Genomic DNA, 112,180 nt, shown 5'->3' with positions numbered 1-112,180 from the left:
CTCGTTGCTTGCTGCGATCAGCGAAGCCTTGCATTGTAGCCTGTTTTTATCAGACTCAAATCAAAGTTTGAAACTTTTTGTCAGGACCCAAAGGATCTTGACAAAAAGAAAAAGCCTTGCGGCTTTTTCTTTGATTTGGCGGAAACGGAGGGATTCGAACCCTCGATGAGGCTCTACACCCCATACTCCCTTAGCAGGGGAGCACCTTCGGCCACTCGGTCACGTTTCCGGAATGACGCTATTGTAAACAGCTTTTTTGATCGTTTTTGGAAAGTTGCGAAAATTATTCGCTTTTGTCCAAACCAAAGGCAGTGTGCAGGGAACGCACAGCCAGCTCCAGGTACTTCTCGTCGATCACGACGGAGGTCTTGATCTCGGAAGTCGAGATCATCTGAATGTTCACGCCTTCCTTGCTCAGGGCGCGGAACATGGTGGAGGCCACGCCCACATGGCTGCGCATGCCGATGCCGACGATGCTGACCTTGGCGATATTGGGATTGCCCACCACTTCGGAAGCGCCCAGCGCAGGAACGACGCTTTCACGCAGCAGCTCGATGGCGCGCTGGTAGTCGCCCTGGCTCACGGTGAAGCTGAAGTCGGTCTTGCCGTCCTTGGAGATGTTCTGGATGATCACATCGACTTCGATGTTGGCATCAGCCACGGGGCCCAGGATGGCAGCAGCCACGCCGGGGGTATCAGGCACGCCCAGCACGGAGATCTTGGCCTCGCCACGGTTGAAAGCGATGCCGGATACGACAGCCTTTTCCATTTTTTCGTCTTCCTCAAAAGTAATCAGCGTGCCGGACTTGGCTTCTTCTTCCAGATCGATATCCCAGGGCGTGAAGCTGGACAGCACGCGCATGGGTACCTTGTACTTGCCTGCAAACTCCACGGAACGGATTTGCAGCACCTTGGAGCCCAGGCTGGCCATTTCCAGCATTTCCTCGAAGCTCACCGTGCCCAGGCGCTTGGCAGCAGGCACCACACGAGGATCGGTGGTGTAGACGCCATCGACATCGGTATAGATCAGGCATTCGGCAGCCTTCAGGGCGGCAGCCACGGCCACAGCAGAAGTGTCGGAGCCGCCACGTCCCAGCGTGGTGATATTGCCTTCGGGATCGATACCCTGGAAGCCGGTCACGATCACGACACGACCTGCCTCGAGGTCGGCGCGCACGCGCTTGTCGTCGATGGACTCGATGCGAGCCTTGGTGTAGCTGCTATCGGTGCGCACGGGCACTTGCCAGCCCGCATAGCTGACGGATTCCATGCCTTCGGCCTGCAGCGCAATGGCCAGCAGCGCCGAGGATGCCTGCTCGCCAGTGGCGGCCAGCATATCAAGCTCACGATAGTACGAACTCTTGGCGTGGCTGGGAGCCAGTTCGCTGGCCAGACCCAGCAAACGGTTGGTTTCGCCACTCATGGCGCTGGGCACAACCACCAACTGGTGACCTGCCCGAGCCCATTTGGCCACACGCTTGGCGACGTTGCGGATGCGCTCTGTCGAGCCCATCGAGGTGCCGCCGTATTTATGAACGATCAGTGCCATTGGATACTAAAGGGTGACGAAACAGCAGCCACGGCGCAGATCACAAAGGTTTTGGCGCGCCGGCGGTTTTCGTACAGGTAAAAAAACCAAAACCTAGGAATTGTACCAACCGAGACTTGCCCCCTGGCGCTCCACAAAACCTCGCCCCACCTTGATATGGATGCGGTGCCCTCGCGTAGTGCAAACGCCGAGCTGCGCCATGAGTTGCGCAAGCTGCGCCGCCGTCGGCGTGGTGTCATGTGCGACACGCAGCCAATAGCGCAGAACATTGCCCAGACGTGCCTCACTCAAACACTGCAGCGCCTTGATGGCTGGCGGCAGCCCCACCATCTGCAGGTCTGCCGCCGCCTGCTCATCCAGCAGCTCGGATGCCTGGGCGCAATGGGCGCTGCTGCGTGCAAACGTGCTGCGAAACTGCGGAAAGACCTGCTCCAGCACCGGCAGCAGCTGAGCCCGGATGCGATTGCGCGTGTAGCCCGGATCGGCATTCGTCGGATCCTCGACCCAGCTCAAATCCCTGAGCCGCAACCAGTCTCGCAGCGCCTGGCCCGGCACCGCCAGCAAGGGTCTGAACCACTCCAGCCCCGCTCTTTGCCAATGCCCTGGCATGGCCGCCAGACCGGCCACACCAGCACCGCGCGAAAGCGCCAGCAACAAGGTCTCGACCTGATCATCGGCATGCTGGGCCAGCGCCATGGAGCACACCGCATCCAGCGCTGCACCCTGCGCATCGAACCAGGGCTGCCGGGCTGCCTGAATCAAGGCCGCATAACGCCCCTGACGCGCCGCATCTTCGGGGCTTTGCCCCTGTACATTGTGCGCATCGATGGCGCAGACCTTGAGTGCGATGCCGAGCCGGGCACACAGTTGCTCGCAGTGCTGCTGAAAACCATCAGCCGCAGACTGCAAACCATGATGCACATGAATCGCCCTCACCTGCCCAGGCCAGCGCACATGACAGGCCAGCAACAAGGCAGATGAATCCGCGCCACCACTGAAAGCCACCGCCAGCGGCAGCGGCGGCTTGAAGCCCGCGATTGCAGCATCAACCAGAGCTGCCGAGACACTCAACAAGTCAGCATCGGACTTGATTTGCATTGCAAACAGCCTTCCAATTCATAATTCAATAGCAGGCAGCGCTTGCTTTATAAGGGTTTGAAGCATATTTCATTCAAAAGCCATCAAGGTCGACCGCAAAAAAAATGGCTCCCGAAGGAGCCATTGTGCGCAAGCCGCAAGCAAGCAGTTGCTTAGCGGTTGTCTGCCTTGGTGTCAGCAAACTTGCCATAGCTCTGAATGCGCTCGTAGCGACGATCCTGCAGCTCCTTGGGCTTGAGATCCGACAACTGACGCAGGGCATCACCCAGTGCACGCTTGAGGAATGCCCCCATTTGCTTGGTGTCGCGGTGAGCGCCACCCACGGGTTCGTTGACGATCTTGTCGACCAGGCCCAGTGCCTTCAGGCGGTGAGCCGTGATACCCATGGCATCAGCCGCTTCTTGCGCCTTTTCACCCGTCTTCCACAGAATGGAAGCACAGCCTTCGGGGCTGATCACCGAGTACACGGAGTACTGCAGCATCAGCACCTGGTCAGCCACGGCAATGGCCAGCGCACCGCCCGAGCCACCTTCACCGATGATGGTGGTGATGATGGGGGTCTGCAGCTGGGACATCTCGTAGATGTTGCGACCGATGGCTTCGGACTGGCCACGCTCCTCGGCATCGATGCCGGGGAAGGCGCCGGGCGTGTCCACAAACGTGAACACGGGCAGCTTGAACTTCTCGGCCGTCTTCATCAGACGCAGAGCCTTGCGATAGCCCTCGGGGCGCGTCATGCCGAAGTTGCGCAGCGTGCGCTCCTTGGTATCGCGGCCCTTTTGATGACCGATCACCATGCAGGGCTGGCCGTTGAAACGCGCCAGGCCGCCGATGATGGACTGGTCATCCGCAAAATGTCGGTCGCCGTGCATTTCGACAAAGTCGGTAAAGCACTCGCGTACATAGTCGAGCGTATAGGGACGCTCGGTATGACGGGCAATCTTGGTGATCTGCCAGGGGGTCAGGTCGCTGTAGATGTCCTTGGTCAGCTGCAGGCTTTTCTTGCTGAGCTGATCGATCTCTTCCGAGATATCTACTGCGCTTTCAGTCTGCACATAGCGCAGTTCTTCGATTTTGGATTCGAGCTCTGCAATGGGCTGCTCAAAATCCAGAAAGTTCTTTTTCGCCAACGTATTTCTCCTTGTGCCAGCCTGTTGCAATCCTTGCAATCGGCCAGTGGACAGATGTCATCAAGCCACAGGCTGCGCCTCGAGCGAGCGCCAAATATACCAAGTTGCAACCGTACACCACGGTTTCCAAGCCTCGGCAACTTCACGGGCATCGCTGCGACTGACAGGATCACCCGAAAAATGATTGAGAGAGATGCCCTGTATCAAGCCGGCATCATCCAGAGGCAGCACATTGGGCCGCCCCAGACAGTAAATCAGAAAATTCTCAGCCGTCCAGCGGCTGAGACCGCGTATGGACATCAGCTCGGCAATGATGACCTCATCGCTCATCTGGTCCCATTCATCCATGTGCAGGCGATGCTCGGTGAAGTGCAGCGCCAGATCGACCAGATAGTCCACCTTGCGGGCCGACAGCCCCAGCGCACGCATATCGTCCACCTTGAGCCTGAGCACCTGCTCGGGCTGCATGGCAGCAGGCAGCCTGGCGAACTTGTTCCACAGCGTCTTGGCGGACTTCGCCGAAATCTGCTGGCCGATGATGGAGCGGGCCAATGTGGCAAAGGCCTGTTCCTGCCCGCAAGGCAGCAGCGCCTGGCTGCCGAGTTGCGGAATCAGGCGCTTGAGCACACGATCGCGGCGCATGAGCTGGCGGCAGGCCTCGGCCCAATAGGCGGGCACGCCATCGGGCAGATCCAGATGGATCTTGGGAGCCGCCGCCTTGGGCGCGACGGCCTGCTTTGCAGTTGTACCGGCAGGCTGAGCAATGGCTGCCGCCCCCAAAGGCGCTACAGGCAAAGGCGCAGCCGGCCCCATGGGCACGGGCAGATCGGCAACCAGCGGCAGCTGCTCGAACTCCATGGTGTCCAGATGCTTGGCCGCGCTCATGCACGTCCCTTCGCACTGCTCACACAGTTGATGGAATATTGCATGCAGCCTCAGCCCTTGGCGGCCGATTCCCAGGTCGTACCCGCGGCAGAGTCCTTGAGGACAATGCCCTGCTCGAGCAGTTCCTTGCGGATGCGGTCGGCCTCGGCCCAGTTCTTGGCAGCCTTGGCCTCTGCGCGCGCGGCAATCTGCGCTTCGATCGCGGCCGCGTCCACACCTTCGGCACCGGCCTGCAGAAACTTCTGAGGTTCGGCCTGCAGCAGACCCAGGCAGGCCCCCAGGGCCTTGAGCAAGCCCGCCACTTCGGGCGACTTGCTGCGGTTGACTTCAGCGGCCAGCTCGAACAGCACAGCCACTGCCTCGGGCGTGCCGAAGTCTTCATCCATCGCCGCCTTGAAGCGGGCGGCGTAGGAGTTGCCCCAGTCGATCTGCACCTCGGCGGGCGCCACCAGATCCAGAGCGGTATAGAGGCGCTTGAGCGCACCGCGCGCATCATCGAGATGCACGTTGGAATAGTTCAGCGGGCTGCGGTAGTGACTGCGCACGACGAAGAAACGGATGGTCTCGGCGTCGTATTCCTTGAGCACGTCGCGGATGGTGAAGAAGTTGCCCAGCGACTTGGACATCTTCTCGTTGTCGACGTTGATGAAGCCGTTGTGCATCCAGGTCTGGGCAAACGGCTTGCCGGTCGCACCTTCGCTCTGGGCAATCTCGTTCTCGTGGTGAGGAAATTGCAGATCTGCACCACCGCCATGGATGTCAAAGCTCTCGCCCAGCAATTCGCAGCCCATGGCCGAGCATTCGATATGCCAGCCAGGTCGACCTTCACCAAACGGACTTTGCCATTTCACATCGGCCGGCTCATCGGCCTTGGCCGACTTCCACAGCACAAAGTCCAGCGGGTCATGCTTGCCGTCCGCCACAGCCACGCGCTCACCGGCGTTGAGCTCGTCCAGCGACTTGCCCGAGAGCTTGCCGTAGCCTGGAAACTTGCGCACGGCGTAGTTCACATCGCCATTGCCGGCCTGATAGGCCAGGCCCTTGCCCTGCAGCTGGGCGATCATGCCCAGCATCTGCGGCACGTATTCGGTGGCGCGCGGCTCCAGCGTGGGGCGCTCGATACCCAGCGCATCCGCATCCTGGTGCAGCGCATCGATCATGCGATCGGTGAGGCTGCGTATGGTCTCGCCGTTTTCCACCGCACGTCGGATGATCTTGTCATCGATGTCGGTGATGTTGCGCACATAGGTCACCTTGTAGCCGCTGGCGCGCAGCCAGCGCTGCACCACGTCGAAAGCCACCATGGAGCGCGCATGGCCCAGGTGGCAGAGGTCATAGACGGTCATGCCACAGACGTACATACGCACATGGCCCGGCTCCAGCGGCGAAAACGATTCCAGTGCACGCGACAGCGTGTTGTAGATACGCAAACTCATGAATCTTGAAATAGGGAGAGAGGGTGGCGAGCAGCAGCACTGGTCATGCCTGCGATGCATAAACCGTGCCTGCCATTCCCTGAGGCTGAAAAATGCGCACTAGCATCCAGACACATCCCGGTCCGGCCAGACGCCTAAGCGCTGCACACCCCTCAGCTACAATTCCCCGCAGTATAAGCTCCCGCCGCAGCGCAGTTTTGCGGCGCCATGAAAGCACCTACATGCCTGTACGCAACTTGTTCAGTACCGCAGCGCGTGCGGCAGCCCTGGCTGCCTTGCTCGCTGCAGGTAGCGCCTACGCCGACGATTACACGGATGTTGCCCAGTTGCTCAAAAGCGGCAAGACGCAGCAGGCGCTGCAAAAAGCGGACACCTATCTGGCCAAGAATTCACGCGACCCGCAAATGCGTTTTCTGCGCGGCATTGCGCTGAGCAATGACGGCAAGACCGAGGACGCGATTGCAGCGTTTCGCCAGCTGACCGAGGACTATCCCGAGCTGCCCGAGCCCTATAACAACCTGGCCGTGATCTATGCCCGCCAGGGCGATCTGGATCGCGCCCGCGCCGCTCTTGAAGCTGCCGTGCGCAACAACCCGAACTATGCCGTGGCGCACGAGAACCTGGGCGATATCTATGCCCGCCTGGCCTATCAGTCCTATGCGCAGTCCCTGGCCAAGGGCGGCCGCCCCGCAGCCCTGAACCCCAAGCTCAAGCAGCTCAAGGACTTGCTGCAGCCTGCGGCCTCTCTCGCAACGCCTGCCCCGGCCCAGCCTGCACAGCGCTGAAACGGTTTTTTGCCATCGCCGCCCTCTTGTGAAGCAGGCCGGCGCCCTCAGCTGCCTCAAGCCGGTTTTTTGCAGCCGCTATCCAGCGGCCCTGCCCAAGGCCCACTTACCCAGGAATATGACCATGCTGAATTTCCGTCGAAACAGCCTTAAAGCCCTGTCTGCCATTGCGCTGACAGTCACTGTTTTTGCAACCCCCGGCCTGGCCCAGGCGCAATCCAAGGTGCAGCTCAAGACCAGCATGGGCGATATCGTGGTCGAGCTCAACGATGCCAAGGCGCCCAAGAGCGCCGCCAATTTTCTGCAATATGTGCGCGACAAGCACTATGACGGCACGGTGTTCCACCGCGTCATCGACGGCTTCATGATCCAGGGCGGCGGCATGGACGCCGATCTGAACGAAAAACCCACACGCGCCCCGATTCCGCTGGAAGCCAGCAACGGCCTCAAGAACGACCGCGGCACGATTGCCATGGCGCGCACCGGCAACCCCAATTCCGCCACCTCGCAGTTCTTCATCAATGTGGTGAACAACGACATGCTCAACGCCCCCAAGCCCGACGGCCATGGCTATACCGTCTTCGGCAAGGTCATCAAGGGCATGGATGTGGTGGACAAAATCCGCGCCGTGGCTACGGGCAACCGTGGCATGCACCAGAATGTGCCTACGACGCCGGTAACAATCCTCTCCGCCACCGAAATCAAGTGAACAACCGGGCGGCGCTGCCCAAGCCGGGCCGCACCCGCCTCTTTACTCCATCCTCTAGAAAGCACAGACATGAGCAATCCCCAAGTCGAACTGCACGTGACCATCAACGTGGCTGACACCGCAACCCAGGGCGTGATCACCCTGGAGCTGGACGCCGTGAACGCGCCCAAGTCCACCGAGAACTTCCTGAACTACGTGAACCAGGGCTTCTACAACGGCACCATCTTCCACCGCGTGATCAAGAACTTCATGATCCAGGGTGGCGGTTTTGCAGCCGACATGAAGCAAAAGGAAACCGCTGCTCCCATCGAGAACGAAGCCAAGAACGGCCTGAAGAACGACAAATACACCATTGCCATGGCTCGCACCAGCGATCCTCACAGCGCAACCGCCCAGTTCTTCATCAACACCGTGGACAACGGCTTCCTGAACCACACCGCTCCCAACGGCCAGGGCTGGGGCTATGCCGTGTTCGGCAAGGTGGTCAAGGGTGAGGAAGTCGTGGACGCCATCAAGAAGGTGCGCACCACCCGCAAGGGCTTCCACGACGACGTGCCTTTCGACGCCGTGGTGATCGACAAGGCGATCGCGATCTAACCCCCTGAGGCGCTGCGCGCCTTCCCCCAAGGGGGACGACGGCCTCGCTGCGAGGCGGCTCTTGCTTGCCGCCTCTCGCTCGGGGCCGTTATTGTTTTCAGGCTGCCCACCATCATCACATGACTGAATCTTCAGATCCCCGCACGACGGCTCCTCAGGTGGCGCAGCTGCAAGGCGCACCCGGCTGGCGAGCCATCGACTTTATTTCCGATCTGCATCTGCAGCCGTCCGAGCCGCAGACGGTCGAAGCCTGGCGAGACTATCTGGCACGCAGCACGGCCGATGCCATCTTCATCCTCGGCGATCTGTTTGAAGTCTGGGTCGGTGACGATGCACTCGATGAAACCGGCAGCTTCGAAGCCGAATGCGCAGCCGTGCTGCGCGAGGCGGCACAGCAGCGCCCGCTGTTCTTCATGGTCGGCAACCGCGACTTTTTGGCCGGTGACGAATTTCTGCGCCGAAGCGGCATGACCGGCCTTTCCGACCCCACGGTGCTGCGCTGGGCAGGCACCAGCATCCTGCTCAGCCATGGCGATGCGCTGTGCCTTGACGATGTGGATTACCAGCAATTCCGCGCTGTTTCGCGCTCCGCCGCCTGGCAGCAGCAACTGCTGGCCCAGCCCCTGGCCGTGCGCCGCGCGATCGGCAAATCGGCACGCAGCGAAAGCGAGCAACGCAAGCAAAGCGGCGCTCCCTACGCAGATGCCGACGCGCAGATGAGCAGCACCTGGATGCAGGCCGCGCAAGCGCCCTGGCTGATTCACGGCCATACTCATCAGCCCGCCGATCACGCACTGGGCGGGCAGCAGTGGCGCATCGTGCTCAGCGACTGGCATATCGATGCCGATACACGGCGCGCCGAGGTGCTGCGCGTGACGCCCGAAGGCTGGCAGCGCATGCCGCCCGATCTGGCCTGACGCGCTGACCAGCTATCGCTATCGCATTGAGAGCTTGTTACGCAGGCCATTCATAGATTTCAGGTTGAAAACTATCCAAGTTCTATGAATAGCAGGCGCTAGCAGCTATCAAATTTGCCGATCCGACAGACACAAAAAAGCCCGCTGCCCACATGGCCAAGGCACCGGGCTTCGGGATTCGCGGCCGGATACCAGCTGCAGCTATCTCATTGAGAGCTTGTTGCACAGACCATTCATAGATTTCAGATTGAAAACTATCCAAGTTCTATGAATAACAGGCGCAAGCAGCTATCAAATTTGCTGAACCGACAGACACGAAAAATCCCGCTGCCCATATAGCCAAGGCACCGGGCTTTGGGGTTGGCGGCTGGATACCAGCTGCAGCTATCTCATTGAGAGCTTATTGCGCAGACCATTCATAGATTTCAGATTGAAAACTATCCAAGTTCTATGAATATCAGGCGCTAGCAGCTATCAAATTTGCCGAACCGACAGACACGAAAAAGCCCGCTGCCCATATAGCCAAGGCACCGGGCTTTGGGGTTGGCGGCCGGCTCTCAGGCCGAGATGGCGCAAGCCGAGCCTGCCTGCTTGCGCAGCTCGAACTTCTGGATCTTGCCCGTGCTGGTCTTGGGCAGCTCCCCGAACACCACGGCGCGCGGCACCTTGTAGCCGGCCAGATGCTTTTTGCAGTGGGCAATGATGTCCTCCGCCGTGGTTTCGGCTCCGGCCTTGAGCTCGATAAAGGCGCAGGGCGTCTCGCCCCATTTGGGGTCGGGCTTGGCCACCACGGCCGCAGCCAGCACGGCAGGGTGGCGATAGAGCACATCCTCCACCTCAATGGAGGAGATGTTCTCGCCGCCCGAGATGATGATGTCCTTGCTGCGGTCCTTGATCTGGATATAGCCGTCGGGATGCTGCACCGCCAGGTCGCCGCTGTGGAACCAGCCGCCGCGGAAGGCCTCCTGCGTCGCCTGCGGGTTCTTGAGATAGCCCTTCATGGCGATATTGCCCTGGAACATGATCTCCCCCATGGTCTGGCCGTCGCGCGGAACGGGCTGCATGGTTTCCGGGTCCAGCACGGCCGCAGAGCGCTGCAGGTGATAGCGCACGCCCTGGCGCGAGTTCAGGCGGGCGCGCTCGCCGATATCGAGTGCATCCCAGCTTTCATGCTTGGCGCAGACCGTGGCCGGCCCATAGGTTTCGGTCAGGCCGTAGACATGGGTGATGTCAAAGCCCATGGCCTCCATGCCCTCGATCATCGATGCGGGCGGCGCGGCCCCTGCCACCATGGCCTTGACGCCCGCGGGCACGCCCTGCTTCATGGCAGCCGGCGCATTCACCAGCAGGCTGTGCACAATGGGCGCGCCGCAGTAATGGGTCACGCCATGGTTGCGGATGGCGTCAAAGATCGCCTGCGCATCCACCCGGCGCAGGCAGACGTTGACCGCCGCGCGCGCCGCCACCGTCCAGGGAAAGCACCAGCCGTTGCAATGAAACATGGGCAGCGTCCACAGATAGACGGCGTGCTTGGGCATGTCCCACTCCAGCACATTGCTGATGGCATTGTTGTGCGCGCCGCGGTGGTGGTAGACCACGCCCTTGGGGTTGCCGGTGGTGCCACTGGTGTAGTTCAGCGCAATCGCATCCCATTCGTCGCCGGGCCACTGCCAGTCGAAACCGGCATCGCCCTGGGCCACAAAGCCCTCGTAGTCGATGGCACCGATCTGCTCGGCCGCCTCGCCATAGACGCTGTCCTCGACCTGGATCACATAGATGGGTTCTGTGCCCTTGCGCAATTGGAGTGCCCTGGCCATCAAGGCCGCAAACTCGGGGTCCACGATCAAGGCCTTGGCTTCGCCGTGATCCAGCATGAATGCCAGGGTCTCGGCATCGAGCCGGGTATTGAGCGTGTTGAGCACGGCACCGGCCATGGGCACGCCAAAGTGCGCCTCCACCATGGGTGGCGTATTGGGCAGCATCACGGCCACGGTGTCGTTCTTGCCAATGCCGATTTTCTGCAGGCTGCTGGCCAGCTGGCGGCAACGCGCATAGGTTTGTGCCCAGCTCTGGCGCAAGTCGCCATGAACAATGGCCAGGCGCTCGGGGTAGACCTCGGCCGTGCGGGCAATAAAGCCCAGCGGCGTCAGCGCGGCGTAGTTGGCGGTATTCGGTGCAAGGTTCAGATCGAAAGAACTTGTCATATTTGTCTCCTGAGCGTTTTGTACCCCAGCATCGGTCACGCCAGGCTTACAACCGAGCGCCATACAGGCCTGTTGTGATCGGGATCAAGCAGCTGCGCCCGAAATGGCCGCACCGCGCCGGCAAACCTGCATGCGACATGCGCAGACAAACCAGAGCAATGCAAAAGGTCATTCAGCGAGACAGTACTTTCAACAGCTTCTGAAAATCAATAAATTCATTTGAAATCAACCACATGAAATCCAATTAAAAAATCTCCTCATTCCCCAGGCAGGGCCAACTCATGCAAGTCATCTATAAGACATCATTTATCTGACAGACCAATCACCAGGACTTCGAATCGCTTTTAGAATGCGCACATGTTTTGAGGACATGACTGCCTGCACTGGCAGTGCAAGACCGGCATCCCTGCCCGCACGGAGCCGGTCGCAAGCCTCAAGACTGTGTGGCGGAGGAGACGTTTTAGAGGAGAGCCTGGCAATGATCCAGGCATCAGGAGACCTGAGCCTGCACCCATGGGTGCAGGCTTTTTTTTTGCCCGCCCGCACATTCCTGCCGCGCCATCGGCGTTTGCCGAAAAAGGCAGAATACGCGGGTGGCCATTCCCCAATCATTCATCCAAGAGTTGCTCTCCCGCGTCGACGTCGTCGACATCGTGGGCCGCTATGTACAGCTCAAAAAGGGCGGCGCCAACTTCATGGGCCTATGCCCTTTCCATAGCGAAAAGTCGCCCTCTTTCACGGTCAGCCCCAGCAAGCAGTTTTTCCACTGCTTTGGCTGCGGCAAGAATGGCAATGCCATCGGCTTTCTGATGGAGCATGCCGGCATGGGCTTTGTCGAAGCCGTGCAGGAGCTGGCCAACCAATGCGGTCTGCAAGTGCCGCAGGACGACATCAGTCCTGCCGAGCGCCAGCGCCAGGCTCAGCAAAAGCAAAAAGCCGAGAGCCTGAGCGACCTTCTGGAAAAAGCCGGCGAGTCCTATTGCAAGCATCTCAGGGCCGCACCCAAGGCCATCGAGTATCTGAAAAAGCGCGGCGTCTCGGGAGAAGTCTCCAAGCGCTTCGGCCTGGGCTACGCCCCTGCAGGCTGGCATGGTCTGGCCAGCGTGTTCGCCGAGTACGACAACCCGCAGCTTGAAGAATGCGGACTGGTCATCGTGGGCGAGGACGACAGCCGCCGCTACGACCGCTTTCGCGACCGGCTGATGTTCCCGATTCGCAATGTCAAAGGCGAATGCATAGGCTTTGGCGGACGGGTGTTTGGCGATGAAAAGCCCAAATACCTGAACTCCCCCGAAACCCCGGTCTTCCACAAGGGCCGCGAACTCTACGGCCTTTACGAGGCCCGGCAGGCCCTGCGCGACATGGGCTACGCCCTGGTCACCGAGGGCTACATGGACGTGGTGGCGCTGGCCCAGCTGGGCTTTGCCAATGCCGTGGCCACGCTGGGAACGGCCTGCACGCCCGAGCATGTGCAAAAGCTGTTTCGCTTTACCGATGCCGTGGTCTTCAGCTTCGACGGCGACGGCGCGGGCCGGCGCGCCGCGCGCAAGGCGCTGGATGCGGCCCTGCCGCTGGCCACCGACACGCGCTCCATCAAATTCCTGTTCCTGCCTTCGGAGCATGACCCCGACAGCTTCATCCGCGAATTCGGCCCCGAGGCCTTCTCGCGCTATGTAGGCGACGCAACGCCGCTGAGCCGCTTTCTCATCGAATCGGCCAGTGAAGGCTGCGACCTGGGCCAGACAGAAGGCCGTGCCCACATGGCCAGCAACGCCCGGCCGCTGTGGTCGCTACTGCCCGACGGCGCACTCAAACGCCAGCTGCTCTCCGAAATCGCAGCCCTGGCCCAGCTGGACTCGCGCGACCTCTCCGATATCTGGGCGCAGGAAGCCGCACGCACCGCCCCCGCGGCCCGTCGCACCCCTCCTGCTGCCAGCCCTCAGGCGCCGGAATGGGATGCGCCGCCCGGCAACTGGGAAAGCGCTCCCGACTGGGCCGATGCTGCAGCACCGGCTCCCTCCTACCCGAGCCAGGGCGGCGGCAGCAACTGGTCGGGCCGCAAGGAATTCGGCCGCCAGCGCAAGCCCTGGGGCAAGAAGGGCGAGGACTGGAACCCACCGCAACTGGGCCCACGCCCCACGCCGGTCAGCCGCGAAGACCAGGCCGCACGCCTGCTGATGTGTCACATGGAGTTCATGGAAGAGATGACCCATGAGGATTTCGATGCCCTGGCACGCTGCAACCAAAGCCATGCGCCCTTGTTTCGCTGGCTGGAAGCCCAGTTCACCGAGTCCGGGCCGCGCTCCTGGGCAGTGCTGCGCGAGCAATTGCAAGGCTCGCCCTGCGAGCCGCTGGCCCAAAAGCTCATGAGCGGCGCCCATGCCAACCCCGAAGGCGAGGTGGACGAGTTGCGCAAGGAATTGCGCGGCACGCTCAATCTGATCCTGGTGGATCACCTCAAGCGCGAGGAGGCCCAGGCGCTCAAGGAGATCGCCACCGACCCCACGGCGGCAAGGCGTTACATAGAGTTTCAACAGCGGCGAAAAAATTTATCTGTAATTATTAGCTCCACCTCTTGACATCTTTAAAAAAGGTATAATTTAGAGGATACAGGCAAGAGCGACAGCAACACCTCCGACCCGGGCCCCGTGAAGAAATCACGTGATGGCAGCAACTGCATGGCCCATTTCTCGCAAGGATTGCATACCAAATGATCGCCCCAACATCTTGCCATGGAGTCTTTGTGCTCCACCGGACAGGCTAGGCCTGTTCTTGCGCCAGCTTTGATGGCGTTTGTTTGCATTTTCCGTTTTCCTTTGTGTGTTTGTGTGTGTTCGTACCGTGAGAGGTGTTCATGCCCGTTTCAAAGTCCGTGAAGTCCAAGCAGGCCCCAGAAGCTTCAGCAAAGCCTAAGACCTCTAAAACTTCCACTTCCGCAGCAGAGCCCGCGAAAAAGGCCAGTGCCAGCAAGCCTGCTGTGAAGAAGAGTGCTGCATCTGCAGCCGAAGCAAAGAAAGACACCACCGTGGTTACCAAGTCACAAGCCGAACTCAAAGCCATGGCCGATGCGCTGCTGGCGCAGGCAACTCCCAAGCGCGGCCGCAAGAAGGCCGAAGAAGACGACGACACAGCTGCCGCTCCTGCCGCCAAGAAGACCGTCGCCAAAAAGGCCCCTGCCGCCAAGAAGGCTGCCGCCGTCAAGGCCCCCGCTGCCAGCGCCGATGCCGACAAGGCCCCCGCCAAGCGCGGCCGCAAGCCCAAGGCCAAGGAAGCCGGCGAGGACATGGATGATGCAGACCTGTCGGATATCGACAGCGATCTGGAAGGCGAAGTCGAAGAGGAGGCATCGACCGAAGCGTCTGCTGCTCCTGCCGAAAAGGCCAAGCCTCTGCGCATGAAGATCAGCAAGGCGAAGGAACGCGCCTTGATGAAGGAATTCGGCCTGGACGAGACCGTTCTGACCGAAGAAGAAATGAACACCCGCCGTCAGCGTCTGAAGATGCTGATCAAGCTGGGCAAGACCCGCGGCTACCTGACCCACGCCGAAATCAACGACCACCTGCCCGACAAGCTGGTCGATGCCGAAACGCTGGAAGTCGTGATCTCCATGTTGAACGACATGGGCGTGGCCGTGTACGAGCAGACTCCCGATGCGGAAACCCTGCTGCTGAACAACACCGGCCAGTCGGCGACCACCGAAGAGGAAGCGGAAGAAGAGGCCGAAGCGGCTCTGTCCACCGTGGACTCCGAATTCGGCCGCACCACCGACCCCGTGCGCATGTACATGCGTGAAATGGGCACCGTCGAACTGCTGACACGCGAAGGCGAAATCGAAATCGCCAAGCGCATCGAAGGCGGTCTGATGGACATGATGGAAGCCATCTCGGCCTCCCCCGCGACCATCGCCGAAATCCTCAACATGGCCGAGGAGATCCGCGAAGGCAAGGTTGTCATCTCCACCGTGGTGGACGGCTTCGTCAATGCCAACGAGAACGACGACTATGTGGCCGAGGAAGACTTCGACGAATACGACGAAGAAGACGACGATGACGGCAAGGGAGGCTCCAAGGCCCTGACCAAGAAGCTCGAAGAGCTGAAGAACGAAGCCCTGGGTCGCTTTGACTCCATGCGCGAGCTCTTCGACAAGATGCACAAGGTGTATGACAAGGAAGGCTACGGCACCGAGGCATACATGAAGGTGCAAAAGGCCATCACCGAAGAGCTGATGACCATTCGCTTCACAGCCAAGACGATCGAGAAGCTCTGCGATCTGGTGCGCGCCCAGGTGGACGACGTGCGCAAGAAGGAACGCGAGCTGCGCAAGATCATCGTGGACAAGTGCGGCATGCCGCAGGAGCAGTTCATCAAGGACTTCCCGCCCAACCTGCTGAACCTGGACTGGGTCATCAAGCAAGTGGCGGCAGGCAAGAACTACAGCGCCGTGCTGGAGCGCAATATTCCGCCCGTGCAGGAGCTGCAGCAGAACCTGATCGACCTGCAGGCCCGCGTGGTTGTGCCTCTGGAAGAGCTCAAGCACATCAACAAGCGCATGAACAGCGGCGAGCGCGCCAGCCGTGACGCCAAGAAGGAAATGATTGAGGCCAACCTGCGTCTCGTGATCTCCATCGCCAAGAAGTACACCAACCGCGGTCTGCAATTCCTGGATCTGATCCAGGAAGGCAATATCGGCCTGATGAAGGCCGTGGACAAGTTCGAATACCGTCGCGGCTACAAGTTCTCGACCTATGCGACCTGGTGGATTCGTCAGGCCATCACGCGCTCCATCGCCGATCAGGCCCGCACGATCCGTATCCCGGTGCACATGATCGAGACCATCAACAAGATGAACCGCATCTCGCGCCAGCACTTGCAAGAGTTTGGTTTCGAGCCCGATGCGTCCATCCTGGCCGCCAAGATGGAGATCCCCGAGGACAAGATCCGCAAGATCATGAAGATCGCCAAGGAGCCGATCTCGATGGAAACCCCCATCGGCGACGACGACGATTCGCACCTGGGCGATTTCATCGAGGACGGTAACAACACCGCGCCTATCGACGCCGCCATGCAGGCCGGCCTGCGCGATGTGGTCAAGGACATCCTCGACGGCCTGACGCCTCGCGAAGCCAAGGTGCTGCGCATGCGCTTCGGTATCGAAATGTCCACCGACCACACGCTGGAAGAAGTCGGCAAGCAGTTTGACGTGACGCGCGAGCGTATCCGTCAGATCGAAGCCAAGGCGCTGCGCAAACTCAAGCACCCTTCGCGCTCCGACAAGCTGCGCAGCTTCATCGACTCGCTGTAAAGTCAGTCCGGCGAACCGGCTTGCCGGCTCCCTGCTACCCAAAGCCCCGATCTGTTTCAGGTCGGGGCTTTTTCGTATGCACTCCAGGTCAGCAAGCCTTTGCTTTCGGCCAAACACACCAAAAGACACATAACAACGGAGACAGACATGAATCCCCCCCACGCGAACAATACCCTGACACGCCGCCACTGGCTAAGCTACTCCGCTGCCTTGCTGTCTACACCTTTTGCAGCCATCGCCAATCCGCCCCAGCGCCTTGGCACGCAGCTGCGTATCGTGATCCCCGCCAACCCCGGCGGCGGCTGGGACCAGACCGGCCGCGCCCTGGGTGCAGCGCTGAGCAGCAGCGGCACCGTGGACAAGGTCATTTATGAAAACATCGGCGGCAAGGGCGGCACCATAGGCCTGGCCGAGTACACCAAACGCTATGGCAGCGACCCCAACAGCCTGCTGATCGGCGGCATGGTCATGGTCGGCGCTCTGGCGCTGAACAAGAAGTCGGCAGAGCTGCTTCAGGTGCAGCCCCTGGCGCGCCTGACCAGCGACTATCTGGTGGTGGCCGTGCCCACCGACTCGCCGATTGCCAGCCCCAGGGCACTGGCCAAGGCCATGCGCGAGAACCTACCGGCACTGACCATTGCCGGAGGCTCTGCAGGCGGTGTGGACCACATGTACGCGGGCATGCTGGCCCGCCTGGCAAAGGCCAATGCGGAGCAACTGCAATACAAACCCTTTGCCGGCGGTAACGATGTGCTCCAGGCCCTGCTGCAAAAGCAGGTGCAGGTGGGAATCTCGGGTTACAGCGAGTTCAGAGAAGCCTTGCAGGCGGGCAAGCTGCGCGCCCTCGGTGTTTCCTCGCGGCGCACCATGTTCGGTATCGCCTCCATGCGCGAGCAGGGTCTGGATGCTGAAATGTCCAACTGGCGCGCCGTCTTTACAGGCAGAAATCTGCCTGCAGAGCGCAGCCAGCAACTACTGGCTGCTATCGACTATGCAAGCAATCAGGACAACTGGAAACAAGCCCTGGTCGGCAATAATTGGAGCTCCTCTTGGCAAACCGGCAAGGCCCTGCAGGAATTTCTGGAGGTCGAGGCCTCGACTGCCCAGCTGATGACCTATCTGCTCAAGCTCAAGAGCTGAGCCTCGTTGCGAGATAGCCGCATGAACCTGGTCGACCACACCGCTTCCCCCTCCCGCCTCTGCGTTGCCGTCATGGGCGCTGGCTCGGTGGGCTGCTACTTTGGCGCTTTGCTGGCACGCGCCGGCCACCCGGTCACGCTGATCGGTAGAGCATCGCATATGCAGGCCATCAGCCAGCACGGTCTGCGACTGCAGACCGCAACAGAAGATCTGCACCTTCCCGTCGCCACCAGCACCGAGCCCAGTGCCGTGGCGGGCGCCGATGTGGTGCTGCTCTGCGTGAAATCCACCGACACCGAAGCAGCCGCCGCACAGATCAAACCCCACCTGGCTGCACATACCCAGGTACTGAGCTTGCAGAACGGCGTGGACAACGACCAGCGCCTGCGCCAGGTGTTGGGTCAGCAGCCGGTGGCAGCTGCCGTGGTCTATGTGGCCACCGCCATGGCAGGCCCGGGCCATGTACGCCACTTTGGCCGGGGCGAGCTGGTCATCGCGCCTTGTCTGCAAGGCGAGGCGATCGCGGGCCAGTTCAGCGCCGCCGGCATTCCCACGCTGGTCTCGGATGGTGTGCTGGCCGCACTATGGCAAAAACTCGTCATCAACTGCGTGTACAACGCACTCTCCGCCCTCACCCAGCAGCCCTATGGCTGGCTGGTCGCGCAGCAGGGCATACCCGCCGTGATGCAAGACATTGCAGCGGAATGCAAGGCCGTGGCTCTGGCCGACGGCGTGCAGCTGCCGGCCTCCGTGGACGAGGCTGTAGCAGCCATAGCGCGCACCATGCCCCGGCAGCTGTCTTCCACGGCCCAGGATCTGGCGCGCGGCAAGCCCACGGAAATTGACCATCTCAACGGCTATGTGGTGCGACGCGGTCAGGCGCTGGGCATTGCCACGCCGACCAACCGTCTGCTGCAGGTGCTGGTGCAACTCAAGCAAATACCGGCACAAAAGCAGGAACTATGATTTCCATAGCGGCTTGCTCTGACAAATCAATGGCTAGAGTCAATTTTTACACCCAGAAACACCTAAGCCAGTACTAACACTTCCGGCATAGCTCGCCAACCTGACCCGAAGGCTGCTTCAGCCCTGCCCTTATTGCTACAAACCCTGAAGCAAGCGAGTCTTCTCCCTGATTCGTGGCTGACCCGCAACACTTGCGTGCTGTTTGTGGCCTTTATCACTTCAAGGCGTTGCAGTCGAAGATTTGAAGCTACTAAACTTGTAGCAAAATAAATTAACCGCTATAGTCCATTGGACATGGCACTGAAAGCGCCTAGTGCGCCCAGCTCGACAACATCATTGCGCAAGGAGAAGCGTCCATGAGCTCCAAGGAAAACGCCGCCATCAACCAGCTGTTCGAGAAGCTCGAATGCCGCTATGCGCTGCGCGTGCTGTGGGCTTTGCGGGATGGTCATCCCCAGACCTTCCGACTGCTGCAAGACAGCGTGGGCGGCATCACTCCCAACACCTTGAACACCCGTATCAAGGAACTGCGTGAGTGCGGTCTGCTCGAGCATGGCAGCGATGGCTACACCGTCACCCTGACCGGGCAGGATCTGCTCAAGCGCCTGTCCGATGTACAAGCCTTTGCCAACCGCTGGGTTGCAGCACGCGCCAAGAAGTAGACCTTGGCGCTGTTGCGGCCAGGGACCTGGCGGCAAGCGCGAACAACTATCATCCAAGGGCCCCAAGCGTGCTTGGCTGGCCCTTTTTTCCATCGCCTTTTTCTGCTTTGCGCTGAAAGGAAATCCATCATGGCATTCAACACTACAGCCTCCGGCCTGCAATACGAAGACACCGTCGTAGGCGAAGGCGCCGAAGCCAAAGCCGGTCAGAGCGTGACCGTGCACTACACAGGCTGGCTCTACAACAACGGCGTTCAAGGCGCCAAGTTCGACTCCAGCAAGGACCGCAACGATCCTTTCGTCTTTTCCCTGGGCGCCGGCATGGTCATCAAGGGCTGGGACGAAGGCGTGCAGGGCATGAAGGTGGGAGGCCAGCGCACGCTGCTGATCCCCGCTGCCCTGGGCTATGGTGCGCGCGGCGCCGGTGGCGTGATCCCCCCCAACGCCACGCTGAAGTTTGACGTGGAATTGCTGGCTGTCTAAAAAACAGGCTGGTTCATAAAAAAAAGCGGCTCTCCGAAGCCGCTTTTTTCTTTTCTATGCAAGAGGCTCGGCACAGAGGGTGCCTATGTCTCATCCACCTCAAACAGCACCCTGTGCAACGACGTATAGGCCTTGTCACCCGCAGCATCTCGTATGCGTGGAGCCAGCGCAGCCAGTTGCTCATAACCCATGGCCGCCTCCACCGCCAGATTCAGCCTGAAGCCCTTGAGCCCCAGAGCCCCCGTGATGGACACCGCTATCGGATAGGCTCTCTGGTAGCGCCTTTGGGTGCTGGCAGGGTCGACCTCAGCAGGTGCCAACGATGCCGAACTGCTCTTTGAGAGCGAAGATGCATGGGCCTGCGCTGCTGCATCAGCCACGACGGATGACTCTCTTGTAGCCAGCCAGCCCTTGCCGACCAGCGCCAGAATATCGTCCTTGTGCACTCCCAGCGCCGAGGTTGCCTCCAGCACCTGCATGAGGCTGCGACGACCGTCAAACAGCAAAAAGGCCGAGCGCAGCCTCTGGCTCAGATCGGAATGGCGCTCCTTGAAGGCCTGCTGGCCCTCGGGTGTTTTGACTAGATACATCGACCCCGCCCTCTGTGCATTGAATTGCTTTCCGCCCTGCAGGGTGGCAGCTATGGCTGCAGCTGAAAAGCGGGTTTTCCTGCAAGCCAGGTTCGCGCATGCTCCAGATCAACTCACGGCAAATATCCAGCAGAAAACTGCCTCGAAGCCGACCCAAAAAATCGCTGAAGGCCATCCAATCAAGAGTTTTTCAAACTCTCGCCCGCCGCTGCTCCCACCAGCTCACGAGCAATGTGGTGGCCAGGCCCACCGGCACACCGAACACTCCGGCCGAGATGGGCTGAATACCCCACCAGAGAGCCTCGCCGCGCAGTGCCGAGGGCAGCACGCCCTGCAGCCCCGGCACATGAGAGAGCATGTAGTACACCGTCACGGCCAGACCCAGCAGCATGCCGGCCACCGCACCACGGCGCGTGGTGCCGCGCCAGAAGATGCCCAGCACCATGGCCGGCACAAAAGCCGAGCCCGCCAAGGAGAAGGAGGCCGAGACCATGGGAAGAATGTCCGAAGAGCGCCGCGCCGCCACAAATGCCGCCGACAGGGCCACCAGCAGCAGTGCGAATTTGGAAAGAATCACGCGCTGTTCGGGCGAGACACGTCGCTTGCGCGTATCGAGGCGCTGCCGCTCCTGAAAATAGAGATCCCGCACCAAGGCATTGCTGATGGTCAGCAGCAGGCCGTCGGCCGTGGACAGGGCCGCCGCCAGCCCGCCAGCAGCCACCAGTCCGGAGAGCACATAAGGCATGCCGCCGAGTTCTGGAGTGGCCAGCATGATGAGGTCGGCGCCCATGCGGATCTCGGCAAACTGCAAAATGCCATCGCCGTTGATATCCTCCACCGACAGCAGCGAGGCGTCCACCCTTGACCACTGCGCTATCCAGTTCGGCAAGGCATCGAAATGCGTGCCCACGAGATTGCTCATGACCTCGTACTTCACCAGCACGGCCAAGGCCGGTGCGCCAAGATACAGCAGGCCGATAAAGAACAGCGACCAGGCCACCGAGGTACGCGCCGCCGACACTGAGGGAACCGTGAAATAACGCGTGAGCAAGTGCGGCAGCCCGGCAGTGCCGACCATCAAGCAAAACATCAGCGCCAGAAAATTGCGCCGGCTTTCCTCATAGGCCTGCTGCTCGGCCGGAGAGCCATGCGGATCCCCCGCGAAAGGCTGGCTTTGCAGCGGCATGCCGCCCAGCGGCTTGGCCCGCTCATAGGCCTCGTGCAGCTCGCGGCTCCAGAGCTCGCGTGCCGCCACCTCGTCCTTGGGCATGGCGGCCAGCTCCCGGCTGGCGGTCATGATGGCACCGATATTGCCGCTGCTGGTGCGCAGCTCGCGGATATGCTCGCTCAGTGCCTGGCGTTCAGCCGCCAGCACATTGGGCACATCGCGCAGCTTGGCCTGCAGCACCTGAGCGCGGGTGCGGTAGGCCTCCAGCACAGACTGCTCAGCCTCTGAGGACAGCAACTGCTGCTCCATGGCACCAATCTTGCCCAGTTGCTGGCTATAGGCCAGCTGCGCCCAGGGGTTGCCCAGCTGTTTGTAGGCCAGCCAGGAAACCGGCAGCATGAAGGCCAGCAAGATGACCACATATTGCGCCACCTGGGTCCAGGTGATCGCCCGCATTCCACCCAGGAACGAGCACAGCAGCACGCCGCCCAGCCCCAGCATGATGCCGATCTCGAACTGAACACCGGTCAGCCGCGCGGCAATCAGGCCCACACCATAGATCTGCGCCACCACATAGGTGAAGGAACAGGTGATGGCCGCCAGCGCAGCAATGATGCGCGGCCAGCGCCCGCCATAGCGCGCCTGAAAGAAATCCGGCACGGTATAGAGATTCATGGCCCGCAGATAGGGGGCAATCAGCATGCCGACCAGGCAAAACCCGCCCGTCCACCCCAGGACATAGGCCAGTCCGCCAGGCTGTGTGCCGGTTCCCGAAAAGCCTTGCAGATAAAGCGCACCGGAGAGGCTGATGAACGAGGCTGCGCTCATCCAGTCGGCAGCGGCCGCCATGCCGTTGTAGAAAGGCGGAATGCGCCGGCCGGCGACGAAATACTCCTCGGCATCGCTGGTGCGCGAATACACGCCGATGGCCGCGTACACCATCACTGTGGAGAACAGAAAGATGGGCCCTATCCAGTGCCGCGCGAGCCCGCGCTCCTCGGCCCAGAGCATGGCCAGCAAAAAGCCCGCTGTGCCCAGCACATAGAGAAAAAGAATGCGATGCAGCCGCCAGTGGTAGGCACGGCTCAGAACAGGCCGCTCAGGCATGAAGATCGGAAGCGGCACAGGAGGCATCGTGAGCCTCAGCCGCTTTGCGCGCCTCGTCACGCGCCTGTTGGCGTTCGAAATAATCCATGGCCACACAATAGACCACGATGATGAGCAGGAACATCAGGACTGCCCCTTGGGCCGCCATCCAGTAGGCCACGGGCCAGTCGGGCACCAGCTCCTGGATATCCCGCGCAAAGTAGCAGATGCCAAATGAAAATACCACCCAGACCGTCAGCAGCAAGGCCTTCAGTCTCAGGTGGTAGGTATCGTGCAGATCCGGCGGGAAGGTGACTTCCACCGGATTGCCCAAAGCATCGAATGCCTGTCGCGGAGCATCCGACACAGCATCGTCATGCACGGGCGCGTGATGCGTCTGCATGCCGATGCGCAAGGCTTATTCAGCCAGCTTCTGCCAGGTGGAGACCACGCTGTCAGGGTTCAGGGAGATGGACGAGATGCCTTCGTCGGCCAGCCACTTGGCAAAGTCGGGGTGGTCCGAAGGGCCTTGGCCGCAGATGCCCACATACTTGTTCTGATCGCGGCAGGCCTTGATGGCATGAGCCAGCAGCTTCTTGACAGCGGGGTCGCGCTCGTCGAAATCGGCGGCCAGCAGCTCCAGACCGGAGTCGCGGTCCAGACCCAGGGTCAGCTGGGTCAGGTCGTTGGAGCCTACGGAGAAACCGTCGAAGTATTCGAGGAACTCTTCGGCCAGCACGGCGTTGGAGGGCACTTCACACATCATGATCAGCTGCAGGCCGTTTTCACCACGCTTGAGGCCGTTCTCGGCCAGCAGCTCGGTCACGCGCTTGGCCTGGCCCAGGGTACGCACGAAGGGGATCATGATCTTGACGTTGGTCAAGCCCATATCCTCGCGCACACGGAGCAGGGCCTCGCACTCCATCTTGAAGGCTTCACCGAACTCGGCCGAGATGTAGCGAGCGGCACCGCGGAAGCCCAGCATGGGGTTCTCTTCCTCGGGCTCGTAACGGCTGCCGCCGATCAGCTTGCGGTATTCGTTGGACTTGAAGTCGGACATGCGCACGATCACGGGCTTGGGCCAGAAAGCGGCGGCAATCGTTGCCACGCCTTCGGTCACCTTGTCCACGTAGAACGCGCGGGGAGAAGCATGGCCGCGGGCCACGGACTCGACAGCCTTCTTCAGATCGGCGTCAACGGCGGGGTAGTCCAGGATGGCCTTGGGGTGCACGCCGATATTGTTGTTGATGATGAATTCCAGGCGGGCCAGACCCACGCCCTCATTGGGCAGCTGGGCAAAGTCGAAAGCCAGCTGGGGATTGCCCACGTTCATCATGATCTTGGTGGAGATGCTGGGCATCTCGCCACGCTTGACCTCGGTCACTTCGGTTTCCAGCAGACCGTCATAGATTCTGCCGGTGTCGCCTTCCGCGCAGGACACGGTAACCAGGGTTTCGGCCTTGAGCAGATCGGTGGCATTGCCGCAGCCCACGACGGCAGGGATACCCAGCTCGCGAGCAATGATGGCTGCGTGGCAGGTACGACCACCGCGGTTGGTGACGATGGCCGAAGCCTTCTTCATGACGGGCTCCCAGTTGGGGTCGGTCATGTCGGTCACCAGCACGTCGCCGGCCTGCACCTGATCCATCTGCGAGATGTCGGACACCAGGCGCACGGGGCCGGTACCGATCTTCTGGCCGATGGCGCGGCCTTCGGCCAGCACGGTGCCCGTGCCCTTGAGCTTGTAGCGCAGCTCGGCCTGGCCCTTGGCCTGGCTCTTCACGGTTTCGGGGCGCGCCTGCAGGATGTAGAGCTGGCCGTCGGTGCCGTCCTTGCCCCATTCGATATCCATGGGGCGGCCGTAATGCTGCTCGATCACCAGAGCGTAATGCGCCAGTTGCTGCACTTCCTCGTCGGTCAGCGAATAGCGGTTGCGCAGCTCATGGGCCACATCCACGGTCTTGACCAGCTTGCCGTCGGCAGCCTTTTCCTCGGGCGTGGCAAAGATCATCTGGATCAGCTTGGAGCCCAGATTGCGGCGGATCAGCGCCTTGTTGCCAGCCTTGAGCATGGGCTTGTGCACATAGAACTCGTCGGGGTTCACGGCGCCCTGCACCACGGTCTCGCCCAGGCCGTAGCTGGAGGTGATGAAGACCACTTCCTCGAAACCGGATTCGGTGTCGATGGTGAACATCACGCCGGCAGCGCCCTTGTCGGAGCGCACCATGCGCTGCACGCCGGCGGACAGTGCCACCACATCGTGCTCGAAGCCCTTGTGCACGCGGTAGGAGATGGCGCGGTCGTTGTACAGCGACGCGAACACTTCCTTCATCTTGTGCAGCACGTCTTCGATGCCCACCACGTTCAGGAAGGTTTCCTGCTGGCCGGCAAACGATGCATCAGGCAGGTCTTCTGCCGTGGCGGAAGAGCGCACGGCAAACGATGCCTCGGCATTGCCGCCTTGCAGGCGGACAAATTCCTCGCGGATGGCCTGCTCCAGATCGGCAGGGAAAGGCTGGCTCTCCACCATGGCGCGGATTTCCGCGCCCACAGCGGCCAGAGCACGGACATCGTCCACGTCCAGAGCGGCCAGCTTGGCAGAGATCTTGCCAGCCAGACCTTCAAAGGCCAGGAACTCGCGGAATGCATGAGCCGTGGTGGCAAAGCCGGTGGGCACGCGCACGCCCTGGGGCAGCTGCGAGATCATTTCGCCGAGCGAAGCGTTCTTGCCGCCTACGGACTCGACATCAGACATTCTCAGTTTTTCAAACGGAACGACCAGAGCGGTCGCTTCGAACAGTTGAGACATGGGAAGCTCCAAAGTTAAAAACCGGTACGCAGGCGGCGCTGGGCTGAATGGCCAGGGCACGCGAACCCATGCTGCTTGAGTGCAGTGCTTTGCTGTTCTGGATGTCGACCGTCAACGAGCATGGGCTTGAATTTGGGAATAATGGGCGCCATTGTAGGCTGAGCCGGCGAGCGTCGCGTGGCTCAAACCAGATTCAGAGTCCGGGACATGGCATTGCTTGCACAGGTCCCACCTAATAACTGCGCGCACCATGCATACCCATACAATTTTTGTCATTTCTGACGGCACAGGCATCACGGCCGAGACCTTTGGCACGGCCATCATGGCCCAGTTCGAGAGCAAGCCGAGGCTGATTCGCATCCCCTTTGTGGACTCGATGGACAAGATTCATCAGGCCGTGCGCCAGATCAACCATGTGGCCGAGGTGGAGAAAAGAAAGCCCATCATTTTCACCACCCTGGTCAATCAGGAGATGCTGGAATTCCTTGAAGCCAACTGCAAGGGCAAGCTGTTCGACATGTTCGGCACCTTTGTGCGCCCGCTGGAGGTGGAACTGGGCCAGAAGTCGCTGCATCGCGTGGGCCGCTTTGCCGACATCAGCGAGAGCAAGGAATATCTGGAGCGCATGGAGGCCATCAATTACACGCTGGCCCATGACGACGGCCAGACCCATGCCGACCTGAGCGGCGCCGACGTGATCCTGGTGGGCGTCAGCCGCTCGGGCAAGACGCCAACCAGTCTGTACCTGGCCATGCAGTTCGGCCTCAAGGTGGCCAACTACCCGCTGATCCCCGAGGACTTCGAGCGCAAGCAGTTGCCGCCCGCGCTGGAGCCCTACCGCAAAAAGCTGTTTGGCCTGACGATTCAGCCCGAGCGCCTGTCCAGCATCCGCAACGAACGCCGCCCCGACTCCAAGTACGCCAGCCTGCCCAACTGCCGCTACGAGGTGGCCGAGGCCGAAGCCATGATGCGCAGAAGCGGCATCGAGTGGCTGTCCAGCACCACCAAGTCGATCGAAGAGATTGCCACCACCATCTTGCAGGAAGTGCTGCCGCAGCATCTGGGACATTAAGCCTTCCCCTGAGCGGCTTCGCCGCTTCCCCAAGGGGACTCAGCCCTCGCTGCGAGGCGGCTCTTGCCCGGCCGCCCTTGCCCTTACTCAGCCCGCGCCTTTAGCCCGCGCCGGCGCCAAGAACTACGGGGAATGCAGGCGCCACGCATTGGCCTTGCTCAACGCAGGACGGACTGCTGCGGCAGCACCTGCAGCAGATAGTCCACCAGGGCGCGGACCTTGGCCGGCACATATTTACGGTCCTTGAAGCAGGCGAAGAAATCCAGCGGAGCATCCTCGAACTGCAACTGTCCCTTGCGCGCCGGCTTGAGCGCCAGCGGCACCAGCCGCCCCCTGCGCAGCTCCTCATGGACGATGAAGCGGCCGGCCCAGGCGATGCCGCCACCGGCAGCGGCGAACTCCACCAGGGCATCGATATCGCTGCCGATGGCCGCAATCTTCTGCTGCGGATCGGTGCGCTGGCCATCGCGCAAGAAGGGCCAGCGCATGAGTCTGCCGTCGCGCTCGCGCCGGTACAGCAAGCAGGCATGCTCGAGCAGCTCTTGTGCCGTCTGCGGTCGGCCGTGCTGCTGCAGGTACTGGGGCGAGGCACAGAGAATGCGCGGCACCGAGGCCAGCAGCCGCACCGACATGCCGGGCTCCAGCACATCGCGGTAGCGCACGCTGATGTCCACATCTTCCTTGAGCACGTCCACATGCCGGTCCGTGATCAACAGCTCCAGCTCCAGCCGCGGATGCAGCGCGGTAAACGCCGGCAGCAGCGGCGCCAGCACATGGCGGCCGAAGGCTGCCATGCAGGCAATGCGCAAGCGGCCTTGCAGCTCTCCATGAATCAGCGAGAGATCGGACTGGGCTTTTTCGAGCTCGTCGAGCACCGGAGCGACGCGCGCCAGATAACGCTCGCCGGCCTCGGTCAAGGCCATGGACCGGGTGGTGCGGGTGATCAGGCGCGTGCCCAGCTCGCGCTCCAGCCGCGCGATGTTCTGGCTGGCTGCAGCGGGCGAAATGCCCAGCTGGCGCGCGGCCGAAGCGATGGAGCCGCCCTCCAGCGCTTTGACAAAGGTTTCTATGGCTCGCAGATTCGGCATGACTGCGAATGTATCCCCAATTGCATTCGAAAGTTTTGCTTATGAGTGCAACAAGTCCCGGGCCTCTACCGAAGCCCGCAGATCATGCCTACAGTTCAGCCCTGTTTCCCATCCATGCATTCGGCCCGAACCGCTGGCAGACCCACTCCCGCCGTGACGACGCGCAATGCATTTCCCCAATCGCTTTCATGAATTCCTCCACCAGCTCTTCCCCATCCAGACTTTCGACGCTGAAGCTGCACCGGCGCTACACGCCATTTGTCTTTGCGTTTTTCATGGCCGGCATCATGGCCTTCCTGATGTGCTGCACCATTGTGGCGGCCAATACCGGCTTTGACAGCGGCTATGTCCAGCGCGTGTTCAGCGCCTATGCGCTGGCCATGCCGGTGGCGTTCTTCTGCGTGATGATGGTGCGCCCGCTGGTGCTCAAGCTGGTCGCACTGACCGTGCATACACATTGACTGCCAGTGACAGCCAGTGACAGCCAGTGACAGCCAGGTCATTAGCTATTGAATCTGAAGCAGCCTGCGCATGACTGGCTTCAGAATTCAATGCAATACACTGAAATTTCAAGCAGATAAAGCGGTATCCGCTACAAAAATATATTGCAGCGCACCGTCGCTGCTGCGCACCGGATCGCACTGCATGCCCCAGACCTGGCGCACCAGCGCAGGCTGAAGCACATCCAGCACCGCACCGTGATGCACTCCGGCATCGCCGCCCAGCACCAGCACATCGTCGGCATAGCGCAGCGCCAGGTTCAGATCATGGATCACTGCCACCACTCCTGCGCCCTGCTGCCCGGCCCATTGGCGCAGCAGGCGCATGGCATGGTGCTGATGGGCCAGATCCAAAGCGGCGGTGGGCTCGTCCAGCAGCAGCCAGCGCGCCGCGCCGTCGGCGGGCTGCTGCCAGATCTGTGCCAGTGCCCTGGCCAGATGGGTGCGCGCCCGCTCCCCGCCCGACAGCGTGTTGATGCTGCGCTGCGCCAGATGATCGACCCCGGTCAGCGCCATGGCCTGCGCCGGAATCTGCGCTTCCCCGGTGCCGGGCTGGTGACGATGCGGATAACGCCCCAGCTCCACCACCTCCTGGGCCGTGAAGTCAAAGGCCACGCTGCAGTCCTGGGGCATGACGGAGCGCCGGCGTGCTAGGCCCTCCATCGCATGCCCGGACAGCTCCAGCCCGTCGAGCAGAACCTGGCCCGACTGCGGCGCGCGCTCGCCCACCAGCATGGACATCAGCGTGGACTTGCCGGCGCCATTGGGGCCGAGGATGGCGGTAAAGCGCCCGGCTGCAATCCGCACATCCACCGTCGCCAGGCGCGGCCCCTTGGCCACGCCGACGCCCAGATTGCGGCATTCGAGGCTGGACAGCCTGTGGTGCGCACTCATACCTTGCTCCTGAACTGGCGCAGCATGGCCAGAAACAGCGGCACGCCGATAAACGCGGTGAGCACGCCCAGCGGCAGCTCGGCCGGCTTGACGATGGTGCGCGCCACGGCATCGGCGCTGACCACCAGCGCCGCGCCCAGCAGGGCCGATCCCGGCAGCACCACGCGATGATCAGGCCCTGCCATCAGCCGCACCCAGTGCGGTGCGACCAGACCGATGAAGCCGATGATGCCCGTGGTCGCGGTCACGGCGCCCACGGCCAGCGCAGCCACCATCACGGCGCGGCGCTTGGTTTTCTCCACCGCTACACCCAGCAGATTGGCCTGTGCCTCGCCAAGAGCGATCGCATTCAGCGGCCTGGCCAGCGCCAGCGCCGCCGCCGCGCTGATGGCCACGGCCGCCGACACCAGGGCTACCGCGCTCCAGCGCGAGGCGCCCAGGCTGCCCAGCAGCCACATCTGCAGATTGCGCAGTTGCTCGTCCGTCGAAACAAAGCTCAGAAAGCCCAGTCCGGCACCGGCCAGCGCATTGATGGCAATGCCGGCCAGCAGCATCAGGCCGATGCGGGTCGTGCCCTGGACCTGGCCCAGCACATAGACTACGGCAGTCACGGCAAGGCCACCGCCAAAGGCCATGGCCACCAGGGCCCAGCTGCCCAGATGACGCGGCAGCCAGGGCAGATATAGGCCGCCCAGCACGATGGTGATGCCGGCAGCCAGGGCCGCGCCGCTGCTGACGCCAATCAGCCCGGGGTCGGCCAGCGGATTGCGAAACAGCCCCTGCATCAATGCGCCGGCCAGCCCCAGTCCCGCACCCGCAGCCACGCCCATGAGCAGGCGCGGCAGGCGGATATTGAGAAAGACCAGATGCTCGGGGCCGCTGTCCACAACACCGCCAAAAAGACTGCGAAGCCCGTCCCAGACAATCCCTGGCAACTGCCCCGGTGCAATGGCATAGGCCCCGCTGGCACTTCCCCACACCATGGCCAGTAACACCAGAGCCCCACCCAGCAGCAGGGCTGCGCTGCGGCTGAGCCGTCCGGCAGGAGTGCGCCAGCGCGATGCGACAGGCAGCTCGACTGCTGGCTTTGGCACCACGCTCCCCATGCTTGCGCTCATGCTCAGGCCACCCACTGCAAAGCGCGCATATGCAGCGCCTGCACAGCGCTGGGCAGGCGCGGACCAAAGCCCAGCAGGTGGCTGGCTTCCAGCGTCACCAGTGCCTTCTTGGCGTAGGCGGGTGTCAGTGCCAGCTCGGGCCGCGTCCAGAAGGCGGCCTCGCCGCCCAGCGCTTCAATGCCCTGGGTGGTGTTGATGATGACCTCGGGCGCGGCGCTGGCCATGGCCTCGGCGGTCAGGGGCTTGTAGCCGTCGAACTGGTCGATGACATTGACACAGCCCGCGTACCGGATCAGCGCATTGGCTGCCGTGCCCTTGCCCGCCACCTGCGGACTGCCGCTGTGCGAGAGCACAAACAGCACGCGCGGCTTGCGCTGGGCCTTGGCCACCTGGGCCTGCACGCTGCTCCACTGCGCATCGAGCTGGGCCAGCAACTTGTCTGCCTCGGCCAGGCTGCCGGTTTCGCGGCCCACGACCTTGACCTTTTCCTGCACCTCGGCCCAGTTGTGCTTGGCCGCAACCAGCGATACACGCACGCCTGCCTGGCGGATCTGATCAAGCACCACGGGCGGGCCGGCCTCGGTGGTTGCGATCACCGCATCGGGCTTGAGCGAGAGCAGGCCTTCGGCCGAGAGCTGGCGCACATAGCCGACCTTGGCGGTTTTTTGTGCCGCCTCGGGAAACAGGCTGGTGGTGTCCGTTCCCACCAGCAGGCCCTGGGCATTGAGCAGATAGACCACCTCGGTCAATGCACCGCTGAGAGACACCAGCCGTTTCGCTCCAGGTGCGGCAGCGGCGGTCTGCGCCAGGGCCGGCAGGGCCGTGCCCGCCACGGTCGCACCCAGCCACTGCAGGCCCTGGCGCCGGGAAATGCTGGCCGTGCTCATGCAGCCTCCGCCACGGCCGCCTTGCGCGGCAGGCCGGTCACCAGATCGCGCCAGCCTTGCAGCTCGGGCTGGCCGGGCTTGCGCTCGCCGAAGAACATGGCCATGTTGTTGCCTTCGGCATCAAAGGCCTCGACCGAGGTCACCACGCCATCGCTGGTGGGTTTTTGCACCACCCAGACATTGGCGATCAGGTCGGTGCGCAGATGCAGGTTGAAACCCTTGTCCAGCACATTGATCCAGCGCACGCCGTCCTTGCCGTCCATGGGCTGGATATTGCTCACGGGTCCGGTGTGGATCTGGATGCAGCCGCTGCTGCCCACAAACACCATGATGGAGACACCGTCCACCGCCGCATCGCCCAGCAGCTGCGCGACTGCGTCGGTGCCAAGGCGCTCGCAGTACTGAGGCACCAGACGGAAGGCCTGCTGGCGCTCGGCTCCGAACCTGCGCAGCATATCGAAGAACTCATGCGTGTCCTTCATATCGGTCCAGGCCTGACTCAGCGCGGGCACGTCGATCTCGGCGTCGGCCTTGACGGCAGGCTTGGCCGCAGGCTCGCGGAACACATAGCCTGCGGAGGGCTCGGCAAAGCGCTCGACCAGCGCATTCCAGGCCGCCATGTCCGTGGCCTCGCGCGCAAACACCTTGTGCACGGCACGGCCGGCGGCGTCATAGAACTGCAGGCTGCGCATGGCGGGGCGACCGCCGTTGGCGGACTCTTCGGTCACGGCAAAGCCGGCATGCCAGTGCATGAAGAACAGGCGCAGATCGATCTCGCGGCTCAGCGCCAGACCGACCGGACCCTGGGCCGAGACGTTCTGGTAGATGCCGTCCTTTTCATGCACGGTGGATTCGTTGCGCGTGAGCGCCATCACGGTGCCGCAGGCTTCCAGGGCTTTAAGAATGTCCAGCCATTCGGCGCGCAGCGGCAAAGCCTTGAGCGTGCGTTCATGCTCGCCGCCATGGGCCGCGATGACCGCGCCTTCGCTCAGTTGCAGCGCCTCGGCCGCATCTTTGGCACGCAGGCCTTGCTCGCGCTTTTGCGCGAATTGCTCACGGATTTGCACCGCGGTCATGGTCTGGATTTCAGGGGATGTGATGGCGTTCATTGCAGGGTCTCCGGGCTGTGATGCCAGTGTGGTTGTGGGTTGGAAAATTCGTCGTCAAAGCGGGAAGCCGAAGCCTGGGCTTCGGGCTCTTGTTCAGGCTGGGCCAGCACCTGGGCCACGATGGCCCAGCGCTGTCCCAGTCGCTGCAGAAAGTGACGCATGTCGTCGGAGCGCTCGCTGCCGTCCAGTCCTTCGGTCATGCGCACCAGCTGGTCCGCCACACGCTGGGCCATGGGCGCGCGGTGCGCCGCACAGCAGCCCTGGCTGAAACCGGTCATCAGCGCCAGCACCGTGGCCAGCTGGGCTTCGCCCTCGGTCAGCAGATATTCCTCATCGCGGCTGCCAGAGGCACTCTGGGCATTGGCGGTGTTCTCATAAACAGACATGGCACACTCCCGCATCTTTTGAGTCAAACAGATCTCAAGCGCTTATCAAACAAGCGCTTTCAGCTACAAAATCAGAAGTCCTGAACCAGGGACACGCGCACATTGCGGCCCGGCTGGGTATAGGCATCGGCAATCTGCGTCGTGCGGCTCAAGCCACGTACATCCGCCCAACGCGAATACTTTTTGTCGGTCAGGTTGTAGATGCCCACATTCAGACGCGTGCCTGGGCGGATACGCCATTGCGCACTCAAATCCAGTACCGTCGCGGATGGGCTGAGGAAGGGGCGGCCACTGGAAAGATCAGACGCATCCTTGTCTTTTTTTCCTGCCCAGTGCGAGGCGCTGAGCTGCACGCCCACATTCGAGCGGTCGTAGCGCACGCCCAGCACCAGTTGCTGCGGCGAAATGGTGTCCACCGGCTTGTTGGTGTTCTTGTCCGTACCCTTGGTGTAGCCATAGGCGGCATTGGTGCGCCAGTCGCCACCCGCAAACCTGCCCCAGTCGTAGTCGGCCTTGAGTTCGAACCCGCTGATATGCACGCGGTTCAAATTGATGGACTGGAACGTGGCCGGGTTGTTGCGATCACCGTATTCGCCCGCAACCTGCACCTGATCCTGGATGAAGTCCTTGTAGCGGCCCGTGAAGACTGCGGCATCGAGGCGCAGCGCACTCATGCGGCCACGCAGGCCCAGCTCGAAGGTATTGCTTTTTTCCGCCTTGAGATCGGGGTTGGGAATGCTCTTGTAGAACATGAACGGGTTCTCGAAGAAGGCATTGATCTGCCCTGCGTTCGGCGCCCGGAAACCGGCGGCATAGTTGCCGTAAACCGACCAGGCATCGTTCATCTGGAACATGGCGCCCAGCTTGGGGGAGACGGCGGAGTCCGAATTGCTGACCGCCGTGCCGCCAAAGCCCTGCTGCTTGGGCTTGATGCTGTAGTGCTCGGCCCGCAATCCGGGAGTCAGGCTGAAAGCACCATAGTGCAGCTCGGCCTGGGCAAACAGCGCGGTCGAGGTTTCCGTGGTGTCGGGGAAGCGCTTGAGCGGAAAGCTCTCGCCTGCCGGTGGCGTGATGCCGTTTTGCTCGTTGACCACCTTGCCGCGCAGATAGTCGACGCCATAGCTGAACTTGCCGCTAAGGCCATTTTCCCAGCGCAGCGTCTTGCCGGCCTGGGCGTGCAGCTGCAGCGCGTCTTCGTCATAGGTCACATCGCGCTCGCGATAGGCCAGCGGCGGGGTGCGGGTTTCGGTCACGAACTCGCGCGAGCGCGAGCTTTGATAGCTGGCCATCAGCTTGAGCTCGTCGGCCAGTGCCGTATCCAACTGCTGCCACTGCCCCTGCCAGGTAGCACGCCAGCGCTTCATGGTGGTCTCGGCCTGGGAGTCGGTGACGGTGGAGGTGCGAGCGCTCAGCAGGTCGTAGTCGGCACGCTTGTCCACGTTTTCCAGCGTGAAGACATGTTTTTGCACGGCCGAAGGCGTGTAGACCAGACGCCCCAGCAGCGAATGGCTCTTGTCCTTTTCGGGGTTGGGCGTGGTGCGCAGGGCACCCACCGCATTGTTGCTGCCCATGTTTTCCAGCGCGCTGGAGCGGCCTATGCCGGCCGACAGCAGCCAGCTCCATTCCGGGCTGGCACGGCCTGCCAGCGTCGCACCCACGCGCTTGCCGTTGTCCGAGCCGTCATAGCTGGCCGAGACGCGACCGCCGATGGTCTTGCCGTCCTTGAGCAGATCGTCGGGCTGCACGGTGATGAAGTTGACCAGGCCGCCCATGCCGTCCGAGCCATACAGCGCGGGCACGGCACCGCGCAGGATTTCCACGCGCTGCACCAGGCCCAGATCCAGATAGTCACGGCCAAAGGCATTGGCGCTGAAGGTATAGCTGCGCGGCAGGCGCACGCCATCGACCAGCATCAGCACGCGGTTGCCTTCCAGGCCACGGATATTGAAGCCGCTGTTCTGGTCACGCCCCGAGGGGGAGCCGGCCAGTGTGAAACGCGCCGGACTGCGCGGCACGGTCACATTGGGCAGCTTGGCTGCAAGCTCGCGGATGTCGCCGATCTGCTCCTCCTCCATCTGCTTGGCATCGATGACGTCCACCGTCATGGGCAGGCTGTCGGCGTCCTGCTCGTCGCGCGAGGCACTGATGACCACATCGCGCAGCACAGGCGTGCTGCGGTCGGCACGGGCCGCCGCGACCTGGACGGATTCGGAGGATTGTTGCTGGGCCTGGGCAGAGATGGCGGCGCAGGCCAGTGCGCAGGCCAGCGCCAGCGGACGGAGATTGGAGCGTGGCGCCAGCGTGGCGCGGGCGTGCAAAGCGGTGGCGGAAGCCATACCAGAAACCCTCTTTATTCATAGAAATGGACAAGAGCTGGCTTCTGATAGGTACGTCAATGGCCACAGGTCGAAACGTCAGAGGCTTCGCGGCCTGTAGCTGGCACGGCATTGGCTGGCTGAATGGCGCTCAGTATATGCGAATAATTCTCAACTGCAAATAACTTCGTTACAAGCCGGGAATTGCGTCCCGACGCAAGGCTGCGATGTCCCCAAACCCGGTGCGTTGAACGCCAAAGCCCCTGACGACCCCGGCGACAAGCCACCCTCTTTGCGGCCACTCAAAAGCAAAAAGGACTGCCTAAGCAGTCCTTTTTTGATAGCTACCATCGCTTACCTTGCAAGCGATTAAGGCCGTTCAGTTGCGGATCAGATGATCGAAGGCCGACAGCGCTGCAGTGGCACCGGCGCCGGCGGCGATCACGATCTGCTTGTAAGGCACCGTGGTGCAGTCACCGGCGGCGAACACCCCGGGCAGATTGGTCTGCCCCTTGGCATCCACAATGATTTCGCCGAACTTGCTCAGCTCCAGTGTGCCCTTGAGCCATTCGGTGTTCGGCACCAGGCCGATCTGCACAAACACACCTTCGAGCTCCACATGGTGCTCGGCACCGCTTGTACGGTCCTTGTAGCTCAGGCCGTTGACCTTGCCGTTGGCACCCGTGATCTCGGTGGTCTGGGCATTGGTGATCACCGTCACATTGGGCAGGCTGTGCAGCTTCTTGACCAGCACGGCATCGGCCTTGAGCTGATCGGCAAACTCCACCACCGTCACATGGGCCACCAGACCTGCCAGGTCGATCGCAGCTTCGATGCCGGAGTTGCCGCCGCCGATCACCGAGACGCGCTTGCCCTTGAACAGCGGACCGTCGCAGTGCGGGCAGTAGGCCACGCCCTTGTTCTTGTACTCGGCTTCGCCGGGCACGTTCACATTGCGCCAGCGCGCACCCGTGGACAGGATCACGGTCTTGGCCTTGAGCGAGCCGCCGTTGGCCAGCTGCACTTCCACCAGACCGCCGGGCTGCGCAGCGGGAATCAGCTTCTCGGCGCGCTGCAGGTTCATGATGTCCACGTCATAGGCGCGGGTGTGGGCTTCCAATGCAGCGGCGAACTTGGGTCCGTCGGTCTCCAGCACGGAGATGTAGTTCTCGATCGCCAGCGTGTCGTTGACCTGACCGCCAAAGCGCTCGGCCGCCACGCCGGTGCGAATGCCCTTGCGAGCCGCATACACGGCGGCTGCCGCGCCGGCGGGGCCGCCGCCGATGATCAGCACGTCAAAGGCCTCCTTGGCCGACAGCTTGGCTGCGTCACGCGAGGCGGCGCCGGTGTCCAGCTTGGCCACGATTTCCTCGATGGTCATGCGACCGGAGCCGAAAACGCTGCCGTTCATGAACACCATGGGCACGGCCATGATTTCGCGCTCAGTCACCTCCTTCTGGAAGGCGCCGCCTTCGATCACCGTAGTCTTGACCTTGGGGTTGAGAATGGCCATCAGCGACAGTGCCTGAACCACATCGGGGCAGTTGTGGCAGCTCAGGCTCATATAGACCTCGAAGTTGAAGTCGCCGTCCAGTGCCTTGATCTGATCGATCACGTCCTGCTCCACCTTGGGAGGGTGGCCGCCCGTCCACAGCAGGGCCAGCACCAGCGAGGTGAATTCATGGCCCAGGGGCAGACCCGCAAAGCGCAGCTGGGTGGCCGTGCCCTGACGCTGCAGCGTGAACGAGGGCTTGCGGGCATCGCTGCCGTCGGTACGCAGGGAGATCTTGTCGCTGCGCAGGGACTGGATGGTTTTGAGCAGATCGTGCATCTGTGCACTGGTCTCGCTGTCATCCAGAGAAGCCACCAGCTCAAACGGCTGCTGCACGCGTTCCAGGTAGGCGGCGAGTTGGGCTTTGAGTTGATCGTCAAGCATGGTGGATTCCTTTGAATTTAGAGTTGTTGATGCAATGCAGCAAAGTGCTTTTGAGGCCTTTGCCCGCCCATGAAAGCAAAAACTGGGCGAAAAAAAGCCGGACGGACGGGCAGCACTCGCCTGAACGTCGTCCGGCTTTCAGAGCGCTTGCACGCTCAGCCGATAGATATCAGGCTTAGATCTTGCCGACCAGATCCAGCGAAGGAGTGATCGTGCTGGCGCCTTCCTTCCACTTGGCGGGGCACACCTGGCCGGGGTTGGCGGCGGTGAACTGGGCAGCCTTGAGCTTGCGCAGGGTTTCGGACACGTCACGAGCGATTTCGTTGGAATGCACTTCCATGGTCTTGATCACGCCTTCGGGGTTGATCACGAAGGTACCGCGCAGAGCCAGGCCTTCTTCGGGGATGTGCACGCCAAAAGCGTTGGTCAGCTGGTGTGTGGGGTCGCCAACCAGAGGGAACTTGGCCTTGCCCACGGCGTCGGAAGTTTCGTGCCACACCTTGTGCGAGAAGTGGGTGTCGGTGGTCACGATATAGACCTCGGCACCGGCCTTCTGGAACTCGGCGTAGTTGTTGGCGGCGTCTTCGATTTCGGTGGGGCAGTTGAAGGTGAAGGCGGCGGGCATGAAGATCACCACAGACCACTTGCCCTTCAGGCTCTCTTCAGTCACGGTGATGAATTCACCCTTGCCGTTGCGGTTCACATAGGCTTCGGTCTTGAAAGGTTGAACTTGAGTGTTGATCAGAGACATTTGCTGTTTCCTTGTGGTTAGTGTTTGAAGACAGGATGAAGTTTAGAGCGGCTCACTTAATAAAACCAATCGATTGATTTCATTAAATTGATTTAAAAAACCTATCAAACCAGATTCCCGGCTTCTGAAGTCAAGCCGCAGCGCTGTGCAGCTCAGCTTTCTATTGTGGGCCGAAACCAGGTAGTTCCAGCCAATAGTCCTTCAATCGCGCTCATAGCTTTTGTTGTCATCACTGCGTCAAAGCTGGGCAGCGAATCCCAAAGCTAAACGAGAACGCGCATCAGATGCAGCCAATTCGGGCAGGCATGGGCTTTGTTTGATTTGCCTCATAAAGCATGGACAATCGACGCGAACAACAACTACCCGAGAAGGAGTCCCCCATGAAAGGTGATGCACAAGTCATTTCCTGGCTGCAAGCCCAGCTCAAGAACGAACTGACCGCCATCAACCAGTACTTCGTGCATTACCGCATGTACAAGCACTGGGGCTTCGACAAGCTGGCCAAGAAGGAATACGAGGAATCCATCGGCGAGATGAAGCATGCCGACGCGCTGATGGACCGTATCTTCATGCTCGACGGCCTGCCCAATCTGCAGGACCTGGGCAAGCTGCAGATCGGCGAGGACGTGCCGGAAGCCCTGGCCTGCGACCTGCGCCTGGAGCAGGCCGCACAGCAGACCATCAAGGACGGCATCGCGCACTGCGAATCCGTGCGCGACTATGTTTCGCGCGATCTGCTGCAGAAGATCCTGGACGACACCGAAGAGCACATCGACTTCCTCGAAACCCAGCTCGACCTGATCGACAAGGTCGGCACGCAGAACTATCTGCAGTCGCTGATGGGCGAGATCGAGTAAGTCCGGCTTCGCGTCGAAAAACAAAAGCGGCCTCAGGGCCGCTTTTGTTTTGAGCGCCGCCTGTCTCAGGTCGGCATCAGAAAGTCCCGGCTGATGCCCGAGCCCAGATCGTTGACGCGGTCGAGAAACTGCGTCAGATAGGCGTGCAGACCGGTGGTCAGGATCTCGTCGATGCGGCCGTACTGCAGATCGGCCAGCAGGCGCCCGGCCTTGCGCGTGGTTTCCTGCGAATGGTCGTTGGCCACCCGCTCCAGGTTCTTGACCACCTCATGCATGCTGGCCAGCAGCGAGCGCGGCATGTCGGCGCGCAGCATCAGCAGCTCGGCCACGCGTTCGGGCGTGATCACATCGCGGTAGACCTTGCGGTAGACCTCGAAGGCCGAGACGCTGCGCAGCAAGGCGCTCCAGTGATAGAAGTCGAAGTTCATCAGGGCGCGACCGCGCGGCATGCCGTGGTAGTCGCGCTCTATGGAATGGAACTTCACATCAAGCAAGCGCGCCGTGTTGTCAGCCCGCTCGACAAAAGTGCCCAGGCGCACAAAGTGCAGCGCCTCGTCCTTGAGCATGGTGCCCAGCGACACGCCGCGCCACAGGTGCGAGCGGTATTTGACCCATTCGAAGAACTGCGCCGGATCCTTCTTCCAGGCATCCTTGCCGAAGTGGCGCTGCAGCGCCAGCCAGGTCTGGTTCTGCGTTTCCCAGGACTCCGTGGTCAGCGCTCCGCGCACGGCACGCGCGTTCTCGCGCGCCGCCTTGAGGCAGGCAAAGATGGAGGACGGGTTGGCCTCGTCCGAGACCATGAACTGCAGCACGGATTCACGATCGACCACCGGAAACTGCGCCTTGAAGGCCGGGATCAGCTCGCTGATGGACAGCACGCTCTGCCAGCCACGATGGGCATCGTGGATGGCCTGCGGCAGCATGGCGGTTTCATAGGCCACGCTGAGCATGCGCGCGGTGTTCTCTGCCCGCTCGGTGTAGCGGGACATCCAGTACAAATGATCGGCGGTGCGGCTCAGCATAGGCCCTCCTTGGGCAGAGAACCCCGCACGCGCTGAACGCGCGCGCCGTATTCTGTTGAAAAAATGCCTGCAGCCTTTTTTTCTGCCCGCTCGGTGTAGCGGGACATCCAGTACAAATGATCGGCGGTGCGGCTCAGCATAGGCCCTCCTTGGACAGAGAACCCCGCACGCGCTGAACGCGCGCGCCGTATTCTGTTGAAAAAATGCCTGCAGCCTTTTTTTCTGCCCGCTCTGTGTAGCGGGACATCCAGTACAAATGATCGGCGGTGCGGCTCAGCATAGGCCCTCCTTGGGCAGAGAACCCCGCACGCGCTGAACGCGCGCGCCGTATTCTGTTGAAAAAATGCCTGCAGCCTTTTTTTCTGCCCGCTCGGTGTAGCGGGACATCCAGTACAAATGATCGGCGGTGCGGCTCAGCATAGGCCCTCCTTGGGCAGAGAACCCCGCACGCGCTGAACGCGCGCGCCGTATTCTGTTGAAAAAATGCCTGCAGCCTTTTTTTCTGCCCGCTCGGTGTAGCGGGACATCCAGTACAAATGATCGGCGGTATGCGACAGCATCAGCGAGCTCCCTCTTGATCTTCCAGCACCCAGGTATCCTTGGTTCCGCCGCCCTGAGACGAGTTCACCACCAGCGACCCCTGCTTGAGCGCCACACGCGTGAGTCCGCCGGCCACCATATTGACCTCGGTGCCCGTGAGCACAAAGGGCCGCAGGTCGATATGGCGCGGCGCTATGCCTTGCTCCACCATGGTTGGGCAGGTGGACAGGGAGAGCGTGGGTTGAGCGATATAGCCCGAAGGGTTGCCGACCAGCACACGGCGGAAGGCCTCGATCTCGGCCTTGGTCGCCGCCGGCCCGATCAGCATGCCGTAGCCGCCTGCACCGTGCACCTCCTTGACGACCAGCTCATGCAGGTGGTCGAGCACGTATTTGAGGTCGTCCTCCTTTCGGCACAGCCAGGTCGGCACGTTCTGCAGGATGGGCTCCTCACCCAGATAGAAGCGGATCATCTCCGGCACATAGGGGTATACCGATTTGTCATCGGCCAGGCCCGTGCCCACGGCATTGCAGATATTGACGTTGCCTGCACGGTAGGCCCGCATCAGGCCCTTGCAGCCCAGCGTCGATGTCGGCCTGAAGACCTCGGGGTCGAGGAAATCATCGTCCACGCGGCGGTAGATCACGTCCACACGCTGCAGACCCTGGGTGGTGCGCATATAGACCACGTCTTTCTCGACCACCAGATCCTGGCCTTCGACCAGCTCCACCCCCATTTGCTGGGCCAGAAAGGCATGCTCGAAATAGGCACTGTTGTGCATGCCAGGAGTCAGCACCACCACCGTGGGCTCCAGCACGCCCGAGGGCGCGCTGGCACGCAAAGTGTCGAGCAGCATGTCGGGATAGTGGGCCACGGGTGCCACGGCATGCTTGCCGAAAAGTTCGGGGAACAGGCGCATGGTCATGCGGCGGTTTTCCAGCATGTAGGAAACACCCGATGGCACGCGCAGATTGTCCTCCAGCACGTAATAGACGCCGTTGCCCTGCTCATCGGGGGCGCGCACGATGTCTATGCCGGCGATATTGGCGTAGACATCGTTGGGCACCTGAATGCCCTCCATCTCGGGCCGGTACTGGCTGTTGCCGCGCACCAGCTCCGTCGGAATCAGGCCGGCACGCACCATGTCCTGGCCGTGGTAGGCATCGCGGATAAAGCAGTTGAGTGCCTTCACGCGCTGGGCCAGACCGGCCTGCATGCTGGCCCACTCATGGGCCGGAATGATGCGGGGGATCAAATCGAACGGAATCAGGCGTTCCGTACCGGCGCCGCTCTCGTCCTTGTCGCCATAGACGGCAAAGGTGATGCCCACGCGGCGAAAAACGATTTCCGCCTCGGCGCTGCGGGCTCGCAGATAGTCCTGCGGTTGCTTGCCCAGCCACTGCGCATAGTCCCGATAGTGGTCTCGCACCGCGCCACCGTCAGCGGGCAAGCTCAGATACATCTCATCGAATGTGCGCATCCTGTCCTCTCTATTTTTGCCGCAGCTCACGCATGCAAGCCACAGATCTCAGTTTAGCGACGCCGCACCGGACAAGCTGCCAGGCAACGAGCGTGCAACCATGCATGTCTGCATCCGCCTGAAGGCGGTACAGCATCAATGCAAGCCCCATGCCAGTTTCTCAGGGCAGGTCCCTTGAAACAGCATGGACGTCCCAATAATGCGCCCGAATCAAGCGCTCGCATTCCAATTTTTCCGGTTGAGCAGAGCTCCAGTAGGCTGCGCCGCAGCGATCCTGAGCCACCAGCTGGCTGCCCACCGCCTGATAGCGCTGCACCACCGCTGTCACCGGGTGTCCAAAACGATTCCGATAACCCGCCTGCACCACCGCCCAGCGCGGGCGCAGCGTGCTGACCCAGGACTCGGTCGATGAAGTCCTGCTGCCATGGTGAGGCACCAGCAGCCAGTCCACCGGCTCGTCCAGACTGGTTTGCAGCAGTTGCCGCTCCTGCGCTGCCTCGATATCTCCGGCCAACAGGGCCACGCGCCCGCTGGCCGAGCGCAGGCGCAACACGCAACTGCCAAAGTTCGGCTTGGCCTTGCGACCATTGAGCCAGGCCTCTCCTGCCGGCGGGTGCAGCACTTCAAACGTCACACCATCCCATTGCCAGTGCTGCCCCTGTGTACAGCGCTGAACCGGAGCCAGGCCAGCCAGTTGCGGGGCTTGAATCACCGAGTCCGAGCCCCAGACTTTCGCGCGAGGTTGAGCCGCCATGACGGCCAAAGCCCCGCCGGTGTGATCCATGTCGCTGTGGCTGAGCATCATGGCATCCATCTGCATGCCATTCGCAGCCATCAGCGGCAAGAGCACACGCTCACCGGCATCGCTGTGGCGGCTGTACTGCGGCCCGGCGTCATAGAGCAGACGATGGCTGGCTGTGCTGATGATGACGGCATTGCCCTGGCCGATATCCGCCGCCAGCAGCTCGAACTCGCCGACACGCGGCCGTGCCTGAGGCCAGAACAAGGCAGGCAGCGCCAACAGCGCGGCCACCAGCCGCAACCGGCCCGGCAAAGGCGCAATCACCAGCAGTCCGGCGGCTATCGCCAGCACACTGGCCCACCAGGCAGGCTGCGGCAAGGCCCATACGGCCCCGGGCAGCGCAGCCAGCCACTGCAGCAGGCTCATCAAGGGCAGCATGGCGACGGCGGCAGCGCTTGCCGCCATGGGCAGCACCGCCGCCAGCAAGGCCAGCGGCGTGACCACCCATGTCACCCAGGGAATGGCCAGCAGATTGGCCAGCAGGCCCACGACGGACACCTGGCCAAACAGCAGCAGCCCCAGTGGCGCCAAGGCCAGGGAGATCAGCCACTGCTCGCGCCACAACTCCTTCAGTCTTGCAAGAAATCGTCTTTTTGCGCTTGCAGCTTCGGCGCGATCAGCCACTGAATTGGAAGCAAGCAATACGCCGACGGCGACAAAACTGAGCCAGAACCCAGCCTGCCACAACGCCCAGGGATCGGCCACAACAATCACCGCCAGTGCCAGCAGCCATACACAGGCCCAGGGCCAGCGCACGCCCAGCCATTGAAGCAGCGCCACTACGGCCAGCATGCAGATCGTGCGCTGCGCGGGCAGGCCCCAGCCGCTGAACAAGGCATAGGCGGCCGCCAATAACACGCCCATGACCAGGGCCGCGCGCGGGGCAGGCACCCAGCGACAAGCGCGCGCACTAAGCCTCCATACACGGCCCACGATCAAAACTGCCAGCCAGGCAAACATGGTGATATGCAGGCCCGAAATGCTCATCAGATGCGCCACACCTGTCTGACGGAACAGGGTCCAGTCCTTGCGGTCGATCGCCTGCTGATCGCCCACGGCCAGCGCTGCCACCACGCCCACAGCGGCCTGAGCATGCTCTGCACCGCCACCTGGCCACCAGCGCTGCAAGCGCAATGCCTCGCCCTGAATGCGATCGCGCAAGCCCTGTCGCCAGCGCTGCAACGGATATTGGCTTGTCACGGCCAGAAGTTCGGGCGCGGGCTGCTTACGCACATAGCCCGTGGCCTGCACCCCTTGCTCCCAGGCCAGCAGCTCATAGTCAAAGCCGTGCGGATTGCGCGAGCCATGCGGGCGCTTGATGCGTACCGTCAGGCGCCAGCGCTGACCGGGGCTCAGCGCCACGCCTTTGGCCCAGTCAGGAATGAGAGGCTGATTGGCATCCGGCACCTGCCCGAATGGGCCATACCAGGACAGCTCCAGCAGCCTTGGCACGCCGGCATCCGCACTATCGACCACAAAACGCCAGCGCTGCCCGTTGACCTGGTTGTGCAGCATGGAGGCAATGCGGCCTTCCACCTGCAAGTCCACCGCCTCCAGCGCCTGAGGCAGGGTCTGCTCCAGATAGGCATGGGCGCGCCAGCCCGTCAGCCCCGCCACACAGCAGGCCGCCCCCGTCAGCAGCAGCCACCAGCCCTGCCAGGGTCTGCCACGCCATCTGCATGCCAACAGCAGTGTCAGCAAACCACAAGCCAGCAAGATCTGGTAAAGCGACAGATGCCACAGCCTGGCCTGAGTCACCTGCCAGGCAGCGCCCAGTACACAACCCCACAGCGGCGCCAGCCACGACAGGCGGCGGCGCTGAGAGCTTGGAGTCTGATGGAGCGGCATGCTGCCATGCTAGGAGGGAGCGCCCAGGCACAGCATTGCGACTATCCCTGCCCTGTCTCGAACACCAAAACAGCATCAAACACTTGCTCTCATTGTGCGAGCAGCTATCAATTCAAAAGCTATGGCCGCTGTGCCAAGGCAATCAATGCCCGGGTCCGCTGCTGTGTCAAACTTGTCGATCCTTAGCCTCGCACTTTTTGGAGCCGTCATGAGCGTCTATGAAAAACTCAAAGCCCTGAACATCGCCCTGCCCGAAGTGGCCATGCCTGCAGCCGCCTACCTGCCCTATATGCAGACCGGCAATCTGGTGTTCCTCAGCGGCCATATCGCCAAGCAAAACGGCCAGCCCTGGGTCGGCAAGCTGGGCGAGAACATGACGACCGAAGAAGGCAAGCAGGCAGCCCGCGCCGTGGCCGTGGATCTGATGGGCACGCTGCAGCATGCCTGCGGCGGCGATCTGAATCGTGTCAAGCGCATCGTCAAGGTCATGAGCCTGGTCAACTCCAGCACCAGCTATACCGAGCAGCATCTGGTCACCAACGGCTGCAGCGAGCTGCTGGGCGAAGTCTTCGGCGAAGCCGGCAAGCACGCCCGCAGCGCCTTCGGCGTGGCCCAGATCCCCCTGGGCTGCTGCGTGGAAATCGAGCTGATGGCCGAGCTGGGCTAAGACTTCCGCTCACACACATAAAGTGAGCTAATACCGCTTGCTATTCATAGATTTCAGATACAAAACTATCTGAATTGATTGACTGGCAAGCGCAAGCAGCTCACTTTATCTTTGCAGCGCGATGCTTGCCGCAAGTATTCCGACCACTCACGAAAGAGCCCCCATGCCCAGCACGCAGCCCCCCCCGCTGGTTCTCAGCATTCAATCCCATGTCGCCTACGGCCATGTGGGCAACGACGCTGCCATGCTGCCGCTGCAGCTGCTGGGCATAGAGCCCGTGGCCGTGCATACGGTGCAGTTCTCCAACCATACCGGCTACGGCGAGTTCAAGGGCCAGGTCTTCACACCTGCCCATGTACAGGATGTGCTGGACGGTCTGCGCGCGCGCGGCGTGCTGGCGCGCTGCACGGCCGTGCTCTCGGGCTATCTGGGCGATGCCGGTGTGGGCGAAGCCATTCTGGCCGCCGTGCAGGAGGTGCGCGCTGCCCAGCCCAAGGCACACTATCTGTGCGACCCGGTCATGGGCGATGTGGGGCGCGGCGTGTTCGTGCGCCCCGGCATCCCGGACTTTCTGCGCAAGCGCGCGCTGTCCCAGGCCAGCGTCATCACGCCCAACCACTACGAGTTCGAGCTGCTGTGCGGCGGCCAGCCTCTGAGCACCTTGGAGGCGGCCACCCAGGCGGCTCGAGCCATGCTCACGCAGCTGCATCACAGCCCGTCGGCCCTGATCGTCATCACCAGCCTGCGCACCGACGATATGCCTGCCGATCAACTGGCCACACTGGCCGTGACGGCCGACAAGTCCTGGCTGGTACAGACGCCCTATATCGACCTGCACCCCCTGCCCAACGGCATGGGCGATGTGTTCTCGGCCGTGCTGCTGGGCCATCTGATTCAAGGGCGCGCCGTGCCCGATGCCGTGTCCAGGGCCGTGAGCACCTTGTATGCGCTGGTCTCCCGCACCGAATCGGGGCAGCGCGACCTGCCCCTGGTCGCCAGCCGCGAGCAGATCAATCAGCCCTCTCAGATGTTCGAAGCCAGGCTGATGGCGGCGTAAACAGCATCAGGCCACGCACCAAATTGATCCTTTGCCATCGATCCGGCACTGGTGCGGTGCATGGCAGGCACCGATTCACCAAAGAAAAAGCCGTGCAGTGCACGGCTTTTGTCGTTTGAGCGCTGAGCCCTATTCCACGCGTGTCACCGCCTGGGGCTTGAAGCCCAGGTCGGCAGCCTTGCCCTTGCGGCCGCGGTTGCCGCGGGCATTGTTGAGGCTGCGGATCTCCAGCGTCTCGGTACGTGCCTTGCCGCCGCGTCCCACGCCATCCAGGCGAATGCTGCGCGTATAGGCGGCCGCGCCGGCCAGCTGATCCTTGTCTTCCAGACTGATCAGCATCAGGCCGCGACCGCCCTTGGGCATGGCCTTGAGCTCGGCGATCTCGAAGGTCAGAATGCGACCGCCTACCGAGGCGCAGATCACATGGCTGGCGGGGTTGAGCAAACCGGCCCCCTGCTCGCCGCCTTCCACATACTCGGCACGCGCATTCATGGGCACGCCATGCACCACCGAAGGCGCGCACAGGGTCTCGCCCTCGCCCAGTGTGACAAAGGCCTTGCCGGCCTTCTGGCGCGAGACCATATCGCCCACGCTCGCTGTGAAGCCATAGGCGCCCGAACCCGACAGCAGCAGTTGCGTGCTTTCTGCACCGGCAAAGTAGTACAGCAGTTGCGTTCCGGCTTCCAGCTCGACCAGCGTCGTCACGGGCTGGCCGTCGCCGCGCCCGCCCGGCAGGGCCGACACCGGCACCGAATAGACCCGGCCGTTGCTGCCAAAGGCCAGCAACTGATCGACCGTGCGGCACTCGAACGTGCCGTAGAGGCTATCGCCGGCCTTGAAGCTCAGCGTGCCCGCATCGACGCCATGGCCTTGACGCGTGCGCACCCAGCCCTTTTCGGAAATGATCACGGTCGTGGGCTCATCCACCACCTTGACCTCGGCCACCACCTTTTTCTCCTCGTGGATCAGCGTGCGACGGGCATCGCCAAAGGTCTTGGCATCGGCCTCGATTTCCTTGCAGATCAGGCGGCGCATGGTCGCCTCGCTGCCCAGGATGTCTTCCAACTTGCCCTGCTCGCTGCGCAGCTCCTTGAGCTCCTGCTCGATCTTGATGGCCTCCAGGCGCGCCAATTGGCGCAGACGGATTTCAAGAATGTCCTCGGCCTGACGCTCGGAGAGATTGAAGGCATCGATCAAGGCCTGCTTGGGTTCATCGCTGGCGCGGATGATGGCAATGACCTTGTCGATGTTGAGCAGCACGGCCTGACGGCCTTCGAGGATGTGGATGCGATCGAGCACCTTCTCCAGCCGATGCTGGCTGCGCCGCGTCACGGTCTGGAAGCGGAAGGCAATCCACTCCTCCAGCATCTGGCGCAGCGACTTCTGCACCGGGCGGCCATCGAGGCCGATGCTGGTCAGGTTGATCGAGCTCGAAGACTCCAGGCTGGTGTGGGCCAGCAGCGCCGTGATCAGCTCCGACTGGGGAATCTTGCCGGTCTTGGGCTCAAACACGATGCGCACCGGCGCATCCTTGCTCGACTCGTCGCGCACGCAGTCCAGCACGGCCAGCATGCTGGCCTTGAGCTGGGTCTGCTCCTGGCTCAGCGCCTTCTTGCCGGTCTTGACCTTGGGGTTGGTGATGTCCTCGATCTCTTCGAGCACCTTCTGGGTCGACACGCCGGGCGGCAGCTCGGTCACCACCAGCTGCCACTGGCCGCGCGCCAGCTCTTCGATCTTCCAGCGCGCACGCACCTTCAGACTGCCACGGCCCGTGCGGTAGGCATCGGCGATATCGCTGCTCGATGAAATGATCTGGCCACCGCCCGGATAGTCGGGACCGGGAATCAGCGCCAGCAACTCCTCCTCGGGCAGTTGGGGCTTCTTGATCAAGGCCACGCAGGCCGCAGCCACCTCGGGCAGATTGTGGCTGGGGATTTCCGTTGCCAGACCCACGGCAATGCCGCTGGCGCCATTGAGCAGCGAGAACGGCAGGCGGGCCGGAAGCTGCTTGGGCTCCTGGGTGCTGCCGTCGTAGTTGGGCACAAAGTCCACCGTGCCCATATCGATTTCGTCGAGCAGCAGGCCGGTGATCTTGGACAGGCGCGCCTCGGTATAACGCATCGCTGCTGCGCCATCGCCGTCGCGGCTGCCGAAGTTGCCCTGGCCGTCGACCAGCGGGTAGCGCTGGTTGAAGTCCTGCGCCATGCGCACCAGCGCGTCATAGGCCGACTGGTCGCCGTGGGGGTGAAAGCGGCCCAGCACGTCACCGACGACACGGGCGCTCTTGACAGGCTTGGCGGCCGTATTGCCGTTCGGGCCGCTATAGCTCAGGCCCATGCGCTCCATGGCATAGAGAATGCGGCGCTGCACGGGCTTGAGGCCATCGCTGACGTCGGGCAGGGCACGGCCCTTGACCACCGACAAAGCGTATTCGAGATAGGCGCGCTGTGCGTATTGACCCAGGTCCAGTGCATCGCCAGCGGCTTGTTGAGACAAATCCAGTGTGGTTTGATCGCTCATGAATTCTTTGTGATTTTCCAAATTGCGCCGATCCGGCGACTCAAGGTATTTGCGCATCCGCGGCCGCAGAGGCCGCGCCCGGCAGAGTCATGCGTATGCGGGAGCCGCCGCGGCCAGCCGAGCCGGCTGCAGTCAGCCGGCCGCTCTGGGGCCTGGCTGCCTGCAGCTGCTCGTAGATGCCCGTGACGGCCTTGACGTAATTCATTGTTTCCTTGTAGGGCGGAATCGCCTTGCCGAATTTCTGCACCGCACCTTCGCCCGCGTTATAGGCGGCCAGCACCAGATCGAGCCGGCCCGGGAACAAGTCCATCAGATAGCTCAGATAGCGCGCGCCGGCAGGCACGTTCACGGCCGGGTCGGCCAGCTGCTGCTGCATGCTGCGCTTTTTGCTGGCCGACACGCCAAAGCGCTCGGCCGTGGCCGGCATCAGCTGCATCAGGCCGACAGCCCCCTTGGGCGAGACGGCCTGGGCATCGAAGCCGGACTCCACGGCAATCACGGCCTTGATCAGGTCGTAGTCCACGCCGGTTCTCTCGGCCGCCTTCTGCAGATGCGGCCTCACGCTCTTGTAGCGCGGCGAGACCTCGAAAAAGCCCTGCATGCGCGTGCGGGCGCTGAGCCCCTCGGCCGCCGAGTCCTGCTTGAGCTGCAGGCCCGGCTGGCTGCTGTCATAGAGCTCGCCCTTGAAGAACAGCTTGTAGCGCTCGTCCAGCGCCTCGGCCGCAAAGTGCGTGACGCCGAATTCGTCGACATAGGCCCAGAGATCGGCATGCGCCGCCGGAGTCACGGCCAGCCAGCCCGAGCCCGCCAGCAAGGCAGCAGCCACCGCACGCACAGCACGTCGCAAACGCACAGACGCGAACCCGCCGCGCGCAGGCAGCTGCTTGGGTGAGGCATCGAACATGGGCTTGTGCATGGCTGGCTCCATCGACCGCTAGTGAGCGCTAGTGCAGGCGTTCGAAACGCCCGCCTAGATATCGACCTCCACGGAATCGCCATGCAGCTCCATGAGCTCACGGCGGGCGGCGGCTTCGCCCTTGCCCATGAGCTTGGTGACCACGGCCTCCGACTGTGCAAAGTCCAGATTCATGAACTGCACCGGCAGCAGACGACGCGTATCAGGGTTCAGCGTGGTTTCCCACAGCTGCTCGGCATTCATCTCGCCCAGGCCCTTGAAGCGGCTGACCTGGCATTTCTCGCGCGGCACGCCGTCCTTTGCGCATTTTTCGATGATGGCATCGAGCTCGCCCGCATCGAGCGCATAGACCTTGATGGCCGGCTTCTTGCCGCGCGCAGGCACATCCACACGGAACAGCGGCGGCAGCGCCACATGGATGTGGCCGGCTTCGATGAGCTTGGGGAAATGCTTGAAGAACAGCGTCAGCAGCAGCACCTGAATGTGCGAGCCGTCCACGTCCGCATCCGAGAGAATGCAGATCTTGCCGTAGCGCAGACCGGACAGATCGGGCTCGTCGTTGGGGCCATGCGGATCCACGCCGATCGCCACCGAGATATCGTGGATTTCGTTGTTGGCGAACAGCCGGTCGCGGTCCACTTCCCAGGTGTTGAGCACCTTGCCGCGCAGCGGAAGGATCGCCTGGGTTTCCTTGTCGCGGCCCATCTTGGCGCTGCCGCCGGCTGAGTCGCCCTCGACCAGGAACACCTCGTTGGCGGCTATGTCCTTGCTCTCGCAATCGGTCAGCTTGCCGGGCAGCACGGCCACGCCGCTGCCCTTGCGCTTTTCCACCTTCTGGCCGGCCTTCTGGCGGGTCTGGGCGGCCTTGATGGCGATCTCGGCCAGCTTCTTGCCCCAGTCCACATGCTCGTTGAGCCACAGCTCCAGCGCCGGGCGCACAAAGCCCGAGACCAGACGCACGGCGTCGCGCGAGTTCAGGCGCTCCTTGATCTGGCCCTGGAACTGCGGGTCCAGCACCTTGGCGTTGAGCACATAGCTGGCGCGCGCGAACACGTCGTCGGGCATGAGCTTGACGCCCTTGGGCAGCAGCGAGTGCATGTCGATGAAGGCCTTGACGGCCTGGAACAGGCCGTCGCGCAGGCCGCTGTCATGCGTGCCGCCCGCCGTGGTGGGAATCAGGTTGACATAGCTTTCGCGCAGCGGCGCGCCGTCTTCGGTGAAGGCCACGCACCAGGCCGCGCCCTCGCCTTCGGCAAAGCTGTCGTTGTTCTTGTCGGCAAAGCCCTCGCCCTCGAACAGGGGGATGACGGGCTCGCCATGCAGGCTCTGAGCCAGATAGTCGCGCAGACCGCCCTTGAACTGCCAGCTCTGGGTGTCACGCGACTTTTCGTTGATCAGCGAAACGGCCACGCCGGGCATGAGCACGGCCTTGCTGCGCAGCAGATGCACCAGCTCGCCCATGGGCAGGGCCGAGGATTCGAAGTATTTGGCATCGGGCCAGGCACGCACCGTCGTGCCCTGCTTGCGCTCGCCGGCCTGCAAAGGGCGCACCTTCAGCGGCTCGATCACATCGCCGCCCGAGAACACCAGCGTGGCCACCTGGCCGTCGCGGTGCACCTGCACCTCCAGGCGCGTGGCCAGCGCATTCGTCACCGAGACGCCCACGCCATGCAGACCACCCGAGAAGCTGTAGGCGCCGCCATTGCCCTTGTCGAACTTGCCGCCCGCATGCAAACGCGTGAAGACCAGCTCCACCACGGGCGCCTTCTCCTCGGGGTGCAGACCGAAGGGAATGCCGCGCCCGTCGTCCTCCACGCTGTAGGAGCCGTCGGCGTGCATGGTGAACTTGATTTTCTTGCCATAGCCGGCAAGCGCCTCGTCGGCCGCGTTGTCGATCACCTCCTGCAGGATGTGCAGGGGGTTGTCGGTGCGCGTGTACATGCCGGGACGCTGTTTGACAGGCTCCAGACCCTTGAGAACGCGGATCGAGCCTTCGGAATATTCGTTGGACGGTTTGACTGCCATGGGGGCGGATTGTAGTGGCCTCTTCGGATGAGAGCTGGATAAATTCACAGTTGTTTACTCCCAATACTCTTGCACAAAGCCCGAACATCTGTCTTGGCAACGTGTTTTCAGCGCATTTTGCTCGCTGCGATAACTCTCAAAAAGATAGCTTTCACCGCTTGTTATTAATCACTTTCAGATAGATTTAACCTGTTTTTTGTTGAATACCTTGCGCATTGCGCTCACTTTTTATTGGTCGCGACTGGCTGCACGCCCGCAGCGCCCGGCGCCGCCATCGCATTCTGGCAGGCCGCACTGCCACGCACGTGACGAGCTGTGCAGGCGCAAAACAGCGGGTTTCGTTACAGTGGTGTGCTGACCGCCTCCCAAGCCTTTTTTCGCACACACGGCATGACTACAAAGACAACTCCAGCCCCCATGTCCATGGCGCAGATTCTTCTGTGCGGTGGCGCCATCGTCACGCTCTCCATGGGCATACGCCACGGCTTCGGCCTGTGGCTGCAACCCATCACCCAGGAAATGGGCTGGACGCGCGAGAACTTTTCCCTGGCCATTGCCGTGCAGAACCTGTCCTGGGGCATCCTGGGCATCTTCGTCGGCATGCTGGCCGATCGCATCGGCGCCTTCAAGGTGCTGATCGGCGGCTCCATCCTCTATGCCCTGGGTCTGGTCGGCATGGCGCTGTCTCCCAGCTCCACGGTGTTCCTGCTGACGGCCGGCGTGTTGATCGGCGCGGCCCAGGCCGGCACCACCTATGCCGTGATCTACGGCGTGCTGGGCCGGCAGATTCCCGTGGCGCGGCGCAGCTGGGCCATGGGCGTGGCCGCGGCAGCGGGATCGTTCGGCCAGTTCTTCATGGTGCCCGTGGAGGGCAAGCTGATCGCGCAGTTCGGCTGGTCCAATGCCTTGCTGATACTGGCGCTGTTCGCGCTGCTGATTGCCGCGCTGGCCTTTGGCCTGCGCGAGCCGGGCTTTGGCGGCAGCACGCCCATCAAGCGTGAGCAGACCGTGGGCCAGGCGCTCAGGGAAGCCTGGACCTACCCCAGCTTTCTGCTGCTGATGGCGGGCTACTTTGTCTGCGGCTTCCAGGTCATGTTCATCGGCGTGCACATGCCCAGCTATCTGAAGGACTTCGGCATGGCGCCCCATGTGGCCAGCTATTCGCTGGCCCTGGTCGGCCTGTTCAATATCTTCGGCACCTATCTGGCCGGCAACCTGGGCCAGAAGCTGCCCAAGCGCTATCTGCTGTCGGGCATCTACGGCCTGCGCTCGGTGGCCACCGTGGCCTTCTTGCTGACACCGCTGTCGCCCTGGTCGGTCTATGCCTTCTGCGCCGCCATGGGCTTTCTGTGGCTGTCCACCGTGCCGCTGACCAATGCCACCATCGCCCAGATCTTCGGCGTGCAGCATCTGTCCATGCTCGGCGGCTTTGTCTTCTTCAGCCACCAGATCGGCAGCTTCCTGGGCGTATGGCTGGGCGGCTATCTCTACGACATCAACGGCAACTACGACATGGTCTGGTACATCTCGATTGCCCTGGGCATTTTTGCCGCCATCGTCAACATGCCCGTGCGCGAGACCGCCATTGTGCGCCGCACGCCCAGCGCCGCCTGATACCGGAGACACCGCCATGCCGCTCAAACTCTGGCAACGCATCTCCATCTGGTGTGCCGTGCTCGTGCTGCTGCTGGCGGTGTTTGCCCTGTATCTGCAACCGGAATTCATGCTCACACTGGCAGACCAGGTCTGGGCCTGCTTCTGAGCTCTTGGGCAAGCCGCCCGGGCGGCATGGCCGGGAGAGAGCATGGCCCGCATCATCATCACCGGAGCCTCGGACGGCATAGGCGCCGAAATGGCCCGCCAGCTGGCACAAACCCATGGCAGCGGGCTGCAGCTGACGCTGGCTGCGCGCAATGCCGACAATCTGCAGGCCGTGGCAGAGCAATGCCAGGCCCTGGGGGCGCAGGTGCTCGCAGTTCCCACCGATGTAAGCGAAGAGGCCCAGTGCCGCGCGCTGATCGACGCCGCCGTGCAGCAGTTTGGCGGGCTGGACGCCCTGATCAACAACGCCGGGGTCTCGGCCCATGCGCTGTTCGAACAGGTCAGCGCACAAGACCTGGGCTGGTATGAGAGGTTGATGCGCATCAACCTCTGGGGCAGCGTCTGGTGCACCCATGCGGCGCTACCGCACCTCAAGGCCAGCCAGGGCTCCATCGTCGCCGTGTCTTCGCTGGCCGGTCTGATCGGCGTGCCGGGCCGCACGGCCTATAGCGCCAGCAAGTTCGCCATGGCCGGCTTCTTCGAAGCCCTGCGCATCGAGCTCAAGCCCGCCGGCGTGAGCGTGACCACTGCCTACCCTGGCGTGGTGGATACGCGCATCCGCTACCACGGCTACAACGCCAGAGGCGAAGCCGCAGGCGTCAGCGGCCTCAAGGAGGACGGCGCGATGACGGTGGCCGAATGCGCACGCCTCATACTCGACGGCCTGAAGCGCCGCCAGCGCGAGGTGGTGATGACGGGCAAGGGCAAGCTGGGCCGCTTCATCAAGCTGATCGCCCCGGGCATGGTGGAAGACATGGCCCTGGCCGCGCTCAAGGACGATGTGAAGCCGCACTGAGCCGCACTGAGCCGACGCGAGCTGCGGCCGATGCAGCGACGCACAGGCCATGCAAGGATTTGGCTGCGGGCACTGCTATAGTTTTCGCAAGATGACCAGCAACTCCCTGCCGCCCACACCCGCCCCCATTCCTGCGACCACCGCCAGCCACTGCGCGCCGGCGCCCTCAGCCTGGATTGCCCGCTTTGCCCATCTGGTACGCCCGCAGGGCTCGGTGCTGGATCTGGCCTGCGGCATGGGCCGCCATACCCGTTTCCTCTCGGCCTTGAACCACACTCTGACCAGCGTGGACAGGGCGCCGGAGGCGACCCGGTCCGTGGCGGATATCGCCGAGACGATTACCGCCGACATCGAAAACAACGCCTGGCCGCTGACGGGGCGCAGCTTTGATGGCGTGGTCGTCACCAACTACCTGTGGCGTCCCCTGTGGCCGCTGATTCTGGCCAGCGTCAAGCCCGGCGGCGTGCTGCTCTACGAAACCTTTGCCCAGGGCAACGAGGCCTATGGCAAGCCCTCGCGCCCGGATTTTCTGCTCGCGCCCGGCGAGCTGCTGCAAGTCTGCGCCGGCTGGAACATCGTCGCCTACGAGCACGGCCTGCTTGAGCAGCCCGCGCGCGTGGTGCAGCGCATCGCCGCCATACGGCCCGATGGCGCGGCCGCACCGGCCGTACCCGCATTGCTGCAAGCCTGACACCCTTCTTCCGATCCCGATCTGCCCGACTGCCATGCCCGCCTACGCCCTGCTGCTTGCCCACGACGAACGCCCCGGCCCGGAGACAGAGTGGCCCGCAGAGCCCGGCGGCAGCTGCGAGGGCTGGGCCGAATGGTTCAGCAGCACGCCGCTGCTGTTCAGCGTGCTGCTGGGCGATGCGCAGCATCTGCCCGAGCTGGTGCCCTGCAGCGCCTATCGGGACAAGCAAAGCCTCTCGGCCCTGACAGCCCCCATGGAGCAGGTTCGGGCCCGCTGGCAATGGCTCAAGGGCGTGATTGAGCCACTGCCCGCAAAAAGCCCTGCGCATTGGCCCGACTCCGTCAAGAAGCAATGGCAGCAAATCGATCACACCATCAGCACCAGCACGCGCCAATGGCTGCTGCTGGACTGCGCCACGCTATGTCCGCATGACTTTGACGAAGCGCAGTTCACGACCTTTTTGCTGGCCCAGCGCGAGCTATGTCGGCAATGGAGCTGCAGCGGCGGCGAGCTGCCCGAATCTCTGCAGGCCTTGAAGCGGGCGCCGCAATCCCATCTGGGATGGTGGAGCGACGCGGTCATCGCCCGCACCGAGGTCATCGAGCAGCAAAGCGAAGAAGACTGGCCCGCCTGGCTGGCCGATCACTACGAGCCACGCCACCATGGTGCCTGGGACGAAGCGACCGAAAGCTATTACGTCATGCCCAAGCTGCACCCGCGCACGGGCCTGAAGCCACAGAACGAGGCCGAGCGCGGCCACTGGCCTGTGGGCATGGTCACACCATACGGCCGCTGGCTGCAGCGCCCCGTGGAAGGCGCAAGCATGACCTTTGTCTCTGGCGAGCATCTGAGCGTGCACTATCCCGAGACCACGCCGGGCGAAGGTGCGAAGTCCGGCATCAAGGATCTGAACGGAGTCTGGCTGGTATCGCCCTCCGAGGGCTATCGCGACGCCTATGCCGTCACGCCCCAGGTGATGGCCTGCCGATCACCGGGGCAGGAAAACATGCAGGAGCTGCGCAACCTGCCCGGCCTCGCGCTGCTGCACGAAGGGCTCAGCAGCATCGACTACAATGAGGAGCACGACGAATTCATCCGTGCCGAACAAGGCCCTTATGGCGACTCGCGCCAGTTGCTGCTCAAGGCCGACGGCCTGCCGCTGTTCGATGCCAGCCGCTACTGGCACATCAACGACTTCAGCGCCAAGACAGAACTGGCCGTCGCCTGCGTCCGGGAACCCTTTGTCAACGAGCACGGCGAGCAGGAGCACCGCATGCTCGAAGGCGTGATCGACATCCGCGGCCAGGAAATCATCCCCTGTCAGTTCAAGACCATAGAGCGCGGCTTCAGCAGCTCGCCCCCCAAGGTATTTCCCGGCCGCAAGCTTCTGGCCATCACCGAAAAAGGCGAGCCGCGCATCTTCAGCACCAAAGGCAAGCTGCTGGCCGCCCCTGATATCTGGTGCCCGCCGCTGAACTGCAGTCCGAAGAAAAATGAACTGCTCACCTTTGCGGGCGAAGGGCCGCAGGCCGAACTGGTCATGTTCTCCATCCAGGACTTCAGCATCACCCGCACCGGAGAAACCTGGGAGGACTACCGCAATGCGCTGCGCGGCATGTTCAAGGGCCTGGGTAGCGACACCCCCGAAACCACGACCATGACCCGCGCGGAACTGATAGAGGCAGAGGATGGGGACTGGATGCAGGATATTTCGCGCATTCTCTGCCTGAATGACGAAAGCCGGGCCGCACAGCTGTTGCAGCAATGGCGCGACTGCGTGGCGGCACCTGATCCTGACGACATGGGCTGGGACGAAGATGACGAGATCGACCCCGATGTCATGCATCTGCCCGCAGGAGAAAACGCGCTGACCCTGTACTGGGTGCATCTGCTGGCCGTTGCCGATCAGTTCGCCCGCTTTGACTGGAAGGACGCCGAGGGCATTGCCGCCACGCACTGGCTGCCAGGCACCGATGACTGGCAATGGGACACGCCCGCTGACGGTGTTGAATCGGGCCTGGAGAACATGGCCGAACATCTGAGCGGCCGCCAGCTGGCCCTGATCAAGCTGGCCACCGATGACGACAGCCTGCGCATGACCGTGGTGCGCTCGGCAGATGCCGAGCACTTCATGGAGCGGCTGGCGCAGGCCCATATCAGCGCCTGGAACTACAGCGCGAACTGAAGCGATGCCGGCGGGGTCGGACCTGTGGTCGCCGGGCCTGCCTGCAGGCTTTGAGGATGGCGGACCGGCCGCATCGTGCAAGACCCGCAAAGCCGCCAGATTGCAGCCATGCCGTCCGAAACAGAGCCACGATCAACGAACAATATGACGCACAAAAATTAAATATTTCGTCATTCCGTCATTTATCAACAACACTTCGACAAAAACAGAGTTTTGCTAGACACTGTTGATGGCAAACCACTGCCTGCACCCTGTCCCTGTTTGTAGAATTCATTTTTACCGTTTTCTGATTGCGGATATGACATCACCCTCCGTTGCTCTCACTGGCAGCATTGTTGCCCTCATTACGCCCATGCTCGAAGACGGTAGCGTCGACTACCCGTCGCTGCGCAAACTCATCGACTGGCATGTGGCCGAAGGCACCAACTGCATCGGTGTGGTCGGCACCACCGGTGAATCGCCCACCGTGAATGTCGAAGAGCATTGCGAAATCATTCGTGTCGCCGTGGAACAGGCCGCCGGCCGCGTCTCCATCATGGCCGGCTGCGGTGCCAACAGCACGCACGAAGCCATCGAGCTGGCCAAGTACGCCAAGAAGGTGGGCGCCGACAGCCAGCTGCAGGTCGTTCCCTACTACAACAAGCCCACGCAGGAAGGCCAGTACCAGCACTTCAAGGCCATCGCCGAAGCCACTGGAGACCTGCCCGTGGTGCTGTACAACGTGCCCGGCCGCTCGGTTGCGGACATGCAGCATGACACCGTGCTGCGCCTGGCCCAGATCCCCGGCATCATCGGCATCAAGGAAGCCACCGGCAACATCGAGCGTGCTCAATGGCTGATCCGCGACGTGCCTGCCGGCTTCGGCGTCTACTCCGGCGACGACCCCACCGCCGTGGCACTGATGCTGTGCGGCGGCCACGGCAATATCAGCGTGACGGCCAACGTCGCGCCCCGCCTGATGAGCGAGCTGTGCAAGGCCGCCATGGCCGGCGATACCAAGCGCGCCATGGAAATCCAGTTCAAGCTCATGCCCCTGCACAAGAGCCTGTTTGTGGAAGCCAATCCCATTCCCGTGAAATGGGCAGCAGCCCGCATGGGTTTGTGCGGCCCCGCCATGCGCCTGCCCATGACGCCGCTGAGCGAGCAATGCGAAGCAGTTGTTGAGGATGCTCTGCGTAAAGTTGGCGTACTGTGATCGAGTTGCGCTAAGCTAGCGGTTTTTCGCACATAGCTTGAACGCTACCCAAGGACAATCCGCGTGAAACAACAAACAGCACGTTTGAGCCTGCTCAGCATCGCGCTGGGCCTGTCTGCCTGCACGACCACGTTCCAAGAGACCAAGATCGACTACAAGAGCGCGGGCAAGAATCAGGCTCCCTCTCTTGAAGTCCCTCCGGATCTGACGCAGCTGTCGCAAGACTCGCGCTATACCGTCCCTGGTGGCGTGGTATCCGCTGCTGCCATGCAGGCCAATGCCAAGGCAGCCAAGCCGACCGACAACAACACCGCGGCCAACAAGATCGGCGACGTCCGCATCGAGCGCGACGGTGCCGAGCATTGGCTCGTGGTTGATCGTGCAGCCGACAAGCTCTGGGAACCCACTCGTGACTTCTGGCTGGAAAACGGTTTCATCTACTCGATGGAAGACCGCCAGCTGGGCATTCTCGAGACCGACTGGGCCGAAAACCGCGCCAAGCTGCCTCAGGACATCATCCGCAGAAGCCTGGGCAAGGTGTTCGATTCGCTCTACTCCACCAGCGAGCGCGACAAATTCCGCACCCGCCTGGAGCGCGAGCCCGATGGCAAGACCCGCATCTATGTCACCCACCGTGGCATGCAGGAGGTCTACACCAGCGAGCGCAAGGACAACACCATCTGGCAACCACGTCCTCGCGACCCCGAACTGGAAACCGAATTCCTGCGCCGCATCATGGTCAAGCTGGGCGTGAGCGAAGAGCAGGCCTCTGCCGTCGCCAAGGCCGATAGGTCTGCGGCCACCACATCGACCGGCGCACGCATGGACACCGTCAACGGCGTGCCCACTTTGCAGCTGGAAGAAGGCTTTGAGCGCGCATGGCGCCGCGTTGGCGTGGCGCTGGACCGCACCGGCTTCACCGTGGAAGACCGCGACCGCAGCCGTGGCCTCTACTATGTGCGCTACGTGGACCCGAACGCCAAGCCTGAGTCCAAGGGCTTCTTCAGCAAGATCTTCAGCCAGGGCAAGGAAGCTGCTGCGCCTCAGAAGTATCAGATCCAGGTCAAGGGTGACGGCAACAAGTCCCAGGTCAGCGTGCTCAATGAGCAAGGCCAGCCGGACAGCTCCACCAACGGCCAGCGCATCGTGCGCATCATCACTGATGATCTGAAGTAAAGAGCGCTGCGCCCCATACAAAAGCCACCGGACTGCGCTCTGGTGGCTTTTTTCATGTCCGAACGAATCTCCGAACGAATCGAACTTCGGCTTGGGGGCTGCAGCTCATGACGCGCGCTTGCCCGCAAATCCATCTAAGTGCAGAACAGGTGCAGATACAGGAGTAGATACAGGTGCAGACCTTGTATGCCGACAAGCATCCGCAGCTTGTGAAAATCCGCTGCGAAATCCAGACGTAAAAAAACCGCACCTCAGTGCGGTTTTTTCATGCTCGAGGCCTGGGCCTCAAGCTGGCTGATGCAGCGAATTACTTGGCAGCAGGAGCTTCAGCGGCGGGAGCAGCAGGAGCGTCAGCGGCAGGAGCAGCAGGAGCGTCAGCGGCGGGGGCAGCAGGAGCGTCAGCGGCAGGAGCAGCAGGAGCGTCAGCGGCGGGAGCAGCAGGAGCTTCAGCAGCAGGAGCGGGAGCAGCAGGAGCTTCCACAGCAGGAGCGGGAGCAGCAGGAGCTTCTTCCTTCTTGCCGCAAGCAGCCAGAGCAGCAGCAGCGATCACGGTAGCCAGAATCAGAGAGTTCTTCATGACAGTTTCCTAAATGGTAGGTTCAGCAGACGGTATGCAGATTGCCATTACGGTCAGCCTTTTGCAGCTATTGATCGCTATGGCATATCAGGTCAAACGATAAATTCGACTCAGCCCGCATTATAGGTAGTTTTGCCCATTGCTGACTAACACTGACAGCAACTAAACAATTCTGCACAAATCGGTGCGTTCTCATTTACCGGGCAAGCCCACGCTCGCCTTGAGTCACACTGTGGAGCATAAATTTCTTCCTGTCAAATCCCTGACAGAGCTTTGACGAAGATTTACATAATCTATACAAAGCCCGCCGAATCGACAAAAGCCACAGAGGACAAACCCGTAAGTTAGCACGATCGCTGTTACAAGTCCACCCTGTTTCAGTCGCCAGAGCGAACCCAGCCCGCATCGAACCACGATGACAGCAACTCCAGCGCATCATCGCTGGCCGTTGCCAGATCCTTGCGCGACAGGGCCCTGGTGTCCGCCAGCTTGCGCATCAACGTGGCATCGCGGCCGCCTGCCAGATAGCTTTCGCCATTGATGAAGATGTGCTTGGCGTCATACATCATGCGCGTGCGGCGATCCAGCACCACGCTCTCGAACATGCCGTTTTCATCGCCATGCTCGAACCAGACATTGGGCTTGGGGTCGCTCAGATACTCGCCCAGCGCGCGCTCCAGCGCCAGCGGCTCGGCCATGGCCTTCTTCAGTGCCTCGCGGGCAAAGTCATACATGCCTTCAGGAATCAGCGCCGGGTTGCTCACGGCCTCCTGCTTGGGGTCGCGATAAATGACCGCAGCCTCGGGCTCGTCGGGCTCGTCCGACATGCGCAGCAGCAACTCGCGGCCCAGCTCGCTGCGATCGGGCGAGCGAAAGCCTATCGAATACGTCATGCACTCGCCTTCTGCCACTCCGTCATGCGCCCATTTGGGCGGCAGATACAGCATGTCGCCAGGCTCCAGAACGAACTCTTCCTCGGGCTCGAAATTGGAGAGAATTTTCAGTGGCTTGCCCGGCTGCAAAGACAGGTCTTTTTGACGACCGATGCGCCAGCGGCGCTTGCCCTGGGCCTGCAGCAGAAACACGTCATAGCTGTCGAAATGCGGGCCTACGCCCCCCTGATCGGTGGCAAAGCTGATCATCAGATCATCAAGGCGCGCCTCGGGCACAAAGCGGAATTGCTGCAGCAGCTCATGCGCTTTGGCGTCATGCATGTCCACGCCCTGCACCAGCACGGTCCAGCCCGGCTTGGTCAATGCAGGCAGGCTGCGACGAGACAGCGGACCATGGCTGAGCTTCCAGTTATCACCTTCCAGCTGCTGGATCAGGCGCGACTCCACGCCATCCTCGCCCGCCATGGCCAGCAGGCGAGCACGCGGAATCGGGGCCTTGAAGCCGGGGATGGCCTGGCGCACCAGCAAAGGCTTTTTATGCCAATGCTTGCGCATGAATTGAGAGGCGGTGAGCCCACCCAGCAGGGTGAGCGGCGTATTGATGTCCATGAATACAGTCCTGCTTTCTAAGCAACGGACTGCATTGTCCTATAGGCCTCGAAAACGCTGGTCGGCACAGATCAATGACCAAGCGCTCTGAACTCGGACGGCGACATGCCGGCATAGGCCTTGAAGGCCCGGCTGAAGTGCGCGCTGTTGCCAAAACCGCAGCCCATGGCGATCTCGGTGATGGTGCGATGCGCAAGCGCCGCAGAATGCAGCTCACGCATACAGAGCTCCAGCCGGCTTTGCTGGATGAAGCCGCCCAGCGACTGGTCTCGCCCCGCAAAGGCGTTGTGCAGATGCCGACGGCTGCAATTGAGTGCTTCGGCCACCTGATCGACCGACAACCCGGGGTCGCGCACATGGCAGGCCACATGCTCGCAGATGCGGTCGTACAGGGCCTGCTTTTGCGTCACCGCCGTGGCCTGCCCGCCAAGTGCCTGCAGGGACAGATGCACCATGTCCACCAGCAACTCCCCGGCGCGGCGCGCCAGCGGTGCCGCCATATTGTCCAGTTCCTGGTAAGTGCTGCGCATGGTCTGCAGAGCAATGCGCGCAATGCCGGCGCTGCCCCCTACCGATCGACCCATGAGGTTTTCCAGACGCAGGCCTCGATCGGCAATGCTCTGTTTGGGCACCATCATGATCAGGTGCTCCGTGTGCTGAGGGTTGGCCACCACATAGGGCTGCGAGGTGTCATAGATGGCCCAGCTGCCATTGCTCACGCAGGCCTTGCTGCCGTACTGCTGCACCTCGGCATGGCCGCTCCAGGGCGCCACGATCTTGAGATAGGCCGCTTCGCTGTCGCGCAGACGGTGGCTGTCGCGTATGACGCGGTGGCGCCCGGCATCCAGCTTGGTGAGCATCACATCGCCTGCGTATGCCACGCTCAGATGCCCGTCAAAACAGGTGTCGCCATACAGATCCGTATCCAGCCCCGAGAACAGCTGCGCCATCCAGTCCTGCCAGGCTGGTGCAGTTTCCTTCTCGGGAAGACCATCGGTACTCAGTACCACGGGCGCGGTCATGGGCCTTGACTCCTCGTTGTATCTATCTCTGCCTGTGCCGACAAAGTACAGCAATTATCGGTAAGTGAGCACTTTGGTGCTCAGGCCATGAAGAATCTCCCACACTGCTTTCAAACTAGTGCAAACCCTAGGTCACGTGCACGATTCGTCAAACGGTTTGTGCACATTGCGCACAGCATCTTGCCAAGGCTTTTCCTACGATCACTCACACGCCAGTGTCAGGCGAAACACCACAAAAGGGGGAGACGAGCCCGGTGGCACAAGCCTTGTGCAACGACACCAGCTCCCACTTTTTCAACTTGCATCAACAAGCAGTGACTGCGGTCACGCGCCCTTGGTAGTGAAGGAAGCGAAGATGATTGAACAAAGCATGCTCATCGGCGGTCAGACCGTACAGGCCAGCAATGGCGCCACTTTCGAGCGCAGGAACCCTCTGGACGGATCGGTCGCCACGCGTGCCCCGGCCGCCACAACAGCCGATGCCGTGCGTGCCGTGCAAGCCGCTCAGGCGGCCTTCCCGGCCTGGGCGGCCCTGGGGCCCACAGAACGCAGGCTGATGCTGATGAAGGCCTCCCAGGCCCTGGAAGCCAAGGCCGAGGCCTTTGCCGCAGCCATGGCCGCAGAAACCGGCGCCTCCGGCATCTGGGCCGGCTTCAATGTGCATCTGGCCGCCAATATGTTTCTCGAAGCCGCATCGCTGACCACCCAGATCAACGGCCAGCTGATTCCTTCGGACATTCCCGGCAGCATGGCCATGGCTGTACGCCAGCCTGCTGGCGTGGTGCTGGGCATCGCCCCCTGGAATGCCCCCATCATCCTGGCCGTGCGCGCCATTGCCACGCCCCTGGCCTGCGGCAATACCGTGATCCTCAAGGGCTCGGAGCTCTGCCCCGCCACCCACGGCCTGATCATCGAAGCGCTGCAGGAAGGCGGCTTGCCGCCCGGCGTGGTGAACTTTGTGACCAATGCGCCCGAAGACGCCGGCACAGTGGTCGAAGCCATGGTGGCCCACCCCGCCGTGCGCCGCGTGAACTTCACGGGCTCCACGCGCGTGGGCCGCATCATCGGCCAGACCTGCGCCAAACACCTCAAGCCCGTCATTCTGGAGCTGGGCGGCAAGGCCCCGTTCCTGGTCCTGGACGATGCCGACATCGACTCCGCCGTGGCCGGCTGCACCTTTGGCGCTTTCGCCAACTCGGGCCAGATATGCATGTCCACCGAGCGCATCATCGTGGACGAGGCCGTGGCCGAGGAATTCATCGAAAAACTGGTGGCCCGCGCCACAACCCTGCCTCTGGGCGACCCCCGCAAAGGCCCTGTGGTGCTGGGCTCCGTCGTGGACATGAACACCGTGAACCGCGTCAACGAACTGATCGACGACGCCGTCGCCAAGGGTGCCAGGATTCTTTGCGGCGGCAAGGCCAGCGACACCCTGATGGCGGCCACGCTGATAGACGGCGTGACACCCGAGATGCGCATCTTCCGCGAAGAAACCTTCGCCCCCGTGAAAGCCATCGTGCGCGTCAACGGCGAAGAGCAGGCCATCGCCATGGCCAACGACAACGAGTTCGGCCTGTCTTCCGCCGTCTATACCAAAGACACAGCGCGCGGCTGGCGCGTGGCCGGCCGCATCGAAGCGGGCATCTGCCACGTCAACGGCCCCACCGTGCACGACGAAGCCCAGATGCCTTTCGGCGGCGTGAAGAATTCGGGCTACGGCCACTTCGGCGGCCAGGCCGGTATCGATGCCTTCACCGACACCCGCTGGATCACCATGCAGACCACCGCGCGCCACTACCCCTTCTAAAGCGCCATGGACAGGAGTCAGGGCTCGGCAGCCCTGGCTTCTGTCTGCGCTTGAAACCTCCATCGCAGGCATTGCGCCATGAGGCAAAGACCTCAGGTGCAGCGCCCGCATGGGCAAGGCGCGAACCCCAACCCGCGCCTTGTGTCTGCCGACCAACAGAACCACCGGAGACCCACGTTGAAACATGCCTCCCAACTGGCCCTGGCAGCCCTGCTGTCTGGCCTCAGCCTCGCTGCCTCGGCTGCGGACTCTCACAGCATTGGCCCCGGCCAGCGCTTCTACGAAAAGACCTGCGCCAAATGCCATGAAGCCGGCATAGGCCCGGTCATCAAGGGGCGAGGCTTTCCGCCCGCGACCTACGTGATCATTGCGCGCAACGGCATGAACGCCATGCCATCCTTTCGCGTGACCGATATCGACGACGCCACGCTGGAAGACTTGGCAAACTACCTGTCCAAGACAGAGGCCCCCAAGGCTGCCGAGCCAGCCCGGAAGTAAGGAGGACGATGTAATGCAAGCCGATCGTCGCTCCCTTCTCAAAACTCTGACCGCTGCAGGTCTGGCTGTCTCCGGCATAGGCTGGGCACAGGCTGCCACCTCCGCTGCAGGCCGTACCGCCAGCGCAGCCACACGCCCTGCCGAGGTGCTGGCCGTGACATCCTCCATGCACGCCAGCGCGCTGGACAAGGCCTTTGTGGCCGGTGTTCAGAGCACGTCCCGCAACGTGGTGCACACCGGCCTTCAAGGTCTGGACAGCGCCGCATTCAACCAATTGGGCGAGCTGCTGACCGACAGTCAGGAAACCCTGTTGGTGGGTCTGCTCGATGACGCCTCGGCCACGCTGGTGCTGGACCTGGTCCGCTCCAGCGGCGGCCGCGTGCTGGCCGCAGAGCACCATCGCGTGGACGGCGCCGCCGCCGACTGGGCCCAAGCGCTGGGTCGCTCGCTGGCGTCCCGTCAAGTCATGAACACCACCACGGCGGCAGCAGGCAAGGAAGCCCGCGTGTCCTTTAGCTGCGTAATCTAAGAAACAAGGAAAGCAGAGCATGACAAGCAAATACATGGCCCTGCCCAAGGGCATGAGCGAGAGCAGCTTCGATGCGGCCATCGCCCAGTTCAAGAACGCCCTGGGCGAAGACAATGTGATGATCAAGGACGAGCTGGTTCGTCCCTACACCAAGGTGATGATGGCTGTGCCTGCCGAAGAGCACACACCATCGGCCGTGGTGACTGCCACCACCGTGGAGCAGGTGCAAGAGGTGGTCAAGATCTGCAACGCGCACAAGGTGCCCGTGTGGACCATCTCCACCGGCCGCAACTTCGGCTACGGCTCGGCCGCACCGGGCCAGCGCGGCCAGGTGGTGCTGGATCTGCGCAAGATGAACAAGATCATCCACGTGGACCCCGAGCTGTGCACGGCCCTGGTCGAGCCTGGCGTGACCTACCAGATGCTCTACGACTACCTCGAAGAGAACAAGATTCCCTTGATGCTGTCGTTCTCGGCACCTTCGGCCATTGCCGGTCCTCTGGGCAACACCATGGACCGCGGCGTGGGCTACACCCCCTATGGCGAACACTTCATGATGCAGTGCGGCATGGAAGTGGTGATGGCCAACGGCGATGTGCTGCGCACCGGCATGGGAGGCGTCAAGGGCGACAAGGCCTGGCAGGTGTTCAAGTGGGGCTACGGCCCGACGCTGGACGGCATGTTCACCCAGTCCAACTACGGCATCTGCACCAAGATGGGCTTCTGGCTGATGCCCAAGCCACCGGTCTTCAAGCCGCTGGAAATCCAGTTCGACGAAGACAGCGATATCTCCGAGATCGTGGAATTCATCCGCCCCTTGCGCATCGCCCAGGTCATCCCCAATTCGGTGGTGATTGCCGGCGTGCTGTGGGAAGCGTCCACCTGCAACACCCGCCGCTCGGACTACACCACCGAGCCCGGCCATACGCCCGACGCCATCCTCAAGCAGATCCAGAAAGACAAGCATCTGGGCGCCTGGAATGTCTACGCTGCGCTGTACGGCACCAGGGAGCAGGTCGACGTCAACTTCAAGATCGTGCAGGACGCGCTCAAGAAGCTGGGCAAGGGCCGCTTGATCACCGAGGAGATGGCCGGAGACACCCAGCCCTTCAAGTACCGTGCCCAGCTCATGTCAGGCGTGCCCAACCTGCAGGAATTCGGCCTCTACAACTGGCGCGGGGGTGGCGGCTCGATGTGGTTTGCCCCTGTGTCGCAGGCGCGCGGCAGCGAGTGCGACAAGCAGAAGTCGCTGGCCAAGAAGATCCTCAACAAGCATGGCCTGGACTATGTGGGCGAGTTCATCGTCGGCTGGCGCGATATGCACCATGTCATCGACGTGCTGTACGACCGCAGCAACGAAGAGGAAACCAAGCGTGCCAACGCCTGCTTTGCCGAGCTGCTGGACGAGTTCGAAAAGGAAGGCTATGCCGTGTACCGCGTGAACACCGCCTTCCAGGAGCGCGTGGCGCAGAGCTACGGTCCGGTCAAGCGCGATATCGAGCGCAAGATCAAGCGTGCTCTGGACCCCAACGGCATTCTGGCTCCGGGCAAGTGCGGGATTGATATCTGAGGCTCCCCCTGAGGCGCTTCCGCGCCTTCCCCCTCTCTCTACGCGCTTCGCGCTATGGGAGGGGGACAATACCTTCGCTGCGGGGCGGCCCTTGCTCGGTATTACTGAGTTAGAGCATGCTCAATCCAACGCTCTTGGTCGCAGCCAAGCACGCAAAAAAGCCACCCGATTTGAAAACGCCGGGTGGCTTTTTTGTTTTTGGATTGCTACTTTATTGATAGCTTACAGCGTATTTAGTATCTGAACTTGAGGCTTGTTTAACTCTTAATTGAGCAATTTGGAGCCAAACATGCCTGCTCTGAACTGCGCAGGAGTCTGCCCTGTGTGCTGCTTGAACAGGCGGCTCAGATGCGCGCCGCTGGCAAAGCCGCTGGCCAGCGCCAGCTCCGTCAAGGTGCAGTGGCGATTGGCAGGACTGAGCAGTTCGCGCTGAAAAAGGGCCACGCGTTCGGCCCAGATATGCTGGCTGATGGACAGCCTCTCATCGGCAAAAGCGTTGTAGAGATGGCGCTTGCTGCAGTTGAGCGCTGCGGCCACGGCATCCACGCTCAGGGCCGGATCGCGCAGATGCTGGCGCACATAGGCCTTGATGCGCCCCTGCAGCAGCTCGCTGGCGCTCAGCGAGGCCGCACGGCCGCAGGCATCGAGCAGGGACAGCTGGATCAGCTGCATCAGCGAATCCGTCACATGCTGGGCCAGTCCCTGGCCCATGGCCCGACATTCGGCAAAGGTGCCGCGCATCATGTCCAGCGCAATGCGGGATACGCCTTCGCTGCCGCCCACATAGCGTCCCATGAGCGCGTCGATGGCGCGGCCATGGTCTTCAAAGCGGCTTTTGGGCAAGGTGATGATCAGATGCTCGCACCACTCGGGGTTGAGCACCTCGTACTCCTGCGTGGTGTCGTAGATCAGCCACTGGCCGCTGCGCGCCACGGCTTCGCGCCCGTTCTGGCAGACACGGGCCTCGCCATGCCAAGGGGCCACGATCTTGAGAAAGTCGGTGCTGTGGCGTGCCATGCTGGCCGATGTGCGCCGCACGCGATGGCGGCTGGCCTCGATCCGGGTCATGCCCACCGGCCCCAGCTCGAAGGTGCCCAGTCGCGCCGAGAAATGCTGGTCGCCATAGACATCGCTCTCCAGTCCATAGAGCGTGGACATCCAGTGCTGCCAGGCGCCCACGGCTTGAGCGCCTTGCATCTCGGTCATCTTCTCGGTCACTTGGTAGGCAGGAATGTCTGGCCGCATCTGGGCTCCTGAAGAAGTAACAGGATGCTTCATTATCCATAGCGACCCTGACCAGGGCCCGGGCAAAACCGGCGCCTCGCAGGGAAATCAGTGTTTACCCACAGACACTTGCATGCACAGACAAGACGCAGTGCACGCCCAGACAAGCCCCTGCCGCCGCGATTTCCTACGATGGCCGAAGAACCCGGACACCCGTCCATCAAAAAGGAGACAAGCATGACATTCGCCGACAAGCGTTTTGTTCTCAAGAGCCTGGTCGCTGCCACCGCCCTGGCGGGTCTGTGCGGCACGGCACTGGCCCAGGAAGCGCCCAAGTCCATCCGCATCGGCTGGGCAATTGCCAAGACGGGCGTCAACGCGGGCGGCACCTCCGCGACCACGGCGCCCAACTACAAGCTCTGGGTCAAGGAGATCAACGACGCCGGCGGCATCATGCTCAAGGCCTACAACAAGCGCGTGCCCATCGAGGTCATCGAATACGACGACCGCTCCAGCACCGAAGAGGCCGTGCGCGCCACCGAGCGCCTGATCACCCAGGACAAGGTCGACTTTGTGCTGCCGCCCTGGGGCACGGGCTCCAATCTGGCCGTGGGTCCGACCTACGAAAAGCACAAATACCCGCTGCTGGCCGCCACCTCGGTGACCGACAAGGCCCCCGATCTGGCCAAGCGCTGGAAGCATGCCTTCTTCTTCCTGGGCACGGGCGGCGAATATGCCGAGGGCCTGGTCGCCATGCTGGAAAAGGCCAAGAAGGACGGCAAGATCAACAACAAGATCGCCATGATCAACATCGCCGACGGCTTTGGCGTGGAGCTGGCCAATGCCACGCGCAAGGCCGCCAAGCAGCATGGCTTCGAGCTGGTCTACGACAAGAGCTATCCGATCGGCACGCAGGACATGACCCCCATCATCAACGAGGCCAAGGGCAAGGGGGCCGACACCTTCGTGGCCTACTCCTACCCGCCCGACACCATGCTGATCAACGAGCAGGCCAGGACGCTGGGCCTGGCTCCCAAGGTGCTGTTCACCGGCGTGGGCACGCAATTCCCCATGTTCAAGGGCAAGTTCGGCGCAGCGGCCGAAGGCGTGATGGCGCCGGGAGGCATCGATGCTGGCAACCCGCAGATGCAGGCCTATCTGAAGCGCTTCAAGGAAGTGACCGGCCAGGAATCGGACCGCTTTGCCAGCCCCATCGTCTACACCTCGCTGCAGATGCTGCAGCAGGCCATCGAGCGCGTGGGCAAGATCGATCGCGCCGCCGTGACCCAGGAGCTCAAGAGCGGCAGCTTCGAGACTGTGCTCGGCCCCGTGAAGCTGGAAAACCAGCAACTGACCAAGCTCTGGCATGTGGGCCAGTGGCAGAACGGCGAGTTCAACGCGATTGCGCCGACCAACCGGGCGGGTGTCAAACCTGCGGTGATACCGCGAGTCACCCCCTGAGCGGCTATGCCGCTTCCCCCTCTCTCCACGCGCTTCGCGCTATGGGAGGGGGACGACAGCCTCGGTGCGGGGCTGCCCTTCCTCGCTGTCCCGTTGCTGGAGCATGCCTATTCCAGCATGTCGCTCCGCTTTTAGAACTATCAAAACAAGAGCTGCTAGCGCATGTCCTCCAAGAACCTTGCATTGATTTCATAACAAGAACAATGAACCACCAGCGGTATACGCTATGAATTTAATAGACATCCTTCTCGCTGGCGCCATGCTGGGCGGGCTCTACGGCCTGGTGGCCATGGGGCTGACGCTGCAGTACGGCGTGGCGCGCATCATGAATCTCTCCTATGGGGAGTTTCTGATCGCCCCGGCCTTTTTGGCCTTTTTTGCGGTCAGCAGCTGGGGTATTTCGCCGCTGCTGCTGTTGCTGCTGGTGGTGCCGCTGGGCTTTGCCATCCAGTGGCTGATCTATCAGCTGCTGCTGACCCCGCTGGTGCGCCGCGCCAAGGGCGGGCCGGCGCTGGAGGTGGATTCAATTTTGGCCACCTTCGGCATGCTGTTCGTCGTGCAGGGCGTCATGCTGGTGATGTTCGGCGGCGACTATCACAGCTACAGCTATCTGGCCGATCCCGTGGAGATCCTGGGCAGCAAGGTCGCGGCCAACCGTCTGCTGGTGCTGGGCTTTGCGATCGTGCTGGGCGGCGGTCTGTACCTGCTGCTGACGCGCACCCGCGCCGGCGCCGTGGTGCGCGCCGTGTCCGTGGCACCGCAGTTCGCACCTCTGGTCGGCATCAATGTGCGCAGCACGGCGGCCCTGGCCTATGGTCTGGGCGGCGCGCTGGTGGCCGTGTGCGGCGTGCTGGTCAGCATGTTTCTACCCTTCTCGGCCAGCATGGGCACCATGTTCGCGATGAAGGCGCTGATCGTCGTCATCATGGGCGGCGTGGGCAATCTCATGGGTTGCCTGGTCGCCGGCATGCTGCTGGGTTTTGCCGAAACGCTGGTGGCCTCCTTTGTCGACCCCGGCCTGACGCTGGCCGTCAATTACGCGGTGTTCTTGCTGGTGCTGCTGTTCAAGCCCACAGGTTTGTTCGGGAGGACTGCACGATGAGCCGCAAAGAAATTCTGATCTGGCTGATCAGCACCGCCGCTTTGCTGGGCCTTGCCTTGCTGCCGCGCTGGCTGACGGACGAGTACTACCTCTCGCTGCTGATCAGCATCCTCATGTACTGCGTGCTGGCCACGGCCTGGGCACTGTTCTCGGGGCCCACGCGCTATATCTCGCTGGCCACCGTCGCCTTCTTCGGCATGGGCGCCTATGTCACCGCCGTGTTCGGCGAATCCCTGCCCTGGGCCGCCGTGCTGGGCATTGCGGCCGGCGTGGGCCTGGTCATGGCCTTGATCGTGGGCCTGTCCACGCTGCGGCTGTCGGGCGTGTACTTCGTGATCTTCAGCTTCGGCCTGGCCGAGCTGGTCAAGCAGCTGGTCACCTGGTGGGAGGTCAACATCACCAAGGATCTGGGCCGCTATGTGTTCGTGGAGATCACCCAGCTCGATATCTACTGGCAGCTGCTGGCCATGCTGGCCCTGGTGCTGGCGCTGCGCGCCCTCATCAATCGCTCGCGTCTGGGCCTGGCCCTGCGTGTGATCGGCGAGGACGAGACTGTGGCCACCCATGTGGGCATCAACACCACCACGGCCAAGCTGCTGCTGTTCGCCGTCAGTGCCGTGTTCATCACCGTCACGGGCGCCATCATGGCTCCGCGCTGGACCTATATCGACCCGAGCATTGCCTTTGCCCCGGCGGTCTCGTTCCAGACCCTGATCATGGCCCTGCTCGGCGGAGCCGGCGCGCTGTTCGGCCCGATTCTGGGGGCCGTGCCGCTGGTGCTGCTGTTCGAGTACCTGGGTGCCAACTTCCCCAACCATTTCTCGATTCTGCTGGGCCTGGTGTTCATCGTGATCGTGTACTTCATTCCCCAGGGGCTGTCTGGCGTGCTGGCCAGGCTGTCGGGCAGGAATGCGACCAGCAAGGGAGACCAGCCATGAAGACCGCCACCCTGCTTTCCGTGCGCGGCGCCACCCGGCGCTTCGGCGGCCTGATGGCCGTCAACGCACTGAGCTTTGACGTCTACCCGGGCGAGGTCGTGGGCCTGCTCGGCCCCAATGGCTCTGGCAAGACCACGGCCATGAATCTGATCTCGGGCGCCCTGCCCGTCAACGGCGGCGAGATCTGGTTCAACGGCAAGCCCATCCACCCGCTCAAAAGCCACCAGATCGCCCGCCTGGGCGTGGCGCGCACCTTCCAGCTGGTCAAGGTGCTGGGCTCCATGAGCTGCAGCGACAACGTCATTGCCGGCATGGCCTTCAAGCCCCGGCCGCTGTTTGGCAGGCCCGCCGCCGCGCGTGCCCTGCAGCTGCTGGAGCAGGTGGGGCTGGCCGAACAGGCGCAGACCCCCGCGGGCGACCTCACCTATATCAACCAGAAGCGCCTGGAGCTGGCCCGCGCACTGGCGCTGGAGCCGCAGATCCTGCTGCTCGACGAATGGCTGGCAGGCCTGAACCCCACGGAGCTGCAGCAGGGCATTGCGCTGATCCGTCAGTTGCAGGCCACTGGGCTGACGATTCTCATGGTCGAACATGTGATGGACGCCGTGCATGCGCTGTGCAGCCGCTGCGTGGTGATGAATGCGGGCACGAAAATAGCCGACGGCCCCACGGCCCAGGTGCTCAAGGAGCCCGAGGTGGTGCGCGCCTATCTCGGCGAAGAGGTGGGCGGCAACGAGCAAGCAACTGCGGAGGCCGACCATGCTTGATGTACGCAATATCTCGGTGAGCTACGGCAAGCACGAAGCCCTGCACCAGGTCAGCCTGCAGGTGCAGCCCGGTGAGCTGGTCGTCATGCTGGGCGCCAACGGCGCGGGCAAGTCCAGCCTGCTCAAGGCGCTGGGCGGCATGGTCACGCCGCAGGCCGGTGCCAGCGCCCAGCTGGCGGGCCAAGAGCTGATGCAGCTGCCCCAGCATGCCATCGTGCAATCGGGCCTGGCCCTGGTGCCCGAAGGGCGCGGCGTGTTCGGCGATCTCAGCGTCAAGGAAAACCTGCTGCTAGGTGCCCAGCCCCGGCGCGCCCGCGCCAACGAGGCCCGGAATCTGGAGCAAGTCTTCGCTCTCTTTCCCAAGCTGCGCGATCGTCTGGCCCAGGCCGTGCGCACCATGAGCGGCGGCGAGCAGCAGATGGTGGCTGTGGGCCGCGCTCTCATGAGCCAGCCCGATATCCTGCTGCTGGACGAGCCTTCGCTGGGCCTGTCTCCGCTCATGTGCAAAGAGCTGTTCGCAGCCCTCGCGCGCATCAAGACGCTGGGCATGGGCGTGCTGCTGGTGGAGCAGAACGCGCGCCAGAGCCTGGCTATTGCCGACCGTGGCTACTTGCTGGAAACCGGACGCATCGTGGGCGAAGGCTCGGCCACAGAACTCAGCAACAGCCCCGCCGTACGCCGCGCTTATTTAGGCGGTGAACACTGAGATGACTCCCCCTGAGCGGCCTTGCCGCTTCCCCCCGGGGGGACGATGCCATCGCTGGGGCAGCCCATGCTGGGGCAGCCCACGCTGCGGGGCGGCGGGGCCGCCTAGGCCCTTGCTCGACACCTCTGTGCTGGGCCGCGCCTAATTTCAACGGTATGAACAACAGGCAGCTTTGATGACTGCTTTCACGTCAAAAGGAGATGAAAAATGATCGAACAGAAAATGCTGATAGCCGGCCAGGAATGCGCAGCCGGCAATGGCGCGACTTTTGAACGCTGGAACCCGCTGGATGGCAGCGTGGCCACACGCGCGCCGGCAGCCACGACCGAGGATGCGATCCGCGCCTGCGATGCTGCGGCAGCAGCCTTCCCCGCCTGGTCGCAACTGGGGCCGAACGCCCGCCGCGCCATGCTACTCAAGGCCTCTCAGGCGCTCGAAGCCAAGGGCGAAGCGATTGCCGCGGCCATGGCTGCCGAGACCGGCGCATCGGGCATCTGGGCCGGCTTCAACGTGCATCTGGCCGCCAGCATGCTGCTGGAGGCGGCTTCGCTGACCACGCAGATCAATGGCGAGATCATCCCCTCGGACGTGCCCGGCAGCCTTGCCATGGCCGTGCGCCAGCCCGCCGGCGTGGTGCTCGGTATCGCGCCCTGGAATGCGCCCGTGATTCTGGCCGTGCGCAGCATCTCCACGGCCCTGGCCTGCGGCAATACCGTGATCCTCAAGGGCTCGGAGCTCTGCCCCGCCACCCACGGCCTGATCATCGAGGCGCTGCAGGACGCGGGCCTGCCCGCCGGCGTGGTGAACTTTGTGACCAATGCGCCCGCCGATGCGGGCAGCGTGGTCGAGGCCATCGTGGCCCACCCGGCCGTGCGCCGCGTGAGCTTTACCGGCTCCACACGTGTGGGCCGCATCATCGGCCAGACCTGCGCCAGACATCTCAAGCCCGCACTGCTGGAGCTCGGCGGCAAGGCCCCCTTCCTGGTGCTCGACGATGCCGATATCGATGCGGCCGTGAACGCCGCCACCTTTGGCGCGTTTGCCAACTCGGGCCAGATCTGCATGTCCACCGAGCGCTTTGTGGTGGATAACAAGGTGGCTGACGAGTTCATCGCCAAGTTTGCCGCCAAGGCCAGCAGCCTGCCGCTGGGCGACCCGCGCAAGGGCCCCGTGGTGCTGGGCTCGGTGGTCGATCTGGCTACGGTGGAGCGCTGCAATGCCATGATCGACGACGCGCTGGCCAAGGGCGCAAAACTAGTCTGCGGCGGCAAGGCTGAGAACACGCTGATGCCTGCCACGCTGATCGACCATGTGACGCCCGCGATGCGCATCTTCCACGAGGAAACCTTTGGCCCGGTCAAGGGCATCGTGCGCGTGAACGGCGAGGAAGAAGCGATTGCCACGGCCAATGACAACGAGTTCGGTCTGTCGTCCGCCGTCTTCACCCGGGACACGGCCCGCGGCTGGCGTGTGGCTGCGCGCATCGAGGCCGGCATCTGCCATATCAACGGCCCCACGGTGCATGACGAAGCCCAGATGCCGTTTGGCGGCGTCAAGGCCTCAGGCTACGGCCATTTCGGCGGCCAGCAGGGCATCAATGCCTTTACCGAAACCCGCTGGGTGACCATGCAGACCGCAGAACGCCACTATCCGTTCTAAAGCCCCCCCTGAGCGGCTTTGCCTGGGCGGCCCCGCCGCTTCCCCCTCTCTGCTTCGCGGAGGGGGACGACAGCTTTGCTGCGCGGCGGCGCTTGCTTGCTGTCCCACACTTAGGTCGCGCCCTAGTTAAAGCTCACGCCCATCGCTACTGAAATTAAAAAAGCCACCTGATTTGAAAATGCCAGGTGGCTTTCTTTTTTCCTTCTCACTATCTAATCCATAGCTGCTAGCGTTTGATGGAAAAGGGCTTGAGCCTCAAAAATCTCAAAGCCTGCAATCAGGCAAAGTCATCGTCAAAGAAGCCGCCGCCATCGCCCCAGCTGTCGTTGTCCGCGCTATCGATGCTGCCCAGGCCCGCATCGTTGGCCAGGCTCGAGGTATTGCCGCTGTCGCCATGCAGGCCCTGACTGCTGCTGTCCTGCGCCAGCGACTTGCTATCGCTGCCGCCGCTCTGGCTGCCCGAGCCGGCGTGATGGCCGCCCATCAGATTCTCCAGCCCGTTGAACAGGAACATGCCGCCCGCCACGCCGGCCGCGGCCGCTGCGGCGTTGCCCAGGAAGCTGCTGCCGGCAGAGGTTGCTGGCTGGCCGTAGGCCTGTGGCGCTGCAGCGCGCGGCGCCGAGCCGCCGCCAAAGAAACGGTCGCGCCAGCTGGAGGGCTGAGGCGCCGCTTGCGGCTGGTACTGCGGCTGATAGGGAGGCTGCGCATTGGCAGCGTAGCCGCCGTCCTCGGCATAACGCTCGGGAGCGCGGCCGAAGTGCGTGCCCAGGCCGCCCGAGAGAAAGCTGCCTGCGCCCTGGCTCTGGCTCTGGCTCTGGCTTTGCTGGGCCTGCTTGAGCTGCTGCTCCAGTTCGCCGATCTGCTGCTGGGCCTGCTGAATGGCTTGCTCCAGCATCAAGGTGCGCTGGGCCAGCCAGTAGAGCGCATCGGGCGCGTTGCTCAGTCCGCGGCGCAGCTCGGCATCAGCCTGCGCGTCCTTGGGCTGGCCCTGGGTCAGCGTCAGCCTGGCGCACAGGTCTTGCAGCAGTTGTTGTTCCTGAGGGGTCATGGTGCCTTCCTTTAAGCCCGCAAATTACTTGCAGCAGAGATGGGGTCAGTATGCAGGCCTGCAAGAGCGCCAGTGTGAAGGCCGTGCAAGTGCTTTTTGCAGGGTGTAACAAAAGGCCTGTGCTGCAGCGGCGGGCAGCGCATGGGACAATGCCTGCCATTGCGCCACAGTCGTGGCGGCGTTTCAATTTCGGTTGCGGGACTGGCCCGCGGCCCACCAACTGCATACACACCATGGAAGTTACCCAACAATGCGTGGTCGCCCTGACCTGGACACTGAAAGACACCCTGGGCGAGGAGCTGGACGTGCTGGACGAGCCCGTGGAATTCCTTGTCGGTGGCGATGACCTGTTCAAGCGCATCGAAGAGGCTCTGCAAGGCCACGGCGTAGGCACCACGCTGGACCTGCACCTGGAGCCCGAAGAGGCATTCGGCGACTATGACGAGAGCCTGATCTTCCTGGAAAAGCGCGAGCTGTTTCCCGAAGAGATCGAGGAAGGCATGAGCTTCGAGAGCAGCGCCATGCCCAAGGGCACCAACCCCGTGCCTGCCGACCTGCTCTACACGGTCACCGAAATCTATCCCGAGCATGTGGTGCTGGACGGCAACCACCCGCTGGCCGGAATCGCCATCCGCCTGCACCTCAAGATCGAAGCGGTGCGCGAGGCCACCGAGGAAGAAATCGGCCGCGGCACGGCAGGTACGGGCTTTTTCCGTATCGAGCCCATGGCTCCGGGCAATGACACACTGCATTGACACCCCCTGAGGCGCTTTGCGCCTTCCCCCTCAGGGGAACGACAGCTTCGCTGCGAGGCGGCGGGGCTGCCTAGGCCCTTGCTTGCTGTCACTGAGTTGCGCTGCGCCACAGGCTCAAGCATCACTCATCGCTTCAGGCAAAGAGATAAAAAAGGGACTCCTCGGAGTCCCTTTTGTTATGCGCGTCCGGTTATGCGCGCCCGGTTATGCGCGCCCGACTGCTCAGCGGCGGAAGATCTGGTTGCCTTCAACGCGCACATATTCGCCGATGCTCAGCTGCGGAGGCTGCTGGTAGTCCAGAGCGCGCACGCTGCCGTCCTGCAGTTGTACGGTGACGCGGTAGATATCGCGCACGCTGCCGCCGCCCACACTGTTCTGCACGGCGTTGCCGGCCAATGCGCCGCCCACCACACCGGCAATCGTGGCCAGCGTACGGCCCGAGCCCTTGCCCACCTGGTTGCCCAGCACGCCGCCGATCACGCCACCGGCAATCGCGCCGCCTGCACCCACACCGCTGCCGTCCTGCACGCGCACGGTCTCGATATTCATCACACGGCCCTGCTGGGCGTATTGCTGGGGCTGCTGCGAATAGCAGTTGGGGTTGTTGTAGCCGCAGTTATTGGCGGGATAGGTCTGGACCTGGTTGTTGCCCACGGGGTATGCCTGTGTGCTGCCAGGGTAGCCAGAGCCCGAATAAGCACCTTGGGAGTAGCCTCCCTGGTAGCCGCTGTTCTGGTAGCCGCCGCTCTGGTAGCCACCCTGAGGATAGGCCGCGCAGGCCGACAGAGCCGCAACGATTGCGCTCACCATGGCCAACCGGCCCCAGCGTTGATTGATTTGCATGGAAATCTCCTGATTGGCGCATGCACATTGCATGCGCCGCAGTCCCTGTTATGAGTTGCTCTGCAAACCTTGCACGGTCTGCCTTTGCATTGCAACGCGGCACAAGCTCGCCAGGACGACAGCTTTCACATTTGCTCACAATACTTTGAGTAAAGCGCAGCCGTTTACAACTCTTCAAAACCGTAACGTCTTGCCCAATACCTGGCTCCTTTGCTCTGCCAACCACCATGGCATCCACAACGACAGAGCGCTGAGAGCTATCAAGCTCAGAGCCAATCCTAGCCCTTGGTGCGCACGCGCAACACTTCGCCGCTGCGGCCATCGACATAGAGCTTCACAAAGCGTCCATCGCTGGCCGTGGCCTTGACCTTGTAGAGGCCGTCGTCCCATTCCACTTCCTGGAATTCGCGATAGCCGGCCTTCTCCAGCCGGTCGCAGACGTCGCGGATGGACAGGGTCGGCCCGAGCGCCATGCCGCGCACGGCGGCCACCGAGGCCGAGGCACGGTCCGCCAGAGAGTTTTCTGCGGCCAGGCAGGTGCCTGCGGACAGCAGCGCAGCGCCCCCCAGCAAGGCGATGCCGCTGCGGCGCTGCATGGACCGGTATAGCGACAAGACGCGAGCGGACATCGCAAAGACGGGGGCTTGAAGACGAGACATGGAGACTCCTGCAGTCGACTGGTGAACGATGGGGACAAAAAGACGGCCCGCCTGGCGGGAGGTGCTCTGTTGCGGGTTGTGGCCGATTGTTCGCATTCACCCTGAACCGTTTCTGAAGCCGCCATTCAGCTTCCGTTCATCGATGCAGGCCTATAACCTTGACTGCAGAACACAACCAGACACAACCAGACCTCATCACCTCCAACTCCAGCCCTCTCGCCATGTCTTTTCTCAACGCCTCGAACGACCCGCAATCTGCGCACCGCCCACGCCGGCGCGCCCTTCACGCCGTGCTGGCCATCCTGGTGGCAACGACAGGCTTTGCCGCGCTGAGCCTGTGGCCCGCCACCTCGGATGCCGGCGACAACGATCACGAACTCGCCCGCCAAGCCCTGCGCCAGGGCCAGGTGCTGCCGCTGCGCACCGTCCTGGATCAGGTCGAGCAGCAATACCAGGGCCAGGTCATCAAGGTGGAGTTCGATCGCGAGGACGGCCGCTTTGTCTACGAGATCCGGCTGCTGCAAAGCGATGGCAAGGTGGTCAAGCTGGAGATCGATGCCAGCAACGGCAGCCTCATCAGCATGAAGCGCAAGAAGTGAACCCCGGCACTCAGGAGGGCTGTAGAGCATGCGAATTTTGCTGATTGAAGACGAACCCACGCTGCGCGAGCAGCTGCAGCAGGCCCTGGTGCAGGCCGGCCACACCGTGGAGGCTGCCGCCGACGGCGAGACGGCGCAATACCTGGGCGAGGTGGAGAGCTTCGATGCTGCGGTACTGGACCTGGGCCTACCGGTGCGCGACGGGCTGAGCGTGCTGCGCGCCTGGCGCGCCCAGGGCCGCTCCATGCCAGTGCTGATCCTTACCGCCAGAGCCGCCTGGCATGAAAAAGTCGCGGGCATGGATGCCGGCGCCGACGACTATCTGGCCAAACCCTTCCACATGGAAGAGCTGCTGGCGCGTCTGCGGGCGCTGCTGCGACGCCTGAGTCCGCATGCCAGCGCTTTGTGGCAATGCGGGGCCATCACCCTGGACTCGCGCCAGGCGCGCGTCACCGTCGAAGGTCAGGCGCTGACGCTGACCAGCCATGAATTCAAGGTGCTGGCCCTGCTGATGCAGCGCATGGGCGCCGTGGTCTCGCGCACCGAGCTGTCCGAGCATATCTATCCGCAGGACAGCGACCGCGACTCCAACACCATCGAGGTCTTTGTCGGGCGGCTGCGGAAAAAACTGCCTGCAGGCTCGATCGAAACCGTGCGCGGCCTGGGCTATCGCCTGGTTGCGCCCACAAACCACGCATGAACCATATGTCCGAGCACACCCTGACCTCCCCCACGACCCAACAGCCGCCACCGCTGAGCGCGGGCTCCTGGAAGAACTCGCTGCGCCTGAGACTGCTGGCGGGCGCCCTGATCTGGGTGCTGGCAGCACTGCTGCTCACGGGATGGGGCCTGCGCACGCTGTTTGCCGAGCATCTGACCCAGCAGTTGCGCAGCCAGCTGGTGGCCAAGCTCGACCGCCTCAGCGGTGCCGTCAACTATCAGCCCGATCAGGCCGTCCCGGTCACGGTCTCACCCTTCTCCGGCGACCCCTTGCTGCAGCAGCCGCTGTCGGGCATGTACTGGCAGGTGGACCAGCTTGACGCTGCCGGCCAACAGACGGTTCAGGCCGGCATCCAGCGTTCGCGCTCGCTCTGGGACCAAACCCTGGACTGGCCTTTCTTCAAGGCCGACAAGGTCTGGGAGCCCACCCTGCCGCTGCACGCTCCGGCCAGCTATGGCCATATGTCGGACGGCAATGGCAACACCCTGGTGATCGTGACGCGTACCGTACAGCTGCCCGAGGCCGGTGCCCCGCCGCTGCGCCTGATGATTGCCGCCGATGCGGCCATGCTGGCCACGCCGCTGCAGCGCTTTACCAAGATGCTGGTGGCCGCGCTGTGCATGCTGGCAGCGGGGCTGATCGCCGCCGTGGTCGTGCAGCTGCAGCTGGCACTGGCTCCGCTGGCTGCCCTGCGCCGTCAGCTGGCAGCTGTGAGCCAGGGCGAAGCTTCTGAAATCAGGGGAGAGCACCCGGCCGAAATCATGCCCCTGGTTCAGGAGTTCAACCATGTGCTGCGCATGAATGCCGAGATGGTGGAGCGGGCCCGCACCCAGGCGGGCAATCTGGCCCATGCAGTCAACACCCCGCTGAGCATCATGGGCAACGCGGCGGCGCAGCAGGACAGCCCGCTGGCGACCCTGGTGCGCGAGCAGGTTGCCAGTGCCAGCCGCCAGGTCGAATATCACCTGGCCCGTGCCCGTGCCGCAGCAGCAGCGGCGCAGCAGGGCCATGGCCTGCGCACCGCGCTGGCCGGCCCGCTGCACTCCCTGGTCCACACCATGGACAAGCTGCATGCGGCGCGCGGCATACGCTTCGAGCTGCAGGGGGATGCCGCGCAATGGGACTTCAAGGGCGACGCCCAGGACCTGATGGAGATGCTGGGCAATCTGCTGGACAACGCCGGCAAATGGGCCAGGTCCAAGGTCGTGCTCAAGGTTCAGCCGGCAAGCGAGGACAGCCAGCGACTGACGCTGTGCATAGACGACGACGGCCCGGGCATTGCCCCCGAGCTGCGCGAGCGCATCTTTGCCCGCGGAGAGCGGCTTGACGAACAGCGTCCCGGTGCCGGCCTGGGCCTGGACATCGTGCGCGATCTGGTTCAGACCTATGGCGGCAGCATCCAGGCTCTGCCGTCGCCGCTGGGCGGGCTGCGCATGCAGCTGCAACTGCCTGGCGCCAGGCACCAGGACTGAAGCCGATCAAAGACTGCGCAGCACCTGCGCCAGGGTATCGGCCTGGGGAAACAGCCAATCGGCGAGCAGCCCCAGCGCCACGGCCGCGACCAGGGCGCCGAGCACGGGCTTCCAGCTGATGCGCAAGGCTGCCGGCAACCAGCCTTCGCGCTCCACCACATACAGGGTTCGGGTCATCAGCAGCGCAAACGCCACCTCTACCGCCACAGTCAGAAACAGATCGGCACCGAACACCAGCCACACCAGCGAGCCCATGCCCGTGACCGCCACCAGCAGGACGGCAAAAATCAGCAGTACCGGCACGAGCACCACAGCGCCTTCATCGAGCGCGTCCAGCCCCGACACATCGACATCGGGCAGCTCCAGGCCCGATGACGCAGGCGCGATATCAGGCACGGCTGCGCCATCATCCCAGTGGCCGCCGGCACCACCGCCGCCGTAGGAGCCTCCCTGCCCGCTTTCAAAGCCCGCAGTATCCGCAGTATCGGCACCGCCTGATTTACCACTGGAGCCGGAAACATCGGCTCCTGCATCGCCCGTATCCCAGTCGCGGCGCAGCATGCAGCCGGCCCACAGGCGCACCAGCAACAGATAAAGCAGATAGCCGCAGGCCAGCGCCAGCCCATAGCGCAGCCCCATGCTGTGCACACCGGCATGCAGCAGGCACAGACTGATCAGGGACATGGCAGCCAGACTCAGGCCACCGGTCAGAGCGGCATGCAGACGCAGCCAGTGGCGTTTTTGCAAGCGCCGCCGCATATGCTGGTCGCGGCCCAGCTGTACCCTGGTCCAGGAGGCAGAGCGGCGGCGGGTCTGGCGGCTCTGGCGACTCATGGGGCGCGAGGTACGGGCCTTTGGACAGGCTTACTGCTTGCCGGTGGAGCCGTAGCCGCCTTCGCCGCGCTCGCTGGCATCGGCAAAGTCATCCACCAGATTGAACTGCGCCTGCACCACGGGCACGATGACCAATTGGGCCAGACGGTCCATGGGCTGCAGCGTGAAGGCGGTCTGCGAACGGTTCCAGGCGCTGACCATGAGCTGGCCCTGGTAGTCGGAGTCGATCAGACCGACCAGATTGCCCAGCACGATGCCGTGCTTGTGGCCCATGCCCGAGCGCGGCAGGATCAGCGCCGCGTAATGGGGGTCCTTGAGGTGCATGGCCATGCCGGTGGGGATCAACTGCCACTGGCCGGGCTCCAGCGTCACGGGCGCATCGATGCAGGCGCGCAGGTCCAGGCCGGCGCTGCCGGCAGTGGCGTAGGCGGGCAGGTTGTCGCGCAGGCGCGCATCGAGAATCTTTACATCAACATTCATAAGGATCTGGCTAGTCTTGTCTGTCTTGAAACAAGGCCCGTGAGCCGGGCCTTGCATTCATTGCGGCAGCTGCCGTGCAGCCGCCAGCGGTTTTCTGAAGGGCGCCATTGTGCCCTGTGCCGGGCAGGCGTCGGCGCCTGGCGTCTCTCAGCGGCCTTGCAGACGCTTGAGCACGCCGCCCACCAGCGACATCAGGCCCATGATGGCGAGCAGTACGCCAAAGCCCTGCACGAACTGGGAGAGGATCATCCCGCCCACGATCAGCGCCAGCGAGCCCGGAGACACCCAGGGCTTGCGACCGTTCTGAGCCTTCTGTCCCTCGATCTCGCGCTCCATGGCCCTGAAGCGCTGCTGCGCCTCCTGCTTGGTCACGGCCGTATTGGGGCGCCGTGCAGCAGCCGTGCGCTGGGCCGGCTGAGCGGCCACCGTGGTTCGCGCTCCCGGCACCTGCTGCGCCTGCTCGGCCATGTCGCGCGCCTTCTGCAAGGTGTTGCGCAGCTGGGACATGGGCGAGGCGGCCTGGGAGCCGGGCGTGACGACCGCGGTCTGAATCGCTCCGTCGATGCTGCGCAGCGTGCGGCGGTACTCGGGACTGGCTCGCATCAGCTGATCCACATAAGCCACATAGTCGCCATTGCGCGGGCCTTCATAGCTGGAGAGATTCATGTTCGGACTCCTGGGATCACGGGTCAGGGACGCTTGGCGCTCAGGCGCTGCGCAATTTCATCGACCAGCTGGCGCGCCAGCACGTCCTTGCTGGCATGGGGCAGCTCCTTGGAGCCCTGATCGTCGATCAGCAGCAGGGCATTGTCGTCCTTGCCAAAGGTGGCGGGGCCGATATTGCCCACCAGCAGCGGAACGCTCTTGCGCAGGCGCTTGGCACTGGCGTGCTTGAGCAGATCATGACTTTCGGCCGCAAAGCCCACGCAATACAACTTGCCGGACCGGGCCTGGTCGGACTGGGCCACGCCGGCAAGAATGTCGGGGTTCTCGACAAAGTCCATGGCCGGTACATCGCCCGAGCCATCCTTCTTGATCTTCTGATCGGAAAACTCGGCCGGACGCCAGTCGGCAACAGCGGCCGTGGCAATGAAGATCGAAGCTCCCGCCACCAGGGACTGCACGGCAGTCTGCATCTGGCGCGCCGACTGCACGTCGACGCGGGTCACTCCGCGCGGCGTGGGCAGATGCACGGGGCCTGCCACCAGCGTGACCTGGGCACCGGCCTCGCGCGCGGCACGGGCAATCGCGAAGCCCATCTTGCCGCTGGACAGGTTGGTGATGCCGCGCACCGGATCGATCGCCTCGAAGGTCGGGCCGGCCGTCAACAGCAGATGCTGGCCCTGCAGGCTCTTGGCCGTGAAGTGAGCCGCCAGCTCTTCCATGATTTCCTCGGGCTCCAGCATGCGACCGTCGCCGGTCTCGCCGCAGGCCTGGCTGCCGTTGCCCACGCCCAGCACCTGAGCACCGTCGGCCTGTACCTGGGCCAGATTGCGCTGGGTCGCGGGGTGGGCCCACATCTCGCGGTTCATGGCCGGGGCCAGCAGCAGGGGAACGCTCTCCATGGGGCGGGCCAGGCACATCAGGCTGAGCAGCTCGTCCGAGCGACCCTGCACCAGACGCGCGATGAAGTCCGCGCTGCAGGGCGCGATGAGGATGGCATCGGCTTCACGGCTCAGATTGATGTGGGGCATGTTGTTGGGTTCGCGCACATCCCACTGGGAGGTGTAGACTGCGCGCCCAGAAAGCGCCTGCATGGTGACGGCCGTCATGAACTGCTCGGCTGCCTCCGTCATGACCACCTGCACCGTGGCTCCGGCCTGGACCAGCAAGCGGCACAGCATGGCCGATTTGTAACAAGCCACGCCTCCGGAGAGACCCAGCACCAGATGTTTGCCTGCGAACACGTCATTCATGCTGCGCAATTTATCAGACCTGAGCGGCTTTGCTGCCGCACAAGCATCCCTGTACGCCACGCCGAAATTCGTGGCGAACCTATAATCCTGTTTTACCACCACCAAAAAAAGACATGACCAAGTTCGTCTTCGTCACCGGCGGTGTGGTGTCTTCCCTCGGTAAGGGAATCGCCTCAGCCTCCCTTGCAGCGATCCTCGAGTCGCGCGGTCTCAAAGTCACCCTCATCAAGCTCGATCCCTATATCAACGTGGACCCGGGCACCATGTCGCCCTTCCAGCACGGTGAAGTGTTCGTGACGGATGACGGAGCCGAGACCGATCTGGACTTGGGCCACTATGAGCGTTTCATCGAAACGCGCATGCGTCAGAGCAACAACTTCACCACGGGCCGCATCTATCAGTCCGTGCTGGAAAAAGAACGCCGTGGCGACTATCTGGGCAAGACCGTGCAGGTCATCCCCCATGTCACCAACGAAATTCAGGAATACATCAAGCGCGGCGCGGGCCTTGGCACCGACCACGAAGTGGATGTGGCCATCTGCGAAGTCGGCGGCACCGTGGGCGACATCGAGTCCCTGCCCTTCCTGGAAGCTGCGCGTCAGCTGGCGCTCAAGCTCGGCCCCAACAACTCAGCCTTTGTGCACCTGACCTACCTGCCGTTCATCGAGACGGCCGGCGAGCTCAAGACCAAACCCACACAGCACACCGTGCAGAAGCTGCGCGAAATCGGCATCCAGCCCGATGCGCTGCTGTGCCGCGCCAAGCACCAGGTGCCCGAAGAGGAAAAGAGCAAGATCTCCCTCTTCACCAATGTGCCCGAGTGGGGTGTGATCTCCATGTGGGACGTGGACACCATCTACAAGGTGCCTCGCATGCTGCACGAGCAGGGTCTGGACGGCCTGATCTGCGACAAGCTGCGCCTGAACACGCCCCCCACCAATCTCAAGCGCTGGGACGATCTGGTCTATGAGACCGAGCACCCCCAGGGCGAAGTCAAGATTGCCATGGTCGGCAAGTACGTGGAGCTGTCCGACGCCTACAAGTCGGTCAACGAAGCGCTCAAGCACGCCGGCATGCGCAACCATGTGCGCGTGAAGATCACGCACGTGGACTCGGAGACCATCCACGACGCGGATGCTACCAAGCTGCTCAAGGACTACGACGGCATTCTGGTGCCCGGCGGCTTCGGCTCGCGCGGCGTGGAAGGCAAGATCTCCACGGCCAAGTTTGCCCGCGAGAACAAGGTCCCCTACCTGGGCATCTGCCTGGGCATGCAGGTCGCCACCATCGAGTACGCCCGCCATGTGGCAGGCCTCGCAGGCGCCAACTCCACCGAGTTCGATTCGGCCACCCCCAACCCCGTGATCGCCCTGATCACCGAGTGGAAGGATGCGGACGGCACGATCAAGACCCGTGACGAGAACTCCGACCTGGGCGGCACCATGCGTCTGGGCGCACAGTCTTCCGACGTGCAAAAGGGCACGCTGGCGCACAGCATCTACGGCGACGTGGTGACCGAGCGTCACCGCCACCGCTATGAAGCCAACACCCAGTATCTGGACCAGCTGCGCGAAGCCGGCCTGGTGATCTCGGCCCTGACGCAGCGCGAACAGCTGACCGAAATCGTCGAGCTGCCCGCCAAGACTCACCCCTGGTACATCGGTGTGCAGTTCCACCCCGAGTTCAAGTCCACCCCCTGGGATGGTCACCCGCTGTTCAACGCCTTCATCAAGGCGGCCATGGACAACAAGGCCCAGTCGGGCAAGAAGGCCTGATTCCCTTCCTCCGGAATCAATCCTGAAATAGGAGCTGCCAGCGCTTGAAAATCAATGACTTCAGCATCAAATGATTTTGAATTCATTCAATATAGAGCGCTGGCAGCTTCAGTTTTTGAAGCATGCGCGGCGTGCAAAAAGGAACCCACCATGAAACTCTGCGGCTTTGATATTGGTCTGGACAAGCGCTTCTTTCTGATCGCCGGCCCTTGTGTGGTCGAATCCGAACAGCTGCAGATGGACGTGGCCGGGCAACTCAAGGAAATCACCGCCTCGCTGGGCATCCACTTCATCTTCAAGAGCAGCTTCGACAAGGCCAACCGCTCCTCGGGCACGAGCTTTCGCGGCCCCGGCATGGAAAAAGGCCTGGAGATCCTTGCCAAGGTGAAGAAGGAGCTGAACGTGCCCATCCTCACCGATGTGCACACCGAGGCCGAAGTGCCTTACGTGGCGTCTGTCGTCGACATGCTGCAGACCCCCGCCTTCCTGTGCCGCCAGACGGATTTCATCCGCGCCGTGGCCCAGTCGGGCAAGCCCGTGAACATCAAGAAGGGCCAGTTCCTGGCCCCGCATGACATGAAGAATGTCATCGACAAGGCCCGTGCTGCGGCGGTGGAAGCGGGCCTGCCCGCAGACAGCTTCACGGCCTGCGAGCGCGGCGCAAGCTTCGGCTACAACAACCTGGTCAGCGACATGCGCTCGCTGGCCATCATGCGCGAGACCGGCGCCCCTGTCGTGTTCGACGCCACCCACAGCGTGCAACTGCCTGGCGGCAACGGCACCTCCAGCGGCGGCATGCGCGAGATGGTGCCCGTGCTCTCGCGTGCGGCCGTGGCCGTGGGCGTGGCAGGCCTGTTCATGGAAACCCACCCCGATCCCTGCAACGCCCTGTCGGACGGCCCCAATGCCGTGCCGCTCAAGCACATGAAGGCACTGCTGGAGACCTTGGTGGCGCTGGACGATGTGACCAAGCGCAACGGCTTCCTGGAAGAGCACTTCCAGGCCTGAGCATGCATCCACAGCGCATCAGCAGCGACATGAGGGCCTTGCTGCAGGCCTGCATGTCCCTACGCCCCGGCCGCCCCAAGGCGGGCAGCGGCGCCTGAGCAGATGATGCACCCCGGCATGACCGACACGATGAAGCGTGGCGTCATGCCTTTTTTGTATCCGCTTTTGTGTCCGAATGCTTGCACAGAAACGTCTTGCGCAAGAAATTCGACTGCTGCAACACGTCAAGGCAAAAGCGGCCCACCAAATTTGTGCACAATAGCCGCCGCAGCCTCTTCCATACTCGTCGCGTGCACGGCGCGCGCGCAGCATGTGGAGAAGAGTCGGCTTCACAATTTTGATAGCAGCTTGCGCTTCATGCACAAGCGCTTGGGCGTGATTTCATGAAAGAAGTCAGCCTGCACGTACCGATTTCAGAAACCCAAAGGAAATGCAATGAGTGCCATTGTTGACATCGTAGGCCGCGAAGTGCTGGACAGCCGCGGCAATCCCACCGTTGAGTGCGACGTGCTGCTGGAATCCGGCGTGATGGGCCGTGCTGCTGTGCCCTCGGGCGCGTCCACCGGCTCGCGCGAAGCCATTGAACTGCGTGACGGCGACAAGAGCCGTTACCTGGGCAAGGGCGTGCTCAAGGCTGTCGAGCACATCAACACCGAAATCTCCGAAGCAGTGCTGGGCCTGGATGCTTCCGAGCAGGCCTTCCTGGACAAGACCCTGATCGACCTGGACGGCACCGACAACAAGAGCCGCCTGGGCGCCAACGCCATGCTGGCCGTGTCCATGGCCGTGGCCCGCGCCGCTGCCGAAGAAGCCGGCCTGCCCCTGTACCGCTACTTCGGCGGCATGGGCGGCGTGCAGCTGCCCGTGCCCATGATGAACGTGATCAACGGCGGCGCCCACGCGAACAACTCGCTGGACCTGCAAGAGTTCATGATCATCCCCGTGGGTGCCCCCACCTTCCGTGAAGCCGTGCGCTGGGGTGCCGAAGTCTTCCACGCACTGAAGGCCATCATCCACCACAAGGGCATGTCCACCGCCGTGGGCGACGAAGGCGGTTTCGCACCTTCCGTGGAAAACCACGAAGCCGCGATCCAGCTGATCATCGAAGCCATCGAAAAGGCCGGCTACAAGCCCGGCGAGCAGATCGCCCTGGGCCTGGACTGCGCAGCGTCCGAGTTCTACAAGGACGGCATGTACGTGCTGGCCGGCGAAGGCAATATGACACTGACTTCGACGCAGTGGACCGACATGCTGGCCGGCTGGTGCGACAAGTACCCCATCATCTCCATCGAAGACGGCATGCACGAAGGCGACTGGGATGGCTGGAAGATCCTGACCGAGCGCCTGGGCGCCAAGGTTCAGCTGGTGGGTGACGACCTGTTCGTGACCAACACCAAGATCCTCAAGGAAGGCATCGAAAAGCGCATCGCCAATTCGATCCTGATCAAGATCAACCAGATCGGCACCCTGACCGAGACCTTCGCCGCCATCGAGATGGCCAAGCGCGCCGGCTACACCGCCGTGATCTCGCACCGCTCTGGCGAAACCGAAGACAGCACCATTGCCGACATCGCCGTGGGCCTGAATGCTGGTCAAATCAAGACCGGATCCATGAGCCGCTCCGACCGTATCGCCAAGTACAACCAGCTGCTGCGCATCGAGGAAGATCTGGGCGACGTGGCCGAGTACCCCGGCCGCGCGGCCTTCTACAACCTGCGCTAAACAAGAGCACCCCCTGAGCCGCTTCGCGCCTTCCCCCTAAAATGGGGACGACACCCTTGCTGCGGGGCGGCCCTTGCCCGGTGTCTCTTGCTAACAAGCTACTTTTAAGCCACCTTTTCTATGGTCAACCGCGTCGTCTGCGTCACATTGCTGGTCTTGCTGACCGCCATTCATGCCCAGCTCTGGCTGGGCAATGGCAGCATGGCCTATGTGCACGAGCTGCAGCAGCAAATCAACGATCAATACGCGGCCAACGCCCTTGAGAAATCGGAAAACGACAGGCTGCAGTCCGAGGTCAACGACCTCAAGGACGGCCTGTCCACCGTGGAAGAAAAGGCCCGTTACGAGCTGGGCATGGTCAAACCCAATGAAATCTATATTCAGGTTTCCAAGCGCTGACCCGGCGCCCGCTCTGCCTCAAAGCCAGCCCCGCGCTGGCTTTGCTGTTCCTGCACCCACTCTGGTGCTGCTGGGTGCGCCTCATGCCCTGGCACGCGGCATGGCGCATGGCCTGCTGCAGGCCCGCCTGGATGAGGGCCATGTCACGCCCTGGCAATGCAGCGCACCTGCAGCCGGCGAGGAATGGCCGGCCGATGCCCTGGTCTATGTGCTGGGCCAGGACTGGCGCGATGCCGACCCGGACCCTGCCATCGCTCGACAGATCAGCCGATGGCGTGCACTGCTGCAAGCACGCTCGCAGAGCTATGTGATGCTGTACGGCAGACCGTCTGCCCAATGGCAGCAACTGGCTGCCTCTCTGAAATTCATAGAACCGGCCGCAGACTGGGACTGGATTTCAAGCCAGAACCCCTGGAGTTCCAGCCAGAAAATACGCCGCAAAGCCTGCGAGCAATGCGGCGATCCCGAGTGTGAACTGGCGCTGTTCGAGGCCTTGAAAAGCGCCCCCTGAGGCGCCTCGCGCCTTCTCCGCTACCTCTTCTGAGCTGCAAGACAGCTGCGCTGCCCCGGCCTGGGCCCTTGCTGGGTGTCTCCACCACAATCAGAGTCAAGAGCCGCAAGCACAATGCTCAGTTACTGCACCGAGCTGGAGCTGGGCGGCTGCTTTTGCACTTCGGTGAACAGACGCGCCGCATCGATGGCGTCGAACTGGTATTGCTGACCGCAGAAGTCGCAACCCACTTCGATCTTGCCGCGCTCGGCCACGATGGAGTCCACCTCCTCCTCGCCCAGCGACGTCAACATGGCGGCCACTCGGTCACGGCTGCAGGTGCAGACAAAACGCGGGGCCTGCTCGTCGGCCTGAGGAGCAAAGCGCAGCAGCTTCTCCTCCCAGAACAGGCGGCGCAAAATGGTCTCCACATCCAGCGTCAACAGCTCTTGCTGCGTCAGGCTGGAGGCCAGAGTGGCAACGCGGTTGTATTCCTCGTTCAGGCCCAGGGCATCGTGCTCGGCCTCGCCGCTTTCGGTGGCTGCAGCCAGATTCGCCTCGCCCTTGACAGGCATGCGCTGCAGCATCAGGCCGGCAGCAATCTGGTCATTGGCGGCCAGGACCATCACGGTGTCGAGCTGCTCGGACTGGATCATGTAGAACTGCAGCGCATCGGACAGTCGCTCGAAGCGACCGCCAGCGCCATCGTTGAGCGGCACCACGCCCTGATAGGGGTTCTGACCCGGCTGACGGTCCTTGGGGTCCAGCGTGACGGCGCAGCGGCCCGCGCCATGGGCATTGACCAGCTCTGCCAGCGGGGCCAACTGGCCGCGCAGGGGCAGATTGGCCTCTCCCACCAGCGATGCCGTGGCACGCAGACTCAGATCCGACTGCACTTCGGCCACGGCCAGCTTGACCGGGCCGTCACCCATGACCTGGAATACCAGCGCGCCATTGAACTTGATGTTGGACTGCATGAGCACGCCTGCCGCCGTCATCTCGCCGAGCAAGGTGCTGACGGCCTCGGGGTAGGCGCCGGTATCCTTGTTGCCGGCACGGCGCTGCAGGATTTCCTGCCAGGAGTCAGTCAGGCGAACAATGGCACCACGCACGGGCAGGCCGTCAAAAATGAATTTATGCAGTTCAGACACGCTAATCGATTCCGGTAAAAAGCTGGGCCCTCAGCCCAGCTTGCGCAAGCCGCGCTTGAAGCGGCGAGCATTTTCAACATAGTTCCTGGCGCTCTGACGCAGACCTTCGATCTGCTCGGGCGATAGCTGGCGCACGACCTTGGCGGGGCTGCCGAGGATCATGGAGCCGTCGGGAAATTCCTTGCCCTCGGTCACCAGCGAGCCTGCGCCCACCAGGCAGTTCCTGCCGATCCTGGCACCGTTGAGCACCACTGCACCGATGCCGATAAGCGAGCCATCGCCAATCGAGCAGCCATGCAGCATTACTTGGTGGCCAATCGTCACATTGCAACCCACCGTGAGCGGCTTGCCGAAATCGGCATGCAGCACGCTGGCATCCTGGATGTTGGAGCCCGCGCCGATGCTGATGTTTTCGGTATCCCCGCGGATGACGACTGCGAACCAGACGCTGGCGTCCTTGTCCAGCTTGACGCTGCCCATGACCTCGGCGCTGTCGGCCACCCAGGCGCTTTCGTCGATCTGCGGCGCAACGCCGTCGAGTTCGTAAATTGCCATCTGCTTGTCTCCCTGTGGGTTGCTTCTTTATAGAACCTAGAATTGTAGGGATGGAGTTACGTCACCGCGCGCTAGAGGTCTTGTGCCTTGCAGACCCTGAGGAAAAAGCTGCTGCAGCCATTGATCTGCATGTACAAAGAGCTCTCTATTCAATAGCAGAAACAGCACCGACACTGCACATCCCCGAGTCCGAGCTTCCCGGCCGCCCGGCCCGGCCCGAGCTCAAGCACCACACGGCCGTGGCGCGCCGCTCGCCTGCCACCCTCGAAGGCCGGGCCGTGCTCATCCATGCCATTGCGCATATAGAGTTCAATGCCATCAACCTCGCACTGGACGCCGTCTGGCGCTTCGACGGCATGCCCGCTCAGTACTACCACGACTGGCTGCAGGTGGCCGCCGAGGAAGCCAAGCATTTCCGCCTGCTGCGCGACCATCTGCGCCTGCACCATGGACAGGACTATGGCGACCACCCGGCACACCAGGGCCTGTGGACCATGTGCGAGAGAACGGCGGGCGACATCGTGGCCCGCATGGCTCTGGTTCCCAGAACGTTGGAGGCGCGCGGCCTGGACGCCACGCCGCAAATCCAGAACAAGCTGCGCAACACCCATGCGCCCGATGCACTGGAGGCCTGCGACGTTCTGGACATCATCCTGCGCGAGGAAGTGGGCCATGTGGCCATAGGCAATCACTGGTATCGCTGGCTGTGCGAGAAAAACGGACTGGAGCCCGAGTCGTTGTACCTGGAGCTGACAAAGCGCTATGAAGCGCCGCGTCTGCGTCCGCCCTTCAATGAGAAGGCACGCCGAGCCGCAGGCTTCACCGCGACCGAGATCGCCTGGCTGCAACAGATCTAGGTATTTTTTCTTGACTCGAATCAAGAATCATCGGCAAGCAAGGCCTGCGAGCCGAAGTTGTTGGCACAAACGGCCTGAACGCACGAAGCTGACACTATGATCAGCTCGTTCTTACAATAACCGGCACCGCCAACCATTTCTCACACAGACGTCATGCAGCAATGAGTGAACAAACCATAGAGGACACGGCATTCGCCTCGCCGCGCAACCTGTCCAAAGGCATGATTGCACGCCAGCCCATCGTCAACGGGCTGCAGCAAATCATTGGTTACGAGCTGTTCAACCGCTCGCGCTCGCCTTATGGTCACACCATGGCCTCGGACGCGACGCTGATCTTTGCAGCCCTCACGCATGCAGGAGAGGAAGATCTGGTCGGCACCAAGCTCATGTTCGTGAATTGCACTCACGAAGGCCTGACCGGCGAGCACCTGGAGCTGCTGCCGGCCGACAAGGTGGTGCTGGAGATCCCCCCTCTGGGCCATGCGGCCGTGCATGAGGTGGCCGCCCGCCTGCCCACGCTGCTGGCACTCAAGGACCAGGGCTTTCATCTGGCCTTCAACCACACGGTGCTGGAGTCTGTGTATTCGGCCTGGCTGCCGCTGGCCGACTACATCAAGCTCGACCTCTCCACGCTGGCACCGGACCAGCTCACGGTGCTGGTCAAGTTCGCCAACCGCCACACCCGCGCCGAGCTTATCGCCGAAAAAGTCGAAAGCGCCTACCAGCATGAGCTGGGGCAGCGCCTGGGCATCGAGCTTTTCCAGGGTTTCTGGTTTGCCCGCCCCACGGTGATGCAGACCCGCCTTCTGACTCCGACACAGCAAAGCATCATCCAGTTGCTGACGCTGGTGCGCGAGCAGGCCAGCACCGATGCGATCGAGGAAGTTCTCAAGAAGGACGCCGCCCTGGCCTTCAACCTGCTGCGCCTCATCAACTCGGCCAGCTTTGGCGCCCATCGCAAGATCACCTCTTTCAAGCAGGCCGTGATGCTGCTTGGCCTGAACAAGCTGTTCCGCTGGGCTGCCATGCTGCTGACGGCCGCCCGTGAAGGCGGCCCGCCACCAGCCGTGGGCCAGACCGCCGTGATTCGCGGTCGTCTGATGGAGCTGCTGGCCAAGCACTCGCTGACGGACACCGACGCCGATCTGGCCTTTATCTGCGGCATGTTCTCCATGCTGGACCGCATGCTGGGCATGCCTTTGCCTGCAGCGCTGGCGCTGATTCCGGTGTCCGAATCGGTCTCTGCCGCGCTGCTGCATCATGAAGGCATTCTGGGCGAGCTGCTGATGCTCACCAAGGCCTGCGAGAGTCATGACCAGGAGCAATTCGACCGCAGCGCCTGCAGCCTGGACCTGGAGCACGGGGACATCAATCACGCTCATCTGCAGGCTCTGAGATGGACGGAGTGTCTGTCCGACTGACAGCGCTTTTGCCCCACACCCAAGCGATAACCGACATGGATACCCCTGACACCAACTCCTCTTCACCGACCGCCAGCCCCGTTGCAGACAAGGACGAGGCCAATATGGCCAGCATTGCGCGCCAGGCAATCGTCGATGAAAAACGGGATGTGTATGGCTACGAGCTCTTTGACCGCTCGGTTGCACATAACGCACACACCGCTGCATCCGATGCAGCGCTGCTGTTCAATGCCCTGTCCTATGCCGGTGCCGAAGCTCTGGTGGGCAAAAGAACGGTTTTCATCAACTGCACCCATGACAGCCTGAGCGGCGGCCACCTGGAGCTGATTCACCCCGACCGTGTGGTACTGGAAGTCCCGGCCCTGCCCGCCGATGCCACCCAGGAAAACATCGAAGCCTGCCTGCCCACATTTGCGGCCCTGCGCCAGCGTGGCTTTCGTCTGGCTTTCGACCAGAACCTGCTGCGCCGCAACTATGCGTCATGGCTGCCCATGGCCTCCTTCGTCAAGCTGGACATGCAGAGCTTCGGAATCGAGCATGCCGAAAAGCTGGTGAAGTTTGCCCAGACCTACACACGCGCCCAGATCGTGGCCGAGAAGGTCGAGACGGCCGAGCAGTTCGAGCATATGCTGGGCCTGGGCGTGAAGCTGTTCCAGGGCTACTGGTTCGCCCAGCCCCAGCTCGTGCAGGCGCGCACCATCCGCCCCACGCAGACCACCATCATCCAGCTCATCAACCTGGTGCGCCAGCAGGCCAGCACGGAGGAGATCGAAGAGCTGCTCAAGAAGGACCCCACGCTGTCCTTCAACCTGCTGCGCTTCATCAACAGCTCGGGCTTTGGCCTGTCCTGCGAGATCACCTCCTTTCGCCATGCAGTGATGATTCTTGGACTCAAGAAGCTGTTTCGCTGGGCGGCCCTGCTGCTGACCACCTCACGCGCCGGCGGCACCCCCCCGGCTGTAGGCCAGACGGCCGTGGTGCGCGGGCGCCTGATGGAGCTGCTGACCGCCGAGCTGCTGCCGCCCGAGGAATGCGACCACGCTTTCGTCGTGGGCGTTTTCTCGCTGCTCGATGTGATGCTGAGCCAGCCCATGGCCAAGGCTCTGGAATCCGTGGCCCTGCCCCAGTCCGTGGTCGACGCACTGGTACATAACAAGGGAGTGTTTGCACCCTTCCTGGATCTGACGCGCGCCTGCGAGTCGGGCGACGAAGCAGCTTTTGCCCGCGCTGCCAATGCGCTGCAGCTGTCCAACCATCAGGTCAACTGGGCCCATCTGCAGGCACTGAGCTGGGCAGACAACCTGTCCAGCGAAGTGATCTGAGCCAATCCGCCTGGCGAGCAGTCAGTGAGCTTGCTGCGCGCAGCGAAAAAGGGCTTGCGGCCGATGTGACCGCAAGCCCTTTGTCATTCAGGAAAGTCCCGATCAGTTGGTCTGGATACCTGCAGCCTTGATGATCTGGGCGTTGGACCTGGACTCGGCCTCGATCTGCTTGGCAAAGTCCGCAGCCTTGCCTCCGGTAGGCACATTGTCCGTGGCTTCCAGGCGCTGACGGATCTCGGGCAGCGCCAGCGCCTTGTTCACCTCGGCATTCAGGCGAGCCAGCACGGGAGCAGGCACACCGGCGGGAGCGAAGATGCCGAAGACCGATGTGGTGTTGGCGTTCTTGTAACCCAGCTCGGCCAGCGTGGGCACCTGGGGCAGCGAGTCCAGACGCGCAGGAGCGCCCACGGCCAGGGCCTTGAACTTGCCGGCCTTGATGTGCTGCATCACGGCCGGGCCGGCATTCGTTGACAACACCTCGAACTGTGCACTCAGACCGTCATTGAGCTGCTGGCCACCGCCCTTGTAAGGCACATGGGTGATCTGCACCTTGCCCTGATCGGCAATCTGCTCGAGCATGATGTGGCCCAGCGACGCCAGACCGGCCGTGGCCCAGCGCACATCGCCGGGATGGGCCTTGGCCTGAGTCATGAGCTCGGGAAAGCTCTTGGCAGTCAGGCGGGTCGTGCCCAGCAGCAGCACGGGCGAGTACATCACGCTGACTACGGGAACAATATCCTTGCGCGGATCGAACAGCGGCTTGCCCAGATGGGGGCTCAGCGTCAGCGGGCTGATGGACGAAAAGCCCAGCGTATAGCCATCGGGGTTGGACTTGGCGACTTGATCCAGGCCAATCGCACCACCCGCGCCGGCCTTGTTGTCTATCACCACCGACTGACCCAGCGACTGCGACAGCTTCTCGCCCAGTGCACGGGCCACCACATCGCTCACGCCACCGGCGGGGTAGGACACCACCAGACGAATGGGACGACTGGGCCAGCCAGCCGCATCGGCTTTGTCGGCCGCCTGGACATTCAGGGACAAGGTGGCAGGCAGCACGGCTGCCAGGGCACAGGTCAGCATGCTGCGACGCAGAAAGTTAGTCATCACTCGAAATCCAAAAATCAAGACCTGCATTTTTGACCAAAGTGAATTCCCCGGTTGATTTGAACGACGATTCGTCAATTCAATGGACAAAAACCATCAAAATAAAACTTCAAACATTCAAATAGACCAACACTCCAGCCGACCAGCGTCTTCATCGACGTGTCGCAATGACGCCCGCAAGGCTTGCCGCTAGACTTCAACCATCACCACAGAGAAAGCACCCATGGCAGTACAAAACCCTCTATCACGTCGCGCCCTGCTGCTGCAAGGCGGTGCTGCGGGCGCTGCACTGGGCGCCATGTCCCTGCCCGCCTCGGCCACGACCACGCGCCAGGCCTCGCGCACCTGCGTGCTCGACGGCCTGCAGCCTGCGGTACTCAGCATCAGCGGCCCCGGTGTGCAGGCCAATCGCGGCAAGCCGCAAGCCGTGGCGGACCGCATGCTGATCATCCATGGCTATCTGTTCGATGCAGCCTGGTCCTGCGGCATGGATGCGCTCAACAGCCTGGAGCAGCAGACGCTCAGGACCACGCTTGAATACGACGAAGCCGAGCACAGCCTGCAAGGCCCGCTGCTGGAGCAGGTACTGCAGGCCGCCGGCGTGGATGTAGGCCAGGCCATGGCGCGCGGCCTGCAACTGACTTTGCAGGGCATAGACGGCTATCGCAGCCAGATGCCGCTGGCCCAGGCCGTGCGCTGGCGCATGCTGATCGCCACCCAGCTGGACGGCGTGCCGCTGGCCATGGGCGGCGTGGGCCCGCTCTGGGCCATTTTTGCAGCCCATCAGATTCCGGAGCTCGGCCAGCTGCCCGTCAAGCAACGCTTTGCCGCCGCCGTCTGGGGGCTGTACCACCTGCAACTGGGCAGCGCGAGCGCCTAGGCGGCAGCTCAGCCGCGCGGATGATGCTCGGCATGCAGAGCCTTGAGCCGCTCGCGCGCCACATGGGTGTAGATGGTGGTGGTGGAGATATCGGCATGCCCCAGCAGCATCTGCACCACGCGAAGATCGGCGCCATGGTTGAGCAAATGGGTGGCAAACGCATGGCGCAGCGTATGTGGCGAAAGCGGCGAATTCACACCTGCAATCTGCGCGCATTTCTTGACGATGACCCAGAACATCACGCGACTCATGCCCGCGCCGCGCTGGGTCACGAACACTTCCTCGGTCTGCTGCCCGCCCAGAATCACGGCACGTGCATGCTTCAGATAGCGCTCCAGCCAGTGCTGCGCCTCCTGGCCGAACGGCACCAGCCGCTCCTTGCGCCCCTTGCCCGTCACGCGCAGCACGCCCGAGCGCAAGTCCAGCTCGTGCATGCGCACGCTCACCAGTTCGCTGACGCGCAGACCGCTGGCATACATCAGCTCCAGCATGGCGCGATCGCGCAAGCCTAGCGGGCTGTCCACATCGGGCGCATCAAGCAGGGCCTCTACCTGCTCCTGGGTCAGGGTCTTGGGCGTGCGCGGCGGCTGCTTGGCAGCCAGCATGCGCACCGTGGGGTCAGCAGCGATGCGCTTTTCGCGCAGCGCCCAGTGAAAGTAGCGACGCAGGACCGTCAACCGCCGGTTCGACGAGGTCGCCTTGGTGCCCTCCACACGGGCCGTGAAATAGCCTTGCAGATCGGCTTCCAGCGCAGCATCCAGCGCCTTGGGCGGCTGCAACCGCGCCAGCCAGCGCGCAGTCGCCGTCAGGTCACGGCGATAGGCGGACAAGGTATTGCGCGACAGCCCGTCCTCCAGCAGCAGGGCATCGATGAACTGATCGAGGGCATCCTGGCTCTGCGGCAAGGGCTGCGGCCAGTCATCGGGAATCTGGGACTCACGTGCTTTTTTAGGGGAGTCGGACATGGGGCTAGCGTACACGCTGGAGAGGGGCGCACCGAGGAGATCTGGGTCAGATACCGGCCATGGCAAGCGCTGTGCCTGCTTCAGCTGATGTCGGCTAATGAGCCATCGAAAGCCTCGGCCAGGAACTGCGCAACCGCTCTCACCCTGGCCGTGCGCTGGAGATCGGGATGCATGACCTGCCAGACTTCGTAGTCGTTCGGGCGTCGACGTTGCGGCCAGATACGCACCAGGCCTTCGCGCTCCCCCATCCACAACGGCATTTCCCCAATCCCGACACCTGCAGCAACCGCCTTGCGCACGAGGAGACTGGAGCGGACCGACATGGCAATCTTGGCCTGACGTGCCGGCACTCCGGCCATGCTCAGAAACGGGCTCTGATCCAGATAAGGCCCGTATGCGACCAGATGGTGACCGCGCAACTCGTCTTCAGGGGCGGGCTCGCCAAAGCGAGCCAGATAGCTCGTGCTTGCGAACAGCCCCACAGGCCACGAAGCCACACGGCGAACCACCAGCTCCGGGGTATCAGGCCTGACGTTGCGAAAAGCAATATCCGCCTGCCGGCGACCGAGGCTGAGCAACTGGGTGGAGACTTCCAGATCCACGCGGATATTCGGCCAGTGCTGTTGCAAACGCTCGACAGCAGGCAGCAACAAGTCGATGGCGATGGAATCGGTGCTTGTCACGCGCACCAGCCCTCCGGGATTTTCATCCTGACCCTCAATCTTGGTGCGCAAGTCCAAGGCCGCACTCTCCATACGCTTTGCCGCAGCCAGTGCCACCTCGCCAGCGGCCGTGAGCAGGTATCCATCCTTGGCGCGCAGAAACAGCTTGGCCCCCAGCTCGGACTCCAGCGCATTCAGGCGTCGCCCTACCGTTGCCTGATCAATGCCCAGGCTGCGCGCTGCGGCGCGCAATGAGTGCGTGCGGCTCAGGGCGAGAAAGATGCGGGTATCGTCCCAGTTCATGGCTCATCAGTTGATGCAAATTTGCATCAATGTAGAGCGAAATCGCTGCATTGCAAACAACGCTTTGCGTCGTAATCTTCAGCGCTCAAAGATATTTCGAGAACGACGCATATGCCCACCTTTTTGACAGACTCCCTCCCCGCAGCAAAGCCCGCCACCATGCAGGCCATTGTTTTTGACGACTTTGGCGGGCCCGAGGTGCTGGTGGCCCGCGAGCTGCCGGCTCCTGAGCTTCGTCCCCACGACTTGCTGGTACGCAACGCCTCCATCGGCGTCAATCGTGCCGACCTCTATCACCGCAAGGGCGCCTACGGCCGCGCTTCCTTTGGTGACGCAGACACCATGGGCCTGGAGATCGCCGGAACCGTGATCGAGGCCGGTCCCTTGGTGCAGGGCTTCTCCGTGGGCGACCGGGTCATGGGTATCGTGGGCGGCGGCGCTTATGCCGAGATTTCGCGCATAGACCACCGCATGGCGATACCTGTCCCTGGGAATTTGGACCTGGTGGATGCCGGTGCGATACCCGAGGTGTTCGTGACCGCACACGAGGCCCTGTTTCATCTGGCTGGCTTGTGCGCCGGCGAGTCGGTGCTGATCCATGCGGCAGCGGGTGGTGTCGGATCAGCTGCTGTTCAGCTTGCACATGCTGCGGGCGCCCGGGTTTTTGCGACGGCCAGCGGCGACAAGCGCGAAGCGGTCCTGGGTTTCGGAGCCGATGTCTTCATCGACTATCGCAGCGAGGACTTCCAGACCGTGGTGGCCCAGGCCACCGACGGCAAAGGCGTGGACATCGTGATCGATTTCGTCGGTGCCCCCTACCTGGAGCCCAATGTGCGATCGCTGACCGTCGGCGGGCGCATGGTGATGGTGGGCCTTCTGGGCGGCTCCCAGGGCGCTGCATTGCCCATGGACCTGGTGCTGTACCGCCATCTGCGGATCTTCGGAACCGTGATGAAGTCACGCTCGCCCGAAGTCAAGCAGGCGATGGTCCAGCGCTTTGCCCAGCGATGGCTTGGCGCATTGGAGAGCGGAGCGATACGGCCCGTGATCGATAGCTCCTTCGCTTTGGCAGACGCTGCCCAGGCGCACAGGCATATGGAGTCCGGGGTCAGCATCGGCAAGATTCTGCTGCTACCCGGGAACGGCAAATAATATAAAAAACAAAGCCCGAATGGCCTCAAAGGCAATTCGGGCTTGCGGCGTCCGCTACTGCATCAGCAGCGGATCAGCTGCTTAGTCCAGTGTCAGCTTCTGCTTGGCCACGACCTGCTTGTAGGTTTCGTACTCTTCCTTCAGTTCCTTGGCGAATTCCTGAGGCGAGTTGCCCACCACCAGCGAGCCAGTGTCTTCGATGCGCTTCTTGACCGCGGGGTCCTGCAGCACCTTCTTCACTGCGGCATTGATCTTGTCGACCATGGCCTTGTCCATGCCCTTGGGGCCCAGAATGCCGTAGGAAGCCATGCGATTGACCTGGGGCAGACCCACTTCCTTGAAGGTGGGCACGTCAGGCAGCACGGCCAGACGCTGGGGAGCTGCCACGGCGATGGCCTTGAGGCGGTTGTCCTTGATAAAGGGCAGTGCCGAAGGCAGGTTGTCCAGAATCATGGGGATCTGGCCGGCAACTGCGTCGTTCAGGGCCGGGCCCGCGCCGCGGTAAGGCACATGGGTCATCTGGATGCCGGTCAGTGACTTGTACAGCTCCATCAGCATGTGCTGGATGCCGCCCGTGCCGGACGAACCATAGGAGTACTTGCCGGGATTGGCCTTGAGCTCGGCCTCGAAAGCCTTGTAGCTGGCTGCACCGGGAAACTTGGGGTTCACGGCGATCACATTGGGCGTGGCCGCAATGTTGATGATGGGCGTGAAGTCCGTCAGCGGGTTGTAGGGAGTCTTGGGGTTGATGGCCGGATTGGTGGCCATGGTCGACAGGGTGGAAATACCCAGGTTGTAGCCGTCGGGCTTCTGGCGCGCGGTCTCCTGCGCACCGATGACGCCGCCGCCACCGCCCTTGTTGTCCACCACCACGGACTGGCCCAGCTCCCTGCTCAGCGGCTCGGCGATCACACGCGCAATGATGTCGGTCGTGCCGCCTGCGGCAAAGGGCACCAGCAGCTTGATGGGCTTGGTGGGGTAGTTGGCCTCTGCCAACACACCGGACGAGAAACCTACAGTTGCCAGAGCCATTGTCAGGCCCACGCACATACGACGATTCATGAAGGGGTCTCCTTATGAGTTCTGAAATTAACGGCTGATGGTACGTGCCGCAAAAAACCCGACACATTCTTGTTAGCCCTGATTTCTCAGTAATTACCCTAGATTCATGCCGTTTCCTTGGACTGCATCAAGCTTGAACACAAGGGTGCAGACGGCGGCAGTAAGTACTACTACATAGAAACTTGGTGACAGCTTTCTCTCAGCAAACCTGCGCCCGGCCCTATGCTTACAGGCCGTGAACTACCTCGAACTGCTTTTCCCCGATTTCGCGCTCATCGTGCTGGGCTATGTGCTGTGCCGCTTCACGCCCATCAACCGCAGCATCTGGCAAGCCGTGGAGCAGCTCGTCTACTACCTGCTGTTTCCGGTGCTGCTGTTTCACTCCATCACTCGCAACCCGATCCAGTGGGGCGACGCCAGCCAGTTGCTGGCCGCCGGTGTGCTGGGAGGTCTGCTGGGCATTGCGCTGACCTACAGCCTTCCGCACCTGCCGTTTCTGGGCCGGCGCATCGATGCACGCAGCTATGCGGGAGCAGCGCAGGTAGCGTTTCGTTTCAACTCCTTTATCGCGCTGGCGCTGGTTTCGCGCCTGGCAGGGCCGGACGGGCTGCTCTATGTCTCGGTGCTGATCGGCGTGTCCGTGCCGCTATTCAATGTGGCCGCGGTCTGGCCCATGACACGCGGCAGCGACCAGCATTTTGTCGGCCATCTGCTGCGCAACCCGCTGATCATCGCCACCGTCAGCGCCCTGCTGTTCAACGCCGCCGGACTGAAGATTCCGGCCTTGCTCGAAGCCCCCGTGGCACGCATAGGCGCTGCCTCGATTGCCCTGGGCCTGATGGCCGCCGGCGCCGGTCTCAAGCTCAGCGCCCTGGCCAGCAACAAGCTGCTGGCCAGCGAGCTGCTGCTGATACGCCATGCCATCCAGCCGCTGATCGCCTTTGCCATGGTGCGGCTGTTCCAGCTCAACCAGCCGCAGGCGATTGCGCTGATGGCGTTCTCCAGCCTGCCTACGGCCTCGTCCTGCTATGTGCTGGCTGTGCGCATGGGCTATGAGGGCTCATTTGTGGCCAGTCTGGTGTCGCTGTCCACGATGCTTGGCGTGCTCAGCCTGCCCTTCGGGCTCTGGCTGATTGGGATTTGAATTTGATAGCTTCTTGCGCTTACTTGATAAGCAATAGAGACCAATTTCACTCAAAATCAGGCGCGCTGCGCCAGCGCCCAGGCCACATGTTCGGCCACCACAGGATCGGGATGATCGGCCCGGCGCTGCAGCGCGGCCCTGAGTTCGGGCCTGCCGGTTTCGCGCCAGGCATTGCCCAGGGCCACGGCCACATTGCGCAACCAGCGCGCATGTCCGATGCGGCGAATCGGGCTGCCCTCGGTCAGCCGCAAAAACGTGGCTTCATCCCAGGCCAGGAAATGCACCAGCTGCGTGCCCGCCAGACCGGCGCGGGCATCAAAGTCCGGCAAGACGCTGGGATGGGCAAACTTGTTCCAGGGACAGGCAAGCTGGCAGTCATCGCAGCCATAGATGCGGTTGGCCATCAAGGGACGCAGCTCCTCGGGAATGCTGCCCGCATGTTCGATGGTCAGATAGGAGATGCAGCGCCGCGCATCGACCTTGTGCGGCGCGATGATGGCGCCCGTGGGGCAGGCGTCGATGCAGGACGAGCAGCTGCCGCAGTGCGCCGTGACTGCGGCGGTGGGCTCGAGTGCAAAGTCCACATAGATTTCACCCAGAAAGAACATCGATCCGGCTTCGCGGCTCAGCACCAGCGTGTGCTTGCCGCGCCAGCCCTGGCCGCTGCGGCTGGCCAGCTCGGCCTCCAGCACCGGGGCGGAGTCGGTAAAGGCGCGGTGGCCGAACGGGCCTATTTCCTGTGCAATGCGATCGGCCAGCTTCTGCAGACGGTTGCGCAGCACCTTGTGATAGTCACGGCCTCTGGCGTAGATGGAGACAATGCCCTCCTCCGGACGCTTGAGCCGATCCCATTCCACGGCCTGCCAGCCGTCCTCGGTCGCGCGCGGCAGATAATCCATGCGCGCGGTAATCACGCTGACCGTGCCGGGAACTAATTCCGCTGGCCGGGCTCGTTTCAAACCATGGGCCTGCATGTAATGCATCTCGCCATGAAACCCTTGCGCCAACCATTGCAGCAAACCGGACTCTGCCGAGGACAAATCCACGCCCGCCACGCCGATTTGGGAAAATCCCAGCTCGCGAGCCCAGGCTTGCATCAAAGGAACCAATTGACTGCTGCTCAACATACACCCCCAATTGTAGGAAGCGAGCCCACACCAGCGCTGGCGCAGCGCCAGATACTCTGGCAAAGCGAACAAGATACCGAGCGCTTTGCCCGGCAACTGGCCGCCCTGCCACAGCTGCGCAACGCCTATGTGACCCTGCATGGCGACCTGGGTGCGGGCAAGACCACGTTGGTGCGTCACTGGCTGCGCGCACTGGGCGTGCAAGGCCGCATCAAGAGCCCGACCTATGCAGTGGTGGAGCCGCATGAGGCCGGCGAGCTCTCGATCTGGCACTTTGACTTCTATCGTTTCGACGATCCGCGTGAATGGGAAGATGCAGGTTTTCGTGACATTTTTGCCAGCACCGGACTCAAGCTGGCAGAATGGCCCGAAAAGGCTGCAGCGGTTACACCTGTTGCGGATATAGCTATCCATATCGAAGCAATTGACGATGTGCAGCGACAGGTGACGCTCAAGGCTGGCACCCCCGCAGGCTGCACCGTGCTTGAAGCATTGACGGCATGAGCAAAACAACTTCTTCCACGGCTTTTCCGGACCTGCCCCGACCGGGTCTTTCCCGCCGCAATCTGCTACAGGCAGGTGGCGTGGTTCTGCTGCTGGGTCGCCAGCATATTGCGCAAGGCGCGAGCATCGTGGCAGTGCGCGTCTGGCCCGCACCCGACTACTCGCGCGTCACGCTGGAATCCGATATTCCGCTGACGGCCAAGCCGGTCTTCGTGCCCAGCCCGCCGCGCCTGGCCGTCGACATCGAGGGCCTGGATCTGAACCCGGCGCTCAAGGAACTGGTGGCAAAGGTCCGCTCCGACGACCCCAATATCGCCAGCATCCGCGTCGGTCAGTTTGCACCCGGCGTGGTGCGCCTGGTGATCGACCTCAAGCAGGAAGCCAGGCCCCAGGTCTTTACGCTGGCCCCGATTGCGCCCTACAAGCACCGGCTGGTGCTGGACCTCTACCCCGCCAAGGCCGTGGATCCGCTGGAAGCCCTGATCAGCGAACGCCTGCGCGATGCCGGCAGCACGGCTGCCACCCCGGCGCCGCACAATCCCGCGATCACGACACCGCCCCCTGCGGCGATTGCGACAGCGCCCCAGGCCGACCCTCTGGGTGATCTGATTGCCCAGCGCAACCAGCGGCCCAGCGCACCAGCGCCGGCTCCTGCGGTGATTGCACAGGCTCCGGCACCGGCTCCCGTGCCGCCGCCACCGGCTCCCGCGCCACGCCCGGCTCCAGCACCCAGGCCTGCGCCCAATATTGCCACCTCGCAAAGCACGGACCGCATCATCATCGTGGCACTTGACCCCGGCCATGGCGGCGAAGACCCCGGCGCCACCGGCCCCAGCGGCCTGCGAGAAAAAGACGTGGTGCTGAAAGTCGCCCATCTGCTGCGCGAGCGCATCAACAACTCGCGCATCGGCGGCAGCCCCATGCGCGCCTTCATGACGCGCGATGCCGACTTCTTCGTGCCCCTGGCCACACGCGTGGAAAAAGCCCGCCGTGTCCAGGCCGACCTGTTCATCAGCATCCACGCCGATGCCTTCACCACCCCGGCCGCGCGTGGTGCCAGCGTGTTTGCGCTCAGCGAACGCGGGGCATCGAGCACGGCCGCACGCTGGCTGGCCAACAAGGAAAATCAGGCCGACCTGGTGGGGGGCCTGAACGTGGGCGGACTGCAGGACCAGCATGTGCAGCGCATGCTGCTGGACATGAGCACCACAGCCCAGATCAAGGACAGCCTCAAGCTGGGTACTTCGCTGCTGGGCGAAATCGGCGGCATGGCCAAGCTGCACAAGGCCCGTGTGGAGCAGGCCGGCTTTGCCGTGCTGAAGGCGCCCGACATTCCCAGCGTGCTGGTGGAAACGGCCTTCATCAGCAACCCCGAGGAGGAAGCCAAGCTGGCCTCTGCCGCCTACCGCGAGCAACTGGCCGATGCGCTGATGACGGGCATCCGAAAGTACTTCGCCCACAACCCGCCGCTGGCGCGCAGTCGATCGGTTTAAGTGCGCGCTTACACAAAACCGCCGCACTGGCTGTCAGCCGGCAAGCCGGCTTGATGACAGTCGCCAAGCCTGAATGACACAGGCTTGGCCCTCTCTCCTACCTCAAGGCCAGGGCAAAAGGTTCAAGATCAAGGCGTGTTCTTATGAAAGCTGGCCTCTTTGGCAGCTGTACAGGAGAGACCTCATGAAACTGCGAACTCTTGCCATCACCGTGTCTGCAGCCTTCACGCTTGCCATGGCAGGCTGCTCCACCTCCCCCACCAATGCCCAGATCGGCACCGGTGTCGGCGCCGTTGCCGGCGGCGTGGTCGGTGATGCACTGTTTGGTTCCACTTTGGGCACCGTAGGCGGCGCTGCAGCAGGCGCGCTGATTGGTAACGAGGTAGGCAAGCGCAAATAAGCGCCTCGATCCGACCTGAATGTCCAACGAGAAAGCCCCGGCATAGTCGAACGGATCTAAATTTCTCATGCTGCTGAGCTCAGGCAATGCCTTTGGCAGTTCACGAGATTTTTCAGACAGTTCTGATTTATCCGGGGCAATTTCTTATGGATACTCAAATTCAGCAGATAAGTGAATCACGGCAACGTTGGTTTCTGACCTTTGCCACAAGCGCTAGCCACGTGTTTCTACGGCGATTCATCGGACTTTGACCGAGTCCTTGAAAACTCGCGCTTAGGAGTACAGGCGCGGACTTGGCCGAGCTGCGATAGGAGCCCTTCGTGGGCACGGGGTGTGAGCAGAAGGCATAACCACATCTACTAAGAAATGGGTAAATGCAGATCGCTCTGCGGGCACACAGATACGACAACATGCAAAACAGTTAAGTCAAGACGAAAAAATAGCAAACAGCATCATTTTTTGCCACAAATGACCACTCATTTGATTAGCGCAAACAAACCTCCAAGAGCGTGCGCTTACGCTCAACTGAGCAACCTTTGCCACACGCATCGGCATCGCTCAAAAGTGCGCTGACCACTACCCAACAGCGCAAGAAAAAAGCAAAAGGGGGTCTCCAACCCTGATGGCGCAGCAACTGTGCCGTCTGGTCACAGGCCAGTGCACCCCCACTATTTGTCCATTACCAATCCGGTACCTCCTGCTTTGCTTGTCCTCGTGCGCCAGCGCTGCCGCTGCTGCATCTGGCACTCGCATACGTCATGCATGGGAGCCGGTTGGCGCACCGGAGAATCAGCAAAGATGGACCACCAATCCACCAGCCGTCACCGCCAATTTCAATTCCTCGGTCTACTTGCAGCCTTGGCCACATGTGGCTGGGCTACTGCCCAGGCCCCGCCCCAGGAGCCGATTACCCCGATTCCGACCAGTACGCAGGAAAACCCGCTCAAGGTGGATCTGGGACGTAAGCTGTTCAACGATACAAGGCTGTCATCCGACAACTCCATCTCCTGCGCCAGCTGCCACGAGGTGAAAAAGGGCGGAGCCGATCGTCAGGCGCTGTCCAGCGGCGTACAGGGACGGCTGGGCAAGGTCAACACGCCCACCGTGCTCAACAGCCGCTACAACTTTCGCCAGTTCTGGGACGGCCGCGCCGCGTCACTCGAAGAGCAGGTGAAAGGTCCCCTGCATGACCCCAACGAAATGAACACCACCTGGGCGCAGGTGCTGGGCAAATTGTCCGGTGACGCAGCACTGAGCGCCGAGTTCAAGGTGCTCTACCCGAACACCGGCATCAATGCCAGCAACATCGCCGATGCACTGGCCAGCTACCAAAGGGCACTCATCACTCCCAACGCGCGCTTTGACCGCCACCTGCGCGGCGACAAGAACGTACTCAGCCAGGACGAGCTGCGTGGCTACCAACTGTTCAAGTCCTATGGCTGCGTGGCCTGCCACCAGGGCGTCAATGTCGGCGGCAACATGTTCCAGACCTTTGGCGTCATGGGTGACTATTTCAGCCAGCGAGGCAAGCCGAGCGACGCTGACCTCGGGCGCTACAACGTCACCAAAAACCCGGATGACAAGCATGTGTTCAAGGTCCCCAGTCTGCGCAATGTGGCCTTGACGGCCCCCTACTTCCATGACGGATCGGCCAAGACGCTTGAAGACGCAGTCGATGTGATGTTCCGCTATCAGCTCGGCCGCAGTGCCCCTGAGCTGGACAAGAAATACATCATCAAGTTTCTTCACACCTTGACTGGCGAACTCGATGGCCAGCCATTGGAGCATTGGGCTCAAGAACCCTGAACACGCCATGATAAAAAAATCGATACCCAGGCGTGGTTCGCTGCGCTGGGCCTATGCACTGGTCGCTCTCCTGCTCATTGCCGTACTGGTGTTCCTGGTGCTGCAGACCCGCGCCATCAATCTCAACGCCAGCAATGAAATCATCGGCACGCTGCGTAACCTCAAACAGGTAGACGCGGATTGGAACGTGGACGTGCTACGCGCCAAGACCGGCCTGAGCACCAACTACGATCAGGTGGCAAGTCCTTTGCCGCTGATCGCACAGCTGGAAAAGCAGCTGGGCGAAACCACCGCCGAATACTGGCTGGGCAGGCATGAGAGCGTCTCCCGCATGCGTCCGCTGCTCGATCACTTTAGCGAGCTGATGGAGAAAAAAATTGCGTCAATCGAGCACTTCAAATCGCAAAACGCGATCTTGCAGAACTCATCACGCTTTCTCCCCCTGGCCGCCACCGAGCTGGCGCAGGCGCTGCGCAATAGCTCGCAGGCCCCGGGGCAGCGACAGCACGCCGAAGAGATGCTCAGCCAGATACTGGCCAGCTCCATGAGCTACGCTCAAACGCCCGACCCGGAGCTGCGCGAGTTGATCAGCGACAACGCCACCGCCCTGCAAGCCCTGGCCCAAAGCCAGGATCTGCGGACGCTGGCCGACACCTTTGTCGCCCATGTCCACTCCATGCTGCGCCAGCAAGAACGTGGCAACCAATTGCTTCAGACGCTGGCAAGCCTGCCGACCGCCAAGGCCATCGACGATCTGTCCGACGCCCACACGCAAGAAAACGACCAATTGCTCACAGGCCTGCAAGGCTACCAGCGCGCGCTGGCCATTTACTCGACCTTGCTGCTGCTGTTGCTGGCTTTTGCAGGCTGGAAACTGTTTCGCAACTATCAGTTGCTCAACCAGACCAACAACACGCTGGCCCAGGCCAATACCGCACTGGAGAGCAGCCACCAGGAGCTCCAGGAATCACAGGTCCAGCTGGTGCAATCCGAAAAGATGTCTGCCCTGGGCCAGATGGTGGCCGGCATCGCCCACGAGATCAACACGCCGCTGGCCTATGTCAAAAGCACTTTCAGCATCGTGCGCGACCAGTTGGGTCCTTTGGACGAGTTGAGCCAGCACAGCAAGGCCCTTACCCAGGCCATGCGAGCGCCGCAGCGCGACCAACAGCTGCTGAACCATTATTTCCAGCGCGTCGAGAAGTTGGCTGCCGACCTCAGCGACCAGCAGGTGATGCCTGAAATGAACAAGCTGCTCGACGATGGGGTGCACGGCATCGAACAGATTTCCGAGATCGTGCTGAACCTCAAAAACTTCAGCCGCCTGGACCGAGAACGCATCACCAACTTCTCGGTCGAGGCCGGACTGGAAAGCACTTTGCTGCTGGCGCGCAACCTGCTCAAGAACCATATCGAGATCCGCAGAGACTACGGCCAGATCCCCGAGATCTCGGGCTCGCCGTCCCAGATCAACCAGGTCTTCCTGAACCTGATCACCAATGCAGCCCAGGCCATGCCCGAGCGCGATACGCCCAACATCATCACGCTGCGCACCAGCATAGCGCCCGAAGAGCATATGGTGCTGATCGAGATACAGGACAACGGCAGCGGCATTCCCGAGGAGGTGCTGCCCCGCATCTTCGACCCGTTCTACACCACCAAGCCCATTGGCCAGGGCTCGGGCATGGGCCTGTCGATTTCCTTCAAGATCATTCAAGAGCACGGTGGTCGCATCCTGATAGACACCGTCAAGGATGCCGGCACCGTCTTCACCATCTTGCTCCCCCTGAGCAATGCCGCCACAACACCCGAAAAGGCAGCCAGCAGTGCAGACACATTGTTTTCTGACTGAGCGCAGCCCCAAGAAACCCAATCGAAGAGGAAATCCACTATGGACATGCGTCCCTGCATTCTTTTTGTGGACGACGAGGAGCGTGTAGTTAACCAGCTACGCATAATCTTTCGTCAGGACTACGAAGTCCACACTGCCACCTCAGGTGCCGCAGCTCTCCAGATCCTGCAGAGCACGCAGATCGATGTGGTCGTCAGCGATCAGCGCATGCCGGGCATGACTGGCATCGAGTTTCTGGCCCAGGTGCGCAGGCTGCAGCCGCAAGCCATGCGCTTGCTGCTTACCGGCTACTCGGACCTGGCGGCGATTGTCGGCTCGGTCAACGAAGGCGAAGTCTTTCGCTTTATCAACAAGCCCTGGGACCATGCGGAAATCCAGGCGATCATCGCCTCGGCCGTCAAGGCCGGCAGCGCGGCGCGGGTGGCCGCCGTCCCGACCGATCAGGCAGTGCAGGATTTCATGGCGCAGGATTCGCAACGCCCGCAGGTACTGATCATCGACGACCAGCACTCGGATCTCAACGCCATGGCCCAGCTACTGGGCGAGGACCACGCCTGCCTGACGGCCGAATCAGTGAAAGATGCCATCGACCTGCTGTCCAGACACGATGTGGGAGTGATCGTCACCGAGGCACGTGTCGGCAATACCGACGTGGGCCACTTTCTGCATCTGCTCAAGCGCCATTACCCGCTGATCAATACCGTCATGCTCACCCGCGCTAGCGATGCCGATCTGGTGATCCGTCTCATCAACACGAGCCAAATCTTTCGCTTTGCCACCAAGCCGCTGCGCAAGAGCGTGCTGCAACTGGCCGTGTCTGCCGCGATGAAGGAGCACGGACGCTTTCGCATATCGCCCGAGCTGGCCCACCGTCACCAAGTGGCCGAGGACAAGGAGGCCAGCAGCGACAGCGTGCTCCTTGGCAGCATCGTGCAAAGCCTCAAAAGCCTGCGCAAGCGCGTCACCGGCCTGTGGAAGTGAGCGGCAGACCTGCCAGGCAAAGCGACAAAAAAGGGGCGACTGCTGCGCCCCTTTTGCTGCATGTCCGATCATTGACTCAGGCAGGCTTGCCAGTCTTTTCCTGCCTGCCGGCGCGCCAGGCACCAAAGATGGCGATCAAACCGGGCACCAGGATCAGGCCCCAGATGATTTTCTCGAGATTGTTCTTCACCCACTCCATATTGCCGAAGAAGTAGCCTGCGGCGCTGATGCCCACCACCCACAACACGGCCCCCACGACATTGAACAGGCTGAACCTGGCGCGGCTCATATGCGCCACACCGGCCACGAAAGGTGCAAAGGTGCGGATGAAAGGCATGAAGCGCGCCAAAATGATGGTCACGCCGCCATAACGCTCATAGAAGTTGTGGGCCTGGTCAAAAGCCTTGCGGTTGAACCAGCGCGAATCCTCCCACTGGAACACCTTGGGCCCCAGGTAGCGACCTATCGTGTAATTGCTCTGGTCGCCCAGGATGGCTGCAGCCAGCAGCACCACCACCGCCAGCGGATAACTCATGTAGCCGGCACCGCACAGCGCACCGACGATGAACATCAGCGAGTCACCGGGCAGGAAAGGCATGACCACCACACCGGTTTCGACAAACACGATGATGAACAGCAGGGCATACACCCAGGGCCCATAGGCCACGACAAAGGCTTCCAGATGCTTGTCGATATGCAGGATGAAGTCGATCAGAAACTGAATGATTTCCAAAACACGGTCCTCAAAAATGAATTGGCATACCGGCGTACGCCGGCCAGTAATGTACTGCGCCCCCAAAGCCCGCAGACGCTCCCCCCCTTGCTGGAGCGCCATGTTTTTGAGAGCAAACTCACAGCTGCTTGCAGACTGCAACAAGGCCGGCCTCTTAATGCTGGTTTGTTACAAGTTTTGATAAAACTAAACGTCAAGAATACGTCAGCTTGCCATTTCTGCTGGCACAGTAGAGATGTGTCGCCGCAAGCCGTGCATTGCAAATCACGACATCGGCCCCCTGGCCAACAAAGCCCGGTGTCTCCAGCCTCCCGCATGTGCAGGAGTGGGCACAGAGACCAGACCGCTTTCCATAACTAGCACGACGAGAGGAATACGAACATGAAGACATTCACCATGCGCTATGGCAAGGCCCTGACTCTGGCAGCCGCACTGACCGGTGCCCTGGCACTGGGCGGCTGCGCCCATGGCCCCAGCCGTCAGCAAGTCGGTATCGGCGCAGGTGCCGTGGCCGGCGGTGCCGTGGGCAACGTGCTGTTTGGAGGCCCCGTGGGCACCATCGGCGGTGCTGCCGCCGGTGCTCTGATCGGTAACGAACTGACCAAGGGCGGCTACCGCCGCCACTAAGTCCTGCGCCTGCGGACTGAACGAAGAGCTGCCAGAAATATTCCGGCGGCTCTTTGTGTTTTCGCCCCCCCAAAAAACTCACTTGCCGGCCGGTTTGTACAGCCGCCTAGAATGGTTGCCGTGAACGCAACCAGCCCTGAACTCCCCCCCTCCCCTACCGAAACCGCCGATCAGGCTGCCCCCGTGCGCCGGCCGATTCGCGACCTGCCCGATGAGCTGATCAGCCAGATCGCTGCCGGCGAGGTGGTCGAGCGCCCCGCCTCCGTGGTGCGCGAACTGGTGGACAACGCTCTGGACTCGGGCGCTGCCCAGATCACCGTGCGCCTGCTGGCCGGCGGCGTGCGCCTGATCGCGGTGGAAGACGACGGCTGCGGCATCCCGCGCGACGAGCTTCCCGTGGCCCTGCGCCGCCATGCCACCAGCAAGATCAGCGATCTGCACGATCTGGAAACCGTGGCCACCATGGGCTTTCGCGGCGAGGCACTGGCCGCCATTGCCTCGGTATCGGAAACCTCCATCTTCTCGCGCCCCGCAGGTCAGGACTCGGCCTATCTGCTGGACGCCCGCAGCGGCGAGCTGCGCCCCGCCGCACGCAACCAGGGCACGACCGTGGAGGTCAAGGAGCTGTTCTTCTCCACGCCCGCGCGCCGCAAATTCCTCAAGACCGATGCCACCGAACTCGCGCATTGCATAGAGTCCGTGCGTCGCCATGCGCTGGCCCGGCCCGATGTGGGCTTTGCCATCTGGCATGAAGGCAAGCTGGTCGAGCAATGGCGCGCTGCCGGCAGCACGCCCGACGAAGCCCTGTCGCGCCGCCTGGCCG

The 112,180-nt window shown here is 62.4% G+C and carries 102 protein-coding genes, 1 tRNA gene and 1 pseudogene (1 of these 104 running past the window's edge); 55 read left to right on the top strand and 49 right to left on the bottom strand.

What is annotated here, in order from left to right; genetic code table 11:
- Positions 1 to 136: 136 nt before the first annotated feature.
- The 6 genes from P353_RS03860 to cysS all read right to left on the bottom strand — a co-directional run bounded on the left by P353_RS03860 (position 137) and on the right by cysS (position 6,098).
- Positions 137 to 229 (bottom strand) — tRNA-Ser (locus P353_RS03860).
- A 54-nt stretch (positions 230 to 283) separates the two neighbouring features.
- The gene (locus P353_RS03855; RefSeq protein WP_034365326.1) at positions 284 to 1,549 is read right to left on the bottom strand and encodes an aspartate kinase; all 1,266 of its coding nucleotides are present in this window, start codon (positions 1,547 to 1,549) and stop codon (positions 284 to 286) included.
- Positions 1,550 to 1,642: 93 nt separating this feature from the next.
- Complete coding sequence (tilS, locus tag P353_RS03850; protein ID WP_034365322.1) at positions 1,643 to 2,647, bottom strand: tRNA lysidine(34) synthetase TilS; 1,005 nt, start codon at positions 2,645 to 2,647, stop codon at positions 1,643 to 1,645.
- Between the two features lie 152 nt (positions 2,648 to 2,799).
- Positions 2,800 to 3,777, bottom strand: a complete 978-nt coding sequence (locus P353_RS03845; protein WP_034365320.1) for an acetyl-CoA carboxylase carboxyltransferase subunit alpha — start codon at positions 3,775 to 3,777, stop codon at positions 2,800 to 2,802.
- Between the two features lie 60 nt (positions 3,778 to 3,837).
- A complete protein-coding gene (locus P353_RS03840) occupies positions 3,838 to 4,662 on the bottom strand; it encodes a DNA-3-methyladenine glycosylase family protein (protein WP_034365318.1) in 825 nt (274 codons plus the stop codon).
- A gap of 50 nt (positions 4,663 to 4,712) precedes the next feature.
- The gene (gene cysS / locus P353_RS03835) at positions 4,713 to 6,098 is read right to left on the bottom strand and encodes a cysteine--tRNA ligase (RefSeq protein ID WP_034365316.1); all 1,386 of its coding nucleotides are present in this window, start codon (positions 6,096 to 6,098) and stop codon (positions 4,713 to 4,715) included.
- A gap of 221 nt (positions 6,099 to 6,319) precedes the next feature.
- Between cysS and P353_RS03830 the strand changes: the two genes are divergently transcribed.
- From P353_RS03830 to P353_RS03815, 4 genes are all read left to right on the top strand, one after another.
- Complete coding sequence (locus tag P353_RS03830) at positions 6,320 to 6,883, top strand: tetratricopeptide repeat protein (protein WP_003070694.1); 564 nt, start codon at positions 6,320 to 6,322, stop codon at positions 6,881 to 6,883.
- Positions 6,884 to 7,007: 124 nt separating this feature from the next.
- Complete coding sequence (locus P353_RS03825; protein ID WP_034365566.1) at positions 7,008 to 7,592, top strand: peptidylprolyl isomerase; 585 nt, start codon at positions 7,008 to 7,010, stop codon at positions 7,590 to 7,592.
- 69 nt (positions 7,593 to 7,661) lie between these two features.
- Positions 7,662 to 8,189: a peptidylprolyl isomerase gene (locus P353_RS03820; RefSeq protein WP_034365314.1), complete on the top strand. Its 528-nt coding sequence runs from the start codon at positions 7,662 to 7,664 to the stop codon at positions 8,187 to 8,189.
- 119 nt (positions 8,190 to 8,308) lie between these two features.
- A complete protein-coding gene (locus P353_RS03815; protein ID WP_034365312.1) occupies positions 8,309 to 9,106 on the top strand; it encodes a UDP-2,3-diacylglucosamine diphosphatase in 798 nt (265 codons plus the stop codon).
- A 557-nt stretch (positions 9,107 to 9,663) separates the two neighbouring features.
- Here P353_RS03815 and P353_RS03810 read toward each other — a convergent pair.
- A complete protein-coding gene (locus tag P353_RS03810; protein WP_034365310.1) occupies positions 9,664 to 11,310 on the bottom strand; it encodes an acyl-CoA synthetase in 1,647 nt (548 codons plus the stop codon).
- 593 nt (positions 11,311 to 11,903) lie between these two features.
- Between P353_RS03810 and dnaG the strand changes: the two genes are divergently transcribed.
- The 6 genes from dnaG (at position 11,904) to P353_RS03780 (ending at position 19,863) form a co-directional block, all read left to right on the top strand.
- The gene (gene dnaG, locus P353_RS03805; protein WP_034365308.1) at positions 11,904 to 13,889 is read left to right on the top strand and encodes a DNA primase; all 1,986 of its coding nucleotides are present in this window, start codon (positions 11,904 to 11,906) and stop codon (positions 13,887 to 13,889) included.
- A 275-nt stretch (positions 13,890 to 14,164) separates the two neighbouring features.
- Positions 14,165 to 16,612, top strand: coding sequence for an RNA polymerase sigma factor RpoD (gene rpoD / locus P353_RS03800; RefSeq protein ID WP_034365562.1), 2,448 nt, complete (start codon positions 14,165 to 14,167; stop codon positions 16,610 to 16,612).
- Between the two features lie 147 nt (positions 16,613 to 16,759).
- A complete protein-coding gene (locus P353_RS03795; RefSeq protein WP_034365306.1) occupies positions 16,760 to 17,752 on the top strand; it encodes a Bug family tripartite tricarboxylate transporter substrate binding protein in 993 nt (330 codons plus the stop codon).
- 21 nt (positions 17,753 to 17,773) lie between these two features.
- Entirely contained in the window at positions 17,774 to 18,718 is a 945-nt protein-coding gene (locus P353_RS03790) for a ketopantoate reductase family protein (protein WP_034365304.1), read from the top strand.
- A 356-nt stretch (positions 18,719 to 19,074) separates the two neighbouring features.
- On the top strand, positions 19,075 to 19,380 hold the full coding sequence (locus P353_RS03785) for a winged helix-turn-helix transcriptional regulator (protein ID WP_003057624.1): 306 nt from the start codon (positions 19,075 to 19,077) through the stop codon (positions 19,378 to 19,380).
- Between the two features lie 129 nt (positions 19,381 to 19,509).
- Positions 19,510 to 19,863, top strand: coding sequence for an FKBP-type peptidyl-prolyl cis-trans isomerase (locus P353_RS03780; protein ID WP_034365302.1), 354 nt, complete (start codon positions 19,510 to 19,512; stop codon positions 19,861 to 19,863).
- A gap of 83 nt (positions 19,864 to 19,946) precedes the next feature.
- Here the strand turns inward: P353_RS03780 and P353_RS03775 are convergent, their stop codons facing one another.
- The 4 genes from P353_RS03775 to ppsA form a co-directional block, all read right to left on the bottom strand.
- Positions 19,947 to 20,453 (bottom strand): hypothetical protein, encoded by a 507-nt coding sequence (locus P353_RS03775; RefSeq protein ID WP_034365301.1) that lies wholly within the window; start codon positions 20,451 to 20,453, stop codon positions 19,947 to 19,949.
- Positions 20,454 to 20,643: 190 nt separating this feature from the next.
- Positions 20,644 to 22,728: a VC_2705 family sodium/solute symporter gene (locus P353_RS03770; RefSeq protein WP_034365299.1), complete on the bottom strand. Its 2,085-nt coding sequence runs from the start codon at positions 22,726 to 22,728 to the stop codon at positions 20,644 to 20,646.
- Complete coding sequence (locus P353_RS03765; RefSeq protein ID WP_034365559.1) at positions 22,721 to 23,110, bottom strand: DUF4212 domain-containing protein; 390 nt, start codon at positions 23,108 to 23,110, stop codon at positions 22,721 to 22,723. Before P353_RS03765 ends, P353_RS03770 begins: the two co-directional genes overlap by 8 nt.
- A 15-nt stretch (positions 23,111 to 23,125) precedes the next feature.
- A complete protein-coding gene (gene ppsA / locus P353_RS03760) occupies positions 23,126 to 25,516 on the bottom strand; it encodes a phosphoenolpyruvate synthase (RefSeq protein ID WP_034365296.1) in 2,391 nt (796 codons plus the stop codon).
- Positions 25,517 to 25,766: 250 nt separating this feature from the next.
- Here ppsA and ppsR point away from each other — a divergent pair, with 250 nt between their 5' ends.
- A complete protein-coding gene (gene ppsR / locus P353_RS03755) occupies positions 25,767 to 26,588 on the top strand; it encodes a pyruvate, water dikinase regulatory protein (protein ID WP_003057637.1) in 822 nt (273 codons plus the stop codon).
- A 158-nt stretch (positions 26,589 to 26,746) separates the two neighbouring features.
- Here ppsR and P353_RS03750 read toward each other — a convergent pair whose 3' ends face one another.
- Positions 26,747 to 27,676, bottom strand: coding sequence for a LysR family transcriptional regulator (locus tag P353_RS03750; protein ID WP_034365294.1), 930 nt, complete (start codon positions 27,674 to 27,676; stop codon positions 26,747 to 26,749).
- Positions 27,677 to 27,864: 188 nt separating this feature from the next.
- On the opposite strand from P353_RS03750, the gene P353_RS03745 reads away from it, so the two are divergent.
- The gene (locus P353_RS03745; protein WP_034365291.1) at positions 27,865 to 28,137 is read left to right on the top strand and encodes a DUF2798 domain-containing protein; all 273 of its coding nucleotides are present in this window, start codon (positions 27,865 to 27,867) and stop codon (positions 28,135 to 28,137) included.
- Positions 28,138 to 28,245: 108 nt separating this feature from the next.
- Here P353_RS03745 and P353_RS03740 read toward each other — a convergent pair whose 3' ends face one another.
- From P353_RS03740 to ahpC, 8 genes are all read right to left on the bottom strand, one after another.
- Positions 28,246 to 29,070, bottom strand: a complete 825-nt coding sequence (locus P353_RS03740; protein ID WP_034365289.1) for a heme ABC transporter ATP-binding protein — start codon at positions 29,068 to 29,070, stop codon at positions 28,246 to 28,248.
- Positions 29,067 to 30,176: a FecCD family ABC transporter permease gene (locus P353_RS03735; RefSeq protein ID WP_034365556.1), complete on the bottom strand. Its 1,110-nt coding sequence runs from the start codon at positions 30,174 to 30,176 to the stop codon at positions 29,067 to 29,069. Before P353_RS03735 ends, P353_RS03740 begins: the two co-directional genes overlap by 4 nt.
- A gap of 14 nt (positions 30,177 to 30,190) precedes the next feature.
- A complete protein-coding gene (locus P353_RS03730; protein ID WP_034365286.1) occupies positions 30,191 to 31,075 on the bottom strand; it encodes a heme/hemin ABC transporter substrate-binding protein in 885 nt (294 codons plus the stop codon).
- Positions 31,072 to 32,184 (bottom strand): hemin-degrading factor, encoded by a 1,113-nt coding sequence (locus P353_RS03725; protein ID WP_034365284.1) that lies wholly within the window; start codon positions 32,182 to 32,184, stop codon positions 31,072 to 31,074. Before P353_RS03725 ends, P353_RS03730 begins: the two co-directional genes overlap by 4 nt.
- The gene (locus tag P353_RS03720) at positions 32,181 to 32,570 is read right to left on the bottom strand and encodes a hypothetical protein (protein WP_034365282.1); all 390 of its coding nucleotides are present in this window, start codon (positions 32,568 to 32,570) and stop codon (positions 32,181 to 32,183) included. Before P353_RS03720 ends, P353_RS03725 begins: the two co-directional genes overlap by 4 nt.
- A 71-nt stretch (positions 32,571 to 32,641) precedes the next feature.
- Positions 32,642 to 34,906, bottom strand: coding sequence for a TonB-dependent hemoglobin/transferrin/lactoferrin family receptor (locus tag P353_RS03715; RefSeq protein ID WP_034365278.1), 2,265 nt, complete (start codon positions 34,904 to 34,906; stop codon positions 32,642 to 32,644).
- A 358-nt stretch (positions 34,907 to 35,264) separates the two neighbouring features.
- Positions 35,265 to 36,821, bottom strand: coding sequence for an alkyl hydroperoxide reductase subunit F (gene ahpF, locus P353_RS03710; RefSeq protein WP_034365276.1), 1,557 nt, complete (start codon positions 36,819 to 36,821; stop codon positions 35,265 to 35,267).
- 175 nt (positions 36,822 to 36,996) lie between these two features.
- Positions 36,997 to 37,572, bottom strand: coding sequence for an alkyl hydroperoxide reductase subunit C (gene ahpC, locus P353_RS03705; protein ID WP_003057651.1), 576 nt, complete (start codon positions 37,570 to 37,572; stop codon positions 36,997 to 36,999).
- Positions 37,573 to 37,952: 380 nt separating this feature from the next.
- Between ahpC and bfr the strand changes: the two genes are divergently transcribed.
- Positions 37,953 to 38,429: a bacterioferritin gene (gene bfr / locus P353_RS03700; protein ID WP_003057652.1), complete on the top strand. Its 477-nt coding sequence runs from the start codon at positions 37,953 to 37,955 to the stop codon at positions 38,427 to 38,429.
- Between the two features lie 65 nt (positions 38,430 to 38,494).
- Here the strand turns inward: bfr and P353_RS03695 are convergent, their stop codons facing one another.
- The 7 genes and pseudogenes from P353_RS03695 to P353_RS03685 all read right to left on the bottom strand — a co-directional run bounded on the left by P353_RS03695 (position 38,495) and on the right by P353_RS03685 (position 44,121).
- On the bottom strand, positions 38,495 to 39,451 hold the full coding sequence (locus P353_RS03695; RefSeq protein WP_003057653.1) for an alpha-E domain-containing protein: 957 nt from the start codon (positions 39,449 to 39,451) through the stop codon (positions 38,495 to 38,497).
- A complete protein-coding gene (locus P353_RS27730; RefSeq protein WP_080750411.1) occupies positions 39,445 to 39,591 on the bottom strand; it encodes an alpha-E domain-containing protein in 147 nt (48 codons plus the stop codon). The genes P353_RS03695 and P353_RS27730 overlap by 7 nt, the downstream gene beginning before the upstream one ends.
- Positions 39,585 to 39,731 carry an alpha-E domain-containing protein gene (locus tag P353_RS27725; RefSeq protein WP_080750412.1) on the bottom strand — a complete coding sequence of 49 codons (147 nt, stop codon included), beginning with the start codon at positions 39,729 to 39,731 and terminating at the stop codon, positions 39,585 to 39,587. The genes P353_RS27730 and P353_RS27725 overlap by 7 nt, the downstream gene beginning before the upstream one ends.
- A 71-nt stretch (positions 39,732 to 39,802) precedes the next feature.
- Positions 39,803 to 39,871, bottom strand: a pseudogene (locus tag P353_RS30290) (alpha-E domain-containing protein); the annotation flags it as partial.
- Positions 39,865 to 40,011, bottom strand: a complete 147-nt coding sequence (locus P353_RS28675) for an alpha-E domain-containing protein (RefSeq protein WP_113707681.1) — start codon at positions 40,009 to 40,011, stop codon at positions 39,865 to 39,867. The gene P353_RS28675 and the pseudogene P353_RS30290, both read right to left, overlap by 7 nt.
- Positions 40,011 to 41,471 (bottom strand): circularly permuted type 2 ATP-grasp protein, encoded by a 1,461-nt coding sequence (locus P353_RS03690; RefSeq protein ID WP_034365273.1) that lies wholly within the window; start codon positions 41,469 to 41,471, stop codon positions 40,011 to 40,013. The genes P353_RS28675 and P353_RS03690 overlap by 1 nt, the downstream gene beginning before the upstream one ends.
- 160 nt (positions 41,472 to 41,631) lie before the next feature.
- Positions 41,632 to 44,121, bottom strand: coding sequence for a DNA internalization-related competence protein ComEC/Rec2 (locus P353_RS03685; RefSeq protein WP_034365270.1), 2,490 nt, complete (start codon positions 44,119 to 44,121; stop codon positions 41,632 to 41,634).
- A 208-nt stretch (positions 44,122 to 44,329) separates the two neighbouring features.
- Between P353_RS03685 and P353_RS03680 the strand changes: the two genes are divergently transcribed.
- Positions 44,330 to 44,788, top strand: coding sequence for a RidA family protein (locus P353_RS03680; protein WP_034365267.1), 459 nt, complete (start codon positions 44,330 to 44,332; stop codon positions 44,786 to 44,788).
- Between the two features lie 163 nt (positions 44,789 to 44,951).
- On the top strand, positions 44,952 to 45,845 hold the full coding sequence (gene pdxY, locus P353_RS03675; RefSeq protein WP_034365264.1) for a pyridoxal kinase PdxY: 894 nt from the start codon (positions 44,952 to 44,954) through the stop codon (positions 45,843 to 45,845).
- A 129-nt stretch (positions 45,846 to 45,974) separates the two neighbouring features.
- On the opposite strand, the gene parC is transcribed toward pdxY, so the two are convergent.
- From parC to P353_RS03660, 3 genes are read right to left on the bottom strand one after another with little or no spacing between them, the layout of a single operon-like run.
- Positions 45,975 to 48,365: a DNA topoisomerase IV subunit A gene (gene parC, locus P353_RS03670; RefSeq protein WP_034365262.1), complete on the bottom strand. Its 2,391-nt coding sequence runs from the start codon at positions 48,363 to 48,365 to the stop codon at positions 45,975 to 45,977.
- Positions 48,366 to 48,405: 40 nt separating this feature from the next.
- Positions 48,406 to 49,281, bottom strand: coding sequence for a lytic transglycosylase domain-containing protein (locus P353_RS03665; protein ID WP_034365553.1), 876 nt, complete (start codon positions 49,279 to 49,281; stop codon positions 48,406 to 48,408).
- A 54-nt stretch (positions 49,282 to 49,335) separates the two neighbouring features.
- Positions 49,336 to 51,306, bottom strand: coding sequence for a DNA topoisomerase IV subunit B (locus P353_RS03660; RefSeq protein WP_034365260.1), 1,971 nt, complete (start codon positions 51,304 to 51,306; stop codon positions 49,336 to 49,338).
- A gap of 417 nt (positions 51,307 to 51,723) precedes the next feature.
- Here P353_RS03660 and P353_RS03655 point away from each other — a divergent pair, with 417 nt between their 5' ends.
- From P353_RS03655 to bamC, 7 genes are all read left to right on the top strand, one after another.
- Positions 51,724 to 52,920 carry an MFS transporter gene (locus tag P353_RS03655; RefSeq protein WP_034365257.1) on the top strand — a complete coding sequence of 399 codons (1,197 nt, stop codon included), beginning with the start codon at positions 51,724 to 51,726 and terminating at the stop codon, positions 52,918 to 52,920.
- A 16-nt stretch (positions 52,921 to 52,936) separates the two neighbouring features.
- On the top strand, positions 52,937 to 53,068 hold the full coding sequence (locus P353_RS30140; protein ID WP_003064585.1) for a hypothetical protein: 132 nt from the start codon (positions 52,937 to 52,939) through the stop codon (positions 53,066 to 53,068).
- A 42-nt stretch (positions 53,069 to 53,110) separates the two neighbouring features.
- Positions 53,111 to 53,923 carry an SDR family oxidoreductase gene (locus P353_RS03650; RefSeq protein ID WP_034365254.1) on the top strand — a complete coding sequence of 271 codons (813 nt, stop codon included), beginning with the start codon at positions 53,111 to 53,113 and terminating at the stop codon, positions 53,921 to 53,923.
- Positions 53,924 to 54,014: 91 nt separating this feature from the next.
- Entirely contained in the window at positions 54,015 to 54,614 is a 600-nt protein-coding gene (locus P353_RS03645; RefSeq protein ID WP_420093354.1) for a class I SAM-dependent methyltransferase, read from the top strand.
- Positions 54,615 to 54,648: 34 nt separating this feature from the next.
- Positions 54,649 to 56,799, top strand: coding sequence for a DUF6630 family protein (locus P353_RS03640; RefSeq protein ID WP_034365248.1), 2,151 nt, complete (start codon positions 54,649 to 54,651; stop codon positions 56,797 to 56,799).
- A gap of 298 nt (positions 56,800 to 57,097) precedes the next feature.
- Complete coding sequence (gene dapA, locus P353_RS03635) at positions 57,098 to 57,994, top strand: 4-hydroxy-tetrahydrodipicolinate synthase (RefSeq protein ID WP_003064577.1); 897 nt, start codon at positions 57,098 to 57,100, stop codon at positions 57,992 to 57,994.
- Positions 57,995 to 58,057: 63 nt separating this feature from the next.
- Positions 58,058 to 59,170: an outer membrane protein assembly factor BamC gene (bamC, locus tag P353_RS03630; RefSeq protein ID WP_034365245.1), complete on the top strand. Its 1,113-nt coding sequence runs from the start codon at positions 58,058 to 58,060 to the stop codon at positions 59,168 to 59,170.
- A 307-nt stretch (positions 59,171 to 59,477) separates the two neighbouring features.
- Here bamC and P353_RS27715 read toward each other — a convergent pair whose 3' ends face one another.
- From P353_RS27715 to P353_RS03615, 3 genes are all read right to left on the bottom strand, one after another.
- Positions 59,478 to 59,747, bottom strand: coding sequence for a hypothetical protein (locus tag P353_RS27715; protein ID WP_080750410.1), 270 nt, complete (start codon positions 59,745 to 59,747; stop codon positions 59,478 to 59,480).
- A 377-nt stretch (positions 59,748 to 60,124) separates the two neighbouring features.
- On the bottom strand, positions 60,125 to 61,249 hold the full coding sequence (locus P353_RS03620; RefSeq protein WP_034365241.1) for a JmjC domain-containing protein: 1,125 nt from the start codon (positions 61,247 to 61,249) through the stop codon (positions 60,125 to 60,127).
- A gap of 71 nt (positions 61,250 to 61,320) precedes the next feature.
- Positions 61,321 to 62,271, bottom strand: a complete 951-nt coding sequence (locus P353_RS03615) for a helix-turn-helix domain-containing protein (protein ID WP_034365238.1) — start codon at positions 62,269 to 62,271, stop codon at positions 61,321 to 61,323.
- Between the two features lie 355 nt (positions 62,272 to 62,626).
- On the opposite strand from P353_RS03615, the gene P353_RS03610 reads away from it, so the two are divergent.
- From P353_RS03610 to P353_RS03595, 4 genes are all read left to right on the top strand, one after another.
- A complete protein-coding gene (locus tag P353_RS03610; RefSeq protein ID WP_034365234.1) occupies positions 62,627 to 64,078 on the top strand; it encodes an aldehyde dehydrogenase in 1,452 nt (483 codons plus the stop codon).
- Positions 64,079 to 64,255: 177 nt separating this feature from the next.
- Entirely contained in the window at positions 64,256 to 64,576 is a 321-nt protein-coding gene (locus tag P353_RS03605) for a c-type cytochrome (protein WP_034365231.1), read from the top strand.
- 13 nt (positions 64,577 to 64,589) lie between these two features.
- Positions 64,590 to 65,105 carry a hypothetical protein gene (locus P353_RS03600; RefSeq protein ID WP_034365229.1) on the top strand — a complete coding sequence of 172 codons (516 nt, stop codon included), beginning with the start codon at positions 64,590 to 64,592 and terminating at the stop codon, positions 65,103 to 65,105.
- A 19-nt stretch (positions 65,106 to 65,124) separates the two neighbouring features.
- Complete coding sequence (locus P353_RS03595) at positions 65,125 to 66,675, top strand: FAD-binding oxidoreductase (RefSeq protein ID WP_034365226.1); 1,551 nt, start codon at positions 65,125 to 65,127, stop codon at positions 66,673 to 66,675.
- A 264-nt stretch (positions 66,676 to 66,939) separates the two neighbouring features.
- Here the strand turns inward: P353_RS03595 and P353_RS03590 are convergent, their stop codons facing one another.
- A complete protein-coding gene (locus P353_RS03590) occupies positions 66,940 to 67,920 on the bottom strand; it encodes an AraC family transcriptional regulator (protein WP_034365223.1) in 981 nt (326 codons plus the stop codon).
- Between the two features lie 216 nt (positions 67,921 to 68,136).
- Here P353_RS03590 and P353_RS03585 point away from each other — a divergent pair, with 216 nt between their 5' ends.
- From P353_RS03585 to P353_RS03560, 6 genes are all read left to right on the top strand, one after another.
- Complete coding sequence (locus P353_RS03585; RefSeq protein ID WP_034365220.1) at positions 68,137 to 69,360, top strand: amino acid ABC transporter substrate-binding protein; 1,224 nt, start codon at positions 68,137 to 68,139, stop codon at positions 69,358 to 69,360.
- Between the two features lie 226 nt (positions 69,361 to 69,586).
- Positions 69,587 to 70,462 (top strand): branched-chain amino acid ABC transporter permease, encoded by an 876-nt coding sequence (locus tag P353_RS03580; protein WP_034365217.1) that lies wholly within the window; start codon positions 69,587 to 69,589, stop codon positions 70,460 to 70,462.
- Complete coding sequence (locus P353_RS03575; RefSeq protein WP_034365215.1) at positions 70,459 to 71,400, top strand: branched-chain amino acid ABC transporter permease; 942 nt, start codon at positions 70,459 to 70,461, stop codon at positions 71,398 to 71,400. The genes P353_RS03580 and P353_RS03575 overlap by 4 nt, the downstream gene beginning before the upstream one ends.
- Positions 71,397 to 72,167 (top strand): ABC transporter ATP-binding protein, encoded by a 771-nt coding sequence (locus P353_RS03570; protein WP_034365213.1) that lies wholly within the window; start codon positions 71,397 to 71,399, stop codon positions 72,165 to 72,167. Before P353_RS03575 ends, P353_RS03570 begins: the two co-directional genes overlap by 4 nt.
- The gene (locus P353_RS03565; RefSeq protein WP_034365210.1) at positions 72,160 to 72,873 is read left to right on the top strand and encodes an ABC transporter ATP-binding protein; all 714 of its coding nucleotides are present in this window, start codon (positions 72,160 to 72,162) and stop codon (positions 72,871 to 72,873) included. Before P353_RS03570 ends, P353_RS03565 begins: the two co-directional genes overlap by 8 nt.
- Before the next feature lie 207 nt (positions 72,874 to 73,080).
- Positions 73,081 to 74,532, top strand: a complete 1,452-nt coding sequence (locus P353_RS03560) for an aldehyde dehydrogenase (RefSeq protein WP_034365208.1) — start codon at positions 73,081 to 73,083, stop codon at positions 74,530 to 74,532.
- A 277-nt stretch (positions 74,533 to 74,809) separates the two neighbouring features.
- Here P353_RS03560 and P353_RS03555 read toward each other — a convergent pair whose 3' ends face one another.
- The gene (locus P353_RS03555; RefSeq protein ID WP_034365206.1) at positions 74,810 to 75,580 is read right to left on the bottom strand and encodes a DUF2076 domain-containing protein; all 771 of its coding nucleotides are present in this window, start codon (positions 75,578 to 75,580) and stop codon (positions 74,810 to 74,812) included.
- A 233-nt stretch (positions 75,581 to 75,813) separates the two neighbouring features.
- On the opposite strand from P353_RS03555, the gene P353_RS03550 reads away from it, so the two are divergent.
- Positions 75,814 to 76,335, top strand: a complete 522-nt coding sequence (locus tag P353_RS03550) for an FKBP-type peptidyl-prolyl cis-trans isomerase (RefSeq protein ID WP_034365204.1) — start codon at positions 75,814 to 75,816, stop codon at positions 76,333 to 76,335.
- 222 nt (positions 76,336 to 76,557) lie between these two features.
- Here P353_RS03550 and P353_RS03545 read toward each other — a convergent pair whose 3' ends face one another.
- On the bottom strand, positions 76,558 to 77,178 hold the full coding sequence (locus tag P353_RS03545; protein ID WP_034365549.1) for a glycine zipper 2TM domain-containing protein: 621 nt from the start codon (positions 77,176 to 77,178) through the stop codon (positions 76,558 to 76,560).
- Positions 77,179 to 77,456: 278 nt separating this feature from the next.
- Positions 77,457 to 77,837 carry a PepSY domain-containing protein gene (locus P353_RS03540; RefSeq protein ID WP_034365201.1) on the bottom strand — a complete coding sequence of 127 codons (381 nt, stop codon included), beginning with the start codon at positions 77,835 to 77,837 and terminating at the stop codon, positions 77,457 to 77,459.
- Between the two features lie 290 nt (positions 77,838 to 78,127).
- Between P353_RS03540 and P353_RS03535 the strand changes: the two genes are divergently transcribed.
- Genes P353_RS03535 through P353_RS03525 form a run of 3 tightly spaced genes read left to right on the top strand, consistent with a single transcriptional unit; the run spans position 78,128 to position 80,629 of the window.
- Positions 78,128 to 78,436: a PepSY domain-containing protein gene (locus P353_RS03535; protein ID WP_034365547.1), complete on the top strand. Its 309-nt coding sequence runs from the start codon at positions 78,128 to 78,130 to the stop codon at positions 78,434 to 78,436.
- Between the two features lie 28 nt (positions 78,437 to 78,464).
- Positions 78,465 to 79,136, top strand: coding sequence for a response regulator transcription factor (locus P353_RS03530; RefSeq protein ID WP_034365198.1), 672 nt, complete (start codon positions 78,465 to 78,467; stop codon positions 79,134 to 79,136).
- Positions 79,137 to 79,141: 5 nt separating this feature from the next.
- Positions 79,142 to 80,629 carry a sensor histidine kinase gene (locus P353_RS03525; RefSeq protein ID WP_052084659.1) on the top strand — a complete coding sequence of 496 codons (1,488 nt, stop codon included), beginning with the start codon at positions 79,142 to 79,144 and terminating at the stop codon, positions 80,627 to 80,629.
- Positions 80,630 to 80,635: 6 nt separating this feature from the next.
- On the opposite strand, the gene P353_RS03520 is transcribed toward P353_RS03525, so the two are convergent.
- The 4 genes from P353_RS03520 to coaBC all read right to left on the bottom strand — a co-directional run bounded on the left by P353_RS03520 (position 80,636) and on the right by coaBC (position 83,859).
- Positions 80,636 to 81,463, bottom strand: a complete 828-nt coding sequence (locus P353_RS03520) for a hypothetical protein (protein ID WP_034365195.1) — start codon at positions 81,461 to 81,463, stop codon at positions 80,636 to 80,638.
- Positions 81,464 to 81,493: 30 nt separating this feature from the next.
- The gene (dut, locus tag P353_RS03515; protein ID WP_012837362.1) at positions 81,494 to 81,943 is read right to left on the bottom strand and encodes a dUTP diphosphatase; all 450 of its coding nucleotides are present in this window, start codon (positions 81,941 to 81,943) and stop codon (positions 81,494 to 81,496) included.
- Positions 81,944 to 82,090: 147 nt separating this feature from the next.
- Positions 82,091 to 82,609, bottom strand: coding sequence for a hypothetical protein (locus tag P353_RS03510; RefSeq protein WP_034365192.1), 519 nt, complete (start codon positions 82,607 to 82,609; stop codon positions 82,091 to 82,093).
- 23 nt (positions 82,610 to 82,632) lie between these two features.
- Positions 82,633 to 83,859: a bifunctional phosphopantothenoylcysteine decarboxylase/phosphopantothenate--cysteine ligase CoaBC gene (gene coaBC, locus P353_RS03505; protein WP_034365190.1), complete on the bottom strand. Its 1,227-nt coding sequence runs from the start codon at positions 83,857 to 83,859 to the stop codon at positions 82,633 to 82,635.
- 113 nt (positions 83,860 to 83,972) lie between these two features.
- On the opposite strand from coaBC, the gene P353_RS03500 reads away from it, so the two are divergent.
- From P353_RS03500 to P353_RS03480, 5 genes are all read left to right on the top strand, one after another.
- On the top strand, positions 83,973 to 85,634 hold the full coding sequence (locus P353_RS03500; protein WP_034365188.1) for a CTP synthase: 1,662 nt from the start codon (positions 83,973 to 83,975) through the stop codon (positions 85,632 to 85,634).
- 150 nt (positions 85,635 to 85,784) lie between these two features.
- On the top strand, positions 85,785 to 86,642 hold the full coding sequence (kdsA, locus tag P353_RS03495) for a 3-deoxy-8-phosphooctulonate synthase (RefSeq protein WP_034365186.1): 858 nt from the start codon (positions 85,785 to 85,787) through the stop codon (positions 86,640 to 86,642).
- Between the two features lie 435 nt (positions 86,643 to 87,077).
- The gene (gene eno / locus P353_RS03490) at positions 87,078 to 88,364 is read left to right on the top strand and encodes a phosphopyruvate hydratase (RefSeq protein WP_034365184.1); all 1,287 of its coding nucleotides are present in this window, start codon (positions 87,078 to 87,080) and stop codon (positions 88,362 to 88,364) included.
- 120 nt (positions 88,365 to 88,484) lie between these two features.
- Positions 88,485 to 88,763, top strand: a complete 279-nt coding sequence (locus tag P353_RS03485) for a septum formation initiator family protein (RefSeq protein ID WP_003076383.1) — start codon at positions 88,485 to 88,487, stop codon at positions 88,761 to 88,763.
- A complete protein-coding gene (locus P353_RS03480) occupies positions 88,732 to 89,274 on the top strand; it encodes a hypothetical protein (protein WP_198529014.1) in 543 nt (180 codons plus the stop codon). The genes P353_RS03485 and P353_RS03480 overlap by 32 nt, the downstream gene beginning before the upstream one ends.
- Positions 89,275 to 89,396: 122 nt before the next feature.
- Here P353_RS03480 and P353_RS03475 read toward each other — a convergent pair whose 3' ends face one another.
- Positions 89,397 to 90,404 carry an Hsp33 family molecular chaperone HslO gene (locus P353_RS03475; RefSeq protein WP_034365181.1) on the bottom strand — a complete coding sequence of 336 codons (1,008 nt, stop codon included), beginning with the start codon at positions 90,402 to 90,404 and terminating at the stop codon, positions 89,397 to 89,399.
- A gap of 30 nt (positions 90,405 to 90,434) precedes the next feature.
- Positions 90,435 to 90,959 (bottom strand): gamma carbonic anhydrase family protein, encoded by a 525-nt coding sequence (locus tag P353_RS03470; RefSeq protein WP_034365178.1) that lies wholly within the window; start codon positions 90,957 to 90,959, stop codon positions 90,435 to 90,437.
- Between the two features lie 50 nt (positions 90,960 to 91,009).
- Between P353_RS03470 and P353_RS03465 the strand changes: the two genes are divergently transcribed.
- The 3 genes from P353_RS03465 (at position 91,010) to P353_RS03455 (ending at position 94,559) form a co-directional block, all read left to right on the top strand.
- Complete coding sequence (locus tag P353_RS03465) at positions 91,010 to 91,816, top strand: ferritin-like domain-containing protein (RefSeq protein WP_034365176.1); 807 nt, start codon at positions 91,010 to 91,012, stop codon at positions 91,814 to 91,816.
- Positions 91,817 to 91,977: 161 nt separating this feature from the next.
- On the top strand, positions 91,978 to 93,237 hold the full coding sequence (locus P353_RS03460) for an EAL and HDOD domain-containing protein (protein ID WP_034365174.1): 1,260 nt from the start codon (positions 91,978 to 91,980) through the stop codon (positions 93,235 to 93,237).
- Positions 93,238 to 93,272: 35 nt separating this feature from the next.
- Entirely contained in the window at positions 93,273 to 94,559 is a 1,287-nt protein-coding gene (locus P353_RS03455) for an EAL and HDOD domain-containing protein (RefSeq protein ID WP_034365171.1), read from the top strand.
- Between the two features lie 102 nt (positions 94,560 to 94,661).
- Here the strand turns inward: P353_RS03455 and P353_RS03450 are convergent, their stop codons facing one another.
- Positions 94,662 to 95,666, bottom strand: coding sequence for a Bug family tripartite tricarboxylate transporter substrate binding protein (locus P353_RS03450; protein ID WP_034365537.1), 1,005 nt, complete (start codon positions 95,664 to 95,666; stop codon positions 94,662 to 94,664).
- 223 nt (positions 95,667 to 95,889) lie between these two features.
- Here P353_RS03450 and P353_RS03445 point away from each other — a divergent pair, with 223 nt between their 5' ends.
- Positions 95,890 to 96,546 (top strand): twin-arginine translocation pathway signal, encoded by a 657-nt coding sequence (locus P353_RS03445; protein WP_034365168.1) that lies wholly within the window; start codon positions 95,890 to 95,892, stop codon positions 96,544 to 96,546.
- An 8-nt stretch (positions 96,547 to 96,554) separates the two neighbouring features.
- Here P353_RS03445 and xerD read toward each other — a convergent pair whose 3' ends face one another.
- Together xerD and P353_RS03435 are read right to left on the bottom strand one after the other, a co-directional pair.
- Positions 96,555 to 97,511: a site-specific tyrosine recombinase XerD gene (gene xerD / locus P353_RS03440; protein WP_052084657.1), complete on the bottom strand. Its 957-nt coding sequence runs from the start codon at positions 97,509 to 97,511 to the stop codon at positions 96,555 to 96,557.
- A gap of 80 nt (positions 97,512 to 97,591) precedes the next feature.
- A complete protein-coding gene (locus tag P353_RS03435) occupies positions 97,592 to 98,476 on the bottom strand; it encodes a LysR family transcriptional regulator (RefSeq protein WP_034365166.1) in 885 nt (294 codons plus the stop codon).
- Positions 98,477 to 98,587: 111 nt separating this feature from the next.
- On the opposite strand from P353_RS03435, the gene P353_RS03430 reads away from it, so the two are divergent.
- Positions 98,588 to 99,628 carry an NAD(P)H-quinone oxidoreductase gene (locus P353_RS03430; protein ID WP_052084655.1) on the top strand — a complete coding sequence of 347 codons (1,041 nt, stop codon included), beginning with the start codon at positions 98,588 to 98,590 and terminating at the stop codon, positions 99,626 to 99,628.
- Between the two features lie 81 nt (positions 99,629 to 99,709).
- Here the strand turns inward: P353_RS03430 and P353_RS03425 are convergent, their stop codons facing one another.
- Complete coding sequence (locus tag P353_RS03425; RefSeq protein ID WP_034365162.1) at positions 99,710 to 100,690, bottom strand: tripartite tricarboxylate transporter substrate binding protein BugE; 981 nt, start codon at positions 100,688 to 100,690, stop codon at positions 99,710 to 99,712.
- Positions 100,691 to 100,925: 235 nt separating this feature from the next.
- Here P353_RS03425 and P353_RS03420 point away from each other — a divergent pair, with 235 nt between their 5' ends.
- On the top strand, positions 100,926 to 101,834 hold the full coding sequence (locus P353_RS03420; protein WP_034365159.1) for an AEC family transporter: 909 nt from the start codon (positions 100,926 to 100,928) through the stop codon (positions 101,832 to 101,834).
- A 56-nt stretch (positions 101,835 to 101,890) separates the two neighbouring features.
- Here the strand turns inward: P353_RS03420 and queG are convergent, their stop codons facing one another.
- On the bottom strand, positions 101,891 to 102,931 hold the full coding sequence (gene queG / locus P353_RS03415) for a tRNA epoxyqueuosine(34) reductase QueG (RefSeq protein ID WP_034365157.1): 1,041 nt from the start codon (positions 102,929 to 102,931) through the stop codon (positions 101,891 to 101,893).
- 12 nt (positions 102,932 to 102,943) lie between these two features.
- On the opposite strand from queG, the gene tsaE reads away from it, so the two are divergent.
- The 6 genes from tsaE to P353_RS03385 all read left to right on the top strand — a co-directional run bounded on the left by tsaE (position 102,944) and on the right by P353_RS03385 (position 109,997).
- Complete coding sequence (gene tsaE, locus P353_RS03410; protein ID WP_034365155.1) at positions 102,944 to 103,465, top strand: tRNA (adenosine(37)-N6)-threonylcarbamoyltransferase complex ATPase subunit type 1 TsaE; 522 nt, start codon at positions 102,944 to 102,946, stop codon at positions 103,463 to 103,465.
- Complete coding sequence (locus P353_RS03405) at positions 103,462 to 104,958, top strand: N-acetylmuramoyl-L-alanine amidase (protein ID WP_034365153.1); 1,497 nt, start codon at positions 103,462 to 103,464, stop codon at positions 104,956 to 104,958. The genes tsaE and P353_RS03405 overlap by 4 nt, the downstream gene beginning before the upstream one ends.
- A gap of 184 nt (positions 104,959 to 105,142) precedes the next feature.
- Positions 105,143 to 105,358: a glycine zipper 2TM domain-containing protein gene (locus P353_RS03400; protein WP_003064466.1), complete on the top strand. Its 216-nt coding sequence runs from the start codon at positions 105,143 to 105,145 to the stop codon at positions 105,356 to 105,358.
- Between the two features lie 798 nt (positions 105,359 to 106,156).
- Positions 106,157 to 107,164, top strand: a complete 1,008-nt coding sequence (locus tag P353_RS03395; protein ID WP_034365151.1) for a cytochrome-c peroxidase — start codon at positions 106,157 to 106,159, stop codon at positions 107,162 to 107,164.
- A 7-nt stretch (positions 107,165 to 107,171) separates the two neighbouring features.
- Positions 107,172 to 109,016 carry a DAHL domain-containing protein gene (locus tag P353_RS03390; RefSeq protein ID WP_034365529.1) on the top strand — a complete coding sequence of 615 codons (1,845 nt, stop codon included), beginning with the start codon at positions 107,172 to 107,174 and terminating at the stop codon, positions 109,014 to 109,016.
- Between the two features lie 39 nt (positions 109,017 to 109,055).
- Positions 109,056 to 109,997: a response regulator gene (locus tag P353_RS03385; RefSeq protein WP_034365148.1), complete on the top strand. Its 942-nt coding sequence runs from the start codon at positions 109,056 to 109,058 to the stop codon at positions 109,995 to 109,997.
- A gap of 76 nt (positions 109,998 to 110,073) precedes the next feature.
- Here the strand turns inward: P353_RS03385 and P353_RS03380 are convergent, their stop codons facing one another.
- Entirely contained in the window at positions 110,074 to 110,730 is a 657-nt protein-coding gene (locus P353_RS03380; RefSeq protein ID WP_034365145.1) for a DedA family protein, read from the bottom strand.
- 381 nt (positions 110,731 to 111,111) lie between these two features.
- Between P353_RS03380 and P353_RS03375 the strand changes: the two genes are divergently transcribed.
- On the top strand, positions 111,112 to 111,357 hold the full coding sequence (locus P353_RS03375) for a hypothetical protein (protein WP_034365143.1): 246 nt from the start codon (positions 111,112 to 111,114) through the stop codon (positions 111,355 to 111,357).
- A gap of 111 nt (positions 111,358 to 111,468) precedes the next feature.
- Positions 111,469 to 112,180, top strand: partial view of a DNA mismatch repair endonuclease MutL gene (mutL, locus tag P353_RS03370; RefSeq protein ID WP_198529013.1) — the 5' portion only. It continues 1,586 nt past the right edge of the window; only the first 712 of its 2,298 coding nucleotides appear in the window; it begins with the start codon at positions 111,469 to 111,471; its stop codon lies beyond the right edge, outside the window.

Origin of the sequence: Comamonas testosteroni (assembly GCF_000761245.1) — a bacterium.
Taxonomy (GTDB): Bacteria; Pseudomonadota; Gammaproteobacteria; order Burkholderiales; family Burkholderiaceae_C; genus Comamonas; species Comamonas testosteroni_C.
This window is presented reverse-complemented; position numbering and strand designations above follow the sequence as displayed.

Coding starts and splice junctions, on each gene's coding strand:
- P353_RS03855 (WP_034365326.1), bottom strand. CDS start 1,549: ATGGCACTGATCGTTCATAAATACGGCGGCACCTCGATGGGCTCGACA.
- tilS (WP_034365322.1), bottom strand. CDS start 2,647: ATGCAAATCAAGTCCGATGCTGACTTGTTGAGTGTCTCGGCAGCTCTG.
- P353_RS03840 (WP_034365318.1), bottom strand. CDS start 4,662: ATGAGCGCGGCCAAGCATCTGGACACCATGGAGTTCGAGCAGCTGCCG.
- cysS (WP_034365316.1), bottom strand. CDS start 6,098: ATGAGTTTGCGTATCTACAACACGCTGTCGCGTGCACTGGAATCGTTT.
- P353_RS03830 (WP_003070694.1), top strand. CDS start 6,320: ATGCCTGTACGCAACTTGTTCAGTACCGCAGCGCGTGCGGCAGCCCTG.
- P353_RS03825 (WP_034365566.1), top strand. CDS start 7,008: ATGCTGAATTTCCGTCGAAACAGCCTTAAAGCCCTGTCTGCCATTGCG.
- P353_RS03820 (WP_034365314.1), top strand. CDS start 7,662: ATGAGCAATCCCCAAGTCGAACTGCACGTGACCATCAACGTGGCTGAC.
- P353_RS03815 (WP_034365312.1), top strand. CDS start 8,309: ATGACTGAATCTTCAGATCCCCGCACGACGGCTCCTCAGGTGGCGCAG.
- P353_RS03810 (WP_034365310.1), bottom strand. CDS start 11,310: ATGACAAGTTCTTTCGATCTGAACCTTGCACCGAATACCGCCAACTAC.
- rpoD (WP_034365562.1), top strand. CDS start 14,165: ATGCCCGTTTCAAAGTCCGTGAAGTCCAAGCAGGCCCCAGAAGCTTCA.
- P353_RS03795 (WP_034365306.1), top strand. CDS start 16,760: ATGAATCCCCCCCACGCGAACAATACCCTGACACGCCGCCACTGGCTA.
- P353_RS03790 (WP_034365304.1), top strand. CDS start 17,774: ATGAACCTGGTCGACCACACCGCTTCCCCCTCCCGCCTCTGCGTTGCC.
- P353_RS03785 (WP_003057624.1), top strand. CDS start 19,075: ATGAGCTCCAAGGAAAACGCCGCCATCAACCAGCTGTTCGAGAAGCTC.
- P353_RS03780 (WP_034365302.1), top strand. CDS start 19,510: ATGGCATTCAACACTACAGCCTCCGGCCTGCAATACGAAGACACCGTC.
- P353_RS03775 (WP_034365301.1), bottom strand. CDS start 20,453: ATGTATCTAGTCAAAACACCCGAGGGCCAGCAGGCCTTCAAGGAGCGC.
- P353_RS03770 (WP_034365299.1), bottom strand. CDS start 22,728: ATGCCTGAGCGGCCTGTTCTGAGCCGTGCCTACCACTGGCGGCTGCAT.
- P353_RS03765 (WP_034365559.1), bottom strand. CDS start 23,110: ATGCAGACGCATCACGCGCCCGTGCATGACGATGCTGTGTCGGATGCT.
- ppsA (WP_034365296.1), bottom strand. CDS start 25,516: ATGTCTCAACTGTTCGAAGCGACCGCTCTGGTCGTTCCGTTTGAAAAA.
- ppsR (WP_003057637.1), top strand. CDS start 25,767: ATGCATACCCATACAATTTTTGTCATTTCTGACGGCACAGGCATCACG.
- P353_RS03750 (WP_034365294.1), bottom strand. CDS start 27,676: ATGCCGAATCTGCGAGCCATAGAAACCTTTGTCAAAGCGCTGGAGGGC.
- P353_RS03745 (WP_034365291.1), top strand. CDS start 27,865: ATGAATTCCTCCACCAGCTCTTCCCCATCCAGACTTTCGACGCTGAAG.
- P353_RS03740 (WP_034365289.1), bottom strand. CDS start 29,070: ATGAGTGCGCACCACAGGCTGTCCAGCCTCGAATGCCGCAATCTGGGC.
- P353_RS03735 (WP_034365556.1), bottom strand. CDS start 30,176: ATGGGGAGCGTGGTGCCAAAGCCAGCAGTCGAGCTGCCTGTCGCATCG.
- P353_RS03730 (WP_034365286.1), bottom strand. CDS start 31,075: ATGAGCACGGCCAGCATTTCCCGGCGCCAGGGCCTGCAGTGGCTGGGT.
- P353_RS03725 (WP_034365284.1), bottom strand. CDS start 32,184: ATGAACGCCATCACATCCCCTGAAATCCAGACCATGACCGCGGTGCAA.
- P353_RS03720 (WP_034365282.1), bottom strand. CDS start 32,570: ATGTCTGTTTATGAGAACACCGCCAATGCCCAGAGTGCCTCTGGCAGC.
- P353_RS03715 (WP_034365278.1), bottom strand. CDS start 34,906: ATGGCTTCCGCCACCGCTTTGCACGCCCGCGCCACGCTGGCGCCACGC.
- ahpF (WP_034365276.1), bottom strand. CDS start 36,821: ATGCTTGACGATCAACTCAAAGCCCAACTCGCCGCCTACCTGGAACGC.
- ahpC (WP_003057651.1), bottom strand. CDS start 37,572: ATGTCTCTGATCAACACTCAAGTTCAACCTTTCAAGACCGAAGCCTAT.
- bfr (WP_003057652.1), top strand. CDS start 37,953: ATGAAAGGTGATGCACAAGTCATTTCCTGGCTGCAAGCCCAGCTCAAG.
- P353_RS03695 (WP_003057653.1), bottom strand. CDS start 39,451: ATGCTGAGCCGCACCGCCGATCATTTGTACTGGATGTCCCGCTACACC.
- P353_RS27730 (WP_080750411.1), bottom strand. CDS start 39,591: ATGCTGAGCCGCACCGCCGATCATTTGTACTGGATGTCCCGCTACACC.
- P353_RS27725 (WP_080750412.1), bottom strand. CDS start 39,731: ATGCTGAGCCGCACCGCCGATCATTTGTACTGGATGTCCCGCTACACA.
- P353_RS28675 (WP_113707681.1), bottom strand. CDS start 40,011: ATGCTGTCGCATACCGCCGATCATTTGTACTGGATGTCCCGCTACACC.
- P353_RS03690 (WP_034365273.1), bottom strand. CDS start 41,471: ATGCGCACATTCGATGAGATGTATCTGAGCTTGCCCGCTGACGGTGGC.
- P353_RS03685 (WP_034365270.1), bottom strand. CDS start 44,121: ATGCCGCTCCATCAGACTCCAAGCTCTCAGCGCCGCCGCCTGTCGTGG.
- P353_RS03680 (WP_034365267.1), top strand. CDS start 44,330: ATGAGCGTCTATGAAAAACTCAAAGCCCTGAACATCGCCCTGCCCGAA.
- pdxY (WP_034365264.1), top strand. CDS start 44,952: ATGCCCAGCACGCAGCCCCCCCCGCTGGTTCTCAGCATTCAATCCCAT.
- parC (WP_034365262.1), bottom strand. CDS start 48,365: ATGAGCGATCAAACCACACTGGATTTGTCTCAACAAGCCGCTGGCGAT.
- P353_RS03665 (WP_034365553.1), bottom strand. CDS start 49,281: ATGCACAAGCCCATGTTCGATGCCTCACCCAAGCAGCTGCCTGCGCGC.
- P353_RS03660 (WP_034365260.1), bottom strand. CDS start 51,306: ATGGCAGTCAAACCGTCCAACGAATATTCCGAAGGCTCGATCCGCGTT.
- P353_RS03655 (WP_034365257.1), top strand. CDS start 51,724: ATGTCCATGGCGCAGATTCTTCTGTGCGGTGGCGCCATCGTCACGCTC.
- P353_RS30140 (WP_003064585.1), top strand. CDS start 52,937: ATGCCGCTCAAACTCTGGCAACGCATCTCCATCTGGTGTGCCGTGCTC.
- P353_RS03650 (WP_034365254.1), top strand. CDS start 53,111: ATGGCCCGCATCATCATCACCGGAGCCTCGGACGGCATAGGCGCCGAA.
- P353_RS03645 (WP_420093354.1), top strand. CDS start 54,015: ATGACCAGCAACTCCCTGCCGCCCACACCCGCCCCCATTCCTGCGACC.
- P353_RS03640 (WP_034365248.1), top strand. CDS start 54,649: ATGCCCGCCTACGCCCTGCTGCTTGCCCACGACGAACGCCCCGGCCCG.
- dapA (WP_003064577.1), top strand. CDS start 57,098: ATGACATCACCCTCCGTTGCTCTCACTGGCAGCATTGTTGCCCTCATT.
- P353_RS27715 (WP_080750410.1), bottom strand. CDS start 59,747: ATGAAGAACTCTCTGATTCTGGCTACCGTGATCGCTGCTGCTGCTCTG.
- P353_RS03620 (WP_034365241.1), bottom strand. CDS start 61,249: ATGGACATCAATACGCCGCTCACCCTGCTGGGTGGGCTCACCGCCTCT.
- P353_RS03615 (WP_034365238.1), bottom strand. CDS start 62,271: ATGACCGCGCCCGTGGTACTGAGTACCGATGGTCTTCCCGAGAAGGAA.
- P353_RS03610 (WP_034365234.1), top strand. CDS start 62,627: ATGATTGAACAAAGCATGCTCATCGGCGGTCAGACCGTACAGGCCAGC.
- P353_RS03600 (WP_034365229.1), top strand. CDS start 64,590: ATGCAAGCCGATCGTCGCTCCCTTCTCAAAACTCTGACCGCTGCAGGT.
- P353_RS03595 (WP_034365226.1), top strand. CDS start 65,125: ATGACAAGCAAATACATGGCCCTGCCCAAGGGCATGAGCGAGAGCAGC.
- P353_RS03590 (WP_034365223.1), bottom strand. CDS start 67,920: ATGCGGCCAGACATTCCTGCCTACCAAGTGACCGAGAAGATGACCGAG.
- P353_RS03585 (WP_034365220.1), top strand. CDS start 68,137: ATGACATTCGCCGACAAGCGTTTTGTTCTCAAGAGCCTGGTCGCTGCC.
- P353_RS03580 (WP_034365217.1), top strand. CDS start 69,587: ATGAATTTAATAGACATCCTTCTCGCTGGCGCCATGCTGGGCGGGCTC.
- P353_RS03575 (WP_034365215.1), top strand. CDS start 70,459: ATGAGCCGCAAAGAAATTCTGATCTGGCTGATCAGCACCGCCGCTTTG.
- P353_RS03570 (WP_034365213.1), top strand. CDS start 71,397: ATGAAGACCGCCACCCTGCTTTCCGTGCGCGGCGCCACCCGGCGCTTC.
- P353_RS03565 (WP_034365210.1), top strand. CDS start 72,160: ATGCTTGATGTACGCAATATCTCGGTGAGCTACGGCAAGCACGAAGCC.
- P353_RS03560 (WP_034365208.1), top strand. CDS start 73,081: ATGATCGAACAGAAAATGCTGATAGCCGGCCAGGAATGCGCAGCCGGC.
- P353_RS03555 (WP_034365206.1), bottom strand. CDS start 75,580: ATGACCCCTCAGGAACAACAACTGCTGCAAGACCTGTGCGCCAGGCTG.
- P353_RS03550 (WP_034365204.1), top strand. CDS start 75,814: ATGGAAGTTACCCAACAATGCGTGGTCGCCCTGACCTGGACACTGAAA.
- P353_RS03545 (WP_034365549.1), bottom strand. CDS start 77,178: ATGCAAATCAATCAACGCTGGGGCCGGTTGGCCATGGTGAGCGCAATC.
- P353_RS03540 (WP_034365201.1), bottom strand. CDS start 77,837: ATGTCTCGTCTTCAAGCCCCCGTCTTTGCGATGTCCGCTCGCGTCTTG.
- P353_RS03530 (WP_034365198.1), top strand. CDS start 78,465: ATGCGAATTTTGCTGATTGAAGACGAACCCACGCTGCGCGAGCAGCTG.
- P353_RS03525 (WP_052084659.1), top strand. CDS start 79,142: ATGTCCGAGCACACCCTGACCTCCCCCACGACCCAACAGCCGCCACCG.
- P353_RS03520 (WP_034365195.1), bottom strand. CDS start 81,463: ATGAGTCGCCAGAGCCGCCAGACCCGCCGCCGCTCTGCCTCCTGGACC.
- dut (WP_012837362.1), bottom strand. CDS start 81,943: ATGAATGTTGATGTAAAGATTCTCGATGCGCGCCTGCGCGACAACCTG.
- P353_RS03510 (WP_034365192.1), bottom strand. CDS start 82,609: ATGAATCTCTCCAGCTATGAAGGCCCGCGCAATGGCGACTATGTGGCT.
- coaBC (WP_034365190.1), bottom strand. CDS start 83,859: ATGAATGACGTGTTCGCAGGCAAACATCTGGTGCTGGGTCTCTCCGGA.
- P353_RS03500 (WP_034365188.1), top strand. CDS start 83,973: ATGACCAAGTTCGTCTTCGTCACCGGCGGTGTGGTGTCTTCCCTCGGT.
- kdsA (WP_034365186.1), top strand. CDS start 85,785: ATGAAACTCTGCGGCTTTGATATTGGTCTGGACAAGCGCTTCTTTCTG.
- eno (WP_034365184.1), top strand. CDS start 87,078: ATGAGTGCCATTGTTGACATCGTAGGCCGCGAAGTGCTGGACAGCCGC.
- P353_RS03485 (WP_003076383.1), top strand. CDS start 88,485: ATGGTCAACCGCGTCGTCTGCGTCACATTGCTGGTCTTGCTGACCGCC.
- P353_RS03480 (WP_198529014.1), top strand. CDS start 88,732: ATGAAATCTATATTCAGGTTTCCAAGCGCTGACCCGGCGCCCGCTCTG.
- P353_RS03470 (WP_034365178.1), bottom strand. CDS start 90,959: ATGGCAATTTACGAACTCGACGGCGTTGCGCCGCAGATCGACGAAAGC.
- P353_RS03465 (WP_034365176.1), top strand. CDS start 91,010: ATGGAGTTACGTCACCGCGCGCTAGAGGTCTTGTGCCTTGCAGACCCT.
- P353_RS03460 (WP_034365174.1), top strand. CDS start 91,978: ATGAGTGAACAAACCATAGAGGACACGGCATTCGCCTCGCCGCGCAAC.
- P353_RS03455 (WP_034365171.1), top strand. CDS start 93,273: ATGGATACCCCTGACACCAACTCCTCTTCACCGACCGCCAGCCCCGTT.
- P353_RS03450 (WP_034365537.1), bottom strand. CDS start 95,666: ATGACTAACTTTCTGCGTCGCAGCATGCTGACCTGTGCCCTGGCAGCC.
- P353_RS03445 (WP_034365168.1), top strand. CDS start 95,890: ATGGCAGTACAAAACCCTCTATCACGTCGCGCCCTGCTGCTGCAAGGC.
- xerD (WP_052084657.1), bottom strand. CDS start 97,511: ATGTCCGACTCCCCTAAAAAAGCACGTGAGTCCCAGATTCCCGATGAC.
- P353_RS03435 (WP_034365166.1), bottom strand. CDS start 98,476: ATGAACTGGGACGATACCCGCATCTTTCTCGCCCTGAGCCGCACGCAC.
- P353_RS03430 (WP_052084655.1), top strand. CDS start 98,588: ATGCCCACCTTTTTGACAGACTCCCTCCCCGCAGCAAAGCCCGCCACC.
- P353_RS03425 (WP_034365162.1), bottom strand. CDS start 100,690: ATGAATCGTCGTATGTGCGTGGGCCTGACAATGGCTCTGGCAACTGTA.
- queG (WP_034365157.1), bottom strand. CDS start 102,931: ATGCAAGCCTGGGCTCGCGAGCTGGGATTTTCCCAAATCGGCGTGGCG.
- P353_RS03405 (WP_034365153.1), top strand. CDS start 103,462: ATGAGCAAAACAACTTCTTCCACGGCTTTTCCGGACCTGCCCCGACCG.
- P353_RS03400 (WP_003064466.1), top strand. CDS start 105,143: ATGAAACTGCGAACTCTTGCCATCACCGTGTCTGCAGCCTTCACGCTT.
- P353_RS03395 (WP_034365151.1), top strand. CDS start 106,157: ATGGACCACCAATCCACCAGCCGTCACCGCCAATTTCAATTCCTCGGT.
- P353_RS03390 (WP_034365529.1), top strand. CDS start 107,172: ATGATAAAAAAATCGATACCCAGGCGTGGTTCGCTGCGCTGGGCCTAT.
- P353_RS03385 (WP_034365148.1), top strand. CDS start 109,056: ATGGACATGCGTCCCTGCATTCTTTTTGTGGACGACGAGGAGCGTGTA.
- P353_RS03375 (WP_034365143.1), top strand. CDS start 111,112: ATGAAGACATTCACCATGCGCTATGGCAAGGCCCTGACTCTGGCAGCC.